93 protein-coding genes, 4 tRNA genes and 2 pseudogenes (2 of these 99 cut by a window edge) are annotated in these 115,343 nt (G+C 59.6%); 42 read left to right on the forward strand and 57 right to left on the reverse strand.

Going from position 1 to position 115,343, the window contains the following annotated elements; genetic code table 11:
- Together AB4O01_RS09155 and AB4O01_RS09160 are read right to left on the reverse strand one after the other, a co-directional pair.
- A protein-coding gene (locus tag AB4O01_RS09155; protein WP_460091437.1) for an efflux RND transporter periplasmic adaptor subunit crosses the window boundary here: on the reverse strand, nt 1–1,056 show its 5' portion. Its footprint begins 132 nt before the window's first position; 1,056 of the gene's 1,188 nt are visible here — the first part of the coding sequence; its start codon is at nt 1,054–1,056; the stop codon falls past the left edge of the window.
- Nucleotides 1,057–1,105: 49 nt separating this feature from the next.
- Nucleotides 1,106–2,353, reverse strand: a complete 1,248-nt coding sequence (locus tag AB4O01_RS09160) for a TolC family protein (RefSeq protein WP_460091438.1) — start codon at nt 2,351–2,353, stop codon at nt 1,106–1,108.
- Between the two features lie 534 nt (nt 2,354–2,887).
- Here AB4O01_RS09160 and AB4O01_RS09165 point away from each other — a divergent pair.
- From AB4O01_RS09165 to AB4O01_RS09175, 3 genes are all read left to right on the forward strand, one after another.
- Entirely contained in the window at nt 2,888–3,562 is a 675-nt protein-coding gene (locus AB4O01_RS09165; RefSeq protein ID WP_007920164.1) for a heavy metal response regulator transcription factor, read from the forward strand.
- Nucleotides 3,559–4,992, forward strand: coding sequence for a heavy metal sensor histidine kinase (locus tag AB4O01_RS09170; protein WP_460091439.1), 1,434 nt, complete (start codon nt 3,559–3,561; stop codon nt 4,990–4,992). Before AB4O01_RS09165 ends, AB4O01_RS09170 begins: the two co-directional genes overlap by 4 nt.
- A gap of 394 nt (nt 4,993–5,386) precedes the next feature.
- Nucleotides 5,387–5,590 (forward strand): hypothetical protein, encoded by a 204-nt coding sequence (locus tag AB4O01_RS09175; protein ID WP_256573906.1) that lies wholly within the window; start codon nt 5,387–5,389, stop codon nt 5,588–5,590.
- 300 nt (nt 5,591–5,890) lie between these two features.
- Here AB4O01_RS09175 and AB4O01_RS09180 read toward each other — a convergent pair whose 3' ends face one another.
- The 6 genes from AB4O01_RS09180 to AB4O01_RS09205 are packed head-to-tail and all read right to left on the reverse strand — an operon-like array spanning nt 5,891 to nt 11,840.
- Nucleotides 5,891–7,633 carry an ABC transporter substrate-binding protein gene (locus AB4O01_RS09180; RefSeq protein ID WP_016986564.1) on the reverse strand — a complete coding sequence of 581 codons (1,743 nt, stop codon included), beginning with the start codon at nt 7,631–7,633 and terminating at the stop codon, nt 5,891–5,893.
- Nucleotides 7,634–7,680: 47 nt separating this feature from the next.
- Nucleotides 7,681–7,953, reverse strand: coding sequence for a DUF2160 domain-containing protein (locus AB4O01_RS09185; protein ID WP_007912485.1), 273 nt, complete (start codon nt 7,951–7,953; stop codon nt 7,681–7,683).
- A gap of 10 nt (nt 7,954–7,963) precedes the next feature.
- The gene (locus AB4O01_RS09190; protein WP_090284391.1) at nt 7,964–8,764 is read right to left on the reverse strand and encodes a carbohydrate ABC transporter permease; all 801 of its coding nucleotides are present in this window, start codon (nt 8,762–8,764) and stop codon (nt 7,964–7,966) included.
- A gap of 9 nt (nt 8,765–8,773) precedes the next feature.
- Nucleotides 8,774–9,640 (reverse strand): carbohydrate ABC transporter permease, encoded by an 867-nt coding sequence (locus tag AB4O01_RS09195; RefSeq protein ID WP_007912484.1) that lies wholly within the window; start codon nt 9,638–9,640, stop codon nt 8,774–8,776.
- Nucleotides 9,637–10,746: an ABC transporter ATP-binding protein gene (locus AB4O01_RS09200; protein WP_099756656.1), complete on the reverse strand. Its 1,110-nt coding sequence runs from the start codon at nt 10,744–10,746 to the stop codon at nt 9,637–9,639. The genes AB4O01_RS09195 and AB4O01_RS09200 overlap by 4 nt, the downstream gene beginning before the upstream one ends.
- Nucleotides 10,746–11,840 (reverse strand): ABC transporter ATP-binding protein, encoded by a 1,095-nt coding sequence (locus AB4O01_RS09205; RefSeq protein WP_095048092.1) that lies wholly within the window; start codon nt 11,838–11,840, stop codon nt 10,746–10,748. The genes AB4O01_RS09200 and AB4O01_RS09205 overlap by 1 nt, the downstream gene beginning before the upstream one ends.
- Nucleotides 11,841–12,222: 382 nt before the next feature.
- On the opposite strand from AB4O01_RS09205, the gene AB4O01_RS09210 reads away from it, so the two are divergent.
- A complete protein-coding gene (locus tag AB4O01_RS09210) occupies nt 12,223–14,076 on the forward strand; it encodes a sigma-54-dependent Fis family transcriptional regulator (protein WP_460091440.1) in 1,854 nt (617 codons plus the stop codon).
- A 307-nt stretch (nt 14,077–14,383) separates the two neighbouring features.
- Here the strand turns inward: AB4O01_RS09210 and AB4O01_RS09215 are convergent, their stop codons facing one another.
- The 3 genes from AB4O01_RS09215 to AB4O01_RS09225 all read right to left on the reverse strand — a co-directional run bounded on the left by AB4O01_RS09215 (nt 14,384) and on the right by AB4O01_RS09225 (nt 19,087).
- A complete protein-coding gene (locus tag AB4O01_RS09215) occupies nt 14,384–15,601 on the reverse strand; it encodes an MFS transporter (protein WP_460091442.1) in 1,218 nt (405 codons plus the stop codon).
- A 384-nt stretch (nt 15,602–15,985) separates the two neighbouring features.
- The gene (gene cysS, locus AB4O01_RS09220) at nt 15,986–17,368 is read right to left on the reverse strand and encodes a cysteine--tRNA ligase (RefSeq protein WP_460091444.1); all 1,383 of its coding nucleotides are present in this window, start codon (nt 17,366–17,368) and stop codon (nt 15,986–15,988) included.
- A gap of 21 nt (nt 17,369–17,389) precedes the next feature.
- Nucleotides 17,390–19,087 (reverse strand): glutamine--tRNA ligase/YqeY domain fusion protein, encoded by a 1,698-nt coding sequence (locus AB4O01_RS09225; protein ID WP_093434212.1) that lies wholly within the window; start codon nt 19,085–19,087, stop codon nt 17,390–17,392.
- A 249-nt stretch (nt 19,088–19,336) separates the two neighbouring features.
- On the opposite strand from AB4O01_RS09225, the gene AB4O01_RS09230 reads away from it, so the two are divergent.
- Nucleotides 19,337–19,843: a peptidylprolyl isomerase gene (locus AB4O01_RS09230; RefSeq protein ID WP_093434208.1), complete on the forward strand. Its 507-nt coding sequence runs from the start codon at nt 19,337–19,339 to the stop codon at nt 19,841–19,843.
- On the forward strand, nt 19,840–20,586 hold the full coding sequence (gene lpxH / locus AB4O01_RS09235) for a UDP-2,3-diacylglucosamine diphosphatase (protein ID WP_186622571.1): 747 nt from the start codon (nt 19,840–19,842) through the stop codon (nt 20,584–20,586). Before AB4O01_RS09230 ends, lpxH begins: the two co-directional genes overlap by 4 nt.
- Nucleotides 20,587–20,847: 261 nt before the next feature.
- Here the strand turns inward: lpxH and AB4O01_RS09240 are convergent, their stop codons facing one another.
- From AB4O01_RS09240 to AB4O01_RS09260, 5 genes are all read right to left on the reverse strand, one after another.
- Nucleotides 20,848–22,377 carry a DHA2 family efflux MFS transporter permease subunit gene (locus AB4O01_RS09240; RefSeq protein ID WP_016986555.1) on the reverse strand — a complete coding sequence of 510 codons (1,530 nt, stop codon included), beginning with the start codon at nt 22,375–22,377 and terminating at the stop codon, nt 20,848–20,850.
- Nucleotides 22,378–22,518: 141 nt separating this feature from the next.
- Nucleotides 22,519–23,721 carry an HlyD family secretion protein gene (locus tag AB4O01_RS09245; protein ID WP_008082123.1) on the reverse strand — a complete coding sequence of 401 codons (1,203 nt, stop codon included), beginning with the start codon at nt 23,719–23,721 and terminating at the stop codon, nt 22,519–22,521.
- A gap of 15 nt (nt 23,722–23,736) precedes the next feature.
- On the reverse strand, nt 23,737–25,206 hold the full coding sequence (locus AB4O01_RS09250) for an efflux transporter outer membrane subunit (RefSeq protein WP_460091447.1): 1,470 nt from the start codon (nt 25,204–25,206) through the stop codon (nt 23,737–23,739).
- On the reverse strand, nt 25,196–25,678 hold the full coding sequence (locus tag AB4O01_RS09255) for a MarR family winged helix-turn-helix transcriptional regulator (RefSeq protein ID WP_150592326.1): 483 nt from the start codon (nt 25,676–25,678) through the stop codon (nt 25,196–25,198). Before AB4O01_RS09255 ends, AB4O01_RS09250 begins: the two co-directional genes overlap by 11 nt.
- Before the next feature lie 255 nt (nt 25,679–25,933).
- Nucleotides 25,934–27,250, reverse strand: a complete 1,317-nt coding sequence (locus tag AB4O01_RS09260) for a hypothetical protein (RefSeq protein ID WP_460091449.1) — start codon at nt 27,248–27,250, stop codon at nt 25,934–25,936.
- Nucleotides 27,251–27,429: 179 nt separating this feature from the next.
- Here AB4O01_RS09260 and AB4O01_RS09265 point away from each other — a divergent pair, with 179 nt between their 5' ends.
- The 8 genes from AB4O01_RS09265 to AB4O01_RS09300 all read left to right on the forward strand — a co-directional run bounded on the left by AB4O01_RS09265 (nt 27,430) and on the right by AB4O01_RS09300 (nt 40,457).
- Entirely contained in the window at nt 27,430–28,398 is a 969-nt protein-coding gene (locus AB4O01_RS09265) for a fimbrial protein (RefSeq protein WP_460091450.1), read from the forward strand.
- A 54-nt stretch (nt 28,399–28,452) separates the two neighbouring features.
- Nucleotides 28,453–31,254 (forward strand): ATP-binding protein, encoded by a 2,802-nt coding sequence (locus AB4O01_RS09270; RefSeq protein WP_460091451.1) that lies wholly within the window; start codon nt 28,453–28,455, stop codon nt 31,252–31,254.
- The gene (pvrR, locus tag AB4O01_RS09275) at nt 31,241–32,428 is read left to right on the forward strand and encodes a response regulator cyclic di-GMP phosphodiesterase PvrR (protein WP_460091452.1); all 1,188 of its coding nucleotides are present in this window, start codon (nt 31,241–31,243) and stop codon (nt 32,426–32,428) included. The genes AB4O01_RS09270 and pvrR overlap by 14 nt, the downstream gene beginning before the upstream one ends.
- 86 nt (nt 32,429–32,514) lie before the next feature.
- Nucleotides 32,515–35,679: a hybrid sensor histidine kinase/response regulator gene (locus AB4O01_RS09280; protein ID WP_460091454.1), complete on the forward strand. Its 3,165-nt coding sequence runs from the start codon at nt 32,515–32,517 to the stop codon at nt 35,677–35,679.
- 22 nt (nt 35,680–35,701) lie between these two features.
- Complete coding sequence (locus AB4O01_RS09285; RefSeq protein ID WP_460091456.1) at nt 35,702–36,349, forward strand: response regulator; 648 nt, start codon at nt 35,702–35,704, stop codon at nt 36,347–36,349.
- A 109-nt stretch (nt 36,350–36,458) separates the two neighbouring features.
- Nucleotides 36,459–37,052, forward strand: a complete 594-nt coding sequence (locus AB4O01_RS09290) for a fimbrial protein (protein ID WP_460091457.1) — start codon at nt 36,459–36,461, stop codon at nt 37,050–37,052.
- Between the two features lie 72 nt (nt 37,053–37,124).
- On the forward strand, nt 37,125–37,874 hold the full coding sequence (locus AB4O01_RS09295) for a fimbrial biogenesis chaperone (protein ID WP_460091459.1): 750 nt from the start codon (nt 37,125–37,127) through the stop codon (nt 37,872–37,874).
- Nucleotides 37,875–37,958: 84 nt separating this feature from the next.
- Complete coding sequence (locus tag AB4O01_RS09300; RefSeq protein WP_460091461.1) at nt 37,959–40,457, forward strand: fimbria/pilus outer membrane usher protein; 2,499 nt, start codon at nt 37,959–37,961, stop codon at nt 40,455–40,457.
- 190 nt (nt 40,458–40,647) lie between these two features.
- On the opposite strand, the gene AB4O01_RS09305 is transcribed toward AB4O01_RS09300, so the two are convergent.
- The 3 genes from AB4O01_RS09305 to AB4O01_RS09315 form a co-directional block, all read right to left on the reverse strand.
- Nucleotides 40,648–44,322 carry a translocation/assembly module TamB domain-containing protein gene (locus AB4O01_RS09305; protein ID WP_460091462.1) on the reverse strand — a complete coding sequence of 1,225 codons (3,675 nt, stop codon included), beginning with the start codon at nt 44,320–44,322 and terminating at the stop codon, nt 40,648–40,650.
- A complete protein-coding gene (locus tag AB4O01_RS09310) occupies nt 44,319–46,046 on the reverse strand; it encodes an autotransporter assembly complex protein TamA (RefSeq protein ID WP_194935626.1) in 1,728 nt (575 codons plus the stop codon). The genes AB4O01_RS09305 and AB4O01_RS09310 overlap by 4 nt, the downstream gene beginning before the upstream one ends.
- A 66-nt stretch (nt 46,047–46,112) precedes the next feature.
- Nucleotides 46,113–46,763, reverse strand: a complete 651-nt coding sequence (locus AB4O01_RS09315) for a GNAT family N-acetyltransferase (protein ID WP_460091463.1) — start codon at nt 46,761–46,763, stop codon at nt 46,113–46,115.
- Between the two features lie 302 nt (nt 46,764–47,065).
- On the opposite strand from AB4O01_RS09315, the gene xthA reads away from it, so the two are divergent.
- Together xthA and AB4O01_RS09325 are read left to right on the forward strand one after the other, a co-directional pair.
- Nucleotides 47,066–47,878 (forward strand): exodeoxyribonuclease III, encoded by an 813-nt coding sequence (gene xthA / locus AB4O01_RS09320; protein ID WP_064389273.1) that lies wholly within the window; start codon nt 47,066–47,068, stop codon nt 47,876–47,878.
- A 188-nt stretch (nt 47,879–48,066) separates the two neighbouring features.
- On the forward strand, nt 48,067–49,401 hold the full coding sequence (locus AB4O01_RS09325) for a substrate-binding domain-containing protein (RefSeq protein WP_460091464.1): 1,335 nt from the start codon (nt 48,067–48,069) through the stop codon (nt 49,399–49,401).
- Between the two features lie 119 nt (nt 49,402–49,520).
- Here AB4O01_RS09325 and AB4O01_RS09330 read toward each other — a convergent pair whose 3' ends face one another.
- Entirely contained in the window at nt 49,521–50,750 is a 1,230-nt protein-coding gene (locus AB4O01_RS09330) for an acyl-CoA dehydrogenase (RefSeq protein WP_134178261.1), read from the reverse strand.
- A gap of 171 nt (nt 50,751–50,921) precedes the next feature.
- On the opposite strand from AB4O01_RS09330, the gene AB4O01_RS09335 reads away from it, so the two are divergent.
- The 3 genes from AB4O01_RS09335 to AB4O01_RS09345 all read left to right on the forward strand — a co-directional run bounded on the left by AB4O01_RS09335 (nt 50,922) and on the right by AB4O01_RS09345 (nt 53,488).
- Nucleotides 50,922–51,851 carry a LysR family transcriptional regulator gene (locus AB4O01_RS09335; RefSeq protein WP_016986544.1) on the forward strand — a complete coding sequence of 310 codons (930 nt, stop codon included), beginning with the start codon at nt 50,922–50,924 and terminating at the stop codon, nt 51,849–51,851.
- 196 nt (nt 51,852–52,047) lie between these two features.
- Nucleotides 52,048–52,449, forward strand: a complete 402-nt coding sequence (locus tag AB4O01_RS09340; protein ID WP_093434160.1) for a MerR family transcriptional regulator — start codon at nt 52,048–52,050, stop codon at nt 52,447–52,449.
- Between the two features lie 139 nt (nt 52,450–52,588).
- A complete protein-coding gene (locus AB4O01_RS09345; RefSeq protein ID WP_099756672.1) occupies nt 52,589–53,488 on the forward strand; it encodes a hydroxymethylglutaryl-CoA lyase in 900 nt (299 codons plus the stop codon).
- Between the two features lie 669 nt (nt 53,489–54,157).
- Here AB4O01_RS09345 and AB4O01_RS09350 read toward each other — a convergent pair.
- Nucleotides 54,158–55,855: an AMP-binding protein gene (locus AB4O01_RS09350; protein ID WP_460091466.1), complete on the reverse strand. Its 1,698-nt coding sequence runs from the start codon at nt 55,853–55,855 to the stop codon at nt 54,158–54,160.
- Nucleotides 55,856–56,152: 297 nt separating this feature from the next.
- Between AB4O01_RS09350 and AB4O01_RS09355 the strand changes: the two genes are divergently transcribed.
- The 4 genes from AB4O01_RS09355 (at nt 56,153) to AB4O01_RS09370 (ending at nt 61,818) form a co-directional block, all read left to right on the forward strand.
- Nucleotides 56,153–57,316, forward strand: coding sequence for an isovaleryl-CoA dehydrogenase (locus tag AB4O01_RS09355; RefSeq protein WP_277758460.1), 1,164 nt, complete (start codon nt 56,153–56,155; stop codon nt 57,314–57,316).
- 12 nt (nt 57,317–57,328) lie between these two features.
- Nucleotides 57,329–58,936: a carboxyl transferase domain-containing protein gene (locus AB4O01_RS09360; RefSeq protein WP_460091468.1), complete on the forward strand. Its 1,608-nt coding sequence runs from the start codon at nt 57,329–57,331 to the stop codon at nt 58,934–58,936.
- A 117-nt stretch (nt 58,937–59,053) separates the two neighbouring features.
- Nucleotides 59,054–59,869, forward strand: coding sequence for a gamma-carboxygeranoyl-CoA hydratase (locus AB4O01_RS09365; protein WP_099756674.1), 816 nt, complete (start codon nt 59,054–59,056; stop codon nt 59,867–59,869).
- The gene (locus AB4O01_RS09370; protein WP_460091471.1) at nt 59,869–61,818 is read left to right on the forward strand and encodes an acetyl/propionyl/methylcrotonyl-CoA carboxylase subunit alpha; all 1,950 of its coding nucleotides are present in this window, start codon (nt 59,869–59,871) and stop codon (nt 61,816–61,818) included. The genes AB4O01_RS09365 and AB4O01_RS09370 overlap by 1 nt, the downstream gene beginning before the upstream one ends.
- A gap of 40 nt (nt 61,819–61,858) precedes the next feature.
- On the opposite strand, the gene AB4O01_RS09375 is transcribed toward AB4O01_RS09370, so the two are convergent.
- Nucleotides 61,859–62,518 carry a LexA family protein gene (locus AB4O01_RS09375; RefSeq protein WP_093434139.1) on the reverse strand — a complete coding sequence of 220 codons (660 nt, stop codon included), beginning with the start codon at nt 62,516–62,518 and terminating at the stop codon, nt 61,859–61,861.
- 130 nt (nt 62,519–62,648) lie between these two features.
- On the opposite strand from AB4O01_RS09375, the gene AB4O01_RS09380 reads away from it, so the two are divergent.
- Nucleotides 62,649–62,987, forward strand: a complete 339-nt coding sequence (locus AB4O01_RS09380; protein ID WP_093434137.1) for a DUF6124 family protein — start codon at nt 62,649–62,651, stop codon at nt 62,985–62,987.
- Nucleotides 62,988–63,206: 219 nt separating this feature from the next.
- Here the strand turns inward: AB4O01_RS09380 and AB4O01_RS09385 are convergent, their stop codons facing one another.
- On the reverse strand, nt 63,207–63,371 hold the full coding sequence (locus AB4O01_RS09385) for a hypothetical protein (RefSeq protein WP_156685516.1): 165 nt from the start codon (nt 63,369–63,371) through the stop codon (nt 63,207–63,209).
- Between the two features lie 96 nt (nt 63,372–63,467).
- Here AB4O01_RS09385 and AB4O01_RS09390 point away from each other — a divergent pair, with 96 nt between their 5' ends.
- Entirely contained in the window at nt 63,468–64,619 is a 1,152-nt protein-coding gene (locus tag AB4O01_RS09390; protein WP_093434131.1) for a M14 family metallopeptidase, read from the forward strand.
- Nucleotides 64,620–64,767: 148 nt separating this feature from the next.
- A complete protein-coding gene (locus tag AB4O01_RS09395; RefSeq protein ID WP_116256048.1) occupies nt 64,768–65,961 on the forward strand; it encodes an MFS transporter in 1,194 nt (397 codons plus the stop codon).
- Here AB4O01_RS09395 and AB4O01_RS09400 read toward each other — a convergent pair.
- Nucleotides 65,958–66,503 (reverse strand): cytochrome b, encoded by a 546-nt coding sequence (locus tag AB4O01_RS09400; protein WP_093434126.1) that lies wholly within the window; start codon nt 66,501–66,503, stop codon nt 65,958–65,960. The two genes, AB4O01_RS09395 and AB4O01_RS09400, sit on opposite strands and share 4 nt — an antisense overlap.
- The gene (locus AB4O01_RS09405; protein WP_093434124.1) at nt 66,500–67,606 is read right to left on the reverse strand and encodes a catalase family peroxidase; all 1,107 of its coding nucleotides are present in this window, start codon (nt 67,604–67,606) and stop codon (nt 66,500–66,502) included. The genes AB4O01_RS09400 and AB4O01_RS09405 overlap by 4 nt, the downstream gene beginning before the upstream one ends.
- 157 nt (nt 67,607–67,763) lie before the next feature.
- Here AB4O01_RS09405 and AB4O01_RS09410 point away from each other — a divergent pair, with 157 nt between their 5' ends.
- Entirely contained in the window at nt 67,764–68,270 is a 507-nt protein-coding gene (locus tag AB4O01_RS09410; RefSeq protein WP_007917263.1) for a sigma-70 family RNA polymerase sigma factor, read from the forward strand.
- Nucleotides 68,267–69,022 (forward strand): anti-sigma factor family protein, encoded by a 756-nt coding sequence (locus tag AB4O01_RS09415; RefSeq protein ID WP_460091473.1) that lies wholly within the window; start codon nt 68,267–68,269, stop codon nt 69,020–69,022. Before AB4O01_RS09410 ends, AB4O01_RS09415 begins: the two co-directional genes overlap by 4 nt.
- Nucleotides 69,023–69,080: 58 nt before the next feature.
- On the opposite strand, the gene AB4O01_RS09420 is transcribed toward AB4O01_RS09415, so the two are convergent.
- From AB4O01_RS09420 to AB4O01_RS09450, 7 genes are all read right to left on the reverse strand, one after another.
- A complete protein-coding gene (locus AB4O01_RS09420; RefSeq protein ID WP_460091475.1) occupies nt 69,081–70,052 on the reverse strand; it encodes a Csu type fimbrial protein in 972 nt (323 codons plus the stop codon).
- Nucleotides 70,049–72,406, reverse strand: a complete 2,358-nt coding sequence (locus tag AB4O01_RS09425; RefSeq protein WP_460091477.1) for a fimbria/pilus outer membrane usher protein — start codon at nt 72,404–72,406, stop codon at nt 70,049–70,051. Before AB4O01_RS09425 ends, AB4O01_RS09420 begins: the two co-directional genes overlap by 4 nt.
- A gap of 80 nt (nt 72,407–72,486) precedes the next feature.
- The gene (locus AB4O01_RS09430) at nt 72,487–73,275 is read right to left on the reverse strand and encodes a fimbrial biogenesis chaperone (RefSeq protein ID WP_093434113.1); all 789 of its coding nucleotides are present in this window, start codon (nt 73,273–73,275) and stop codon (nt 72,487–72,489) included.
- Nucleotides 73,276–73,308: 33 nt separating this feature from the next.
- On the reverse strand, nt 73,309–73,809 hold the full coding sequence (locus AB4O01_RS09435) for a Csu type fimbrial protein (protein WP_414926366.1): 501 nt from the start codon (nt 73,807–73,809) through the stop codon (nt 73,309–73,311).
- Nucleotides 73,810–73,813: 4 nt separating this feature from the next.
- Nucleotides 73,814–74,350, reverse strand: coding sequence for a Csu type fimbrial protein (locus AB4O01_RS09440; RefSeq protein ID WP_460091480.1), 537 nt, complete (start codon nt 74,348–74,350; stop codon nt 73,814–73,816).
- Nucleotides 74,351–74,370: 20 nt separating this feature from the next.
- Complete coding sequence (locus AB4O01_RS09445; protein WP_093434107.1) at nt 74,371–74,904, reverse strand: Csu type fimbrial protein; 534 nt, start codon at nt 74,902–74,904, stop codon at nt 74,371–74,373.
- Between the two features lie 99 nt (nt 74,905–75,003).
- Nucleotides 75,004–75,507: a Csu type fimbrial protein gene (locus AB4O01_RS09450; RefSeq protein WP_460092243.1), complete on the reverse strand. Its 504-nt coding sequence runs from the start codon at nt 75,505–75,507 to the stop codon at nt 75,004–75,006.
- 305 nt (nt 75,508–75,812) lie between these two features.
- Between AB4O01_RS09450 and zapE the strand changes: the two genes are divergently transcribed.
- Both zapE and AB4O01_RS09460 read left to right on the forward strand, forming a co-directional pair.
- Entirely contained in the window at nt 75,813–76,943 is a 1,131-nt protein-coding gene (zapE, locus tag AB4O01_RS09455) for a cell division protein ZapE (RefSeq protein WP_257355573.1), read from the forward strand.
- Nucleotides 76,944–77,160: 217 nt separating this feature from the next.
- On the forward strand, nt 77,161–78,474 hold the full coding sequence (locus AB4O01_RS09460; RefSeq protein WP_460091483.1) for a leucine-rich repeat-containing protein kinase family protein: 1,314 nt from the start codon (nt 77,161–77,163) through the stop codon (nt 78,472–78,474).
- A gap of 112 nt (nt 78,475–78,586) precedes the next feature.
- On the opposite strand, the gene AB4O01_RS09465 is transcribed toward AB4O01_RS09460, so the two are convergent.
- Nucleotides 78,587–79,291 carry a YebC/PmpR family DNA-binding transcriptional regulator gene (locus tag AB4O01_RS09465; RefSeq protein WP_099756686.1) on the reverse strand — a complete coding sequence of 235 codons (705 nt, stop codon included), beginning with the start codon at nt 79,289–79,291 and terminating at the stop codon, nt 78,587–78,589.
- A gap of 221 nt (nt 79,292–79,512) precedes the next feature.
- On the opposite strand from AB4O01_RS09465, the gene AB4O01_RS09470 reads away from it, so the two are divergent.
- Nucleotides 79,513–80,904: a type VI secretion system Vgr family protein gene (locus AB4O01_RS09470; protein ID WP_460091484.1), complete on the forward strand. Its 1,392-nt coding sequence runs from the start codon at nt 79,513–79,515 to the stop codon at nt 80,902–80,904.
- 105 nt (nt 80,905–81,009) lie between these two features.
- Here the strand turns inward: AB4O01_RS09470 and AB4O01_RS09475 are convergent, their stop codons facing one another.
- Nucleotides 81,010–82,401 (reverse strand): FAD-dependent oxidoreductase, encoded by a 1,392-nt coding sequence (locus AB4O01_RS09475; protein WP_460091486.1) that lies wholly within the window; start codon nt 82,399–82,401, stop codon nt 81,010–81,012.
- A gap of 72 nt (nt 82,402–82,473) precedes the next feature.
- Entirely contained in the window at nt 82,474–83,799 is a 1,326-nt protein-coding gene (locus AB4O01_RS09480) for an MFS transporter (protein ID WP_093434083.1), read from the reverse strand.
- A 281-nt stretch (nt 83,800–84,080) separates the two neighbouring features.
- Here AB4O01_RS09480 and AB4O01_RS09485 point away from each other — a divergent pair, with 281 nt between their 5' ends.
- The gene (locus AB4O01_RS09485; protein ID WP_093434080.1) at nt 84,081–84,953 is read left to right on the forward strand and encodes a LysR family transcriptional regulator; all 873 of its coding nucleotides are present in this window, start codon (nt 84,081–84,083) and stop codon (nt 84,951–84,953) included.
- 97 nt (nt 84,954–85,050) lie between these two features.
- Here AB4O01_RS09485 and AB4O01_RS09490 read toward each other — a convergent pair whose 3' ends face one another.
- Complete coding sequence (locus AB4O01_RS09490) at nt 85,051–85,911, reverse strand: LysR substrate-binding domain-containing protein (RefSeq protein ID WP_320337563.1); 861 nt, start codon at nt 85,909–85,911, stop codon at nt 85,051–85,053.
- Nucleotides 85,912–86,023: 112 nt separating this feature from the next.
- Here AB4O01_RS09490 and AB4O01_RS09495 point away from each other — a divergent pair, with 112 nt between their 5' ends.
- The 3 genes from AB4O01_RS09495 (at nt 86,024) to AB4O01_RS09505 (ending at nt 88,844) form a co-directional block, all read left to right on the forward strand.
- A complete protein-coding gene (locus AB4O01_RS09495; RefSeq protein WP_460091487.1) occupies nt 86,024–87,133 on the forward strand; it encodes a 2-aminoethylphosphonate--pyruvate transaminase in 1,110 nt (369 codons plus the stop codon).
- 143 nt (nt 87,134–87,276) lie between these two features.
- Nucleotides 87,277–88,104, forward strand: coding sequence for a phosphonoacetaldehyde hydrolase (phnX, locus tag AB4O01_RS09500; protein ID WP_095050807.1), 828 nt, complete (start codon nt 87,277–87,279; stop codon nt 88,102–88,104).
- Between the two features lie 191 nt (nt 88,105–88,295).
- Complete coding sequence (locus tag AB4O01_RS09505; protein ID WP_460091488.1) at nt 88,296–88,844, forward strand: cytochrome b; 549 nt, start codon at nt 88,296–88,298, stop codon at nt 88,842–88,844.
- A 3-nt stretch (nt 88,845–88,847) separates the two neighbouring features.
- On the opposite strand, the pseudogene AB4O01_RS09510 reads toward AB4O01_RS09505, so the two are convergent.
- A pseudogene (locus AB4O01_RS09510) lies at nt 88,848–89,773 on the reverse strand (1-aminocyclopropane-1-carboxylate deaminase/D-cysteine desulfhydrase).
- 200 nt (nt 89,774–89,973) lie between these two features.
- Nucleotides 89,974–92,013 carry a 2,4-dienoyl-CoA reductase FMN-binding domain-containing protein gene (locus tag AB4O01_RS09515; RefSeq protein WP_460091489.1) on the reverse strand — a complete coding sequence of 680 codons (2,040 nt, stop codon included), beginning with the start codon at nt 92,011–92,013 and terminating at the stop codon, nt 89,974–89,976.
- Nucleotides 92,014–92,221: 208 nt separating this feature from the next.
- Between AB4O01_RS09515 and AB4O01_RS09520 the strand changes: the two genes are divergently transcribed.
- Together AB4O01_RS09520 and AB4O01_RS09525 are read left to right on the forward strand one after the other, a co-directional pair.
- On the forward strand, nt 92,222–93,352 hold the full coding sequence (locus tag AB4O01_RS09520; RefSeq protein WP_460091491.1) for a carbon-nitrogen hydrolase family protein: 1,131 nt from the start codon (nt 92,222–92,224) through the stop codon (nt 93,350–93,352).
- 3 nt (nt 93,353–93,355) lie between these two features.
- Nucleotides 93,356–94,396, forward strand: coding sequence for an AraC family transcriptional regulator (locus AB4O01_RS09525; protein WP_093434058.1), 1,041 nt, complete (start codon nt 93,356–93,358; stop codon nt 94,394–94,396).
- Nucleotides 94,397–94,814: 418 nt separating this feature from the next.
- Here AB4O01_RS09525 and AB4O01_RS09530 read toward each other — a convergent pair whose 3' ends face one another.
- From AB4O01_RS09530 to AB4O01_RS09585, 12 genes and pseudogenes are all read right to left on the reverse strand, one after another.
- Nucleotides 94,815–95,669, reverse strand: a complete 855-nt coding sequence (locus tag AB4O01_RS09530; RefSeq protein ID WP_460091493.1) for a DUF2242 domain-containing protein — start codon at nt 95,667–95,669, stop codon at nt 94,815–94,817.
- 92 nt (nt 95,670–95,761) lie between these two features.
- Nucleotides 95,762–95,920 (reverse strand): annotated as a pseudogene (locus AB4O01_RS09535) (LysR family transcriptional regulator); the annotation flags it as partial.
- A gap of 626 nt (nt 95,921–96,546) precedes the next feature.
- The gene (locus AB4O01_RS09540; protein WP_460091495.1) at nt 96,547–98,418 is read right to left on the reverse strand and encodes a SurA N-terminal domain-containing protein; all 1,872 of its coding nucleotides are present in this window, start codon (nt 98,416–98,418) and stop codon (nt 96,547–96,549) included.
- A 228-nt stretch (nt 98,419–98,646) separates the two neighbouring features.
- A complete protein-coding gene (locus tag AB4O01_RS09545) occupies nt 98,647–98,919 on the reverse strand; it encodes an HU family DNA-binding protein (RefSeq protein ID WP_003183171.1) in 273 nt (90 codons plus the stop codon).
- A 148-nt stretch (nt 98,920–99,067) separates the two neighbouring features.
- On the reverse strand, nt 99,068–101,464 hold the full coding sequence (gene lon, locus AB4O01_RS09550; RefSeq protein WP_016986884.1) for an endopeptidase La: 2,397 nt from the start codon (nt 101,462–101,464) through the stop codon (nt 99,068–99,070).
- Between the two features lie 163 nt (nt 101,465–101,627).
- Nucleotides 101,628–102,911 carry an ATP-dependent Clp protease ATP-binding subunit ClpX gene (gene clpX / locus AB4O01_RS09555; protein ID WP_003223632.1) on the reverse strand — a complete coding sequence of 428 codons (1,284 nt, stop codon included), beginning with the start codon at nt 102,909–102,911 and terminating at the stop codon, nt 101,628–101,630.
- Between the two features lie 112 nt (nt 102,912–103,023).
- Entirely contained in the window at nt 103,024–103,659 is a 636-nt protein-coding gene (clpP, locus tag AB4O01_RS09560; protein ID WP_007951559.1) for an ATP-dependent Clp endopeptidase proteolytic subunit ClpP, read from the reverse strand.
- A gap of 93 nt (nt 103,660–103,752) precedes the next feature.
- Nucleotides 103,753–105,063 (reverse strand): trigger factor, encoded by a 1,311-nt coding sequence (gene tig / locus AB4O01_RS09565; RefSeq protein ID WP_460091497.1) that lies wholly within the window; start codon nt 105,061–105,063, stop codon nt 103,753–103,755.
- A gap of 402 nt (nt 105,064–105,465) precedes the next feature.
- Nucleotides 105,466–105,541, reverse strand: a tRNA-His gene (locus tag AB4O01_RS09570).
- Between the two features lie 77 nt (nt 105,542–105,618).
- Nucleotides 105,619–105,703: transfer RNA gene (locus AB4O01_RS09575), tRNA-Leu, on the reverse strand.
- 56 nt (nt 105,704–105,759) lie between these two features.
- Nucleotides 105,760–105,835 (reverse strand) — tRNA-His (locus tag AB4O01_RS09580).
- Nucleotides 105,836–105,867: 32 nt separating this feature from the next.
- Nucleotides 105,868–105,944, reverse strand: a tRNA-Arg gene (locus AB4O01_RS09585).
- A 275-nt stretch (nt 105,945–106,219) separates the two neighbouring features.
- Between AB4O01_RS09585 and folD the strand changes: the two genes are divergently transcribed.
- Both folD and pbpG read left to right on the forward strand, forming a co-directional pair.
- Entirely contained in the window at nt 106,220–107,074 is an 855-nt protein-coding gene (gene folD, locus AB4O01_RS09590; protein WP_038362797.1) for a bifunctional methylenetetrahydrofolate dehydrogenase/methenyltetrahydrofolate cyclohydrolase FolD, read from the forward strand.
- Nucleotides 107,075–107,304: 230 nt separating this feature from the next.
- Nucleotides 107,305–108,243, forward strand: coding sequence for a D-alanyl-D-alanine endopeptidase (gene pbpG, locus AB4O01_RS09595; RefSeq protein ID WP_093434043.1), 939 nt, complete (start codon nt 107,305–107,307; stop codon nt 108,241–108,243).
- A gap of 62 nt (nt 108,244–108,305) precedes the next feature.
- On the opposite strand, the gene AB4O01_RS09600 is transcribed toward pbpG, so the two are convergent.
- From AB4O01_RS09600 to AB4O01_RS09610, 3 genes are all read right to left on the reverse strand, one after another.
- Nucleotides 108,306–108,512 (reverse strand): hypothetical protein, encoded by a 207-nt coding sequence (locus AB4O01_RS09600; protein ID WP_093434040.1) that lies wholly within the window; start codon nt 108,510–108,512, stop codon nt 108,306–108,308.
- A 12-nt stretch (nt 108,513–108,524) separates the two neighbouring features.
- Nucleotides 108,525–108,731 (reverse strand): DUF6021 family protein, encoded by a 207-nt coding sequence (locus AB4O01_RS09605; RefSeq protein WP_093434037.1) that lies wholly within the window; start codon nt 108,729–108,731, stop codon nt 108,525–108,527.
- 89 nt (nt 108,732–108,820) lie between these two features.
- Nucleotides 108,821–109,492: a peptidase C39 family protein gene (locus AB4O01_RS09610; protein ID WP_093434034.1), complete on the reverse strand. Its 672-nt coding sequence runs from the start codon at nt 109,490–109,492 to the stop codon at nt 108,821–108,823.
- 234 nt (nt 109,493–109,726) lie between these two features.
- On the opposite strand from AB4O01_RS09610, the gene AB4O01_RS09615 reads away from it, so the two are divergent.
- The gene (locus tag AB4O01_RS09615; RefSeq protein WP_186625636.1) at nt 109,727–109,897 is read left to right on the forward strand and encodes a hypothetical protein; all 171 of its coding nucleotides are present in this window, start codon (nt 109,727–109,729) and stop codon (nt 109,895–109,897) included.
- Nucleotides 109,898–110,167: 270 nt separating this feature from the next.
- Here AB4O01_RS09615 and AB4O01_RS09620 read toward each other — a convergent pair whose 3' ends face one another.
- A complete protein-coding gene (locus AB4O01_RS09620; protein WP_016986876.1) occupies nt 110,168–110,917 on the reverse strand; it encodes a TerC family protein in 750 nt (249 codons plus the stop codon).
- Between the two features lie 29 nt (nt 110,918–110,946).
- A complete protein-coding gene (locus tag AB4O01_RS09625) occupies nt 110,947–111,189 on the reverse strand; it encodes a hypothetical protein (RefSeq protein ID WP_007965379.1) in 243 nt (80 codons plus the stop codon).
- Between the two features lie 133 nt (nt 111,190–111,322).
- On the opposite strand from AB4O01_RS09625, the gene nhaR reads away from it, so the two are divergent.
- Nucleotides 111,323–112,222 carry a transcriptional activator NhaR gene (gene nhaR / locus AB4O01_RS09630; RefSeq protein WP_186625638.1) on the forward strand — a complete coding sequence of 300 codons (900 nt, stop codon included), beginning with the start codon at nt 111,323–111,325 and terminating at the stop codon, nt 112,220–112,222.
- Here nhaR and AB4O01_RS09635 read toward each other — a convergent pair.
- Nucleotides 112,217–113,380, reverse strand: a complete 1,164-nt coding sequence (locus AB4O01_RS09635; protein WP_460091498.1) for an MFS transporter — start codon at nt 113,378–113,380, stop codon at nt 112,217–112,219. The genes nhaR and AB4O01_RS09635 overlap by 6 nt on opposite strands.
- 336 nt (nt 113,381–113,716) lie before the next feature.
- Between AB4O01_RS09635 and sstT the strand changes: the two genes are divergently transcribed.
- Nucleotides 113,717–114,949 carry a serine/threonine transporter SstT gene (gene sstT, locus AB4O01_RS09640; RefSeq protein WP_460091499.1) on the forward strand — a complete coding sequence of 411 codons (1,233 nt, stop codon included), beginning with the start codon at nt 113,717–113,719 and terminating at the stop codon, nt 114,947–114,949.
- Nucleotides 114,950–115,204: 255 nt separating this feature from the next.
- On the opposite strand, the gene AB4O01_RS09645 is transcribed toward sstT, so the two are convergent.
- Nucleotides 115,205–115,343, reverse strand: the end of a protein-coding gene (locus tag AB4O01_RS09645; protein ID WP_034154670.1) for a DUF1993 domain-containing protein. It continues 371 nt past the right edge of the window; the window shows 139 of its 510 coding nt (coding positions 372–510); the start codon falls outside the window, past its right edge — the gene reads right to left on this strand; it ends in the stop codon at nt 115,205–115,207.

The raw sequence follows: 115,343 nt of genomic DNA on the forward strand, positions 1-115,343 counted from the left end.
TACTGCGCGCGCTTCGAAACCGTCGTCGGTGCGAACGAATACCGTGGGCTTGTCCTCGACGGTCTGGATCGCGGTTTCCGGTACGGCGACTTGCGCTTCGCGGCTGTCGGTCGCCACCAGCGCAGTGACGAACAGACCGGGGCGCCACGAGCCTTGCGGGTTTTCCAGCGTCACGCGTACGGTTGCGGTGCGCGTCTGTTCGCCGAGCAAGCTGCCAACGTAAGCCACGCTGCCAACCACTTCAGCGTTCAGTTCGGGTGCACTGACGGTGACCGTTTTGCCTACTTGGACCTTGTTCAGATCCTTCGGTGAAACGCCGAACGTGACCCACACTCGCGACAAGTCCGAGAGGGTGAACGCCGCTGTGCTTTCATCGACCACCTCGCCCGGCGTCAGGTGTTTTTCTACCACCACGCCATCGAACGGCGCGCGCAGTTCGTAGCGATTGCCGCCAGTGGCGACCACGCTGCCGCTGAGCACGCTGATCTTTTGCCGCGCATTGCTCACGGCGATTTCGGCTTCTTGCAGTGCCTGGCGCGCCTGGAGGAAATCCTGCTCGGCAGAGATCTTGTCCTGCCAGAGTTTTTTCTCGCGTTCATAAGTGGTGCGCGCCAAGGTCAGGCGACGTTGCGCGGCCGCCTGTTCGCTGCGTTGATCGGAGATCTGCTGACTGGCGATCACTGCCAGCAACTGGCCCCTCTTCACGGTTTGCCCGAGGTTGACCGCCACCGACTCGACCACACCCGGGACGCGCGGCACGATGTGGGCGGTGCGGTCTTCGTCGAAGCGCACTTCGCCGGGGAACGGCAGGCCACGACTGATGTTCTGCGCCTTTGCTTCAGCCAATTGGATGCCGGCAGCACTGATCTGCTCCGCACTCAATTCGATGTGTCCCTCTTCGGCATGGTCAGCCGCTGCACCCTCTTCGGCGTGATCGGCATGTTCGGAAGCCTCGTCGGCATGCGCGTCGATGCTTGCGTTACCGGCCCACTGCGAGCCGATACCAATGCCCAGGGCCAACGTCGCCACCGCGACCACCATCAATTTTTTATCCATGGAAACTCCTCTGCGCCGAGCCATCGCGCAGTTGTCTGAAAAGTGAAATTCAACGGCTGACGCTGAGGTCGCCGAAGATCCGTTCGATGCGTACGCGGGCGTCGCTGGCTTCGCTGACGGCCTGGATGTACTGGCTACGAGCGCTGATCAAGGTGCGTTGCGCATCGAGCACATCGAGGAAGCCGAACTTGCCCATTTCGAAACCACGGGTGGCGCTGTCGACCGCACTTTGCGCGGCGGGCAGGATGGTCTGGTTGAACGCGGTGACTTCGCCGTTGGCGGTCTGCCATTGCTCAAGGCTGGTCTGGATTTCCGTGCGCAAACGCAGCTCGGTGGCGTTGCGCAGATCCCGCGCCTGATCGGTGCGGCGCGCGGCCGCGAGCACGTTGCCTTGATTGCGATTGAACAGCGGAATCGGCATCGACAGCCCGACCACATTGACCCGCTCGCGCTCGGTTTCGCTGTATTGGCTGCCGATACTGACGGTGAGATCGGGAATGCGCTGGGACTTTTCCAGGCCCAACGACGCTTCGCGCTGATCGATCTGCAACTTGGCCAGACGCAGTTCGGCGGTCTCGTTCAAACGCTCGAGCAATCTTGTCGGTGGTGGTACGGCCGGCATGTTTTGCGTGGGGGCCTGCACCTTGGTCGAGGTCGGCAACGGCGCGCCCATGACTTGCGCCAATTGTTGGTACGCGGTGGCCTGATCGCGTTCGGCGCGGCTCAGCTCCAGGCGCACTTGCGAGAGCTGCACTTGCGCCCGCGTGCCCTCAACCGGCGACGATTTACCCGCCTCGATGCGCCCCTGCGCCACGCGTAAACCGTGCTCGGCCAGTTGCAGCGACTGGCGCGACAACTGCAAACGTTGCTGCGCGGTTTGCGCGCTGTTGAACGCCTGAATCACATCGGCACGCAAGGCATTGCGCTTGCGCGCAAGCTCGATGCCGGCAGCGTCTTGCGCACGGCTGGCGACATCGATGCGTGCACCGCGTTTGCCGCCCAGTTCGATTGGTTGACTGAGCATCACCGTGGTTGTGCGCGAATTGCGCCGAGTGTCTTCGGCTTCCCACGACACTTCGGGGTTGGGGATCAAGCCGGCGTGTTGACGGTCACCTTCGGCGATACCGATTTCCCACTGTGCAGCGGCCAGTTCCGGGTTGCCGGCGAAGGCACTTTGCAGGGCTTGATCCAGCGTCAGGGTCGCTGCGTTTGCAAGGCTGGTACAGGCCAGCAACAGGATGACACTGGCGGTTTTTTTCAGGCGTGATTGCGCCGTCAGTTTTATTAAACCGGGCAATGGAAGACTTCCTTTATTCAAGAATCTCGGATGCCGCCACGGTAGGGTTTTGAACTTATCGACAAGGTGACTGGAACATTACAAATCCGTTATCCACGGTTTGGGGAAGTTGTTTTGTTCTAGGATGCGAAGTGCAAATAGCGTTATCGAAATACATCGAAACAAAAACACGGTAGTTATCTGCTGAACAGCACTTGCCGTAAGTAAACTCAAGAGAATTTGGTGGTTAGCACTGCGACCTACTGTCGCAGAACACTGATCTAAAGCACTTGGGCGTTGACCCTGTAGCCGCTACAACCTTTATTGTCCGCACTCCCCTCACCCCAGCCCTCTCCCGGGGGGAGAGGGAGCCGACCGAAGTGTCTGGCGTTTTTTATCGACCTGTTACATCAAGTTGATTATGGATTCAGTAACGTTCTTTCACGTCGGCGTAGTTCTGAAATATCCCACGCTCAGTCCCCTCTCCCTCTGGGAGAGGGTTAGGGTGAGGGGCTTTTAAATTAAATACCCATTAAATAAAAGTGGTGAAAGATCATGCGAATCCTTGTCGTCGAGGACGAGCTTAAAGCTGCCGAATACTTGCATCAGGGTTTGACCGAAAGTGGTTATGTCGTTGACCACGCCGCCACCGGTGCCGATGGCCTGCATCTGGCGCAACAACAAGCGTATGACCTGATTATTCTCGACGTGAACCTGCCGGAACTCGACGGTTGGGGCGTGCTGGAACAACTGCGTCGCACCCATTCGACGCGGGTGATGATGCTGACGGCGCGCGGGCGTCTGGCCGACAAGATTCGCGGCCTCGATCTGGGCGCCGACGATTATCTGGTCAAGCCGTTCGAGTTTCCCGAACTGCTGGCGCGGGTGCGCACCTTGATGCGTCGTAGCGAAAATATCCCGGTGCCGCAGGTGCTGAAAGTCGCTGATCTGGAGCTCGATCCGGGCCGCCATCGCGCGTTTCGTGGCGCGCAGCGGATCGACCTGACCACCAAGGAATTCGCCCTGCTGCATCTGCTGATGCGCCAGTCCGGCGAAGTGCTGACGCGCACGCAGATCATCTCGCTGGTGTGGGACATGAATTTCGACTGCGACACCAATGTGGTCGAGGTGTCGATCCGTCGCTTGCGGGCGAAGATCGACGACCCGTTCGACAGCAAACTGATCCACACCCTGCGCGGTGTCGGCTATGTGCTGGAGGCACGGGAATGAAGCCCTCCAGCCTGTCGATGCGCCTCGGTTTGACGGTGAGTATTCTCGGTGCGCTGCTGGTGGTGTTTCTGGCGATCCTCGCCTATTTCGCCCTGACCCATGAGCTGAATTCGCTTGCCAGAGACAGCCTGGAAAAGAAGATGGCGCAGGTCGAACACAGCCTGTCGTTGTACGTCGATGCCAATGAAATCACCGGCAAGCCGCATATTCTGCTCGATCAGGTGATGGGGCATGACAACCTCACGCTGACCATTTACGACCGCCTCAATCAGCGCTCGCCGCTGCTCAAGTCCGGCTCGGGATTGAGCGATCCGCGCGTCGAATTGAAAGCGGTGCGCGCCACCACCGATCAACTGACTTACAGCGACAGCACCGACGCGCAAGGCAAGAAATTCCTCACCGCCTCGAAACTGATTCGCCTCAAGGACAGCAGCAGCGTGCCGGTGCTGCTGTCAGTGGATAACGCCCACGATGAGGCCCTCCTCAGCGCCTATCTACGCTCGACGCTGATTGCCTTGCCGTTGTTGCTGGTGTTTATCGGCCTGACCGCGTGGGGCGCGGTGCAACGCGGGTTGGCGCCGCTGCGCGAGTTTCGCAAAGTCGCAGCGATGGTCTCGACCCAGGATCTGGAACACCGGCTGTCCGTGGTGAACATGCCGCAGGAACTGAGTGAACTGGCGCAGGGCATCAACTTCATGCTGCATCGGCTCGATGCCGGGGTGCAGCAGTTGTCGCAGTTCTCTGATGACTTGGCGCATGAGCTGCGTACGCCAATCAATAACCTGATGGGCAAGGCGCAGGTGACCTTGTCCCGCGAGCGCACGACCGAGGAATACAAGGACGTGCTGGTGTCGTGCACCGAGGAACTGGAGCGCGTGGCGCGGATTGTCTCGGACATGTTGTTTCTCGCGCAGGTGAGTCATCCGTCGGCGCTGGCGCCGTTTGAAGCGGTGGCGCTGGAGATTGAAGTCGCGAAAGTGGCCGAGATGTTTTCGTTGTCGGCGCAGGATAAGAGCATTCATTTGAATGTCATTGGCAGCGCACAGGTGATGGGCGATCGGTTAATGATTCAGCGGGCTATTTCCAATCTGCTGTCCAACGCGCTGCGTCATTGCCCGAACGGGAAAACCGTGACGCTGCTGATCGAACAGAGTGCGACGCAGGCATCCCTGCTGGTCAGCAACCCCGGCGCCGGGATTGAGGCGCGACACCTGCCACATCTGTTCGACCGCTTCTACCGCGTCGACAGCAGTCGCTCACGCTCGCAGGGCAGCACCGGATTGGGCCTGGCGATCGTGCGCTCGATCATGAGCCTGCATCAGGGTGTGGCGGAGGTTAAGAGCTTGCCGGGGGCGATGACCGTGTTCAGGCTTGGGTTTCCGGCGGTGCCGCCAATGGCCCCTTCGCTTGCAGGCAAGCTCCCACAGTGATTTGCGGGGTACTCAGGTTTTGTGGACACCGCTAAAACCTGTAGGCCTTCGCCTGTTCGCGATGGCGGTGGGTCCTTCAACATCTGCACTGCCTGATACTCAGCCTTCGCGAGCAAGCTCGCTCCCACAGAGACAGTAGTCATTCACAAAATAAGTGGACGCCGCCGAAACCTGTGGGAGCAAGCTTGCTCGCGAAAGCGTCGGATCAGGCGATATCCATGTTGAATGTCAGAATGGGAATCGCGAGTTTTGTACGATTTCTTACCGATACGCTCTCGTCTCTGCACAAACTCCGAAAGCTCCCGCCCTAACATCCGCTTCGTCCTACAGCCAGCCTTGAGTGGGTAGTTCTATGGTGAAGGTCTTTGCAGGTAGAAGAACGATGGGGGGCACTATGAGCAGAGACATGTTTTGTGAGTTGGTTGCAGAAATCGAGACTCTGGCAGTCCAAGGTCGGGCGCAGCGCCTTCTCGCTCACACAGGAAAAACCGGCACACCACGAATTGGCGCTATGAAAGGCAAGTTGGTGCTGCCTGATGATTTCGATTCGTCATTGCCTGATGCCATGCTTGATACCTTTGAAGAAACTCAAGCATGAAGCTGGCACTGATCGATGCCCTTTAGTAGATGCTGCAGTGGGCAGGGGTTTTTGAGTTTTGTGAACACCACTGCATTCTGAAGGAGCTTGCCTGCAAGCGATGGCGGCGGGTCAGTCACATCTTTGTTATCTGACACTCCGCAATCGCGAGCAGGCTCACTCCTACAGGTTTTTGTGTCGTTCACAGATGATGCGTACGCCTCAATCCCCTGTAGGAGTGAGCCTGCTCGCGATTGCGGTAGATCAGGCGCAAAAAAAAACGGCACCTTGCAGTGCCGTTCGCCTTTCACATTTCAGCTGTTACTTCCGCGCATCCGCCCACGATTTCAGCAGTTCGTTGTAGCTCACGGTCTCGCCCTTCGGCTTCTCGTTGGCCAGTTTCGGTTTCGGTGCGCCCGGCTGATCAAACCAGTACTGAGCATCGCGCTCCGGGTTCATCTTCGGTGCACAAACCGCCTGAGCCTTGGAGCGTTCCAGACGCGTCATGATCGCGTCCTGATCCTTGGCCAAACCATCCAGTGCCTGTTGCGGGGTCTTCTCGCCGCTGGCCGCTTCGGCGATGTGGCTCCACCACAATTGCGCCAGACGCGGATAGTCCGGCACGTTGGTGCCGGTCGGGGTCCATTGCACGCGGGCCGGGCTGCGGTAGAACTCGACCAGGCCACCGAGTTTCGGCGCCAGATCAGTCATCGCTTGCGAGTTGATGTCCGACTCGCGAATCGGCGTCAGGCCAACGATGGTTTTCTTCAGCGACACGGTTTTCGAGGTCACGAACTGCGCATACAGCCACGCCGCGAGCTTCTGTTTCTCAGGTGTGGACTTCATGAACGTCCACGAGCCCACGTCCTGATAACCGAGCTTCATGCCCTCCTCCCAATACGGCCCACGCGGCGATGGCGCCATGCGCCATTTCGGCGTGCCGTCGGCGTTGACCACCGGCAGGCCCGGCTTGGTCATGTCGGCGGTGAACGCGGTGTACCAGAAGATCTGCTGCGCAATGTTGCCCTGCGACGGCACCGGACCGGATTCGGAGAAGGTCATGCCCGCCGCTTCCGGTGGCGCGTACTTCTTCAGCCAGTCGACATACTTGGTGGTGGCGAACACCGCCGCCGGGCCGTTGGTGTCGCCGCCGCGAGTCACGCTGGAACCGACCGGATGGCAGTCCTCGACGCGGATCCCCCACTCGTCCACCGGCAAACCGTTGGGCAACCCTTTGTCGCCGCCACCGGCCATGGAGAACCAGGCATCGGTAAAGCGCCAGCCCAGCGACGGGTCTTTCTTGCCGTAGTCCATGTGCCCGTAAACGCGCTTGCCGTCGATTTCCTTGACGTCTTCGCTGAAGAATTTGGCGATGTCTTCATAGGCCGACCAGTTCACCGGCACGCCCAATTCGTAGCCGTACTTTTCCTTGAACTTGGCTTTCAGATCCGCACGTTCAAACCAGTCAGCACGGAACCAGTACAGGTTGGCGAATTGCTGGTCGGGCAGTTGATAGATCTTGCCGTCCGGCGCGGTGGTGAACGAGATGCCGATGAAGTCCTTGATGTCGAGGGTTGGCGAAGTGAAGTTCTTGCCCTCGTTGGCCATCAGGTCGGTGATCGATTCGGTCTTGCCGTAGCGAAAGTGCGTACCGATCAGGTCCGAGTCGTTGACCCAGCCGTCATAAATATTCTTGTCCGACTGCATCACCGTCTGCATTTTCTCGACCACATCGCCTTCTTGCAGCAGGTCGTGGGTGAGTTTGATCCCGGTGATTTCGCTGAACGCCTTGGCCAGCACTTTCGACTCGTATTCATGGGTGGTCAGGGTCTCGGAAACGACCTTGATGTCCATGCCGCGAAACGGCTCGGCCGCTTTGATGAACCACTTCAACTCTTCGAGTTGCTGCTCGGCCGTCAGGGTCGACGGTTTGAATTCACTGCCGATCCATTTTTTCGCCGCGTCTTCGTAGGCATCCGCCCACGCGGCGGCGCTCAAACCGCTGAGTGCCAGCATGGCTGCCAATGAAATGCTATGTCGCAGCTTATTGTTTTTGTCGAACATAGAGACCTCCTGTTTAAGTTGTGGAGCCGCGTTGCCGAACGACTCGACTAGCCCCAACGCATCACAGCCAACAGCCACACCAGGGACAACGCGGACGCTACCCAGATGCTCCAGTCGGTGGCGCCGATCACCAGCAAATGCAGGTAGGCGCTGCCGAGAAGACCGATAAACAAACGATCACCACGGGTGGTGGCAATCGGCAGAAAACCTCGCCGCAGGATGCTCGGCGAGCGCAATTCCCAAGTGGTCATGCCGACCAGAATCAGGCCGATGACAATGAAGAATGCTGCGGTAGGCGTGGTCCAGCTCATCCATTCCATCATCAGCTCCTCAGACCCGACCGAGGGCAAAGCCCTTGGCCACGTGGTTGCGAACAAACCAGATCACCAGCATGCCCGGCAGAATGGTCAACACCCCCGCCGCTGCCAGCACGCCCCAATCGATACCCGATGCTGAAACCGTACGCGTCATCACCGCCGCAATCGGCTTGGCGTTTACCGAGGTCAACGTGCGCGCGAGCAGCAGTTCGACCCAGGAAAACATGAAGCAGAAAAACGCCGTGACGCCGATGCCGGAGCCGATCAGCGGGATGAAAATCTTCACGAAGAACTTGGGAAAACTGTAGCCGTCGATGTAGGCAGTTTCGTCGATTTCCTTGGGCACACCGGACATGAAGCCTTCGAGAATCCACACCGCCAATGGCACGTTAAACAGGCAATGCGCCAAAGCCACGGCGATATGCGTGTCGAACAGGCCAATCGACGAATACAGCTGGAAGAACGGCAGCAAAAACACCGCCGGCGGCGCCATGCGGTTGGTCAGCAGCCAGAAAAACAGATGCTTGTCGCCGAGAAAACGATAGCGGGAAAACGCATACGCCGCCGGCAACGCCACGCTAAGCGAGATCACCGTGTTCAAACTCACGTAATACAGCGAGTTCAGATAACCGGTGTACCAGCTCGGATCGGTAAAGATCACCTTGTAGTTCGCCAGCGTAAAGGCCTGTGGGAAAAGCGTCAGGCCGCCGAGGATTTCGGTGTTGCTCTTGAACGACATGTTCAACAGCCAGTAGATCGGCACCAGCAGGAACAGGATGTACACCAGCAACGGAATAAGCTTTCTCTTGCTCATGGCCGGGCCTCAGCGATTGGCGTCGGAGTGGGTCATGGCGGTGTAGAACAGCCAGGACACCAACAGGATGATCAGGAAGTACACCAGCGAAAACGCCGCTGCCGGACCGAGGTCGAATTGCCCTACAGCCATCTGGGTCAGCGTCTGACTCAAGAAAGTCGTGGCGTTGCCCGGCCCGCCGCCGGTGAGCACGAACGGCTCGGTGTAGATCATGAAACTGTCCATGAAGCGCAGCATCACTGCGATCAGCAGCACGCTCTTCAGCTTGGGCAACTGAATATGCCGGAACACCGCCCAGGCCGAGGCACGGTCGATGCGCGCGGCCTGGTAATACACGTCGGGAATCGCGCGCAATCCGGAGAAACACAGCAGCGCCACCAGTGAAGTCCAGTGCCAGACGTCCATCACCAGCACCGTGACCCAAGCGTCCATGGTGTTGGCGGCGTAGTTGTAGCTGATGCCCATGGCATTGAGGCTCGAACCGAGCAGGCCGATATCCGCGCGGCCAAAGATCTGCCAGATGGTGCCAACCACGTTCCATGGGATCAGCAACGGAATCGCGAGAATGATCAGCACCACCGACGACCAGCGGCCCTTGGTTGGCATCGTCAGCGCAACGGCAATACCCAGCGGAATTTCAATCAGCAACACGCACGCCGAATAGATGAACTGGCGCAGCAATGAGTCGTGCAAACGCGGGTCGAGCAGCACTTGCTTGTACCAGTCGGCGCCGACGAAATAGCGGCTGGACTGGTCGAAGATGTCCTGCACCGAGTAGTTGACCACGGTCATCATCGGGATCACCGCACTGAACGCCACCAGCAGAAACACCGGCAACACCAGCCACCAGGCCTTGTTGTTCTGCACCTTGTTCATGGCTGCACCTCATCGTCGGCTTCGAGCAGGAACTCATCGGCATAAACCATCAACCACTGCGCCGGGAAACTGATGTACGCCGTGCCCTGCGGCACCGGTTTGTCTTCGGCCAGACGCACTTTCAACGGCGCGCCGTCGAGGTCGAGGGTCATGATTTTGTAGGTGCCGAGGTCTTCGACGTGTACGACCTTTGCCTGCATCGCGTCATCAAACGGCTCGTCCCACACGTGAATAAACTCGGGACGGATGCCGACCTTCAGATTTTTCCACTGGCCGTGTTCGATATGTCGCTGCATCGCGTCAGACAGCGGCAGATGCGTCGAGGCGAAACCGACGCCGCCGGGTTGCGGCTGCACGTCGATCAGGTTCATGCCGGGGCTGCCGATGAAATAGCCGACAAAGGTATGGCTCGGCCGCTCGAACAGTTCCCGAGGCGTGCCGAACTGGACGATCTGGCCACCGTACATCACCGCAATCTTGTCGGCGAAGGTCGATGCTTCCAGTTGATCGTGGGTGACGTAGACCATGGTGATGTTGAACTGCTCGTGGATCTGCTTGAGCTTGCGCCGCAGTTTCCACTTCAGGTGCGGGTCGATCACCGTCAGCGGTTCGTCGAAGAGGATCGCCGAAACGTCGTCGCGGACCAGACCACGGCCCATCGAGACTTTCTGCTTTTCGTCGGCGGTGAGGTTGCGCGCCTTTTTGCTCAGCAGGTTTTGCAGGTCGAGGACTTCGGCAATTTCCTGCACCTTGCTGTGCACTTTCGCCTCGGCCATGCCCTGATTGCGCAGGGGGAAGGCGAGGTTATCGAACACGGTCATGGTGTCGTAAACCACCGGAAACTGGAAAACCTGAGCGATGTTGCGCTTCTCCGGCGTCAGGTCGTTGACCGCTTTGCCATCGAACAACACGTGGCCCTGAGAGGGGCTGAGCAGCCCGGAAATGATGTTGAGCAAAGTCGACTTGCCGCAACCCGACGGCCCGAGCAAGGCGTAGGCGCCGCCCTGCTCCCAGACGTGATCCATCTCGCGGATTGCATAATCCTCCGCGCCGCTCGGGGTTTTGCTGTAACTGTGGGCGAGGTGTTGCAAACGTATTTCGGCCATCAGGCAACCCTCGCGACACGCCGGCCCGGTGCTTGCACCAGCCGGCCCTGCGCATCGAAAACGAACAGTTTGTGGGTCGGGATGTAAATGCGGATCGGCGCATCGACGTCGTATTCGTGAACGCCGGGCAGGTGCAGCACCAGCAGGAAATGCTCGTTGCGCACGTGCAGGAAGGTTTCCGAACCGCTGATCTCGGCGACTTCGACGGTGACCGCCAATTCCAGATCGTCATCGTTGCTCGGCACCAGCGAAATGTGGCTGGGGCGCACGCCAAAACGGAACTCGCCCTCGCCCACTGGGCGCAGATCAACGTTCAACGGGAAGTGTACGAAGTTGGCAAAACTCACTTCGTTACCGGCAATGCGCCCGGGCATCAGGTTGATCGGCGGCTCGGAGAACAACTCGGCGGCGAGCACGCTTTGTGGCTGGTGATACACCGAGGTCGACGGGCCGCTCTGAATCACCCGGCCTTCGTGAAGAATGGTCGTGGTGCCGCCGAGTGCCAGCGCTTCGTTGGGCTCGGTGGTGGCGTAGATCGCGATGGTGTGGCGCGCCTTGAACAGTTCGCGCATTTCCTGGCGCAGCTCTTCGCGCAGTTTGTAGTCGAGGTTGACCAGCGGCTCATCGAAGAGGATCAGCTCGGCGTCCTTGACTAATGCGCGGGCCATGGCGGTGCGTTGTTGTTGGCCGCCAGAGAGTTCCAGCGGGTAGCGCTGCAGAAACTTCTCGATGCGCAGCATCTTCGCGGTTTCCTGCACTTTGCTATGGATGATCTCTTTCGAAACACCGGCCTGACGCAACGGCGAGGCGATGTTTTCGAACACGGTCATGGTCGGGTAGTTGATGAACTGCTGATAGACCATCGACACGTTGCGCAGGCGCACCGGACGTTGGGTGACGTCGACGCCGTTCATCAGGATGCGGCCGCTGTCGGGTTTGTCCAGACCGGCCATTAAACGCATGAGGCTGGTTTTGCCGGACAGCGTGCGGCCGAGCAAAACGTTGAAAGAACCAGGTTCGAATTTCAGGCACGCATCGTCGATCCAGATCTGGCCCTCGACGGTACGGCTGACGTGCTCCAGGGTGAGTGACATGGCTCGGCCTTTTTATTATTGGAGTCAAGCGACCTGTGCACGGGAGCGAGTTTCGTGCCAGAAATGGCAAGTGGTTGATTTGGCGTGAAAATCGTTGAATGCGGGGGGATTGAGCGTTCATTGCTGAACACATTTGAACAAGTGGGCGATTGACAATGAACAATAGTGAACAACACTCTATAAGCGCTTTTTGCCCGATTCTGTGAACGTCGAAGATCCATTGTAGGAGTGAGCCTGCTCGCGATAGCGGTGTGTCAGTCGATGCAAATATGTCTGCCACACCGCTATCGCGAGCAGGCTCACTCCTACAGGGGATTTGTGTAGGTTTCGAAGATCGGGTTCATAACAACAATAAAAATCGCTGCATCAGAGGCTGACTGCCATGGCCGCACCTGCCCCGCCGCTGTCCCACGACGCGATCGTCCAGACGTCCTGGCAACGTTGCCGCGCGTTCGGTCTCGACCACCAAAGCACGCCGGCCTTCGATCAGTTGCCTGCCGCCGGCATCGCGCAGTTGCTCGACAGTCATCATTCGCTGGTGCAGACCACGCACCAAGAAGTCCTGCCCTATTACGAAAACATCCTCAGCAACTCCAACTGCCTGATCATGCTCGCCGACAATCAAGGTCAGGTGCTGACCTCGTGGGGCACGCAACGGTTTATCGAACCGAATCTGGCGCGGGGGTTTCAGGCTGGTGCAAGTTGGGTCGAGCGCACCAGCGGCACCAATGCGATCGGCACGGCGCTGGCGTGTGAGCAGGCCGTGCATATCGAACACGATGAACACTTTCTCAAGGCCAACCGCTTCATGACCGGTTCCGCTGCGCCGATTTTCGACGCCGAGCGCAAGGTGATCGCGGTGCTTGATGTGTCCAGCGACAGCTACCTGCCGCCCTCGCACACTTTGGGCATGGTCAAGATGATGAGCCAGACCGTGGAAAACCGGCTGATCCTCAACCTGTTCCATGGTCAGCATTTTCAACTGACCTTCAACACCGGGTTGAACAACCTCGACAGTCAGTGGGCCGGGTTGTTGATCTTTGATGAGAGCGGTCAAGTGCTGTCGGCCAATCGTCGCGCCGACAATCTGCTCGGTGTGCGCTTGTCGCGGGTGAGCGTTGAAAGTCTGTTCAAGGTGTCACTGCTGGAGTTGATCAATCAGCCCGACGGGTTGCCGTTTGCCTTGCAGACGTCCGGGCGTAACCGTTTTCAATGTTTGTTGAAGCGGCCGAAACAGGCGCCAATTCAGCCTCGGGTGTTTGCCGAACCGAAAAGCGTTGAAGTGCCATTAAAACCACCCGCGGGCGCTATCAGCCTCAGCACCCTGCACTTCGGCGACAGTCGCGTGGAGAAAGCTGTGCGCCAGGCTGAGCGTTTACTGGAGAAAGACATTCCGCTGCTGATCCATGGCGAAACCGGTGTCGGCAAAGAGGTCTTCGTCAAAGCGCTGCATCAGGCCAGCTCGCGCAGCAAACAGGCGTTTATCGCCGTCAACTGTGCGGCGATCCCCGCCGAACTGGTCGAGTCCGAGTTATTCGGTTACGAGAAAGGCGCGTTCACCGGCGCGAATCAGAAAGGCAGCATCGGCCTGATTCGCAAGGCTGACAGAGGCACGTTATTCCTCGATGAAATCGGCGACATGCCATTGCCGACTCAGGCGCGGTTGTTGCGGGTTTTGCAGGAGCGCTGTGTGCAGCCGGTGGGCAGTAGCGAGCTGTTCCAAGTGGATTTACGGATTATTTCGGCGACTAACCGATCCTTACGCGAACAAGTGCAGTTGGGGCGGTTTCGTGAGGATTTGTATTACCGCATTGGTGGACTGACGCTGGAGCTGCCGCCATTGCGGGAGCGCAGTGATAAAGAGGCGTTGTTTAAACGGTTGTGGGAGCAGCATCGTGAGCCAACGCAGTGGGCGGGGTTGAGCCAAGAGGTGCTGGAACTGTTCAGCCGTCATCCGTGGCCGGGGAATTTGCGTCAGGTCAGTAGCGTGATGCAGGTGGCGCTGGCCATGGCTGAGGAGCAGCCGGTGAGGCTGGAGCATTTGCCGGATGATTTTTTTGTTGATCTGGAGATGGAGCCGGTGGAGAGCGCGGCGCCGCTGGGGGTTGATTTGAATGATATTGAAGCGTTGAACCGGGAGTTGAAAGCGGCTGGGGGGAATATTTCGCATCTGGCGCGGCGATTGGGGGTGAGTCGGAATACGCTTTACAAGCGGTTGCGGCAGATTGAAGGTTGAGTGAACCGCCCTTTCCCTCACCCCAGCCCTCTCCCAAAGGAGAGGGAGCTGACCGCGGTGTCTGGCGTTGTACACCGACCTGAAAAAACCAGTCGATTATGGATTCAAAGCATCCAGTTCAGGTCGGCGTACCTCGTGAACATCCCCCAATCAGTCTCCTCTCCCGGAGGGATAGGGAGCTGACCGAGGTGTCTGGCGCTGGACATCGACCTGAAAGATCGTGGCGATTATGGATTCGGTGCAAATCGCTCAGGTCGGTGTATCTCGTGAACATCCCCCAATCAGTCCCCTCTCCTGGGGGAGAGGGCTAGGGTGAGGGCGAAAATTCCGGCTCAACATGCGCAACCGACGCCGCCGCCAATGTGCGCAATCCCACCATCACAACAACCACCATCATGATCCCAGCGCCAATGGCCACGCCAAACCCCGCCCGTGCACCCCAGCCATCAATGACCAGCCCCGCCAGCATGCCGCCCAGCGCAACGCCAATGCTGATACCGGTGGTCATCCACGTCAGCCCCTCAGTAATCCTCGATGGCGGGATGATGATCGTTCCCAGCTTCATGACCACCACCATCGTCGGCGCAAACGAGATGCCGGCAATAAACAGCGTCGCTGACAGGACATAAACGTCCGTGGCAAAAATGGGCAGCACGCCAGTGAACGCCGTGACCAATATCCCGATCAGGAACTGTTTTTCGATCGCCAGCGAAACCCTCATCGCACCAAACGTCAGGCCCGCCACCAGTGAGCCGAACGCATAGGCAGCGAGGATGAAGGTCGCTGCCCCCGGCCAGCCTTGCGCATTGGCGAAGGCGACGACGGCAACATCGATTGCTCCACCAATGACCCCCATCGCCAACAGCGCCAGAACAATGGTGCGCACGCCGGGAATCAGCAAGGTTGAGCCGCTATGGCTGGCGTGGCCGACGACAACCTTAGGCTCAGTCTGGCGTTGCAGCAGAAACGCCGTGACCCCGACGGCCAACAGCCCGACCGCAACCAGCGGCCCGGCTTCGGCGAAAAAGCTCACACTCAAACCAATCGCCAGTGGCGGGCCGATGATGTAAGCGAGTTCGGTCAGGACCGTGTCCAGCGAGAACGCCGTGTGCAACTGCGGCTTGCCCCGGAACAACTGCGACCATCGCGCGCGGATCATCGATGGCATGCTCGGCATCGTCCCCGCCAAGGCTGACAGTACAAAGAACACCGCGGCGGGCGCTCTCAGGTAAACGGCGGTGATCAGCGCCAGCAGCATGACAATGCTGAACGCGGTGACGATGGGCAGTACGCGACTCTGGCCATGTTGATCGACCAGTCTGGAGATGTGCGGGCCGAGCAGTGCATTGGCCAGGGTGAACGTCCCGGCGACTGCGCCGGCCAGCCAGTACACCCCGGTTTGCTGCACAAGCATGGTGATGATGCCGATGCCGATCATTGCCTGCGGCAAGCGCGCGATAGAGCTCGCGAGCACTAGCCCGGTGGCGCCGGGGGTCGTTAGCAGCTCGCGGTAGTGATTGGCCATGGTGTTTTCCTTACATGATCGTCACCGCTCAGCATCCGGCTGAACGCGTTGCCGATATCAAGACCTACGCGAACGTCAAAAGCAACCCTCACCCCAGCCCTCGCCCAGAGGGAGAGGGGGCTGACCGAGGTGTCTCGAGTCATCCATCGACCTGAAAAAAGGATTCGAATATGGATTCAGAGCAGGCCGGCCAGGTCCGAGTACATCGACCTGAAAGAACCAGTCGATTATGGATTCGGTGCAGCACGTTCAGGTCGGCGTATTTCTTGAGCATCCCCCATTCGGTCCCCTCTCCCTCTGGGAGAGGGTTAGGGTGAGGGGCTTTCTCGCCGCCAAACAAAAACCCGCACTAGGCGGGTTTTGTTTTGAAGCCAAACACAGCAATCAGTCAGCCAGACGCCAGGTAGTCCCACCCTTGCCGTCTTCCAACACAACGCCCATCGCAGTGAGCTGATCTCGAATCCGATCCGACTCAGCCCAATCCTTCCCGGCCCGTGCCGCCAGACGCGCCGCAATCAGTGCATCAACCTCAGCTGCATCAAGACGCCCTTCAGCGCCCGCCTGCAGGAAGTCATCCGCCTCCAACTGCAACACACCCAACACGCTCGCCAGCTCTTTCAGACGCGCCGCCAGACCTGCCGCCGCATCGAGATCGCTCTCACGCAGACGGTTGATCTCACGCACCATCTCAAACAGCACCGCGCAGGCTTCCGGCGTACCGAAGTCGTCGTTCATCACCGTAGTGAAACGCTCGACAAACGCTTCGCCGCCGGCCGGCGCCACAGTCGGCAAACCTTTCAACGCGTGGTAGAAACGCTCGAGGGCGCCTTTGGCGTCCTTGAGGTTGTCTTCCGAGTAGTTGATCGCGCTGCGGTAGTGGCTCGACACCAGCAGGTAACGCACGACTTCCGGGTGATACTTTTCCAGCACGTCGCGAATGGTGAAGAAGTTGTTCAAGGACTTGGACATCTTCTCGCCATTGATGCGAATCATGCCGCAATGCATCCACGCGTTGGCGTAGGTCTTGCCGGTGGCCGCTTCGCTCTGGGCGATTTCGTTTTCGTGGTGCGGGAACTCGAGGTCGCTGCCGCCGCCATGAATGTCGAAGGTCTCGCCGAGGCAGCAGGTGGACATCACCGAGCACTCGATGTGCCAGCCCGGACGCCCGGCGCCCCATGGCGATTCCCAGCTTGGCTCGCCCGGTTTGGCGGCTTTCCACAGCACGAAATCCAGCGGGTCCTGTTTCGACTCGTCGACTTCGATGCGGGCGCCGATGCGCAGGTCTTCGATCTTCTTGCGCGACAGTTTGCCGTAGCCCATGAACTTAGCAACGCGGTAGTACACGTCGCCATTGCCCGGCGCGTAGGCGTAACCCTTGTCGATCAAGGTCTGGATCATCGCGTGCATGCCCGGAATGTGATCCGTGGCGCGCGGTTCCATGTCCGGCTTCTTGATGTTCAGGCGCGCTTCGTCTTCGTGCATCGCGGCGATCATGCGCTCGGTCAACGCTTCGAACGATTCACCGTTCTCGTTGGCGCGGTTGATGATCTTGTCGTCGATGTCGGTGATGTTGCGCACGTAGGTCAGGTCGTAACCGCTGAACCGCAACCAGCGGGTCACCAGGTCGAAAGCGACCATGCTGCGGCCGTGGCCAAGGTGGCAGTAGTCGTACACGGTCATCCCGCAGACGTACATGCGCACCTTGTTGCCATCCAGCGGCTTGAAGACTTCTTTGCTCTTGGTGAGCGTGTTGTAGATCGTTAGCACGTTATTTCCCTTGACGCTGAATCACTGGCCCCACGAATCACGCAGGGTCACGGTACGGTTGAATACCGGCTGACCTGGTTTCGAGTCCTTCATATCAGCAACGAAGTAGCCTTCGCGCTCGAACTGGAAACGGTCTTCCGGCTGTGCGTTGCCAAGCGATGGCTCAGCACGACAACCGGTGAGTACCTGCAGCGAATCAGGGTTGATGTTGTCGAGGAAACTCGCGCTGTCTTCAGCCTTCTCAGGGTTGGCCGAACGGAACAGGCGATCGTACAGACGCACTTCGCACTCGACGCTGGCGGCAGCCGGCACCCAGTGGATCACGCCTTTGACCTTGCGGCCTTCCGGGTTCTTGCCGAGGGTTTCCGGGTCGTACGAGCAACGCAGTTCGACGATGTTGCCATCGGCGTCCTTGATCGCTTCGTCGGCACGGATCACGTAGCTGCCGCGCAGACGCACTTCACCGGCAGGCTCCAGGCGCTTGTAGCCCTTCGGCGGCTCTTCCATGAAGTCGTCACGGTCGATGTAGATTTCCCGGGCGAATGGCAGTGCGCGCACGCCCATGTCTTCTTTCGGGTGGCGCGGCAGTTCGAGGTTTTCGACCTGGCCTTCCGGGTAGTTGGTGATGACGACTTTCAGCGGACGCAGCACGCACATGGCGCGCGGCGCGGTCTGGTCGAGGTCGTCACGGATGCTGAATTCGAGCATGCCGAAGTCAACCACGCCGTCGGAACGGTTGGTGCCAACCATTTCGCAGAAGTTGCGGATCGATTTCGGCGTGTAGCCACGGCGGCGGAAGCCCGACAGCGTGGACATGCGCGGATCGTCCCAGCCGTTGACGTGCTTTTCATCGACCAGTTGCTTGAGCTTGCGCTTGCTGGTGATGGTGTAGTTGAGGTTCAGACGGCTGAACTCGTACTGACGCGGGTGCGCCGGCACTGGCAATGCGTCGAGGAACCACTCGTACAGCGGACGATGGCTTTCGAACTCCAGGGTGCAGATCGAGTGGGTGATGCCTTCGATGGCGTCCGACTGACCGTGGGTGAAGTCGTAGTTCGGGTAGATGCACCACTTGTCGCCGGTCTGGTGGTGATGGGCGTGGCGGATGCGATACATGATCGGGTCGCGCAGGTTCATGTTCGGCGAGGCCATGTCGATCTTCGCGCGCAGCACGCGGGCGCCGTCCGGGAACTCACCGGCACGCATGCGCGCGAACCAGTCGAGGTTCTCTTCCACCGAACGGTCGCGGAACGGGCTGTTCTTGCCCGGCTCGGTCAGGCTGCCACGGTATTCCTTGGCCTGCTCCGGGGTCAGGTCGTCGACGTAGGCCTTGCCAGCCTTGATCAACTCCACCGCCCAGTCGTGCAACTGGTCGAAATACTGCGAGGCGTAGCGCACTTCACCGGACCACTCGAAGCCCAGCCATTTGACGTCGGCTTCGATCGCGTCGATGTATTCCTGGTCTTCCTTGGCCGGGTTGGTGTCGTCGAAACGCAGGTGCGTGACGCCGCCGAACTCCTGGGCCAAGCCGAAGTTCACGCAGATCGACTTGGCGTGGCCGATGTGCAGGTAGCCGTTGGGCTCAGGCGGGAAACGGGTGACGATCTGGGTGTGCTTGCCCGAGTCCAGGTCTGCCTGGATGATCGGCCGCAGGAAATTGACCGGCACGGCAGGGCCGGACTTGGCATTCGAGGTAGGGTCGACAGTGGGCTTGCTCATAGGATCCTTGACTTACATGTGCGCGGCCGCAGAGGGGGCCAGACAAAACAAAGCCGCTATCATAGCCGATGCTGTCAAGGGGCTGACAGAGCACGGCCTATAAAGGAGCGCATTTAATCGCCGGGAATTGAAAAACAGCCTCGAAATTCGCGCCTGTCACGCTAAACTGCGCACCTTGGCCCACGGGCTGAACCGGTAACGGGCGCAAATGTCCCATTGCCCACGAATTCCTTATAAAGAGTAGCGATCATGACTCAAGTTAAATTGACCACCAATCATGGCGACATCGTCATCGAACTGAACGCTGAAAAGGCGCCGATCACCGTCGCCAACTTCATCGAATACGTTAACGCCGGTCACTACGAAAACACTGTTTTCCACCGCGTAATCGGTAACTTCATGATCCAGGGCGGCGGCTTCGAACCAGGCATGAAAGAAAAGAAAGACAAGCGTCCAAGCATCCAGAACGAAGCTGACAACGGTCTTTCCAACGACAAATACACCGTTGCCATGGCCCGTACCATGGAGCCGCATTCGGCTTCCGCGCAGTTCTTCATCAACGTTGCCGACAACACTTTCCTCAACCACAGCGGCAAGAACGTGCAGGGCTGGGGCTACGCGGTATTCGGTAAAGTGACCGCCGGCACCGACGTTGTCGACAAGATCAAAGGTGTTTCGACCACTTCCAAGGCCGGCCACCAGGACGTACCAGCAGACGACGTGATCATCGAGAAAGCCGAGATCATCGAAGCGTGATATTGCTGATTTCAGACTTGCATCTGGAAGAGGAGCGCCCGGACATTACCCGGGCGTTTCTGGATTTGCTCGCCGGACGCGCCCGCTCGGCGAGTGCGTTGTACATTCTTGGCGACTTCTTCGAAGCGTGGATTGGCGACGACGCCATAACGCCCTTCCAGCGTTCCATCTGCCAGGCCCTGCGCGAATTGAGCGACAGCGGCACGGCCATCTTTCTGATGCACGGCAATCGCGACTTCATGCTCGGCAAGGCCTTCTGCAAGCAGGCCGGCTGTACGTTGTTGAAGGACCCGAGTGTCGTGCAGTTTTACGGCGAGCCGGTGCTGTTGATGCACGGCGACAGCCTCTGCACCCGCGATGTCGGCTATATGAAGCTGCGGCGTTATCTGCGTAACCCGATCACGCTGTTTATCCTGCGCAATCTGCCCTTGAGCAGCCGCCACAAACTGGCGCGCAAACTGCGCAGTGAAAGCAAGGCACAGACGCGGATGAAGGCTAATGACATTGTCGATGTCACGCCGGAAGAGATTCCGCGGATCATGCAGGCGTTTGGCGTGAAAACCTTGATTCATGGCCACACCCACCGCCCGGCGATCCACAAGTTGCAACTCGGTGAGCAGGCGGCGAAGCGGATTGTGCTGGGGGATTGGGATCGTCAGGGGTGGGCATTGCAGGTGGATGAGAGCGGCTACGCCCTGGCGCCGTTCGACTTCGCCCCGCCGCTGGCTTTGCCGCACGGCTGAAGATCGCTACCCCCCTCACCCCAGCCCTCTCCCCCAGGGGGGCGAGGGGGAAAGGGAGCCGACCGCATGCAGTTCAAAACCTGAGTTCGACTGAAGTCCGACAGTCCCCTCTCCCCAACGGGTCGAAGGGCAAAGGGAGCCGATCTCTATGCTCTTCAAAACCGAGTTCGGCTCGGTATTGCAAGTCGGCGTACCTCGAACATCCACCACGGTCAGTCCCCTCTCCCCCTGGGAGAGGGTTAGGGTGAGGGGCTCTTGACCTTAGTGCCCGGAAGCCGCTGGCCCTGCCTTCGCGGCAAACGGCGGTTTCGCCAGCCACACAATCAGAATCAACCCCATAAACCCCCAGCCCAGCAGCGTGAAGTAATCCACGGTGGAGAGCATGTACGCCTGACTGGTGAGGATCTGATCCATCTGCGCATAAGCCGACTGACTCGCCCCGCCCAAATGATTCAAGGTCTCGCGAGTCGCCGGTTCAAAGGTGCTGATGCTCTCACTCATATACGCATGATGCTGATCGGCCCGACGAATCCAGATCCACGTGGTCAGCGACGCCGCAAAGCTACCACCCAACGTCCGCAGGAAAGTCGCCAGACCCGCACCATCGGCAATCTGGCTCGGCGGCAGGTCCGACATCAGAATACTCAAGGTCGGCATAAAGAACAGCGCCACCCCAATACCCATGAACAACTGCACCAGCGCGATGTGCTGGAAGTCGACTTCATTGGTGAATCCGGCCCGCATAAAGCAGCTCAAGCCAATCGCCAGAAACGCCAGCCCGGCCAGTAAACGCAGGTCGAACTTGTTCGCGTACTTGCCGACAAACGGCGACAGCAGCACCGGCAGAATGCCGATCGGCGCCACGGCCAGACCGGCCCAGGTCGCGGTGTAGCCCATTTGCGTTTGCAACCACTGCGGCAGGATCAGGTTGATGCCGAAGAAACCGGCGTAACCCAGCACCAACACCAGCGTGCCGATGCGGAAGTTGCGATACGCGAACAGCCGCAGATTCACCACCGGATGCTGGTCGGTCATTTCCCAGATAACGAACACCGCCAGCGCGATCACCGAAATCGCCGCGCCGATGATGATGAAGTTCGACTCGAACCAATCCAGGTCATTGCCCTTATCGAGGATCACCTGCAACGCACCGACGCCGATGATCAGCGTGATCAGTCCGACGTAATCCATCGGCTGACGGCTGGTTTCCACCGGACGTTTGGCCAGTTGCGAACGCACCACCATCACCGCAAAGATGCCGATCGGTACGTTGATAAAGAAGATCCACGGCCAGCTATAGCTGTCAGTAATCCAGCCGCCGAGAATCGGCCCGGCAATTGGCGCAACCACCGTGACCATCGCCAGTAACGCCAGGGCCATGCCTCGCCTCGCGGGCGGATAGACCGCGATCAACAGGGTTTGCGTCATCGGGTACAGCGGCCCGGCGACCAGACCTTGCAGGACGCGGAAGCCGATCAGTTCCGGCATCGATGTGGAGATACCGCAGAGGAACGAGGCCAGCACGAACAGAATGGTGGCCCAGAGAAACAGCTTCACCTCACCGAAGCGGCGGCTGAGCCAACCGGTCAGCGGCAGCGCAATCGCGTTACTCACGGCGAACGAAGTGATCACCCAGGTGCCCTGCTCCGAACTCACCCCGAGGTTGCCGGAAATCGTCGGCAGCGCCACGTTGGCAATGGTGGTGTCGAGCACTTGCATGAACGTCGCCAGCGACAGGCCGATAGTGCTGAGCAACAGGCTGGGCGGCGTGAAAGAGGCGTTATTGCTCATTGTGAATCCTATGAAACCAGGTTGACGCCTTGCCCCCTGTGGGAGCGAGCTTGCTCGCGAAGGCGGTCAGTCAGACACAGTAGTGCTGAATGACACACCGCTTTCGCGAGCAAGCTCGCTCCCACAGGGTCAGGTGTGATCTCAGCGTTGCGCGGTTTTGCTCACCGCGGCGCTGTTGTCGTGGATCAGCTGCGCAATCATCGCGTCGGCTTCGGCCAGTTGGCGGTCGTAAACATTGGTGCTGAACGAGGCCTTCTGCGGCGGCTGCTGGGCCAATACCGGACCGCTCTGGTCATGCAGATTCACTTCAACATTGGTCGACAGACCGACGCGCAGCGGATGCTTGGCCAATTCTTCGGCGTTGATGTGAATGCGCACCGGCACACGCTGCACGATCTTGATCCAGTTACCGGTAGCGTTCTGCGCTGGCAGCAGAGCAAACGCGCTACCGGTGCCGGCGCCGAGGCTGTCGACGGTGCCGCTGTATTTCACGTCGCTGCCGTAGATGTCGGATTCGATATCGACCGGCTGACCGATGCGCATGTCACGCAGTTGGGTTTCCTTGAAGTTGGCGTCGATCCACAGCTGATCCAGCGGAATCACCGCCATCAACGCCGTGCCCGGTTGCACACGCTGACCGAGTTGCACGGTGCGCTTGGCGACATAACCGGTGACCGGCGCGATCAAAGTGCTGCGGGCATTGGTCAGGTAAGCCTGACGCAGATCGGCAGCGGCCGACATCACGTCCGGATGCGACGACACCACGGTGTCATCGACCAGCGCGCTGGTGGTTTTCAGTTGCTGCTTGGCGTTGGCCAGGGCGTTTTGCGCCGAGGTCAGGTCGTCGCGAGCGTGGGACAGTTCTTCCTGGGAAATCGCGCCGCCCTGTGCCAGGTTCTTCCGGCGGTTGTAGTTGTCCTGGGCTTTCTGCACTTCGGCCTGCTGCGCGTTGACCTGGGCTTTCATGCCGTCAACGTTGCTGTACAGACCACGCACCTGACGCACGGTGCGCGCCAGTTTCGCCTGGGCACTTTGCAGGCCGACTTCGGCATCGTTCGGGTCGAAGTTGATCAGCACCTGACCTTCGTGAACCAGATCACCATCGTCAGCACCAATGCTGACCACGGTGCCAGTCACCAGCGGGGTGATTTCGACGACGTTGCCGTTGACGTAGGCATCGTCGGTGCTTTCGTTAAAGCGCCCGATGAATTCGTGATACGCCCAGACGCCGGCGCAGGCGAGTGCAACCACAACGGCGAGCACCAGCAGCATGACTTTGCGTTTGCGCGGGTTGCCGGTGTCCGGGGTGTTGCCTTGAGCTTGGGTATTTTCGGCAGTGGCCATGACAAGTACCTTGAATTAGTTGTGCGGCGTGGCTGGGGTGGCGTTGGCTGCGGTCAGGGTGTCACCCTGGAAGCCGCCGCCCAGCGCTTGCATCAGTTGAATCGACAGGTCGATCTGCTCAGCATTGAGGTTGGCCAGTTGACGCTGGGCCTGGAGCAATTGCTGCTCGATGCTGAGCACGTCCAGGTAGTTGCCGATGCCGGAACCGTAACGCTGGACGACGGTGTTGTAAGAATCCTGAGCAATGTCGGTGGCGTGCTGCTGCGCACCGATCTGCCGGCCGATGTCACGCAACTGGTTGATCGTGTCGCTGACATCGCCCAGTGCTTTCACCAGACTTTTGTTGTACTGCGCCACCGCCAGATCGTAATCGGCGTCGCGCGCATCGAGGTTGGCGCGCAGGCGTCCGCCGTCGAAGATCGGCACCGAGATGGTCGGGGCAATGTTGAAGAAGCGACTGGCCGAACCGAACATCGCGTCACCCAACAAAGATTCGGCACCGGCCGAGGCCGTGAGGTTCAAGTTGGGATAGAAGCGGGTTTTCGCCGAGTCGATGTCCTTGCTCGCGGCTTCTACCCGCCAGCGTGCAGCAACCAGATCCGGGCGACGACCGAGCAGTTCCGCCGGCAGCACCGACGGCACGGCGACAGCGCTGGCTTGTAGGACTTTCGGTCGGGCGATTTCGTTGCCGCGATCCGGGCCTTTGCCGAGCAGCACGGCCAAGGCGATCTTGGCGCTGTTCAGGCGTTTTTCCGCATCGATCAGGCTGGCTTCGGAACTGGCTTCCAGACTTTGTGTTTGCTGGAACTGGTACTGACTGTCGATCCCGGAACTCAGGCGACGCTGGCTCAAATCGAGCATCTGTTTGGTGCGCTTGAGGTCTTCGTTCGCCAGGTCATAAACGATGTGCGCCTGACCGAGATCGCTGTAGGCACGAGCGACATCGGCGGCAAGCGTCAACTGCGCAGCCTGAAGATCAACTTCAGCGGCGCGGGCCTGACCGAGTGCAGCTTCCCAGGCATCACGCTGGCCGCCCCAGAGGTCGAAGTTGTAATTGAAACCGGCGCTGACGTTACGCACGGTGGCGTAGGCATCGCCCTGCCCTCGCGGGTCCTGATCCTTGGCCAGACGCGAACGGCTGATGCCGGCGCTGGCGTCGAGGGTCGGATAGCGTTCGGCGTCGGCGGCATACGCGGCGGCACTGGCCTGATGGGCGCGTGCTTCGGCGATTTGCATGTCCGGGCTGTCGTGCAGCGCTTCGCGGATCAGACCGTCGAGTTGCGGATCGCCGAGGCTGGTCCACCAGTCGCTTTTCGGCCACGCGGCTGGCGACAGGGTCACGCCGTTGAGGGATTGGCTGGCATTGAGGCTTTTCGCATCAAGGCTTTTGCCTTGAGTGTCGAGGCCGCTGTAGTTGGCGCAGCCGGCGAGGATCATCGCCGACAGCACCAGCGTCAGGCTGCTGCGCAAGGTTTTACCGCTCATTGTGTTCACCTAACCGCTGGATGGTGATCGGGTCACCGGCTGCCAGCAGAATTTTCTTGAGGATGTATTCCAGGGTCTTCAACTCGTCCGGAGTGACGGCGCCGGCCAGTTCATTCATTGCGTCGGCGCCGATGTGCGGCAGGCGATCGGCCAGTTGCTGGCCCTGTTCGGTCAGTTTCAGTTGCACCTGACGGCGATCGCCTTCGCTGCGTTGGCGAACTAGGAAACCTTTCTGCTCCAGACGATCGAGCATGCGCGTCATCGAACCGCTGTCGAGCGACAGGTGCCGGCATAGTTCGGCCGGGGTATCGACGCCGAACTGGGCCATGATGATCAACACCTTGAACTGCGCGGCGGTGATGCCGTGGGGTTCCATATGGGTGTCGATGATCCGGTCCTTGAGCAGCGCGGCACGGCCAAGCAACAGGCCGAGATGGCAGTGTTTGAATTCGTCCGGGGTGAAATGCTTCATTTGCTCACCTAATAACTGCCTAGGCAGTGAATGTATGTCGAGATGTTACTGCCTAGGCAGCGAATGTCAACGTAATAGTTAGGTTGCTTTGCAATTAGTTGACCAATGGAGTTGGTTTTTGCGGCGCCCACGCGGACGCTTTCGCGAGCAAGCTCGCTCCCACAGGGTCTTGCGTCAGCCAAACAATATTGGCAACGGCACAAAACCTGTGGGAGCGAGCTTGCTCGCGAAGGGCGCGACTCGGTGTAAGTTCGGTCAGGATTCGTCAGATGGATGCACAGGCGGCTGCACAGGATGCACCTCTCTCCCGCGCAACGCAGTGGCCACATACCCAAGCGCACGCTTGCTCACCGCATAAATGCTGTGCCAGCCCGGCGGCGCCGGCTCGATCGCAGCATGCAACGCTCGCGCATAGTCGAGCACCAGTCCGGGCGTCCAGGCCATCGCCTCGGCGCGTTTGCGCACTTGCGCGGCAACCCAGAACTCGGGGCTGAAAATGATTCGAGCGAAATCGAGCATGCTCGAATGCCCCCGGTTCATCGCCCCTTCCAAGGCCGCTTCGAGACTATGGGCGACGGCACTGGAACAGTTGCGACTGGTCAGGTTGTACGTGCTGTTCTGCCGATACTCCGTCCAGAATGCATGCAGACGCCGGGGGTCGTAATGGGCAAAACTGACTTGCACCGAAGACGGACACCAGTCCGCCACCTCACCGGCATAGTCGGGCAGAAACCGGCCGGCAACATCGTTGTTCGGCGTCGCCCGCAGCAAGCGCACAAAATCTCCCGCCGAACGATCGATGTCGTCCTGCGGGTAATGGCTGATGTAAATGTCCGGGCCGCATTCCAGTGCCGCATGGCCGGCGGAGATAACGCCGTTGATGTCGACTGCTGCGATGTAGCGGTTAAGTAGCCGATTGCGCACCAGGGTGTCATCGACTGTGCCGCTGGGGGTCCAGACATGAATCACCAACGCGTCGCTGCTGGCCGGCGCACTCACTGCAGCAGGACTGGTCAACGGCAACTGGTTTTTGAAGCGCACGGATTGCCGCAACAACGCGCAGCCCGAAAGAAACAGGCTCATGCCAATGCAAAACGGCACCGTGCCCTTATACAGCGTCGGATACGGCTCAAGGATAAACACGCCAAAGCCGATTTCGAACAGCCCCGCCAGCAGCGACACTCGCCAACCGACAAAGCGCACCACCAGCGCAGCCGCTAGCCTGAAGCCCCCATCAATGATGAAAGCCCCGCCAAACAGCACTGCCAGAATCAGCCCGGCAGCATGTTGCCGGTCGACGATCAGCAGCCCCAACAAGAGAAAAGCCAGTCCGCGCGCTCTGCGCAGGGCCGCAGCGGTCCCGGCTTGCGGTGCCGGCACCAGCAGCAGGATCAGCGCTTCGAGCAACAACAGATAACCGAAAAGATGCAGCGGGAAATACAGAACACCGTCCAGCGCATCAATGAAGATGCCCACACCGGCCGCGCCCCAGACAATGCCCGTCAACGCCAGCGCGGACCAACGCTTGCGGACAAAGTCGTGACCGAGCAAGACCATACTCAAGCGGACCATATGACCTCTCTGGTAAACCGGGGGACGCACAATCTGCACGGTTTTCAGGCTCAGGTGAGTCTAATACATCGTTGCGTTTGCAGATTCGCGCGAGGGTGTTCTAAGAATCGCCTGATGTCCATCGGTATACACCGCGTTTAACGTACGCCGCTCTTTGGCCAATTACGTAAACCCTCTTCATGAAGCGTTTCAAAGTCCAGCGCCCGCTCCTGTTCTGTATCGCAGCCACCTTGTTTGCCTGCGCCTCGAACGTGATGGCCGGCAGCTGTGTTGCAGTCGACTCAAAGACTGAAACCCTCAATTTTGGCGCCAGTCTCGCCAGTTCCAGTCTGACCATTCCTGCCGACACACCCAATGGCACCGTGGTCTATCAGGACACCGTGCAGTCAACCGCCCATGTCTGGAGTTGCTCGAAGATTTCCCTGTTTGGCATTCAGATGAATCCGAAACTGGGCACTGCCACCGGTACGGACAGTATTTTTCCGCTGGGCAAGAGCGGACTGTCCTACCGCGTCTGGTTCCAAGCCCTGAGCCGTTACGAAACAGCTTTGCAAGCCATCGCCGCCAACTCCGCCTATGGCTTCGGCGCGAACTCTGTGCGTCTGGAAATCATCAAGACCGGCGAGCTGACGTCAAAAGTCAACATCGACGCGGGGTATCTGGGCAGCCTGCAGGACGATGATCTGATCCTGAAGAAACTTAACCTGATGAACCCCATCGTGCTGAACGCCGCCTCCTGCCAGACCCCTTCCGTCCCGGTCGCGATGGGCGATGACTATCAACTCCAGGACTTTAGCGACGCGGGCGCCAAACCCCGCACCGTGCGCTTCGACATTGCCCTGAATCAGTGCCAGACCGGCATCAAGAAAGTCACCTATTCACTCAAAGCCACCACGCCCGTCATCGACGCGACCAAGGGCATCGTCGCCCTCAACAGCACCTCCACCGCCAGCGGCATCGGCCTGCAATTGATGAACGATGTCGGGCAGCCGATTTCCTTCGATACCACCTACCCGTTCAACGCCTTCACCACCACCGGCACCGATTTCAAGATCCCGTTAACCGCCGCGTACTACCGTCTGCCCACGGGCGAACTCAAGGCCGGCAGCGCCAACACCGAAGTCACCTTCATCGTCAACTACCTATAGCATTCTAAGGATCGTCTGATTTTCCCCGCTCCCGGCCCTGCCTAGAGTGCCGGGATGAGATTGAAGAACTACCTCCATCAGATCAGCCCGCTCCTGTCCTCGCCCGATGCGGCGCGGCGTCTGCTGCGCATTTTTGCCCTGGTCCTGCTGGTGGGCATTCTCGGCGGCGTCTACAGCTTCCTGCTGTTTACCTTCAACAATGAGATTTCTCAGCGGCGCAGCTACATGAGCAGCGCCATCGCTGAGGCGCATACGTTTTTCACCACCCGCGAAGCGCTGCTGGAAAGCCTGAGCCTGTCGGCCACGCGCAAGGCCGAAATCAACGTGCCAGTGTCCGAAGAGGAAATCCGTCTGCTGCTGGGGCAAACGCCGGGCAAGCAATGGAGCATCTGGCTGACCCAGCGCATGCGCGATTACCTGAAAGCCAAGCAGCTCAATCTGCTGTATGTCAGCAACGGCGGTCATGTATTGCGGCTATACAACGCGACGCCGCTGGTCGTCGGGTTGCCACAGTCCACGCTGGATCAACTGGAGTCGCTCAAGCTCACGGCGACATTATCGGAACTGTGGCTGACCCATGCTGCAGACGGCCACTCGCGGCTGTACATCTTCATCCGCCTGGATGAACGCGACGTCCACTCCGGCTGGCTTGGTCTGGAAATGGACGACCGTGAAGTCTCCAGAGCCTTGAACGACCACAGTGCCGGCGAGTTCACCATGTTCAACTCACAAGGCAAACCGCTGTTCAGCAACAGCCACAAACCACCGCCAGAACAGCACCTGCCGTTGCTGCGACAACAGGATTTCTTCGGCTTCGTTGGCGATGGCTGGCTGCCCGAGCAATTGGTGTTGCGCAAGCAGCTGAAATCCTCGGACTGGCAGCTGACTTACTCCATCGACTTGCTGGCGGTACTGCGTGCCCTATGGCCACAAATGCTCGGCGCGCTGCTGTTTTGCGTGTTGAGTATCAGCCTGGTGTGCCTGTTGGTCCGACGTCTGGAGCATCGTTTCATTACCCCGGCGATCCAGCGCATTCAGGCGCTGGTGGAAAGCGAACTGTTCAGCCGCGACGTGATTCAGACCGCGCCGGTGGCGCTGTGCGTGTTGCGCCGCAGTGACGGTCAAGTGGTGCTGGATAACACCCTCGCCCGACAATGGCTGGGCCAGTGCAGCGAGCAACTGGGGGCTGGCTGGATCCGCGATGCGTTTGACCAACACTCTCCGTGCCTGACCGATTACTTCGAGACTGCCGACGGTCGGCACCTGTACCTGAGCTGTGCGCCGACCCGCTACAAAGGTGAAGACGTCTTGCTCTGTGCCTTCAGTGACATCAGCGCTCGGCGACAAATCGAAGCAGCACTGGAACAGGCACGCCAATCGGCCGATGCTGCCAACGAAGCCAAGACCTTGTTTCTGGCGACCATGAGCCACGAAATCCGCACCCCGCTCTACGGTGTGCTGGGCACGCTGGAACTGCTCGCGCGAACACAGTTGGACACTCAGCAGAAAAGTTACCTGCGGGCGATCGAGGGATCATCGGCGACGTTGCTGCAGTTGATTTGCGACGTGCTCGATGTGTCGAAGATCGAGGCCGGGCAACTGGCGCTGGAGCTGAGCGAGTTTTCCGTCCCGGAACTGGTGCACGAAGTGGTGCAAGGCTATGCCGCCGCCGCGCAAAGCAAAGGCCTGCAACTCTATGCCTGCCTGGACCCGCAACTGCCTGAGCGCTTGATCGGCGATGTCAGTCGGGTGCGGCAGATCCTCAACAATCTGCTCAGCAACGCGGTCAAGTTCACCGATTCCGGGCGCGTGGTATTGCGGGTCAGACTGCTCGCTCGCGAAGGCGAACGCGTGAACCTGCAATGGCAGGTTTCCGACACCGGCAAAGGCATCGCCCATGACGATCAGGCGTTCATTTTCGAGCCGTTCTACCAGACCGCCGGCAACACCAATGTGGTCGCCGGCACGGGCCTCGGTCTGCCCATTTGCCAACGTCTGACGCATTTGATGAACGGCACTCTGCGCATGGTCAGCGAGCCGGGCCTGGGCAGCAGTTTTTCCCTGAGCGTGCCGCTGGAGCAACGTTCCTGCGAGGCGCCAGCCGCCGCTTCGCCACCATTGGCAGCGGATATCGTTTATGTGGTCTCACCGATCCGCGAACTGGCCGACAGCATCAGTGGCTGGTTGCGTCGTTGGGGCGCCCGCGCGCATATCGGCGCACCGGACGACATCGAGCCTGATACAACGGCAGTGTTGCTGGAACTGTATCCCGCGGCCTTCGGACAGCGCCCGAACCTGACATGGCGCGGGCCGCGCGTACTGGCCAGCGGTGACGGCGCCCATGAGCCGCAGTTCAGCGGCGACGGCTGGCAGGTCAACCTGAATGATCTCCTGGCGATTCAACGGGCCGTTCGCCAGGCCCAGAGCGGCCAGATTATCCACCGTCCGCCAGACACTGAAGCCCATGCCCTGCGCCCGTTGCACCTGCACATTCTGGTGGCCGAAGACAACGTCATCAATCAACTGATCCTGCGCGATCAGCTCGAAGAACTGGGCTGCACCGTGGCGCTGGCCAGCGATGGCGAAGAGGCCTTGTCGCAATGGCGCGATGCTGCGTTCGACATCGTCCTGACCGACGTCAACATGCCCCGCCTCAACGGTTACGAACTGGCCAAAGCGCTGCGGCGCCTCGGTTGCTGCATTCCGATCATCGGCGCGACCGCCAACGCCCTGCGCGGTGAAGATGCGCTGTGCCTGGCTGCCGGGATGAATCACTGCCTGGTCAAACCTTTTACGCTACGAGCCTTGTTCGCTGTCCTGGCTCCCTACGAACGAGTCGCCCATGAAGCCCTGTAGCATTCTGATTGTCGAAGATCACCCCTTCCAGCACCTGTACTTGCAGAACCTGTTCAGCGAGTTGGGCGACTTCGATCTGGCGTGCGCCAAGGACGGCGAAGAAGCACTGGACTGCTTGAAACAACGCGACTTCGATCTGGTGCTCACCGACCTGCTGATGCCGGGCATGGATGGCGTGCAATTCATTCAGGGCCTTGCCGCGCAACGCTCACGTCCGGCATTGGCGATCATGAGCGCCGCCTCACGACGCATGCTGATGGGCGCGAGCCTGGTGGCGAGCAACCTGCAAGTGAAAGTCATCGGGCTGATTTCGAAACCGGTGAATGCCGCCGCCCTGCGCTGTCTGATCGATCAATTGCAGGCGCTGCGCCAGAGCGTCCCGGCGGCGAGCCATCCCGGCATCGATCGCCAGAGTATCTGCAACGCCCTCGACAACGGCGAACTGCAAGCCTGGTTTCAACCCAAAAAAGCCTTGAACAACGGCCGGATCGTCGCCGCCGAAGCACTGGTACGCTGGAATCACCTCGAACATGGCACGCTGCTGCCCGGGGTATTTTTGCCGGCGTTGATTGCGTTCGGTCTCGAAGAGCCGTTGCTCTGGTGCGTGCTGAAACAGGCGATCGCCGCCCAAGCCACGTGGCGCGAACAGGGCTATGACATTCCGGTTTCGGTCAACCTGCCCACGCACCTGCTCAACAGCCACGACCTGCCCGACCGCATCCTCGCTTTCGTGCTTGCCCATCAGGGCTTGCCCGCGCGGATCTGTTTCGAGTTGATGGAGTGCTCGGTGCCCGATGACATCAGCAATTTCTACGCCGGCGCCTGCCGTCTGCGGATCAAGGGTTTTGGTCTGTCGCAGGATGATTTCGGCAAGGGCTACAGCTCGTACATGAACTTGGTGTCGGCGCCGTTCACCGAACTGAAAATCGACCGCGCGCTGGTGCAAGGCTGCAACGCCAACGCCGAAATGGCGCAAGCGCTGACCAGTATTGTCAGCCTCGGTCGCCAATTGGGTTTGACCGTAGTGGCCGAAGGCGTGGAAACCGCACAAGAACTTGCTCTGTTGCGTAAAATCGACTGCACTCAGGTTCAGGGTTTCCTGATCTCCCACGCCGTTTCAGCCGATCAGTTCCAGCACTTGCTGACCCACGACGGGCCGGCGACTGCCTATTGAGCGGCACGTGGCTGTTATTGAACGTCGCTCGCTACCGAGGTCACTGTGTCCAAAGGCTGCCCCATCTCCGCTGGTCAGGCGCTGTAATGCCGCATACCAATGCATTTCTGGACAAACTGGCCAGCAGTTCGCTGCGTTTGAACAAAACTCTGCTGCTGCTCGGCGCCCTGGTGTTGCTGTTGTTGGGCATCAGCTATCTGGGCGTGCAACGCATGCTCGAAGAACAGCGCGACACCCTGCAATTTCACTTCGCCCGGTTGATGGAAAATATCCATGAGCAGGAAGTGTTCCTGCGCGATATCTCCCAGGCCAGTGCCAAGGGCCAATATTTTCCTTTGGTGGTGTTGCCCACTTATTCGCAAAAACCCCTGCCCGAGGAAGGCCCGAATGTCTATGAGGGCCGTGGCTTGCCGTTCTCACTGCCGTTCAGCGTAAAGATCGATCCGCAGAGAATCGCCGCCGACCAGTACCCCAAGGTTTTCGCGCTGGGCAGTTATCTGGCCGCCTACTACAGCGCGTTCTGGGCGGCCTCGCACTATCAGTCGCCGCAAGTGATCCTGCTCAATGGCCCCGACAACTTCGACGTGGCCGTGCCCTCCGCCGGGCGCTTGCGCGGTGCCGGCCCGATGCAGATCGGCGCGTTTGCCCAAGTGATGAGCCAGGTGAACCAGCATGCACGCGAGCAGTCATCAGTCGCTGATCGTCAAGTGCATTGGGTGCCCTACCCGTCTACTCAGGACAACGAGGCAACGCCGACGCTGCTGGCCTACGTCAGGATCAATCTGCTCCAGCCTATGCAGGCCATCGAGGGCGCCGATTCCTGGGTGGTGCTCGGCACGTTGCTGAAACTGTCCCAGGTCAACAACATCGAGCGCTTGATGGAGTGGTCGATCTACGATGACTTCACCTTGATCACCCCGGTCGGCGTGGTCTTGACCGGCGCACAGAGATCCGACCAGGAACTGGATGAGGGGATAAATTTCGACCGTGACGGCCTGGTGTTCAAACTGAGCAGCCCCGGCGCACAGCACTGGACCGCGATCTACGTCATCAGCCTGCGCAGTTTTCTCAGCTATGCGCTGTGGCCATTGCTGTGCCTCGTGGCGGTGGTGCTGGCGTTGCTTGGTTGTGGTCGGGTCATCAATCGTTGGTACACCGCGCGCGTGATACTGCCTGCGCAAAGTGCGCACGCGAGCATCGCCGAAAGCGAGGCCTTCAGCCGTGCGGTGATCGACACCGCACCGACCGGCCTGTGCGTGATTCGCCGCAGCGATCACCACGTGCTCCTGGAAAACCAGCGCGCCCAGCAATGGCACGACAGCAGCCGTTTGATGAGCCTGCTCAAGTCACACAGCGAGTCCGGCCATGCCGATCTCGAGATCGACGGGCGTCATCTGCATCTGGCCTTCGTCTCGACCCGTTACCAGGGCCAGGATGCCTGGTTGTGTGCGTTGCACGATGTCACCCGGCACATCGAAGACGCGGCCGCCCTGGAAGAAGCCCGTCAGGCCGCCGACTCGGCCAATCAGGCCAAGAGCCGCTTCCTCGCCACCATGAGCCATGAAATTCGCACGCCACTTTACGGCGTGCTGGGCACCCTTGAATTGCTCGGGCTGACTCCGCTCGCGCCGCGTCAGCAGGTTTATCTGGACACCATCCAGCGTTCCTCCGCCAGCCTGTTCAAGCTGATCAGCGATGTGCTAGATGTGTCGAAGATTGAGGCCGGGCAAATGACCCTTGAGCTTCAGGACTTCTGCCCGCTGGAGCTGACTGAAGATGTCGTGCGTACTTACAGCGCATTTGCCCGCGCCAAAGGCCTGCAACTGTATGCCTGCATCGATTCGACGTTGCCGGACCGACTGCGCGGTGACCCGTTGCGCATCCGCCAGATCCTCAACAACCTGCTGAGCAACGCGATCAAGTTCACCGACAACGGCCGCGTGGTATTGCGCGTGCGGGTGGTGCAAAACGCCGCTGGCAACGCCCAAGTGCAATGGCAGGTCAGTGATTCCGGCGTGGGGATTTCCCAGGCGCAACAAGCGCAGTTGTTCGATCCTTTCTATCAGGTCAACGATGCCGACAGTCAGGTCGGCGCGGGTCTGGGCCTGGCCATTTGCAAATGGCTGTGCGAGTTGATGCACGGTCAGTTGAGCGTGGTCAGTGAACCCGGACTGGGCAGCAGTTTTACCCTGCAACTGGAGTTGGAGAACGTGCCGGGCGCATTGGCCGACTGCCCCGCGTTCGTGGCCGGAAGCCCCGCCGTTTATGTTCGTGCACCCGTTAACGAACTGGCGCTGCACCTCATCGCCTGGCTCAATCGTTTTGGCCTGGATTGCCGCTTGGTGACAACCGAGATGCCGCCATCGGCGGCGCTGCTGGTGGACCTCATGCCCCTCGACAATGCCCCGCGCTGGAACGGGCCACGGATCGTCGCCGTAGCGGGCGGGCCAAACCCGTCGCAACTGAATGGTGCAGACTGGGCGGTCGACGCCGACGATGTGCGCGCAATTGCCTGGGCGATTGATCTGGCACAACACGGCACCAATGCGCAGCGCCCAGCCTCGTTGCAGGCAAAGACCCGCCCACTGAATCTGCAAGTGCTGGTGGCCGAAGACAACGTGATCAACGCGGCAATCATCAAGGAACAACTAGAAGCACTGGGCTGCGCGGTGGTCGTCGTCGCGAATGGCGAACAGGCCTTGGCACAGTGGGCGCCCGGTCGTTTCGATCTGCTGCTGACCGACGTCAATATGCCCGTCATGAATGGCTACCGGCTGGCCGAGGCCGTACGCCAACAGGACGCGACGCTGCCGATCATCGGCGTCACCGCCAACGCCCTGCGCGAAGAAGGCGAACGTTGCGCCGCCGTCGGCATGAACGCGTGGATGGTCAAGCCGCTGAACCTCGCGACGTTGCGCGCGCAACTGGAACAGCATTGCAAAATCGCGCTGGCGTCGGCTATCGACGCCCCGCCGGCGCTATCAGCAAAAATGCGCGAGTTGTTTGTCACCACCCTGCGCCAGGATATTCAGACCACCCTGGCAGCACTGGATGCGGCCGACGCCAATAGCGTGGCGCAGCAACTGCACAGCATGGCGGGAGCGCTGGGTGCGGTGCAGATCAATGCCTTGGCCAGCGCGTTTGTCGAGCTGGAATACCGCTTGACCGGCATGGCAGTGACGCCCGCTCTGGCCGTGGCGGTGCGACAAAATCTGACGCGGCTGCAAGATCTGCTCGACTCCCTCGAATAACTTCACTCTGGATAAATCACTCATGGAAACCTTCAACGTTGTCATTGCCGATGATCATCCCATCGTGCTGCTGGGGGTACGGGAACTGGTCGAGCGCGACCAACGCTTTCGCGTGGTGGGCGAAGCCGTTGGCTCCGATGAGCTGATCCAGCTGCTGGAGACCAAGCCCGTAGATTTGTTGATCACCGACTTCAACATGCCTGCCGATTCGACCTATGGTGACGGCCTGAAACTGGTGGAATACCTGATAAGGCACTTTCCCAAGGTTCGAGTGCTGGTACTGACCATGATTTCCAATCCATTGATCCTGACGCGCCTGCAGGAACTGGGTGTGCTGGCAGTCATTCAGAAAAACCAGTTGCACGACGAAATCGAGACCGCCCTCAAAGCCATTGCCAAGGGCAGCCCTGTGCGCTGGCAGGCACCCGCGCCGACATCGGTAGTGAACGACGGCGCTGATCTGGATGAACGGTTTTCCCGGTTGTCGCCCAAGGAACATGAAATCCTGCGTTTGTTCGTTCAGGGCCAAGGCGTCAACGACATTGCCCGTTACTTGAACAGAAGTGCTAAAACCATCAGTACGCAAAAAATATCGGCAATGCGCAAACTTGAGGTCAGCAGTGATCAGGAACTATTGACTTATTGCATAGAACGCAACTTGTTCAGTTGATAAAGCAGGACACTTTTCGCCAACTTCCGTACATATAGGAATCGTCTGATGTTCCATCGGTAAAACGAGTTTTATTGTGTTGCTTTAACCCCACCAATGGAAAAGCAACATGAAAAAGTTATCCCGAACGCTTCTCGCCCTTTCGATCTTCGCTGCCGCCGGCAATGTCCTGGCAGCCGACCCGCCGGTGACCCCGACCAAGGCTGGTAGCGGCACCATCAACTTCACCGGCACCATCAACAACGATGCCTGCTCGGTTGAAGGCGCCGGAAGCAACAAAACCATTTCGGTCAACATGGGCGAAGTGTCGATCAAGGACATGGGCACCGCCACTGCACCTAAAGGCAACGGCACCCTGAGCGCCGAAAACTTCGACATGAAGATCAACTGCAACGCCGGCACAAAAGTGGCGATGATCTTCGAACCGACCAAGGGCGCAGGCTCGGGCATCGTTGCCGGGACCAAAGTGCTGAAGCTGATCGACGGCCTGGGCGCTGCGAAGAACATCGGTATCGCCTTGCTCGACTCCAATGGCGCGTTGATCGACCTGAGCTCGCCAGCCACCGCGAAGATCGAAAACACCCTGCAGGACAGCAATACCACGCTGAAATTTTCGGCCGCCTACGTCACCACGGTTGACCCGAAACTGGCTGTTGCCGGTCGCGGCGACGCCACTCTGCCGTTCACCCTGCAATACGAATAACCCGCGCGAATACTCGAGCCCAGTGCGGGGCCGCCCGGCCCCGCGCTTTCAATCACTTGCGCGGTAACCATCATGTTTTATCGTCACTTACTGTCCTTTTGTGCAGGCCTGCTGGGCCTGTTCGTGGTCAACCAGGCCACGGCCGGCATTTCCCTGAGCAGCACCCGCCTGGTCTTCGACGGCCAGCACAAGGAAGCCGGCATCACCGTGCGTAACAGCGGTGCAGATGTCCTGGTCCAGTCGTGGATCGACACCGACGCCAGCGAATCCGCTTCCGTGCCATTTGCGGTCACACCGCCGTTAGTGCGCGTCAGCGGCGACGAACAGCAAATACTGCGGGTCATCTACGAAGGCACCGGCATGCCGACCGACCGCGAATCGGTGGTCTGGTTGAACGTGCAGGAAATCCCCCAGACCGCGAAGACCCAGAACACCTTGCAGCTCGCCGTACGTCAGCGCATCAAGGTGTTCTTCCGCCCGGCCGGTCTGAAAAAAAACGCCTATCTGGCACCGAGCGAATTGACCTGGCGCCTGGCCGAGCGCGCCGGCAAAAGCGTGCTGGTGGTGAACAATCCCGGCCTGTATCACGTGTCGATTGCCGATATCACCTTGCAATCCGGCGCACTCAGCGAGCACCCGTTTGATTCGATGATGATTGCCCCCGGCGAACGCAAAGAGTTCGACCTCAAACAACTTCATTCAACTAATGCGGCAAATTTGTTGTTCAGCAGCATTAACGACTATGGCGCGCAAGATCGTTTTACCGCGCAACTTTCCAACAGCGCCGACACCAGCGCCAGTCCAAAGAAAGAAACGCCATAACTCGCGAATCGCTCTGATCGCACACTTTCACTGTATTTCTCTTCGCTCCGTTAGTTCGTATCGGAGGTGATATAGGGTTCCTGCATGTTTTTACTCAAACGCGACGGCCTGGCATCGTTGATGATCGCCTCGGCGATCAGCTCCGCGTGCCAGGCTGACGGCGATGAACAGTTCAACACGTCGTTTCTGCAAGGTGCCGCGTCGACTGTCGATGTGCAATCGCTGCTCGCCAGCAACAGCGTACTGCCCGGCAACTACCGGGTTGACCTCTACAGCAACGACACGCTGGTCGGACGGCGCAACATCGACTTCCGTCGCCACCCCGGCAACGGCAAGATCCAGGCCTGCCTGACCCTGGAAATGGTCCAGCAATTGGGCGTCGACATCGCGAAGTTGCAAGCCGGCGGCAAACTCAACGCTGACGACCCGAACGCCTGCCTCGACCTGCCGGCATTGATCGAACATGCCAGCGTGCGTTACGACGTGCCGCGCCTGCGCCTGCTGGTCAGCGTGCCGCAAAGCGCCATGGAACGTGGCCGGCGTGGTTACGTTGACCCGGCCCTGTGGGACGAAGGCGTGCCTGCAGCGTTTATCAACTATCAACTGAGCAGCAACCGTAACAGCACGCAGACCGCCAACACGCTTTCCAATAACGTCGGCTTGCGCAACGGCATCAACCTGGGTGGCTGGCGCTTGCGCAACGAGTCCAACTTCAACAGCAGCACGGGCCAGCCGAGCACCTTCAAAAGCAACCGCAGCTATCTGCAACATGACCTGACCGCGTTGAAAGGCCAGTTCAGTGCCGGGGATATTTTCTCCGACGCCGACCTGTTCGACAGCGTGCGCTATCGCGGCTTGAAACTGGCCTCCGATGACGGCATGCGCGCCGACAGCGAGCGCGGCTATGCGCCAGTGATTCGCGGGATTGCCCAGTCCAGCGCCACGGTGGAAATTCGTCAGAACAACTACATGCTCTACAGCGCCAACGTGCCACCGGGCCCGTTCGAGATCAGCGATATTTATCCGAGCGGTTCCAACGGCGATTTGGAGGTGACGATTATCGAAGCCGACGGTCAGCGTCGGGTGACGGTGCAGGCGTTTTCCAGCCTGCCGATCATGGTGCGCCAGGGGCAGTTGAAGTACAGCGTCTCGGCCGGCCGCTACAACAGCAACAGCGATGATCAGCAATCGCCGCAGTTCGTCAGCAGCACACTGGCCTATGGCATCAGCAGCAACTTGTCCGGCATCGTCGGCGTGCAAGCGACCGAGGATTTCCAGGCGTTGTCCGTGGGCGCGGGGCGTAATACGCCGATTGGTGCCGTATCGCTCGACGTGACGCATTCCGCCAGCCGCACCTTTGGCCAAATGGTCAAAGGCAACAGTTTGCGCGCGCTGTACGCCAAGACATTTACCGGCACCGACACCAGCTTCACCCTCGCCGCCTATCGCTATTCGACCGAGGGTTATCGCACCCTCACCGACCACGTCGAGGAACTGAGCCACGAGGGCGAAAAACGCACGGGCAACTCGAAAACCCGCACCGACCTGACCATCAACCAGAGCCTGGGGACTAACCAGCAATATGGCAGCGTTTACCTCAACGCCAGTGACCAGCGTTATTGGGGACGCGGCGGATCGCAAAGCCTGTCGGCGGGTTACAGCAATTACTGGGGCGATGTCAGCTACAACCTCGGCGCCACCTATACCAAGGACGTCGGCAACTATGGGCCAGCGAACAATGACACTTTGGTCAATCTGTCGCTGTCGTTCCCGCTGGGTTCAAAACCGCGCGCGCCGCGAGCGTTCGTTTCCGCCAGTACACAGAAAGCCACCGACAGCACCCAGGTCGGAATCAACGGTTACCTGACCGAAGACAGCGACACTTATTACTCGGTGCAAGGCGGCAACAGCAGCACTGGTGGCAGCAGCGGTTCGGCCAATATCAGCACGCGAACATCGGTGATGGATATCAGCGCCGGTTACAGCCAGGGCCGCGGCTACAACTCGCAGAATCTCAATCTGGCCGGCTCGATCGTCGGCCACGGCGGCGGGATCAACCTCGGGCAAACCGTGGGTGAGACGTTTGCGCTGGCGCAGGTCGAAGGGGTTTCCGGGGTGAAAATCGGCAGTTTCTCCGGAGCGAAAACCGGGCGTAACGGCTATGCCGTGGTGCCCAATGCGCAGCCCTATCGCGTGAACTGGATCAACCTCGACACCCGCGATCTGGGCGCCGATATCGAGATCGATAACGCGACCCGGCAAGTGGTGCCGCGCCGCGGTGCAGTGGTGCTCGCGCGCTATGCGAGCAAGACCGGACGCCGCGTGCAATTTGCTTTGTTCGATGCGCAGCACCGGCCGATTCCCTTCGGCGCGTCGCTTGAAGATGGCGCGGGTAAGCAACTGGCGATCTCCGACCCGAGCGGCAAGGCACTGGCGTTGGTCGAGGATGACGCCGGCACGCTGACCATCAACTGGCAGGGCCAGCGTTGTGAAGCACCGTATGCGTTACCTGAACGTGACAAGGCGTTGAACTATGAACGGGCCTCGCTGGTGTGCCGCCCGTCCCCAGTTAATTTGCCGTAAGAAAAAATCCTTGCCCACCACAGATCAGTGTAGGAGTGAGCCTGCTCGCGATAAGGCCATCAGCCGCACCATTGATATCGACTGAAAAAACGCCATCGCGAGCAGGCTCACTCCTACAGGGGAACGCATTCCAAATGTAGGGGTGAGCCTGCTCGCGATTGAAGCGGCTCGGTTCAGGAGAAAGCGCGATCTAGAAATCGCGCTTGTAGAAGATATCCAGCGAACTCGCGACGCCACTGGCCGCCTCGACATACACCTTCTTGCTCAGCTTATAGCGCAGCGCAATGGTGCTGGCCGGTTCAAACACGCCCACGCCATAACGCAGACTGAGCTTCTCGGTAATATTGCCGCTGGCCACAACACTGGTGGCATCGCCGCTGCCCGCCGTGTCGAGCTGAAAGTCCTGAATGCCCAGATCCTTGGCCAGGCTGCTGGTGACCCCGGAGCTGCCCATCAAGCCCAGACCCAACGCCGCTTGCGCGAGCATGTTGTTGTCTTCGCCGTTGGTGCTCAGCGGGCGACCCAAGACCAGATAGGACAACGCCTGCTCCTGGCTCATCGCCGGCTCGGAGAAGATCTGCGTAGTCGGCTGCTCGGCACTGCCGCTCAGGCGAATACCGGCGATCACGTCGTCGGTCTGGCGGATCGCTTCGATGTCCAGATACGGCTGATCGAGGGGGCCGGCGAACAACAGACGCGCACGGCGCACTTGCAGGCGCTGACCGTAGGCACTGTAGCGACCGTCGTTGAGCCACAGTTCGCCACGGGTGTCCATGTTGTCGCCGATGTGCACATGGCCTTTCACGTTGGCGGTCAGGCCGAAACCGGCGAAAGCCAGTTTGTCTTCGCCGACCACCACGTCGATGTCCATTTTCATCGCCATCGGCGGTTTGTCCTCTTCGGTCTGCGCACCGACGATGATCGTGTCATCGGAGACTTTCACCGTTGATGGCGGCAATTCGCGCACGGTGATTTCGCCTCGCGGAACCTGCACCTTACCGGCAATCGCCAACTCATCGCCGGCCATGGAAATCTTCAGATCCGGGGCCACTTCCAGCTTGGCATACGGCTCGACCGTGACTGGCAATTGCGTGCCTTTGAGCGCCAGATCGACCACCAACGCCTGACCCCAGGCGACGTTACCGTTCAGACTGCCCTGCCCGCTCTTGCCGCTTCCCCAGCCGCCGTCGAGGCGTACCGATTCGCCGGCAATCACAGCGGTGAATTGCAGATTCTGCAGCTCCATCGGCAACTCGGCGCCGGACACTTCGCCATCGCTGAGTTGAACGGTGCCGTTGACCAGCGGCGCGAGCAATCCGCCGGAAATCGTGCCGCTGCCATTCAGGCGGCCGGTGAGTTTTTCAACCATCGGCACAAACGGCCGCGCCACCGACAGATCCAGCCCGCTGAGGCGGAACGAGCCGCTCAGTGGTTTGTTTTTCGGCAGTGGATTGAGCTGCGCCTGCACCATCAACTCGCCGAGTTTGCCGCCGACGAAATTGAGTTCGGTATCGACGCGCTTGGGCGTGAGTTTGCTGGTGAGTTTCAGGGTCTGGTACGGGAAGTCCAGCCACTGATCCTTTTCCTTCATGCGCAAGGTGCCGCCGCTGGCGTCAATGCTGACAACACCGTTCGGGCCGCTGGCTGGCAGATCCAGTTGCAGATCGGCGTTGAGCTTACCCTTCCAGGCAAAGTCTTTCGGCAACCATTGCGCGAGGCTTTCGATCGGGAATTGCTTGAGGTGGTAGCGCAGTTTCGGCTCCGGCATCAGCCGTTGATCTTCACCGCACAGGCTGGCGTCGCCGGACATCCAGCAATGCGCGCCAAAGTTGATTTTGCCGTCTGCCAGACGTTCGAGCTTGGCCGGGCTTTGCAGTTTCCAGTCCTGGCCACCGGCCTGAATATCGCCACTGGCCAGACGACCACGCCAGTTGCCCTTGTCCAGATTGCCATCCAGACCGAGGGCTAGTTTCAGCTTCGGCCCGATCAGATCGAGGTCGAGTTTCTGCTTTTTGATGTCGCCTTGAGCGCTGGCGGTCAAAACGCCCAAGTTAGTGTCGCCGGCCTGAATGCCGCTGCCTTTCAGATCGATCTTTGCCCGCTGTGCGCTGTCGAGAGTCGCATCGAGGTTGAGGCTTTGCAGGCGATTGTCCTGGAAGGCCAATTGCGAACCTTGCAGATCGAGTTTGCCCTGCGGCGCTTGCAGCGTGCCGGCGACATTGACCTGACCGTTGACCTGCCCGCGCAATTGCGGCCAGAGCTGGGCCAGTCGCGACAGCTTGATATCGATCTGCCCGGTGAGCTTCTGTTGCAGGCTACCCTTGCCGCTGATGCTGTTGTCGCCGAGGCGGATTTGCAGGGCATTGAGGTTCCACTGTTCGCCAGCGCCATCGGCCTTGGCCTGGAGGATCGCCGGTTGCCCGCGCAGTTTGCCTTTCAAGTCGAGGTCGGCGGTCAGGCTCAGGCGTTCATTCTTCATTTCGCCTTGGCTTTTCAGCGGCCCGGCCAAGGTGCCCGGCAACTCGGCGACCCAGTAAGCCGGGTTGAGCGCCGACAGTTCCAGCGCGGTGTCCCAGGCGATGCCATCGGCGAACTGCACATTAACGTGCCCTTCAGCCTTGCCCTGCCCGGCTTGCATTTTCAATTGCGGCAAAGCGATCTGTTTAAGGCTGCCGCTGAACGGACTGCTCAGGGTAAACGCGCCCGCCGGGCCATCCAGTGCAGCGGCGAAGTTGCCGAGGTACTGACCATCGGTGTAGGAGACTTCGCCCGTGAAGGTGCGCAAAGCGACCTCAGGTTCGTCTATTTCGTTGTAGAGCCGATGCCACGGAAAGTCCTGCCAGTTGATGTTGGCTTGGGCGCTGAGGCCTTTGCTCCAGTCAACACTGCCGGTGAGTTTCAGGCTTTGTTTGTCGTTGGCCGTCAGGTCGAGGCCGGCAATCTGCGCGCCACTGGCATCGACTTTGCCTTGCAGCAACAGCGCGACCGGACCTCTGTCGGCAGGCAGCGTGGCGTTGCCGTTGAGCTGGTAACCGCTTTTCAGGTCACCCTCACCGGTCAGCACCAGTTGGTTGAGTTGCAGGGTGTCCGGCAGGTCGGCGCTCGGTTTGAACGCATCGGCGGTGATGCGCACTTTGGCCGGCAGGTTTTCCGCCAGCGGTTGCAATTCACCACTCAACTGGCCGTCAAGGTAACCCCGGCTGTCGGCGTGCAGGTTGAGGGTTTTCAACAGGTCACCGTCGATCTTCAACGCCAGCGTCCACGGCTCCGTACCCGGCGACGGCAACGTCAGGTCGCCGCTGATGTTCAGCGGCCAGTTGCCGGTCGGCGCGAGTGTGCCGGACAGGTTCAGGCTGAGGTCGTCGCGCTGCAATTTGATGCTTTCAATCTGCATGCCCTGGGCAGTCCAGTGCGCTGCCAGTTGCAAACCCTTGAGCTGTTCGCTGCCGTTGAACAACAGGCTGCCGACCTGCACGTCGCCCAGCTCGATGGCCACCGGCAATTGCAGGTCCGGCAGTTTGATCGGGCCGCTTTCGGTGGTTTCTTCGCTCGGCGGGAATTGCAGAATGACCTGATCAGCCTTGAGCTGTTCGATGCACAGGGTCATGCGCGTCAGGCACAGCGGCGACCAGGCGAAGATTGCCTTGTTCAGCTCGACGCGGCTGCTGTCCTGCTGCCACAGCAGATGATCGGCACTCCATTGCCCGCCGAGGCGACCCTGGAAATTCTCCACCTTCAGCCCCGGCACGAGCCCCAGCACCCAGCGGCTGCCGGCCGCCGTGCCGAGTACGGCGGTGACACTCAATACAATCAACAACACCAGCGCCAACACCGCCAGCGCCGTAATTTTCAAACCACGCTTCACAGCTCAGGCCCCATGGAAAAGTGCAGCCGGATGCCGCCATCGTCGTCGAGTGCGTGGGCCAGGTCGAGGCGGATCGGCCCCACCGGCGAGACCCAGCGCACACCAATGCCGACCCCGGTCTTGAGGTTCGGCAGTTCGAGTTTATTGAAGGAGTTGCCTTGGTCGACGAAGGTCGCCACGCGCCATTTTTCGGCGATCGAGTATTGATACTCGACGCTGCCGGCGACCATATAGCGGCCACCGATGCGATCGCCTTTGGAGTTTTCCGGGGACAGGCTCTGGTAGTCGTAACCGCGCACACTTTGATCGCCACCGGCAAAGAAGCGCAGCGACGGCGGCACCGAGTTGTAGCCGTTGGTGGCGCTGCCACCGACCTGCACGCGACCAAGGAAGCGATGTTTGTCGAACACCGTGGTCAGGCCTTTGACCAGCGCCGTGCCATACAGCAGGTTGTTGTCCGAACCGAGGCCTTCCTTCGCCACTTTGCTTTCGAAGCTCAGGCGATAGCCGTTGTGCGGGTCGATGCGGTTGTCGCTTTTCAGATACGAGTAGCTGATGCCGGGCATCAGCAAGGTACTCAGGCCGGAGTCATCGCCGAGTTCATATTCTTCACGCTGCCATTTCAGCGAGATCACCCGCTGCCAGCCGCTCGGTAATTTGCTGTGCCATTCCGGGCCGAAGGTCAGCAGTTTGCTCAGGGTGTCGGAGCCGTCGATGTCTTCGAATTGATAGCCGCCGGCCCAACGTAGTTTGTCGGTCAGTGGCGGGTCGAGCGGGATGTCGTAGAACAGCCCGACGTTTTGCCGAGGTGCCGAGAGTTCGGCTTCCCAGCCATAGCTGTCGCCCTGCGGGTTGACCCAGTGGCGCGTCCAGTTGGCTTTGATGCGCGGGCCGACGTCGGTCGAATAACCAAGGCCCAGGCCCATGGTCCGTGGCTTGCGCGTGTCGAGTTTGACGTCGACCGGGATCACATCGTTCTTCGCGGCGGTCGGTGCGGCATCGACGCGTATGCCTTCAAAATAACCGCTCGATTGCAGGTCGCGATTGAGCTCTGCGATCAGCTCGGAATCGTACGGCTCGCCTTCCTTGAACGGCACCATGCGTTGCAGCAGGTCTTCGTCGAACGGCGTGTCACCTTCGAATTTGACTTTGCCCAGCGCATAACGCGGGCCGCTGTCGTAGATCAGTTCGATGTCAGCCACCCCGGCGCGCGGGTCGACCATGAGTTTTTGACGGGTGAAATGGCCACTGAAGAAACCGAAGCGCGAGGCCTGATTCTGAATAAGTCTTTTGGCGTCTTCGTAACGCCCATGGTTGAGCACCGCGCCGGACTTGAGCGCGTCGCTTTTCGGTACACGAAAGGATTTGAGGGAGGCAGCCGGGCCGTCGACACGAATGGTGACGTTGCGCAGATGAATCGGCTCGCCGGGATCGATGTTCAACACCAGGCGCGGCTTGTCGCCGCCCTTGACGTCACTTTCGATCTGCGGCTGGTAATAGCCCAACGCCTGAGCCGCTTTGCGCGCCTGCTCTTCGGCACCGCGACTGAAGCGCTGCAGGGCTTCTTCGTCACGGTCGCCGAGACTGCCGATATAGCCTTCTATATTGGCCTTGAGTTCATCGTTGGACGGTTTGATCCGCACATCCAATTCACTTTGCGCCAGTGCCGCACAGCTGGATAACAGCAAGAGCACGCCACTGGTAAATCTTCCTGGAAACTTCATAGGCGCGGATGCTATCACGGGCTTGGGAGCGTGATAGAACAGGAAATTTCCCAAGAAGTTCGATTGTCATGCTGTTGCAGTTTGTAACACCTGCGGATTGGCGTGGAAAAATACGTGTTCGCGCACCGGCCCGACGGCAACTTCGCCGATCTCTTCGTAACCCTGTCTTTTATAGAATTCCAGGTAACGCGGGTTGCCGGTGTCGAGCACCACGCCTTGCGAGGTTTCGTCAACGGCGCACCAGTTGTGTACGGCGGTCAGCAATTGTTCACCGAAGTGTTTGCCCTGGAACTGCGGATGAATTCCCAGCAATGGCAGCATGTGCACCGAATCGCTGGGTACACAGGCAGCAACGGCATCGTGGTACTCCAGATAGCGCCGAGTGCAGCGGAAACCGGTGCTGAGCACCATGCGCAGGCGCCACGTCCAGCTTTCGGTGATGCCCAGGCGTCGTTGCGGTGGCGCGATCAAGGCGATGCCGATCAGACGGTCGTTGACCAGCAGGCCGATGGCCGGCAGATCCTGCAGAAAGTGTTGCTTGACCAGTTCCCGCACCGTCGCCCGCACCCGTTGCTCATAGCCGGGACGCTCGGCTTCGAACAGGTAGCCGAAGGTCGGCTCGTGGCGATAAGCCTGATAGAGCAGCGAGCGGGCTTCGCGGGAATAGCCGCGGTCGAGCATATGAATGTCGGCGATGGCGGTCTGGGTTTCAGGCATGACAGTGACTCTCCCCGGGGCGCGTTCAAATGGCGGCGCTCTTGTTGGTACGAACCCTGTAGTGGTGGCGTGGTTCCCCACAGGTATAGACCAACCTTGGATCTTCATCGACTGGGCGGACGCTATCGCGAGCAGGCTCACTCCTACATTTGGAATGCGTTCCCCCTGTAGGAGTGAGCCTGCTCGCGATGGCGCCATTGCTGACAACACAAATCCCACAGACAAAAGTGATTTCTCCTACCCCACACTGGCCCATCTCCCCCATGTCAGCTAGCATCGCCCTTTTGCCAGGACTGCCGACCATGAAGATCGTTTCCTTCAACATCAACGGACTGCGCGCCCGTCCGCATCAGCTGGCAGCGCTGATCGAAAAACACCAGCCGGACGTGATCGGTCTGCAGGAAACCAAGGTCCACGACGATCAGTTCCCGCTCGAAGAAGTCCGCGCCCTCGGCTACCACGTGTATTTCCACGGCCAGAAAGGCCATTACGGCGTGGCCATGCTCTCGCGCAAGGAGCCGATCGCCATCCATAAAGGTTTCGCCACCGACGAAGAAGACGCTCAGCGTCGCTTTATCTGGGGCACGTTCGCCGACGCCAATGGCGTACCGGTGACCATCATGAACGGCTATTTCCCTCAGGGTGAAAGCCGCGACCACCCAACCAAATTCCCCGCCAAGCAGCGTTTCTACAGCGATCTGCAAGCGCTGCTGGAAAGCCAGTTCCACAACGAACAGCCGCTGGTGGTGATGGGCGATGTGAATATTTCCCCGGAGGACTGCGACATCGGCATCGGCCCGGACAACATGAAGCGTTGGCTGAAAACCGGCAAATGCAGCTTCCTGCCGGAAGAGCGCGAGTGGATGGCGCGCCTGAAAAACTGGGGTTTGACCGACAGCTATCGCCACTTGAACCCGGATGTGACCGACATGTTCAGCTGGTTCGATTACCGCAGCCGTGGTTTCGAGGATGAACCGAAGCGCGGGCTGCGCATCGATGTGATTCTGGCGTCGCATGGTTTGTTGCCACGGGTGAAGGCAGCGGGTGTCGACTATGAATTGCGCGGGATGGAAAAGCCTTCCGATCATGCGCCGATCTGGCTGGAACTCAGCTGATCCCTAGCCTTACGCAATACCTGTAGGAGTGAGCCTGCTCGCGATAGCGGTGAATCAGACGACATAAATGTTGACCGGTACACCGCTATCGCGAGCAGGCTCACTCCTACATTGAATCGGTGTCATCTTTCGGTCATGCGCCTGACTTAATCTCCCCGGCAATCCCCTTGGCTTGATTCGGTGCCGGCATGACCCTGCGTGTTTTGTGCGTTTTTCTCTTGAGTGCATGGCTGACGGTTTCTGCCGCCGCCCTGCCCCTCCCTGAAAACGGCCCGGCGCTGCGCATCCAGGGTTCCAACACCATCGGCGCCGAACTCGGCCCAGCACTCGTTGAGGGCCTGCTGCAAGAGCAAGGCCTGCTGAAAATCCACCGCGAAACCCCGGACACCGCCAACGAACTGCGCATCGTCGGCCAGACCAGCGAAGGTAAACGCGTGGTCGTTGAAGTCGCCGCCCACGGTTCCAGCACCGGTTTCACCGCGTTGAAAAATGCCAGCGCCGACCTCGCCGCGTCTTCCCGCGAGATCAAGGACAGTGAGTTACAGACCCTGCAATCACTGGGCGACCTGAAAAGTCCTGCCGCTGAACAAGTCATCGCCATTGATGGCCTGGCGATCATCCTTCATCCCGACAATCCGCTGCAGCAACTGGACACCGAGCAACTGGCGCGGATCTTCGCTGGCGATGTGAAAACCTGGGAAGACCTCGGCGGGCGAGGCGGTGCTATTCATTTATATGCGCGCGATGATCAGTCCGGCACTTACGACACGTTTAAGGAACTCGTCTTGAGCCGGCGTGGGAAAAGTCTGAACAGCGCCGCGAAACGTTTTGAATCCAGCGAGCAATTATCCGACGCCGTGAGTTCGGATCCGCAAGGCATCGGTTTCATCGGTTTGCCCTACGTGCGTCAGGCCAAAGCCGTGGCCATTGCTGATGGCGCATCGCAGTCGATGCTGCCGCTCAACAGCCTGATCGCCACCGAAGACTATCCACTGTCGCGGCGGTTGTTCTTCTATCTACCGCCCGAAAGCAACAATCCTTGGGCGAAAGCCTTGGTGACGTTTGCGCAGAGCCGTCAGGGCCAGGCGATTGTCGCGGCAAACGGTTTTATCAGCCAGACCGTGCATGCGATGAGCGTCGCGCCGAATGCACTGATGCCCGAGGGCTATCAATCCCTCAGCCGTCACGCCCAGCGTCTGACGGTGAATTTCCGCTTTGAAGAAGGCAGTGCGAAGCTGGATAACAAGGCGCGTCAGGATCTGGCGCGAGTGTTCGACTATATAAAGCGTCATGACAAGACTGAACGCGCGGTGACCTTGGTCGGGTTTGGTGATGCCAAGGACGACCCGGCACGCGCGGATCTGCTGTCAAAGCTGCGGGCGATGGCGGTACGACGGGAGTTGGTGAAGAACGGCGTGGTGTTGCGCGAGGTTCGCGGGTTTGGCGCGTTGATGCCGGTGGCGGCGAACAATGTCGATGAGGGGCGGATCAAGAATCGGCGGGTTGAGGTTTGGGTGTATTAGCCCTACCCGATCGTTCCCACGCTCTGCGTGGTAACGCCGCCATGGACGCTCCGCGTCCACTGTGACGCAGAGCGTCACAGGATGCATTCCCACGCAGAGCGTGGGAACGATCAGGTGGATCAGCGCTCGCTACGCAACATTTCCTTCGGCACATATTTGCCGATCTCGAATTTGCCGATCGCCGCGCGGTGCACTTCGTCCGGGCCGTCGGCCAGGCGCAGGGTGCGTTGCATGGCGTACATGTAGGCCAGCGGGAAATCGTTCGACACCCCGGCCCCACCATGCATCTGAATCGCTCGGTCGATCACCCGCAGTGCGACATTCGGCGCAACCACTTTGATCTGCGCGATCTCGCTTTTCGCCACTTTGTTACCGACGGTGTCCATCATGTACGCCGCTTTCAGCGTCAGCAGACGTGCCATGTCGATTTCCATCCGCGAGTCGGCGATCTTGTCGACGTTACCGCCCAGGCGCGCCAGCGGTTTGCCGAATGCAGTGCGGCTCACCGCCCGTTTGCACATCAATTCCAGGGCCCGTTCAGCCATGCCGATCGAGCGCATGCAGTGGTGAATCCGGCCTGGGCCAAGGCGACCTTGAGCGATTTCGAAGCCACGGCCTTCACCGAGCAAAACGTTTTCGTACGGCACACGCACGTTGTCGAACAGCACTTCGGCGTGGCCGTGCGGAGCGTCGTCGTAGCCAAACACCGGTAGCGGACGGACGATTTTCACCCCGGGGGTGTCGACCGGCACGAGGATCATCGAGTGCTGCGCATGGCGCGGCGCATCAGGATTGCTCAGGCCCATGAAGATCAGGATCTTGCAGCGCGGGTCGCAGGCGCCGGAGGTCCACCATTTTTTACCGTTGATCACCCACTCGTCACCATCACGCACGGCGCGGGCGGCCATGTTGGTCGCGTCCGAAGAGGCAACGTCCGGTTCGGTCATGGCGAATGCCGAGCGGATTTCACCGCGCAACAGTGGTTCGAGCCAGCGCTGTTTCTGTTCTTCGTTGGCGTAGCGCACCAGCACTTCCATGTTGCCGGTGTCCGGCGCCGAGCAGTTGAACGGTTCCGGCCCGAGCAGCGAACGGCCCATGATTTCCGCCAATGGTGCGTATTCGAGGTTGGTCAGACCGGCACCGAGTTCCGACTCAGGCAGAAACAAATTCCACAGACCCTCGGCCTTGGCCTTGGCTTTGAGCTCTTCCATGATCGCCGTCGGCTGCCAGCGATCGCCTTCGGCAACCTGGCGTTCGAACACCGCCTCGGCCGGGTAAACGTAAGTGTCCATGAACGCGGTCACGCGCTCACGCAGTTCTTGCACCTTGGGCGAATAAGCGAAATCCATGATCAATTACCTTCTTGGGCAGAGGTTGTTTAAGTCATGCAATCGATGCTAGAACAGCGTTGATAATTTACCTAGCCTATTCTCGGCGTGTATAAACATTCATCACCGATATATGATCGGCTGATTGCCAGCCCCTAAAACACTGCCCTAAATAACAAGAGAAGCCGCGTTATGAATCTGAGTAAGGTCGACCTCAACCTTTTCATCGTCTTCGACGCGATCTATACCGAAGCCAACCTGACCCGCGCCGGGCAGATTGTCGGTATCACCCAGCCGGCGGTGTCCAACGCATTGGCGCGGTTGCGCGAAACCTTCAACGATCCGCTGTTCGTGCGCACGGCTCAGGGCATGGTGCCGACGCCGATGGCGCAGAACATCATCGGCCCGGTGCGCAACGCTTTGTCGCTGCTGCGTGTGTCGGTTCAGGAAAGCCGCATTTTCAACCCGGCGCAGGCGGTCAAGACCTACCGCATCAGCATGACCGACCTCACCGAAGCGGTGATTCTGCCGCCGCTGTTCCAGCGCCTGCGCCGCTTGGCGCCGACGGTGATCATCGAAAGTTTTCTGTCCAAGCGCCGCGAGACCACCAAAGAGCTGGCCGCCGGACGTCTGGATTTCGCCGTGGATGCGCCGCTCAACACCGACCCGCAGGTGCGCCACGTCAAGCTGATGGAAGACCGTTATGTGTGTGCGATGCGCAAGGGGCATCCGATGGCAGGCAAGGAAAAGCTCTCGCTGGATGATTACTTGTCGCTGACCCATATCCATATTTCCAGCCGTCGCAGTGGCCTGGGTTATGTCGATCTGGCGCTGGGGAAAATGGGCATTCAGCGCAAGATTGCCCTGCGCTCGCAGCATTATCTGATGGCGTCGCAAGTGATGCAGCAAACCGACATGGTCATGACGGTGCCGGAGCGCTTCGCCCGTCGGCATGAGCTGCAGGCGTTTAACCTGCCGGTGAATGATGTGCCGCCGGTGGAGACGCACTTGTACTGGCATGAAAGCACGGACCAGGATCCGGCGAATCGCTGGATGCGCGAGCAGATGATCGAGTTGTGCCAGCAGGTGACGGCGCAGGAGAAGAAGCTGGATAAGGTGTAAGACTTCTTACCGCGGCGCTGCCATAGCGAGCAGGCTCACTCCTGCAATTGGTTGCATTTCTTCAGATGAAACACGGTCAACTGTAGGAGTGAGCCTGCTCGCGATGAGGCCAGCATGAACACCACAGATCATCCTGCTTGACGTAAACGTCAACCTGCCATTAGCTTAGCGCCAAGACCTTTTTTCGAGCGCTTCCATGAGCAGCCAGACTTACAGCATCTCCGACCTCGCCCGCGAGCTGGACATCACCACCCGGGCGATCCGCTTTTATGAAGAGCAAGGCCTGCTCAGCCCTGAGCGCCGTGGCCAGGAACGTATCTATTCGCCACGCGACAAGGTCAGTCTGAAGCTGATCCTGCGCGGCAAGCGCATCGGTTTCTCGCTGGCCGAATGCCGTGAACTGATCGAGCTTTACGACCCTTCCAGCGGTAACACCAAACAGCTCAACAGCATGCTGGCGAAAATCACTGAGCGCCGCGAGCAGTTGGAACAGCAGTTGCTGGATATCGAACAGATGAAACTGGAACTCGATACCGCCGAAGAGCGTTGCGTGCAGGCACTGGAGCAGACGCTCAAGAGCCAGCAGGCCATTCAGTAACAACCCCATTCCCTGTGGGAGCGAGCTTGCTCGCGAATACGGTCTGACATTCAAATGTTTGTCGACTGATGCGCCGCTTTCGCGAGCAAGCTCGCTCCCACAGGGTTCTCCACGAATTCAAAAGAGCAGGTCAACCGCCATGTCCCTCCCCTCCCAAGTACGCCTGATCGAAGTCGGCCCGCGCGATGGCCTGCAGAATGAAGCCCAACCGATCAGCGTCGCCGACAAGGTGCAACTGGTCGATGCACTCAGCGCTGCCGGTCTTGGCTATATAGAAGTCGGCAGTTTCGTTTCACCGAAATGGGTCCCGCAGATGGCGGGTTCGGCCGAAGTGTTTGCACAGATCCAGCGCAAACCCGGCGTGACCTACGGCGCACTGGCGCCGAACCTGCGTGGCTTCGAAGATGCCATCGCCGCTGGGGTCAAGGAAGTCGCCGTGTTCGCTGCTGCCTCCGAAGCCTTCTCGCAGCGCAACATCAACTGCTCGATCAGCGAAAGCCTGGCGCGCTTCGCACCGATCATGGAGGCGGCGCAACAGCACGGCGTTACCGTGCGCGGTTACGTGTCCTGCGTGCTCGGTTGCCCATATGAAGGCACGGTCGCGCCGGAACAAGTGGCGATGGTCGCGCGCGAGTTGTATGCGATGGGCTGCTACGAGGTTTCGCTGGGCGACACCATTGGCACTGGCACTGCGGGCGCGACTCGCCGCTTGTTCGAAGTGGTGTCGGCGCAGGTACCACGGGACAAACTGGCCGGGCACTTCCACGACACCTATGGGCAGGCCATGGCCAATATCTACGCCAGCCTGCTCGAGGGCATCTCGGTGTTCGACAGCTCTATCGCGGGCCTCGGCGGCTGCCCGTACGCCAAAGGCGCGAGCGGTAACGTTGCTACTGAAGATGTGGTGTACCTGCTCAACGGCCTGGGTATCGAGACCGGTATCAACCTGGACGCCTTGATTGCTGCGGGTCAGCAGATCAGTGTGGTGCTGGGTCGCCCGAGCGGTTCGCGCGTGGCCAAGGCTCGTAGCGCACAGTGAGGGGGGAAGGTGTTACCGCTGTGTCCGGAATGTGGGTTCAAGCGAGTAACACGGAAACAAATTGTCTGGTTTCGCTAGAGTGAAAATTTGCTGAAATTCTCAAGACATTGATTTATAAGGCTTTTTAAAAGTTGGCACGGCTTCTGCTATCTCTATGGCATAACAAGAATAAAAAGCAGCAAACCAATAAAAATAAGACGTACCGACTCTGACATAACAAAAACAACACGGCAGAGACGCAGCTAACAGATTTTTTTGGAGAAGGTGTGCTTTTCAGGGTGCTCTCAGGAGTGACCCGCAACCGGGCAGAGAACAATAAAACTACCTTCAGGTAGCTCCCGAATCGGTTGGATCGCTTAGCGAGAAAGTAGATCAGCGCTCAAAAAAATACGTTTGCTCTTGACCCCGGATGGGGGTCGCCAAAAACAGCGGTAAAGGGCCACGGTTGCCAAAAACAACAACAGACCGACCCTCAATAATAAAAAAGAGCACGCGACGACAAAATTAAAGGGGAGCTTCGGCTCCCCTTTGTGCTTTCTGTGATTTGTGTTTTCCTCAACACCTATCTCCTGTGGGAACGAGCTTGCTCGCGAATGCGGTGTGTCATCAACAAAGATATTGGCTGACCTGACGCCTTCGCGAGCAAGCTCGCTCCCACAGAGGTTGCGGTTACCGCTCGATTGTTTTCAGTTCTTCGATACTGATCTCTCGCATTTTGAACTTCTGGATCTTGCCCGTCACCGTCATCGGAAACTCTTCAACGAACTTGAAGTGCCGAGGCGTCTTGAAGTGCGCGATACGTTCCTTGCACCAGGTTTGCAGCTCCAGCTCCGAGGCGCTGTGGCCGGGGTGGAACTTGATCCAGGCAACAATCTCCTCACCGTAACGCGAGCACGGAATGCCGATCACCTGCACGTCCGCCACGGCCGGATGGGTGAAGAAAAACTCCTCCAGCTCACGCGGGTAAATATTCTCGCCGCCACGAATGATCATGTCCTTGTTGCGCCCGGCGATGTTGACGTAACCCTCCTCGTTCATGCTCGCCAGGTCGCCGGTGTGCATCCAGCCCGCGTCATCGATGGCTTCGGCGGTGGCCTGCGGGTTGTTCCAGTAACCGAGCATCACGCTGTAGCCACGAGTGCACAGTTCGCCGATGGTGCCGCGCGTCACGAGGTTGCCGGCTTCGTCGATGATCTTGCTTTCCAGCTGTGGCTGGGTGCGGCCGACGGTGGTCACGCGCAATTCCAGCTCATCGGTCGGCCCGGTTTGCAGCGACACCGGGCTGGTTTCGGTCATGCCGTAAGCGATCTGCACTTCGCTCATGTGCATCTCGCTGATGACCCGGCGCATCACTTCGATCGGGCACGTCGCACCGGCCATGATCCCGGTACGCAGGCTCGACAGGTCGAACTCTGCGCGTTGTGGCTGATCGAGCATGGCGATGAACATGGTCGGTACGCCGTAGAGGCCGGTGGCTTTTTCTTCGGCGACGGTTTGCAAGGTCAACAACGGGTCGAACGCGTCGTTGGGGTAAATCATCGTGCTGCCGTGGGTGATGCAGCCGAGGTTGCCCATGACCATGCCGAAGCAGTGGTAGAGCGGCACCGGGATCACCAGACGATCGCGCGGGGTCAGGCCGATGCTTTCACCGACCATGTAGCCGTTATTGAGGATGTTGTAGTGGCTGAGGGTCGCACCCTTGGGGAAACCGGTGGTGCCGGAGGTGTACTGGATGTTCACCGGTTGATCGAAGTGCAGGCTGTCGCTGCGTTCGCGCAGTTGATCGGGAGAGATGCTGGTGGCCAGATCGGCCAGTTGCGACCACGGCAGAAAACCTGACGGTGGTTGCGCGTCAAGGCTGATTACCCCGCGCAGTCCGGGGAGGCTTTCGCTGCGCAGTTGGCCGATGGATTGCTCGGCCAGTTCCGGCACCAACCCTTGCAACATGGCGTGGTAGTTGGAGGACTTGAACGCCCCTGCGCAGACAAGCCATTGGCAGCCGGATTGCTTGAGCACGTATTCGAGTTCGGAGCTGCGATAGGCCGGGTTGATGTTGACCAGGATCACGCCGATTTTTGCCGTTGCAACTTGGGTGATGCACCACTGCGCGCAATTCGGCGCCCAGATACCGAGGCGATCGCCGGCCTGCAAACCCAGGGCGAGCAGCGCTCTGGCGTGCAGGTCCACCGCATCGGCCAGTTGTCGCCAGGAGTAACGCAGTTGCTGATGGCGCACGACGAGCGCTTCACCGTCAGGGTATTGCGCGGCGGTGTGATCGAACTTCTGCCCGATGGTCAGTGCCAGCAAGGCTTTGTCCTGTGAGCCACGGGTGTAGCTGCGCTGCGGGTTTGCACTGGGTTGATCCATGACGACCCCTATTGTCTTTATTAGTGGGTTTTGCCGGATTTAACCCCTGTGGGAGCGAGCTTGCTCGCGAAGAGGCCAGCAGATTCAACATCCGTGTTGACTGATCTGACGCTTTCGCGAGCAAGCTCGCTCCCACAAGGTCCGCTCCGTTTCAATCTTGAACTGCCCCTACTCTCGCCTAAGTTGACGTTAACGTAAAGGGTGATTGACAGCCATCCATCGCAGGCTTACGTTAACGTAAAGGTGAGAGCTGAGTAACAGCCCTCCCCACCCTACAAAAAAGCCAAAAGGTGACCCATGAGCTATCCCTCCCTGAACTTCGCCCTCGGTGAAACCATCGACATGTTGCGCGATCAGGTTCAGTCCTTTGTCGCCAAGGAGATCGCTCCGCGCGCCGCGCAGATCGACAGCGACAACCTGTTCCCCGCCGACATGTGGCGCAAATTCGGTGACATGGGCCTGCTCGGCATCACTGTGCCGGAAGAGTACGGCGGCGCTGGCCTGGGTTACCTGGCGCATGTGGTGGCGATGGAAGAAATCAGCCGTGGTTCGGCCTCTGTAGCGCTGTCCTATGGCGCGCATTCCAACCTTTGCGTCAACCAGATCAACCGCAACGGCAACCACGAACAGAAAAGCAAATACCTGCCGAAGCTGATCAGCGGCGAACACGTCGGCGCCCTCGCCATGAGCGAGCCGAACGCCGGTTCCGACGTGGTCTCGATGAAACTGCGCGCCGACAAACGCGGTGACCATTTCGTCCTCAACGGCAGCAAAACCTGGATCACCAACGGCCCTGACGCCAACACCTACGTGATCTACGCCAAGACCGATCTGGAAAAAGGCCCGCACGGCATCACCGCGTTCATCGTCGAACGCGACTGGAAAGGCTTCAGCCGCAGCAACAAATTCGACAAGCTCGGCATGCGCGGCTCCAACACCTGCGAGCTGTTTTTCGATGACGTCGAAGTGCCGGAAGAAAACATCCTCGGCGTGCTCAACGGCGGCGTCAAAGTGTTGATGAGCGGCCTCGATTACGAACGCGTCGTGCTCTCCGGCGGCCCGACCGGGATCATGCAGTCGTGCATGGACCTGATCGTTCCATACATCCACGACCGCAAACAGTTCGGCCAGAGCATCGGCGAGTTCCAGCTGATCCAGGGCAAAGTGGCCGACATGTACACCCAGCTCAACGCCAGTCGCGCCTACCTCTACGCCGTGGCCCAGGCCTGCGAGCGCGGCGAAACCACCCGCAAGGATGCCGCCGGGGTAATCCTCTACACCGCCGAGCGCGCCACGCAAATGGCCCTCGACGCGATCCAGATTCTCGGTGGTAACGGTTACATCAACGAATTCCCGGCGGGCCGCTTGCTGCGTGACGCCAAGCTGTACGAAATCGGCGCCGGTACCAGTGAGATCCGTCGCATGCTGATCGGTCGCGAACTGTTCAACGAAACCCGCTAAACGGAGCTGGCCATGGCTACCCTGCACACTCAGCTCAACCCTCGTTCAGCGGAGTTCGCCGCCAACAGCGCGGCGATGCTCAAACAGGTCGACGCCCTGCACACCCTGCTCGCCCAAGTGGCGCAGGGCGGCGGCGCGAAAGCCCAGGAACGCCACACCTCACGCGGCAAACTGTTGCCTCGTGAACGCATCAACCGCTTGCTTGATCCAGGTTCGCCATTTCTGGAAATCAGCCAACTGGCCGCCCACGCCGTGTATGGCGAAGACGTTCCGGCCGCTGGTGTGATTGCCGGGATCGGCCGGATTGAAGGCGTCGAATGCATGATCGTCGCCAACGACGCGACGGTTAAGGGCGGTTCGTACTACCCGCTGACCGTGAAAAAACATCTACGTGCACAAACCATCGCGCAACAGAATCGTCTGCCGTGTATCTATCTGGTCGATTCGGGCGGCGCCAACCTGCCGCGTCAGGACGAAGTGTTTCCGGATCGTGAGCACTTCGGGCGGATCTTCTTCAACCAGGCCAACATGAGCGCGATGGGCATTCCGCAGATCGCCGTGGTCATGGGCTCGTGCACTGCCGGCGGCGCGTATGTACCGGCAATGGCGGACGAAGCGATCATGGTGCGCAATCAGGCGACGATTTTCCTCGCCGGCCCGCCGTTGGTGAAAGCCGCGACCGGTGAAGTGGTCAGCGCCGAAGACTTGGGCGGTGCCGATGTGCACTGCAAGATTTCCGGGGTCGCCGACCATTACGCCGAGAGCGACGAACACGCCCTCGCCCTCGCCCGCCGCAGCGTTGCCAACCTCAACTGGCGCAAGCTCGGTGACGTGCAGCAACGCGCGCCGATTGCGCCGCTGTACGCCAGCGACGAGTTGTACGGCGTAGTTTCGGCCGACGCCAAGCAGCCGTTCGACGTGCGCGAAGTGATTGCGCGACTGGTCGACGGTTCGGTGTTCGATGAATTCAAGGCTTTGTTCGGCACCACGCTGGTGTGTGGCTTTGCGCATCTGCACGGCTACCCGATCGCGATTCTGGCGAACAACGGCATCCTCTTCGCCGAAGCCGCGCAGAAAGGTGCGCACTTTATCGAACTGGCCTGCCAGCGCGGTATTCCGTTGCTGTTTTTGCAGAACATCACCGGCTTCATGGTCGGTCAGAAATACGAGGCCGGCGGCATCGCCAAACACGGCGCGAAACTGGTAACAGCGGTGGCTTGCGCCAAGGTGCCGAAATTCACCGTGATCATCGGCGGCAGCTTCGGCGCCGGTAACTACGGCATGTGCGGCCGCGCTTATGACCCGCGTTTCCTGTGGATGTGGCCAAACGCGCGGATCGGCGTGATGGGCGCCGAGCAGGCGGCGGGCGTGTTGGTGCAGGTCAAACGCGAACAGGCTGAACGCAGTGGCCAGGCCTTCAGTGCCGAGCAGGAAGCCGAGATCAAGCAACCAATCCTCGACCAGTATGAAGAGCAAGGTCACCCCTACTATTCCAGCGCACGGCTATGGGACGACGGCGTCATCGACCCGGCGCAGACCCGCGATGTGCTGGCCCTGGCCTTGTCCGCGTCGCTGAACGCGCCTATCGAACCGAGCCGCTTCGGCGTGTTCCGGATGTGATTTTTTGTGGGAGCGAGCCTGCTCGCGAATACGGTTTGTCAGCTAGCGGATAGGTCGACTGATACAACGCTTTCGCGAGCAGGCTCGCTCCCACAAGAACCGTGGAGACGGATGAATATGAGTGATTTCAACACCCTCGAACTGCAGAGCGACCCACGCGGTTTTGCAACGCTGTGGCTCAACCGCGCAGAAAAGAACAACGCCTTCAACGCCGAGATGATCCGCGAGCTGATCCTCGCGCTGGACAAAGTCGCCAGCGACGCCAGCCTGCGTTTCCTGCTGGTGCGTGGTCGTGGCAAGCACTTCAGTGCCGGCGCTGATCTGGCGTGGATGCAGCAATCGGCCGAGCTCGATTACCACACCAACCTCGACGACGCCCGTGAACTGGCAGAGCTGATGTACAACCTCGCCAAGCTGAAGATCCCCACAGTGGCCGTGGTGCAAGGCGCGGCGTTCGGTGGCGCGCTGGGGTTGATCAGTTGCTGTGACATGGCGATTGGCGCCGATGACGCACAGTTCTGCCTGTCGGAAGTGCGCATCGGTCTGGCGCCGGCGGTGATCAGTCCGTTCGTGGTGCAGGCCATCGGCGAACGCGCTGCGCGTCGATATGCCCTGACCGCCGAGCGTTTCGGCGGACAACGTGCGCGCGAAATCGGTTTGTTGTCCGAGAGCTATCCGGCGGCAGAACTTGATCAGCAAGTCGAACAGTGGATCAACAATTTACTGCTCAACAGCCCCGCCGCCATGCGTGCCAGCAAGGACTTGCTGCGTGAAGTCGGTAACGGCGCGCTGACCCCGGCGCTGCGCCGCTACACCGAAAATGCCATCGCCCGTATCCGCGTCAGCCCTGAAGGTCAGGAAGGCTTGCGCGCCTTTCTGCAAAAACGTCCGCCGAGCTGGCAAGCCGCAACCACCACCAAGGAGCCGCGTTGATGAGCGCACCTGTTCTCACCACCCTGCTGGTGGCCAACCGTGGCGAAATTGCCTGCCGCGTGATGCGCACCGCCAAAGCCTTGGGCCTGACCACGGTTGCCGTGCACAGCGCCACCGACCGTGAGGCGCGGCACAGCCGGGAAGCGGATATTCGCGTGGACCTGGGCGGCAGCAAAGCCGCCGACAGTTATCTGCAAATCGACAAGCTGATCGCAGCGGCCAAGGCCAGTGGCGCGCAGGCGATTCATCCGGGTTACGGGTTTCTCTCGGAAAACGCCGGGTTCGCTCGTGCCATCGAAGCGGCCGGGCTGATTTTCCTCGGCCCGCCCGCCTCGGCCATCGATGCCATGGGCAGCAAATCCGCCGCCAAAGCACTGATGGAAACCGCCGGTGTGCCACTGGTGCCGGGTTATCACGGCGAAGCGCAGGATCTCGACACCTTCCGCGATGCCTGCGAACGCATCGGTTATCCAGTGCTGCTCAAAGCCACGGCCGGCGGTGGTGGCAAAGGCATGAAAGTGGTCGAGGACGTCAGCCAGTTGGCCGAAGCCCTCGCCTCGGCTCAGCGTGAAGCGCAGTCGTCGTTCGGCGATTCGCGCATGCTGGTGGAGAAATACCTGCTCAAGCCACGTCACGTGGAAATCCAGGTGTTCGCCGATCAGCATGGCAACTGCCTGTACCTCAATGAACGGGATTGCTCGATTCAACGGCGCCATCAGAAAGTCGTCGAAGAAGCGCCGGCACCCGGCCTGTCCACGCAACTGCGGCGGGCGATGGGTGAAGCAGCGGTGCGTTCGGCACAGGCGATCGGTTACGTCGGCGCCGGTACGGTGGAGTTCCTGCTGGATGCGCGCGGTGAATTCTTCTTTATGGAGATGAACACGCGGTTGCAGGTCGAGCACCCGGTGACAGAAGCCATCACTGGCCTGGATCTGGTCGCCTGGCAGATCCGCGTCGCTCGTGGTGAAGCACTGCCGATCACTCAGGAACAAGTGCCGTTGAATGGCCATGCGATTGAAGTGCGCTTGTACGCCGAGGATCCTGCGAATGACTTCCTGCCGGCGACCGGACGTCTGGCGTTGTATCGCGAATCGGCCGAAGGGCCAGGGCGTCGGGTGGATAGCGGGGTTGAAGAAGGCGATGAAATTTCGCCGTTCTACGACCCGATGCTCGGCAAGCTGATTGCCTGGGGCGAGGATCGTGAACAGGCTCGATTGCGCTTGTTGAGCATGCTCGACGAGTTTGCGATTGGCGGTTTGAAAACCAACATCAACTTCTTGCGGCGGATCATTGCGCACCCGGCGTTCGCGGCGGCGGAACTGGATACCGGGTTTATTCCGCGTTACCAGGAGCAATTGCTGCCTGCACCGGGCACGCTGAGCGATGCGTTCTGGGCGGCGGCAGCTCATGCGGTGGCGCAGAGCCTGCCACAACTCGCACGCCAGGATGACCCTGCTTCGCCTTGGTCACTCAATAGCGGTTTGCGTGCTGGGCTGCCGCCGGAAATCACCCTGCATTTGAGTTGCGAGGGGCAGGATCGCGCCTTGACGCTGAATGCTGCCGACCACGCCAGACTGTCCGGCGAAGCACTTATCGTCGAGCACGAAGGCGTTCGTCGTACGTTGCGTGCGATTCGCCAGGGCGATGCGCTGTACCTGCAATGGGAAGGTGAGTTGCGCCGTATCGAAACATACGATCCGATCAGCGCCATCGAAGCCAGCCACAGCCATCAGGGTGGCCTGACCGCGCCGATGAACGGCAGCATCGTCCGCGTGTTGGTGGAGGCCGGGCAATCGGTTGAGGCCGGTGCGCAACTGGTGGTGCTGGAAGCGATGAAGATGGAACACAGCGTCCGCGCGCCGCATGCCGGGGTGATCAAAGCGCTGTATTGCCAGGAAGGTGAAATGGTTGGCGAAGGCAGCGCTTTGGTTGAGCTGGAAGAAGTATGAACGGGAGGATCGATCCTGCGCCTGGCGAGGATCGATCTGACTAGTAACGCGCCGTTGCCTGCACCACAACACCGATGATTCGACACTCATCGGTCAGCAGGGCTTTCGGCCACGTCGGATTGAGCGGCACCAGGTAACGCTGGCCGCCCTCTTCGTCGAGTTTGCGAAAAATCGCCTCCGTACTGTCGGGCCACTGGGCGATCACCAGTTTACCGGGCAGCGCTTCGGCGGCCGGGTCGACCAGAATCAGCATGCCTTCGGCAATGCTCTGGCCACTGGGTGCGGTCATTGAATCTCCCGTCACCGTCAACCAGAACGCCGGGCCTCGCGCGTGGTAATCCGTCAACTCGAAGCGCTGCTTGCCTGCTGCCTTGTCGTAGGACGCCGGATCGCTTTCACGCACTTCGCACGTCGTCTGCCAATCGCTGACCGGGTAACGGAAGTACGGGTTGTACTTCTGCGCCAGCGGCATCTCGTCCTCGGACGTGGGTTGCGGTTCACGGATCACCAGCACCACTTCGAGGAAATCCATGCCCAGCGCTTGCAGCACCCGGTTCATTTCAGTGATACCGGGTTCGCGACGCTTGTTCAGCCAATGGCCGATCCCGCCCTGGGACATGCCGACGCGCTCTCCGAGCTCTGTTTGAGTGATTTTGAGCTCACTCATCTTGGCCTTGACCAACTCAATCCATTTATCCATGTGCAGCACCTTACGTGGACGCCTTCGGCCAGCAAAACACATATTGTAGTATTTAAATTCTCGTCACAACTACACAGAGTACTATTCTGAAGGCACGGATTTTCAATCGACCAAGGAGTGCCCCCTCATCATGAATATCAGCAGCAAAGACTTGCCCGATCTGCAAATGGACACCACCTTCACCTCGCCCCAAGGCAATGCGGCGGCGCAACGAGCGCTGGACTATTACTTGAAACCAGCTGTGTCAGAACCTGAGGTCGACGAGCGCTTTTTCGATGTCAGGCGCCATCTCAGTGGCGAGGAAGCCCTGGTGCACGCCTCGGACCTGTTGCGCTGCGCGGCAGCCACGGCGTTCAAGGCAGCCGAAAACCTGCAAGGCGCGAGTCGCGATCTGGCATTTTCAGTGGTGCATATGGTGGATATGGCGCGGGCGATGGTCGACCATTCACTCGATGGCGATGAAGCCTGAGAAACGGAAGTGCGGGCGGACGGGAAAGAATTTTCCAATCGAGCAGGTAAAAACATTTGACTTGCAAATGATAATGATTATTATTGCAAGCAGCTGGTCGCGAGATCAGTCGATGGACCAGAGACCTTAGGTCGGTCTTCTGGACTATCTCCTCATCAGGCTAATCACGGTTTTTGACCCGGCTTTTTGCCGGGTCTTTTTTTTGCCCGTTTTTCAGGCTTATGGCTTCAGGCTAATGAAGTCTTTAGGTGCTGCAAATTCGATGGCGCGGATAATATCAAAAGAATATTGGTTGGCAAGCGAAGCCCGGCCGCATTGGGGCAAACTAATGCCAATTAGCACTTGAGAATCAATCGCACAGTCTCTAAGCTGCTTGCGCGTCATGGAGGACGCCCCCCGCCACACACCGCAATTCCCCTCGGTTTCAGCCCTGCCTGCGTGTACAGTAACGGCCATAAAAATCATATTCAGGAATCGATTATGACCGTGGCCAAATCTTCGTTCGACATCAGCGCCAACTTCGACAGCGGCAACATCCAAGTCATCGACATCAGCAATCCACTCAATCCGGTTCTGGCCATTCGTCCAGATACTCGCAGCGCGCATTTCCAGTGGTTTCACTTCAAGGCCAGCGGCCTGCATGTCGGCCAGGAACACTGGTTCCGCCTGAACAATGCCAGCCAATCCACGTACAGCAAGGGCTGGCCCGGTTATCAGGCCGTAGCGTCCTACGATCACGTCAACTGGTTCCGCGTGCCGACTATTTACGAGGGCGACTGCCTGCGCTTTTGCCTCGAGGCCACGCAGACCCATGCCTGGTTCGCCTACTTCGAACCCTATAGCCGTGGCCGTCACGACTGGCTGATCGAGCAGGCGCTGAGCAAGGCCGGCACCGAATTACTGGCGACTGGTAAAAGTGTCGAAGGTCGCGACATTCAATTGCTGCGCAAAGGCACTGGCGCTGAAGGCCAGCGCAAGATCTGGATCATCGCTCAGCAACATCCCGGCGAGCACATGGCCGAATGGTTCATGGAAGGCGTGATCGAGCGCCTGGAAAGGCACGATGATCCGGTGCTGAACAAGCTGCTCGCCAGTGCCGATCTGTACCTGGTGCCGAATATGAATCCGGACGGCGCGTTCCATGGTCATCTGCGCACCAACGCCATGGGCCAGGATTTGAACCGGGCCTGGCAGAACGCCAACCAGGAGATCAGTCCCGAGGTGCTCTTCGTCCAGCAGCAAATGGAAAAGTACGGCGTCGATCTGTTCCTGGACGCCCATGGCGATGAAACCATTCCTCACGTATTCACCGCCGGCTGCGAAGGCAATCCGGGCTACACGCCGCGTATCGAGAAGCTCGAAGAGCATTTCCGCAATCACCTGAAACATACCACCAAAGATTTCCAGACCAAGTACGGCTACACCCGCGACGAACCGGGTCAGGCCAACATGACCCTGGCGTGCAACAGCGTCGGCCAGAAATACGACTGCCTGTCGCTGACCCTGGAAATGCCGTTCAAGGATCACGACGACCATCCCGACAACGTCACCGGCTGGTCGGGCAAACGCTCTAAACAGCTGGGCAAAGACGTGCTGACCACCATCGCTGACATGGTTGATACCCTGCGCTGATCCCCTCCTCCGTTCTGTAAAAGATCGCAGCTTGTCTGCGATCTTTTGCTTTCCGCCATTCACCATCTCGCGCAAACAGGTTGCAAAATAAAACCCGAATCAATACCGTACTCAAGGTTTTATTTTGAAACCTAAAAGGATGCGGGAAATGAAACCTCTCAAGAGCAGTGCCGTTTTGCTTTTCTCCGTGGCCTGCGGTCTGGCCGTGGGCAATGTGTATTACGCCCAGCCATTGCTGGACGCGATGGCCGAGGCGTTTGCGATGTCGCCGGCGACCATCGGCATTGTCATCACCCTGACGCAAATCGGCTACGGCATCGGACTGGTGCTACTGGTCCCTCTCGGTGATCTGCTCAATCGACGCCGATTAATCGTTACTCAAACCCTGCTGTCGGCAGCGGCGCTGTTGATGATCGCGCTGGCGCCCAACAGTGCGTGGCTGCTGCTTGGCATGACCTTGACAGGGCTGCTCGCGGTAGTGACGCAGGTCTTGGTAGCTTATGCCGCGACGCTGGCAATCCCGGCCCAACGCGGGCGCGTGGTCGGGGTGGTCACCAGCGGCATCGTTGTCGGCATCTTGCTGGCACGCACGGTTGCCGGCGGTATGGCCGATTTGGCTGGGTGGCGAGCGATTTACGTTCTGTCAGCCGGGCTGACACTGTTGATGGCGTTGCTGCTGTTGCGTGTTCTGCCGAAGGATGAGGTCCCGCAACCGATTACGACTTACGCCGCCCTGATCGCCTCAGTATTCAGCCTGTTCAAAGAAGAACCGGTACTGCGCCAACGCGCGATCCTCGCATTGCTGACTTTTGCCAGTGCGATGGTGCTGTGGACGCCGATGGTGCTGCCACTGGCCGCGCCGCCACTGTCCCTGTCGCACAGTGAAATCGGTCTGTTCGGACTGGCCGGTGCTGCCGGTGCACTGGCAGCCGCACGGGCCGGGCATCTGGCTGATCGTGGTCTGGGGCAATGGGTCAGCGGTCTGTCGCTGTTGCTGATGCTCGCCTCATGGTTGCCGATCGCCCTGACTCAATCCTCGCTGTGGGCATTGCTGCTTGGCGTAATCACCCTGGATCTGGGTCTGCAAGCCGTGCACGTCACCAGCCAGAGCATGATCTACAGCGTGCGCCCCGAAGCGCAAAGCCGTCTCACCGCCGGTTACATGCTGTTCTATTCGATCGGCAGTGCGCTCGGTTCCATCGGCTCGACCGCGATGTACGCGTGGGCCGGCTGGATCGGCGTGTGCCTGCTCGGCGCCAGCATCAACGCCGTGGCGCTGGCGTACTGGTGGCTGACCCTGAAACGCGGCGCATCGCTACGATGCGCCACGCAAACGGGTTAGCTGCGATCGCGACCACGCAACATGCTGTCGAGCACCTCGTCGCGGCGGACCCAGCCATGAAACAACGCCGCCGCCAGGTGCAGCAGCACCGTCAGGAACAGCAGATAGGCCAGATACCCGTGAGCCTTGCGCAGAAACGCGAACAACTGCGCATCGGCCGGAACGATCGCTGGCAACTGCAACGTTGTGCTGAGCATCACCGGTTCACCAGAAGCGCTGATCATCGCCCAACCGAGCAACGGCAACACCAGCATCAACGCGTAAAGCAGCAGATGGGACGCCTTGGCCGCCAGTACTTGCCAGCCCGGCAGATCGGCGGGCAACGGTGGCTGGCGCGTGGTGAGCCGCACCAGCAAACGCACGATCACCAGCGCCAGAATCGCAATGCCCAGCGGTTTGTGCAGATGGATCAGCCATTCATGCCGCTCGGACACCGAGGTGACCATGCCGGCGCCGATAAACAGCATGGCGATGATCATCAGCGCCATCAGCCAGTGCAGCAGCCGCGCCAACAGGGCGAAATGCGTCGGTTGAGTGCTCATGGACGAGCCTCCTGTTTGGCGGCGGGCAACTGACTGACTTCGCTGGTGCGACGCAAGTAGGAATTGGCGTAACCGGCGGAACGCGCCGCGAGCAACGGGTCGTCGGAACCTTGAATCCCGGCCGGCAGCACCAGCGGGTCATAGTTGATGTCCCGGCATTCGCCGCTCAATTGCGGCTGGGTCTTTTCCAGCACCAGCGTACCGGCGTTCAACACTTTGCGCCCCTCGGGCCAGGTCTTGCTGGCGTCGTTCACCGGATCCTCGGGATTGGCCAGAGTGATATTCAACTGAAAACGCAGCGGTGCAGACGACAACCGCTGCACCAGATCTTTCTCGAGAAAATCACCGCCCTCAGGCGCACTGGCGCCCGCAGCATCGCGCGCCAACGGTGTCATGCTCCAGCGCACGGCCTGTTTTTTACCGCTGGCGTCGACCAGATAAAACGCGTTGACGCTGTTATAGGTTTCGGTGGCATAACTGGCCGACGGTTTGGCCGTCTTCACCCAGGTCAAAAACGGCACGGTTTCCGGGTGCGCGGCAAAGAACGCCGGAACCTTCGCCGGATCAGGTTTACCGGTGGCCGGATCTGGCGATTGCGCCTGCTGCAATTGATAAAACGCCTCAGGCGTACCGACCGGGAACACCGGCATGCTGTTCATCCCGGTGCGCCATTGCTGCCCGTTAGCCTGGGTGAACCGCAACGCCAGACTGCGAATCGGCACGCTGCTGTCCGGTGCATAGGGATTGCCCGCCGGCAGCGCAAAGCGCCCGACGACTGGAGTCTGCGGCTCGTTGAACACCTGCGCAGTGGAGAATGCCCGTGCCTCACCACTGCTTTCGAAATGCCCGATCACGCACACACCTTTGGCGTGATTACGACGAAACCCGGGATGCACGCCATTGTTCTTCTCCAGCACATCGACCAGCGCCTTTGGCGTCAGGCGTTGTGGGTCGAAGTTACCGTGAACGTAGGCAAACGCCCCGGCCACCGCAGCGACTACCACGGCAATGCCGCCCAGACGCAATATCAGGCTCGCGACACTCAGTGGCGGGCGCTGCGGCCCGCCAGGCGGTGAAGCGTTGGGTGAGGTGCGATCAACCATGAAGGACTCCAGGGCCAATGGCCACAAGTAGGAAGAATCAGCAAGACGCGCCTCATCCGGGTTTATTCCACACAACGGTATTTATTTTTCCGAACGTGGAATAACCTCCAACGGCGGGCGTCTCCCTAGTCCACAGCGTAGTGACTAGCAGAATTTCATGAGCGAATTCGACGAACAGTTGAGAGAAATCATTCCCAGATTGCGCCGCTTTGCCGTGTCGTTGACGCGCAACAGCAGCAGTGCTGACGATCTGGTGCAGGCCTGTCTGGAGCGTGCCCTGTCGAGTTGGGGCGACAAACGCGCCGACGGCGACTTGCGTGCCTGGCTGTTCGCGATCCTCTATCGGCAGTTTCTCGACGCCCACCGGCGCTCGCGGCGTTATGCGCGAATGCTCGAATTCTTCACCGGTCGCGACGATGCCGAACCCTCGGTGGAGCGCACCGTTATCGCTCAGTCAACCCTGCAAGCCTTCGACCGACTGCCCAGCGAACAGCGCGCGCTGTTGCTCATGGTTTCAGTGGAAGGCCTTTCCTATAAAGAGGTCGCCGAGATTCTCGGCGCCCCGATCGGCACCGTGATGTCGCGCCTGTCCCGCGCCCGCCAGGCCTTGCGCCAACTCAGCGACGGCGAAATCAGCAGCCCTTCTTTGCGGATACTCAAATGATCAGCCTGCCTCCCACCGAGCGTGATCTGCACGCCTATGTCGACCACCAGCTCAGCGACGCCGACCGGCGTGTGCTGGACACCTGGCTGGCCAGTCACCCGAACGAAGCGGCGCAGGTTCGCGCCTGGCAACAGGATGCCCAGCAATTGCGCGCGGCACTCAGCGGCGCGTTGCAGCAACCGGCCAACTCAGCGCTTGACCCAGCGATGATTCGCCAGCGCCGTCAGCGCCAGTCGCGTCGTCATCTGGCCAGTGCTGCGGTGTTGCTGATCGCGGTCAGCCTCGGCGGTTTCAGTGGCTGGCAGGCCCGGGAAATGACCCTTGTGCGCCCGGCCATGTTGCCAATGACCGACGCCCTGCAAGCCTATCGCCTGATTGCCCAGCAAGGCATGTTGCCAGCCGATTACAAGGTCGACAGTGATGGCGACATGCAGCGCTGGCTCGATCGTTATTTCACTCGGGCCACTCGTTTACCAGATCTGAAGGCGGCCGGGTTTGAACCGGTCAGTGGACGCCTGCTCAGCACCGACGAAGGCCCGGCAGCGATGGTGATGTATGAGGATGGCAGTGGCCACAAGGTGAGTTTCTACGTGCGCCCGCCGGGGCCGAAGAACACCTTTTTGCCGCGTGGCACGCGCAGTGACGGAGATTTGCAGGCCCAGTACTGGTCAGGTGGTGGCTATAACTACGCGATGGTCAGCCCGGTCGATACACCGGCGGCGCAACAGCTCAAGCAATCACTGCCATTCTGAGAACACCACCTTTCCCCTGTGGGAGCGAGCTTGCTCCCACGAGGGATCAGCGTCAGGCTCAGAAACCTACGTCGAGCACCACATTGTCCAGATAAGTACCCGCAGGCGGCGTGGTCTGGTCGGTGTAGATCTTTGCGTTGTAGTTGAAAATCTGGCTGCCCGTGCCCAAGCCGTTTCCCGGATTGACCTCGGCATCGCTACTCGCCCGCCGCGCCGCGCCGACGCTGCCCCAGCGCGTGGTGCCGGCACTTTTGAAAATGTCGTAGGCCAGATAATTGCTCCCGGAAATCATCCGTCGCCGGCCGCCGACACTCACCGCGTTCTGCCCGTCGCTCAGCCCCACGGTATAGGCACTGCCCTTGGTGCAGGCCAGATTGATGGTTTGCCCGGTCACCGGGGTGAACGCGCTGATCACCGGAGCGCTGCCGAACGCAATGTTCGGCGCAGTAATCGTGCAGTCGTTGGACACCGTCATATTCACCGTCAACGAGGTCGTGCCACTGGCGATGTCGCGCCCAAGACAGATAGAACCAATACCAATCCCCGAGCAGTAATTCCAGTTCCAGAAAATACTCAGGGTCTCGGTGTACACCCCGGCGGCGACGTTGCTGCCAATGGTTGTGCCGAGATACAGCGGCACGGTTTTCGGCGTTGTACCGTTGAGCAGGCCCAAGGCATCGATGATGCCGTTGCGCGCAAAGTCGTAGGCCGTGCCACGAGTCAGCGGGTAGCTGGTGCTGTTGTTGGCGTAGACCGTGTAGTTGATGACATCGCCGGTCGGCCCGACCAGACCACTTTGAGTCGAAGAAACGGTGCCCCAGAAGTGGTCGTTGCTGGTCAGCAGGGACAGCAGCGAACCGGTACAGCTCAAACCTGCATTCAGTGTTGAACTGGGTTGTGAAGTGGTGCGCACGGCGATCGAACTGAGCGTACCGAACGCTGCCGGCGTGGTGCTGACCACCGAGCACGCGGCCTGCGCCGCGCCCGGCAGCATCAGCGCCAGCAACAAAAGCAATCGTGCGTAGATCATTGGCACACCAACGGGCCAATCAGCGGCACCTGGTCCTGATTCATATCGACGCTGAACTGCGCCTGACAGGTCTTGCCGTCGGCCAGCGTGACCTGCAGCGAGTTCTGCGCCTGCAGGTTTTCCAGATAGACCAGCCCGTCCCAACCGACCACCGTCCGTGTGCCGCTCTGCTCATGCAACACACCCGCGCCCAGCGGCAGTTCGCGCTGTTGCGCGTCGACCAGCACGATGCTCGCGGCAATCACTCGGGCCAGCGGAAACTCCAGCAGATAACCGCTGCCGCGCCTTACAGCGATGCGTTGTTCGACATTGGGACTGCGCACATTGGCCGGCAGATTCAGTGGGTCGATTTCGTACTTGCCCCGGTAATAGGCGCTGCTCCACGGCACCAGCAGATGACCGTTCTTGTCGGTCTGACCAACCTGCTGGTTTTCGTAGCGCACCGGAATGTCGGCGAAACCATCGGTGCTGACCACTACAAACGCGTCGTCGATGCGGTTGGCGGCGAACACCTGACGGTCCATCCACACCAACGAACCACTGGCATCGGCCCAACGGGTTTCAGCCTCGGAAGTGCCGTAGACACCAGCCTGCAACTGCACCGATTGCAGCCGCCAGGTGACGTCGGCCTGGCGATAATCGGCGCCATCACCCTTGGCGTAGCCGAGGTTGAAACCCACGCCGCCCTCAGTCGGCACCGCACGACTGTAGTTGACCCGTTGCTGGCTCTGCCCGGTTTTACTGCGATCGCTGCTGATCGCCAGGGTGCCACGCAGATCGAACGGAATCACCAGTTGCGCCTGCACCGCCCAGTTGCTGTCGCCGATTTCGCGGTTGGCCGACAGGTAAAAACTGCTGTTGCGCCACAGCGGTTTGCTCCAGCTCAGGTTGAGCAGCCGCGTGCGCGAGTCGTCCGCCGCACGAACATCGAAATAACCGGCCCCGAGGCTGCCCCAACGATCAAGGTTAAGGCTTAAGGTCGCCTGTTCGCTGCGTCGACTCAGGCTGATGTAGGAGCTGTCGACCACGGTCAGGTCGGCATATTGATCGTGACGTTGCAGGCGCTGGTAGGAAAAGCTGAAGCGCTGATTGCTGTACTGGTAGCCCAGGCTCAATTGCTGACCGCCCTCGCCGTCGAAGCGGCTTTGACTCAGTGCACTATTGAGTACACCGAAATTACCCAGCCGCAGGTTGCCGCCGAGGCCGCCCAGTGTCAGCGAATCGGCCGCTTCGGCATGGCTTTCCAGGGTAAAACTGTCGCTGACGCCGTAACGCAGGCTGCCAGAGGTGACACCCGGGCCATAACTGAAGTCCTTCAAGCCGTAGTCGCTGCGCAACGTACCGGCCGCCACGGAAAAATCGCTCAAGCCTTTTTGCAACAACGTGCTGGTGACATAGAACGGCACCGTGGTCGACACCTGCCGACCCAGTGCATCGGTGGTCACCACCACCGCTTCGCCCGCACCGTTGATGAACGGAATATTGGTCAGTGTGTACGGCCCCGGCTGCAAGTCTGCGCTGCTGGATTTGTAGCCATTGATGAACAGGTCCACCGAGGACGGCACTGCTGCTTCACCGGCAAATTGCGGCAGCGGATAGGTCACCAGATCCGGGCGTACGGCAAAGTCCCGCGAGAACTGCACGCCGCCCAGACGCACCGAACTGCTCCACGGCAAAGCGCCGCTGATCACGTCACCGGCCTCGTAGGTGAGCATTCGCTCGTCGTCGGAGTAACGCCAGGTGGTGTCGTAACGCAGGTAGCCATTGTCCAGTGTGTTGAGCGAATCACCAGACAACGTACGCCGGTATTGCCCGGTGCTGGACAATGTGCCCCAGCTGTCGAACAGCCGCACTTCGTTCCACGCCGCCAGGTAAGTGCCGGCATCGTCGGTATCGTTGAGGTACAGATCGTAGTTGAACAGTGCGCCGAAACTGCTCAGCGCCGGGGTGCGCGGGTAAGCCTGGCGATTGCCGATAAACTGTTCCGGCAGCCAGTCCGGCGGCACGTCCAGCAGCAGGCGCTGACCGACACTGTCGTAATCACTGTGCAGCCCCGCCAGACTGTCGAGATCGACCTCGGCGCCGAGGCTGTCGGGCAGTTTCATGCCGGTCTCGCGCAACGCGGTCACTGGCACGAACAAGCGCCCGTCGCGCTGCTGCACCGCCACCACGCGTCCGGTATTCATCTGGTTGACCACCAGTTCCAGAAACAACTGTGCATCACTCACGGCCTCCATGCCGCTCGGTGGCGGCGGCAGATCGCCGGCCCCGGATGGTTGAACGAACATCAGGCAACACGCGCCGGTGATGAGCCACAACGGACGCTGAATACGACGAACCCGTCCTGGGCTCATACCCGTTTTACGTCCGTCAATGGACTGAATCCTCCCTGATACCGCTTTAGCCGACGACAGATAACTGCGCTACGACTCACTCACTTGGCAGGTGTAATGCTCTGCACCTGCGGCGCGCCGTTCACCCGCACCTGCAACGCCGAATCACCGGCCAACGGCCCCGGTGCCGGCCAGCGCATTACCGCCCCCGGCAGGACGTAACCCAAGAGTCCTTCGGCCAGCGGTCTGCTCTGCCCTGCCTGTTTGATTGCCACGTCAGTCAGTCGCGCATGCACCGCGCCTTGATTACGCACTTCGACATAGGGCTTGCCGTCCACGGCCACCGTGCGCCAGCTCAATTGCGGCAGGCCGACACCCTTGGGATCACGCGCGCGGCTGCTATCTTCCTTGCTCCACAGCCCGGCACCATAGGCAAACAACGGCACCGAGTAGCGCATCTGGAAGCGGATCGCTGCCGCGGTTTTGCCTCCGTCAGCGGTCGCGGGTTGTGCGGAAGGAATTTCGTCAATGATGATCCGATAGGCCAGTTCCTGCCCCGGTGGCACTTCCTTGGTTCGGGTCAGACGCACCAATTGTTTCTGTCCCGGCTCGATTTTCGCCACCGGCGGGCTGCCGATCACGTCGCGCTGGTTCTGGTATTGCTCGGCGAAACCACTCTGGCTCCAGCCGAACACGCGGATCTGCAGATTGGCGGTTTCACTGCCGCGATTCTCCAGCCACAGCGCACTGGCCTGCTGATCAGCCTCCAGCACCGGATCGATCGGCCAGATCAGCACCGAACTCGCCGCGTGTGCCTGACTTGCCCCAAGCATGACCAGCGTCCACATCGCACAGCGCACGAACGAATGCAGTGACGTAACTGACCCCATAAACCTGCTCCTTGTCGGCCATTCAACTTCGCCTTACCACGACAGTTGCACCTGCAACACGTCGCTGTACGTCCCCCCAGGCTGATTGCCCGGCAATTGCACCTGACCGTAAATCGGCAGGCTGATGTTGTTCGCATCGCTGTAGGCCACCGCCACACTCTGGCCGATGCCCAGGCTCTGGCTGTATGCCGCATCACTAAACAGCGCATACGCCACCCGCGCATTACCGCTGTTGACCTGCATGTGCCGGCCGCTGTTGTTGTACTGGCCGCCATCAACGCTCATGTTCAGCGTCACGCCCGGCGTGCATTGCAATTGCACCCCGCCCGTCAGCGCGACCTGCACGGTGCCAGTGGCCAGTGCCGAACGCGAACCGAAATTCAGCCCGCCATAGTTCGACACCCCGCCCACCACCAGACACCCGGCAGTGACCGTGGCACTGACCTGAAAGCTCTGGCTCGTTGCTGCGGTCAGCGGCAGCGGCGCACTGCCTGCGCAGAGCAGGAGTAGCGCGGCACAGCCATGGCGGCGCATGGCATCAGAACGTCAGTTCAACAGCGACAGTGTCGGTGTACGTCCCCGCCGGCAAACCGGCCTTGCCGACCGCTTGACCGTAGATGTTCACTGTCTGCGCCACACCAGTACTGGCGGCGAGGTTGATCGTCCCGTCAATCGCCAGCAGTTGCGAATGTCCGGCATCGGTGTACAAGTCGTACGGCACGTAATTGGCAACGCCGTCGTACAGCGCCCGCGTGCCACCCGGTGACATTCCGTCGTGGGAGCCCGCGCGTACCTTGACCGTCGGCGTGGTGCCGCTGGAGCAGAGAATCGACAACGCCCCGCCGCCGCCGCCCAACACCTGCCCGGTGGCGGTGGTGAACAGGCTGTTGGCAGTGCCGAAGTTCAACGCACCGAAGTTCAGCCCGGTGGAACCGCCAGCACCGTTGACCTGACAGCTGCTGATCAGAATCAGGCTGGAGGTGATCTGGCCGGTGATCGTGGTGGCGGCGTTGGCACTGGAAACCAGCGCCAGGCCAAGCAACGACAAACCTATCCTTGATGCAAACATACGCATGGTGTCCGTCCTCTACGGGGTTACCAGTCGAGCGTCACCGTCAGGGTGTCGGTATAGACTCCTGCCGGTACCGCACGGGTATTCGCCACCACCGTGCCAAATACCGGAATGGGTATCTGCGCACCGCTGGTGACAGCGAAATTGTGTTGCTGGCCGATGCTGTAACTCCGGACGCCGGAGGGATCGACAAACAGCTGATAAGGGAGGGTCTGGCGACCGTTGCTCAGGCGCCGGGTATTGCCGTCACCGTGGGTGCCGCCGTCGATGGTGACGGTGAAACCGGTGACCGAGGGATTGCAGGCGACGTTGAGTTTGCCGCTGCTGTCGCCGTCCAGACTGGCCTTGATCGGCGCGTTCCAGGTGGGCCCCTGAAGGCCGAAGTCGAGGGTGCCGAGGGCGCTGAGCGGACTGTCGGGTGTGCTGGTATTGGTGACTTCGCAGCCGGCAATCAGGATCAGCCGCGCATTGATTTGCCCGCTGACCGCCGCTTGCGCCTCGTCTGCGAGCAATGCCAGCGTCCCCGCTGCCACCACCATCCAGTGTTTACCTGTCATTGCGCCCGTCCCTGCTCCTTTACGCTGATTCGATCACCGCGCTCATCATCGAACGCCTTCCTTGCGCACCCGCGTCCAGCGGCTGCCTTGAAACCACACTCACCAGGTGACCGTCACCTTGACCAGATCCGAATAACGGCTGACCTGCGGCACCTCAGCCAGGCGCTCGATCCGCGCGTAAAGTGGCAACTCCACCGTGCCGCTGTCCGGCACCCGCCCACTGACCGGAACATCCACCACCAGCGGCACCCGGCGCGCCGCGTCCTGATACAAGCGGTACGGAATCGGTTTACTGCCGACCGAACCGGCCATGTAACGGACTTCGCCGACACCACCATGCAAGCCGCCGTCGACACGCATCTGGTACGGCGTGTCCGGATTGCACTCCAGCCGTGGCAGGCGTTGATTGGTCAGCGCCGCTGCCAACGGCCCGGCCGGGTCATCGAGGCGCGCGGTGCTGCCGAAATCGAGCACACCCAATTGCTCGATACCCGCCTGCCGCTGCTGGCCGATCAACTGGCAGCCGCGTTGCACATCGACGCGCACTTCGACCTGAAGATCCGCCGAATAGGCAGGCGCAGCGAGCACACACAACAGCCCCATGACCCCATATACATTCACTGCGCCATTCCTTGTCAGTGATCGCTTGCGACGTCGTTTCTGTGATTGAGGTTAGCAACGGTCGACGATTCCGCCAGTCGATTGGATCCATGGATCGGCCGGGATATGTTTCGAAAGATTGACAACGGGGCGAGTAATGTCGCTAAAAATGGCTGTACGTGCCGCACAAATTTGTTCAATAACCGCCCACTGTCGACACGTCGCGGTGGCTGGTCATCTCGGCGTCTGGTTACACTACATCGCCGCGCTCCCGGGAGCCGGTTTTGACGAACACGGAGACGCCGACAGTGCCTGCCCACCCGCCGAAACGATCGCGACTGATCCAGCGCTGGCCGGCGTTGCGCCGCTGGTTCGGCAAGGGTTTGCCGGCCGGCGCCGGGCATGACGCCAGCGCCCAGTCGATCCGCGATTACTTCCGACACAAGGCCAGCGGTCAGGGCTACACCCTCAGCCACAGCCAGCAGCGCGTCATCGAGTGCATGGCGCAGCAGGCCAGTCTGCTGTTGGCCGCCAACAGCCGAACCGCGCCAAGCCTGTATCTGTTCGGCGCCGTCGGGCGTGGCAAGAGCTGGCTGCTCGACGGCTTCTTCCAGGCGCTGCCGATCACTCAGAAACGACGCTTGCATTTCCATCAGTTTTTCGCGCAATTGCATCAGGGCATGTTCAGCCATCGCCTGCAGGACGATGCCCTTGAAGTGACTCTCGACGAACTGCTGCAAGATTGTCGGGTGCTGTGTTTCGACGAGTTTCATGTGCATGACATCGGCGATGCCATGCTGATCACCCGGCTGTTCAAGGCGTTGTTCAAACGACGGATTCTGCTGCTGGTGACCTCCAACTATGCGCCTGAAGGTTTGCTGCCCAATCCGCTTTATCACGCCCGCTTCAAACCGGTGATCGAACTGATCAATACGCACATGCAGGTGATGGAAGTCGGCGGCCCGCACGATTACCGCAGCCAGACGCGTCACTCTGCACACCAGATATTCACCCAGGGACATTACGTGTGGCCGGCCACGCCAGCACAACGCACGGCCCTGGATCTGCCACCTGCAGAGGCACCGGCCGTTGCGCTAACGGTCGGCACCCGGCAGTTTCAGGCGCGTTTTTTTGAGAAGCGGCGGGTCGGTTTTACCTTCAACGATCTGTGCGAACAGCCAACGGCGGTGATGGATTATCTGGAACTGTGTCGCCGTTTCGACCGCTGGATCATCGATGATCTGCCGGAACTGGCGGAGTGCTCGATCGCCGCGCAACAACGCTTCATCAACCTGATCGACGTGCTGTACGACCAGGACAAGCACCTGACGCTACTCGGTCGTTTGCCCTTGCGTGAAAGCCTGGACGGCCAGGCCATTGACCTGGCGCGCACGCGCAGTCGGTTGGGGCAGTTGCAAGAAGTGCACGGGACGATCTGAGCACGCCATTCCCCTGTGGGAGCGAGCCTGCTCGCGAAAGCGCCCTATCAGTCAAAACATCAGCTTCTGACACTCCGCCTTCGCGAGCAGGCTCGCTCCCACCAAGGGCAACTGAAGTTTCGCCGCCTATCCAATTCAAACCCGGGCTTTGCCGTTATCATGTCGACCATTTCCAGCGCCCCAGCGTCGCTCCACTGAACAATAGCGAACACCAAACATGCACACCCTTGCTCAATTGCGTGCCGGCGAGTTGTCGGGCATCACTCGACTGGATCTGTCTTGTGGCCTGACCGAATTCCCGCGCGAGATTTTCGATCTGGCCGAGACCCTGGAAATCCTCAATCTCAGCGGCAACGCCCTGAGCCGCCTGCCGGATGACTTGCACCGTCTGACGCGCCTGCGGGTGCTGTTCTGCTCCGACAACCCGTTTACCGAACTGCCGACCTGCCTCGGCCAGTGCGCGGCGCTGACGATGATCGGCTTCAGGGCCAATCGCATCGTCAACGTACCCGCTGCAGCCCTGCCACCACAGCTGCGCTGGCTGATCCTGACCGACAACTGCCTAGAAAGCCTGCCGAGCGAACTCGGTGAGCGCCCTGCCCTGCAAAAGCTCATGCTGTCCGGCAACCGTCTGCAAGCGCTGCCACCCTCGCTGAGCAACTGCCATCGTCTGGAGCTCTTACGCATCTCCGCCAACCGCCTGACCGAGCTGCCGCAGTGGCTGCTCGCGCTGCCGAGCCTGACCTGGCTGGCCTACGCCGGTAACCCTCTGGAAACCGAGGCGGACGCTGCCGCGCTCGACGCGACGGCACAGATCCCCTGGTCTGCGCTAAGTCTGGAGCAACGCTTGGGTGAAGGCGCCTCGGGGGTGATTTCCCGGGCGAACTGGCAACGCGACAATGGTTCGGTGATACCGGTTGCGGTGAAGTTGTACAAAGGTGAAATGACCAGCGACGGCTCGCCGCTGCACGAAATGAATGCGTGTATCACCGCCGGCCTGCATCCCAATCTGATCCGCGTCGAGGGACGCATCAGTGGCCATCCCGACGGCCAGCAAGGATTGGTGATGCAGTTGATCGATCCGTCGTTCCGCAACCTCGCCGACCTGCCCAGCCTGGCGTCCTGCTCGCGGGATGTGTACGCCGATGATTGCCGGTTCAGTGCCGAGGTCGCGCTGAACATTGCCAAAGGCATCGCTTCGGCAGCCGAACACTTGCATCAGCAAGGCATCACCCACGGCGATCTCTACGGGCACAACATTCTGTTGAACGAGCGCGGCGATTGCCTGCTCGGGGATTTTGGCGGGGCGTCGTTCCATGCTGTCGACGACACGCTGGAAACGCGCGCGTTGCAACGTATCGAAGTACGTGCGTTCGGGATTCTGCTGGGTGAGTTGCTGGCGCGCGTCGACTCGGGGTTGAGTGATGAGCGGCGTCGGGTTCTTGAGGAACTGGAGCGACGTTGCTGTCAGGCGGATGTGCTGGCGCGACCGGGGTTTGCTGAGGTCATGCGGCAGCTTGAGAATCTGTGACCGCTGCGCGGTCAATCGCTAGCAGGCTAGCTCCCACACTGGATCTGTGGCGTTCACAAATCCCCTGTGGGAGCTAGCCTGCTAGCGATGAGGCCATCACCGGAGAAACAGATCAGCCCGCCAGGCCAACAAACATGTCCTGCACGTCATCATGGTTGTCGAGGCCTTCGAGGAACGCTTCAACTTCAGCCATCTGCTCGTCACTCAAGCCGCTGACCGGGTTCTTCGGCTGGTAGCCGAGCTTGGCCGACAGCACGGTGAAACCCTGCTCTGGCAACGCTTTCTGCACCGAATCCAGGTCGGTAGGGTCGGTCAGGAACAGCGTTGCGCCGTCTTCGCCCGGCTCGAAATCCTGAGCACCGGCTTCGATCGCGGCCATTTCCGGATCGGCGTCCGGGGTGTCCGGCGAGGCTTCGATCATGCCGACGTGGTTGAAGTCCCAGGCCACGGAGCCGGAAGCCCCCAGTTGGCCTTTACGGAACGCCACGCGGATTTCGGCGACGGTACGGTTGATGTTGTCGGTCACGCACTCGACGATCAGCGGCACCTGGTGCGGGGCGAACCCTTCGTAGGTCACGCGATGGTATTGCACGGTTTCACCCAGCAGACCGGCGCCTTTCTTGATCGCGCGATCGAGGGTTTCTTTTGGCATCGAGGCTTTCTTGGCCTGTTCGACCACCAGACGCAGGTGTGCGTTGGTGGTGGTATCGGCACCGTTGCGGGCAGCGATGGTGATTTCCTTCACCAATTTGCCGAAGATCTTGCCTTTGGCGTTGGCTGCCGCTTCTTTGTGTTTAACCTTCCACTGTGCGCCCATTACTCACTCTCTTGATCTGTGGCGCCGAGACATCTATTGGCCGACGCGTGGCGCCAAGTTTATACGGCCTAAAGTCGGCAATCGACCAAAAAAACGCAATGTGGAATCGACATCTTCACCAGAGCTTGTAGGGGAATTCTGAAAAACGCCTTTGACATGACCATTCAACGCTGCGGTTTCGTACCCTCTCAGGCCCGTATTGCCTGACAGAGCCTGTTCGAATGCTCAATGACAAGGAAAGTCCTTTTACCCTGACCCTGACCGACAGCGGTCTGTGCCTGCCGGTGGTGCGTTTTCACGGCGAGGAAGCGCTCAACCAGCCCTACCGTTTCGACATCGAACTGATCGGTTTGGCCCCCGCCGTGACGCCGGGCACATTCCTGCACCAACGGGCCTTTCTGCGTCTGGACGACCATCATGGAATCCACGGCGTGATCGACAGTGCCAGTTGCGAACATCGCGGTACGCACCGGATCGGCTATCGCGTGACGGTCGTGCCGCGCTTGCACAGGCTGGCTCAGCCGAGCAAACGGCGAGTGTTCGTGCAACAGAGTGTGCCGCAGATTCTCCAGCAGTTGCTCACGGAAAATGCCCTGCCCGCCGACGGCTACCGGATTGAAATGACCGTCGGCCGCTACCCGATCCGGCCTTTTTGCATCCAGTACGAAGAAAGTGATCTGGCGCTGCTGCACAGACTTTGCGAAGAGGAAGGCATTCACTACCACTTCGAACACCGGATGGACGGACACGTTGTCGTGTTTGCCGATGACAGCCTCAGTCTGCCGCAAACGCCGGTACTGGTTCCGTTCAAGGCCTGTGAGCAAACGCCTTCTCCCTGCATCACTTCGCTGTACCAGCATCATCACGCCGCGCCCGTCGTCACGCTGCATGCCGTGCGTAACCGAGGGCAGCGGGCGATCAGCGACGAGGCCGCCAACCACATCACGGCAAATCCCTTGCCGCAGGCATCTTCCCTCGAACAACGACACCACGAACAACGCAGCCGTCGACATCTGGAACGGCAACGCTGCCAGCATCGGACGATCAACGGCCGCAGCGACCGGATCGGCTTGCTCAGTGGACAACTGCTGCAAGTGTCGGCACATCCGGTCAGCCACTTCAACGAACAATGGCGGCTCACCTCGATACGTCATCACGGGCAACATCCGTCGATTCTTGATCCGACCCCACCCTTGCACCGCTACGAAAACGATTTTACCGCCCAGCCCTGGTCAAGCGATTTTCGCCCGGCGCTCAACCAACCGCGTCCCGGCATTGCCGGTTATCACCTGGCGCTGGTGCTGGGACCTGCCGGGCAACCGGCGCAGCTCGATGAACAGGGTCGGGTCGCCGTCAGGCTGTGGCCCTCGGAACATCTGCAAACCCTTGATGACGAGGCGATCTGGCTGCCCATCGCGATGACTCGCGCCAATGGCCGAGTGGCACGGGAGGAACTGCCCTGCGCCGGCAGCGAAGTGTGGGTGAGTTTCCTTGACAGCGACCCCGACCGGCCGATTCTGTGTCTGGGCAACTCACGCAAGCCCACACCTCGCGAACCACCCGCACGTGACAGTCTATTACTCGACTGGCTACTCGACAGCGGCGCACGCTGATCCATTTGTAGGAGCTGCCGCAGGCTGCGATCTTTTGATTTTGATCTTAAAAACCAGATCGAAAGATCGCAGCCTGCGGCAGCTCCTGCATCAACACGCCGTGCTTCAGGCTTTGTCAGCCTTGCCCGCCGCCGCAGCGAATTTCGCCAGACGCACATCCAGATGCCGAGGACGCCGCCCGTGATCTTCGGCGCGCTCCTTGCGGCGGATGGCGTTGCGCACCATCAACGAACCGAGGTAGCGGATTGGCTCCGGCGGGAAATAACCCAGCGGCCCGTTGACCAGCGGCGAGCGGGTCCACGGGTTGTCCAGGCCCTGCACCAACGAAGCAAGAATCTGCCCGCCCATGTGGCACGGGCCGACGCCGCTGCCGGAATAGCCAAAGCCGTAAAACACATTGCCGGCGCTGCTCATCTGGCCGAAGAACGGCAAACCGGTGACCGAGCGATCCGACGGGCCGTTCCAGGTGGCATCGACTTTGACATCGGCAAACGCCGGGAAGAAGTCGGCGAGGCTATTTTTCAGCAGGCCGGCATAAGGCGATGGCTGATCGAACACCGGCAGCATGCGCCCGCCAAACGCGAAGGTGTTGCCACCCTTGCCGAGCATGATCCGGCCGTCCGGAGTGTTGTGGTAGTAGTGCACGAAAATCCGCGAATCGAGCACAGTGACCCCGCTGGTCAGGCCGATCTGCTGCAACAGATCCGGTCGCGGCTCGGTGATCAGCATGTCGCTGGAAACAATCGCCACGCTGCGTTCGAACTGTGGAAAGGCACGGGCCATCCACGCATTCATCGCCAGCACCACGCGATCGGCAACGACGCTGCCGTTCGGTGTTTGCAGGCGTGCCGGGCGTCCTTCTTCCAGCCCGGTCATTGCCGTGTTTTCGTAAATTTTCACACCCAACTGCAGCGCCACGCGACGCAAGCCACGCACCAGTTTGCCCGGTTGCACACTGGCCGCCGCCGGCGAGAACCAGCCTTCCAGATGCTTGCTCGAACCGGCCATGCGCTGCACATCGGCCAGCGGACGCTGGGTAAACGAGTTGATACCGTTGCGCTCCAGTGCAGCGATTACCGCATCGGTCGAGCCGACTTGCGCGCGGTTGGTCGCGGTGTACAGCGTGCCGTCGAGCCGATAATCGGCATCGACGCCGTACTGCTCACAGAACTCGCCAATCGCGTGGATACTGCGCTCCGATTCCTTGACCAGGCGCACCGCTTCCTCGACGCCAAACAAGCGTTCAAGGGTGAAATACTTCGCCGACCACGACAGTGCACACCCGCCATTGCGCCCACTGGCGCCGGCGCCGCAGATGTCCGCTTCGATCAGCAAGACTTCGAGTTCGGGGTTTTGTTGCTTGAGCATGATCGCCGTCCACAACCCGGTGTACCCGCCGCCGACGATGCACACATCGGCGCGGACTTCGCCTTGCAACGGCGGGCAGGTTTGCGAGGTGTCGGCCTGCAAGGCCTGCTCCAGCCAAAACGGTCTCATGGGGTTTCTCCAAGTCAGATGGCCACGACCCAGCCTGCCGCGAGCGTCGCAGCAGGCCACGAGGCAAGGGTTTCAGGAACGCAGGGGTTTGATTGTCAGCGGGCAATTGGGGATCGAGGCGCGCGGCTCCATCACGCCAACCGGTCGGCTGTTCCAGTGCGGAATCAGCACCAGCGCCGAGAACAGCGCGCAACCGGCGAAGACGATGAACACCGTCACCGAGTCGAAGTAACCCGGCAGCAAACCGCCAAGTACCGCACCAACCGAGCCGCAGCCGTTGACGAAACCGGCCGCCGTGGCGCCGGCCTTGGCTTTGCCGAAGTCGATCGCGGCGGCACCGCTGATCATCGAGTCCGGGCCATACAAAGTCAGCCCCATGACGAACAGCAGCGCGACCACCAGCAACACACTGCCGGTATGCAACGCGGCCATAAACAGCGCCAGCGTCACGGTCAGCGCCAGCAAGCTCAACACGCAGGCCGGCATCCGACGGGCGCCGAACAGTTTGTCCGAGGCCAGGCCAATCAGGATCGGCCCGAGCAACCCGGCCAGTTCAAACGAAGTGGGAATGATCGCCGCGCCGACCTTGCCGACACTCGGCATCTGTTCAAAGACAATCACCGGGCCCCACAACAGAATCGCGTAACGCGCCGGTTTCAACATGAAATACGCCAGGCCCAATACCAGCACCGTGCGGTTACGCAGGATTTCCTTCAAGGGCTCCCAGACGCTGAGCTTGCTGTTGGCTTCGGTTTCTTCCGCCGTCAATTCAGGTTCCGGCTCGACCGCCGGCAAGCCGACGTCTTCCGGCTTGTTGCGCTGGAAGATAAAGAACAACACCGCCACCACGGCGACCACCACCGCACTGGAAATGAACGCCGCGTGCCAGGTGCCCACCAACGTATAGGCCCACCAGCCGGCGAACGGCGACGCTACCAGACCACCAAACGCGTAACAGGAACTCCATAACCCGAGCACTCGCCCGCGTTGTTGGGAGGGGAAAAAACTGCCGAGGTTTTTGCACAATCCCGACCATCCGGTGGACTGCGCCAAGCCCTGAATCAACATGCAGGTGGCGAAGATTGGCAACGTCGCGTAACTGCCCATCACCAGCGCCGCTGCGGCGGAAATCAGCAAACCGCCGAGCACCACGACCCGTGGGCCAAAGCGGTCAGCGAGCATGCCCCAAGTGAACTGGCCGAGGGCATAAGCCGCCAGATAGATCGCATCGAGGTTGGCCATGGCCATCTTGTCGAGCATGAAGGTCGGGTCTTCGGCGATGCCGAGTTTGGCCACCGAAAACGCTTTGCGGGTGAAATAGAAAGCGGCGTACGCAAGCCAGGTAATCGCGAAAATCTGCACGCGCCAACGCGCAATGGTGCCGATGTGCTTGTTCATGGTGGTTCTGACCTCAGGGTGTGAGTGTGCCGGCAGAATCGTTAAGAAAAACGCCTGTGTTTTTATTGTTGAGCACTGCGATATCACCCCGTCCCTGTGGCGATATCGGTCAGATGAGTCCTGTTGTTGCACGCACAGGCTCATGGCTACCGTGCGGCCCGAGCGGGCAGTCAGCGATGGCGTGAGCCGATCAAAGCAATTACTGTTTAATAAATAAAATCGATTTATCGTATTTCACACATAAGCTCAGCTTGTTACTGACTAAACGATCAGGTGACTGCATGTCGGTGTCCCACGCCCAACTCAAAGCCTTCCACGCCGTGGCTGTGCATGGAAGCTTCACCAAAGCCGCCGAGCGCCTTTTTCTCACCCAACCGGCGATATCCGACCAAGTGCGCAAACTCGAAGAGCGTTTTGGCGTTTTGCTGTTTCACCGCAATAAACGTTCCGTACGCCTGACCGACCTGGGCGAGCGCTTGCTGGCGATCACCCAGCGCCTGTTTGTGATTGAAGCCGAAGCACAGGAACTGTTGCAGGAATCCCAGGCCTTGCAGACCGGCAGCCTGATTCTGGCAGTGGATGCGCCGGTCCACGTGCTGCCGCAGATCGCGCGGTTCTGCGAGCGCTATCCGGGGATCAGCGTGAAGATCGAAACCGGCAATACCGATGAATCGCTGTTTCGCCTGTTCAACTATCAGGCCGACCTAGCGTTGCTGGGGCGTGACGTCAGCGATGAGCGCTTGCTGTGCGTGCCGCTGCGTAATGATCCGATGGTCGCGTTCGTGTCGCGCCATCATCCGTGGGCCGAGCGTGAATCGATCTGCCTGGCAGACCTGGATGACACGCCGCTGGTGTTGCGTGAGCACGGTTCGGTAACCCGGCAGACGCTGGAAGAGGAAATGGCCCGGGCCGGATTTCGCATTCGTCCGGCGATTCAGGTTGAGGGCCGGGAAGCGGCGCGTGAGGCGGTGGTGGTCGGGATTGGCGTTGGCGTGGTATCGGCGGCGGAATTTGGTGCGGATTCGCGGGTGTGCGCGTTGCCGATTGTCGACTGCACACGACGGCTGACGGAGACGCTGGTGTGCTTGCGCGAGCAAAGCAATCGACGGGTGGTGGCGACCTTTCTCGATATGGTGCGCCAGAGTCTTGTGTGAACCGTGATGGCCCCTTCGCGAGCAAGCTCGCTCCCACAGGGGTTACGCATTCCAAATGTGGGAGCGAGCTTGCTCGCGAAGGGAGCGACTCGGTGTATCAGGCCGGCGCCAGACCAAAGAACGCCTGAATCAGGCGCAACTCCCGCCGCCGCTCCATGCAGCCGATCATGTGCCGATTGACCAGCCCTGCCCCGACAATCGGAATCGCCACCACGCGCGGGTCATGGCTGACCTCCACCGATGACACCACGCCAACGCCCAACTCGGCCGCCACCGCTTCGGTCACCGCCTCACGGCTGTCCAGTTCCAGCAACACGCGCGGATGGATCGACGCGTGCGCACAGGCGTCATCAAATGTACGACGGGTGATCGAACTCGGCTCACGGAGCACCATGATCACCTGATCCAATTCCTTGAGTTTCACTTCCCCGGCGCGCATCGCCCACGGGTGCCCTGCCGGCACCAACGCGCAAATCCGTGATTCGCTCAATGCCTGCAGGTGCAGGCCTTTGCGCGGCTCGACCTCGGTCAACACCGCCACATCCGCGTGTTCCGACAACAATGCAGCGAGGGTTTCCTGAGCATTGCCCAAGCGCAGGTTCACCGTAATTCCCGGATACCGCGCGCGCAGGCTCGCCAACATTGGCATGACCATATGCGGCCCGTCCGCCGCCACTTCCAGCCGCCCGGTCAGCAACTGTCGATTGGCCTCAAGCATCGTCTGCGCCTCTTCCGCCAGGCCAAACATCGCGCGGGTAATCGCCGCGAGTTTGGTGCCCTCCTCGGTCAGTTCCACCCGTCGCGCGGTGCGCCGCAACAGGGTGATCTGGTAGTGCTCCTCCAGCGCCTTGATGTGCCCGGTAACCGCCGGCTGACTGATGAACAAGCGCGCGGCGGCACGGGTGAAGCTGCCTTCACGGGCCACGGCGTCGAAGGCGCGGAGCTGGAACAGGTTCATGAATAACTCTCACTGATGGCTGGCATAACAACAAACAATTTGATTGATGCAACGGCGAATTGCAACGTATGCCCCGTAGCTTCATCCCACAGCGCTATCCGAGGACACACGAATGAGTATTGCCGAACCCATCCTGCTCACTCCCGGCCCGTTGACCACTTCGGCCCGCACCCGCCAGGCGATGATGGTCGACTGGGGGTCATGGGATGACCGCTTCAATCAACTGACCGCCAGCCTTTGCGAACAACTGCTGGCGATCCTCAACGGCGCCGCGACTCACCACTGCGTACCCTTACAGGGCAGCGGCACCTTCGCTGTTGAAGCGGCCATCGGCACATTGGTGCCGCGTGACGGCAAAGTCCTGGTGCTGATCAACGGCGCCTACGGCAAGCGTCTGGCGAAGATTTGCGAAGTGCTCGGTCGCTCATTCAGCACCTTCGAAACCGCTGAAGATGAACCGACCACCGCCGCCGACGTCGACCGCTTGCTGCGCGCCGACAGCAATATCACCCACGTCGCCCTGATCCACTGCGAAACCAGCACCGGGATTCTCAATCCGCTGCCGGAGATTGCCCAAGTCGTCGCGCAACACGGCAAACGCTTGATCATCGACGCCATGAGTTCCTTTGGCGCACTGCCGGTGGACGCGCAGAAAGTGCCGTTCGACGCACTGATCGCCGCTTCCGGCAAATGCCTGGAAGGCGTGCCGGGGATGGGTTTTGTCTTCGCTCGCAAAGAGTCTTTGGCCGCAGCCGCTGGCAATTCGCACTCGCTGGCGATGGACCTGTATGACCAGCACGCTTACATGATGAAAACCGGTCAATGGCGCTTCACCCCGCCGACCCACGTGGTCGCGGCGCTGCATGAAGCGCTGCTGCAATACAACGAAGAAGGTGGCCTGCCGACACGCCATGCGCGTTATGCCGCCAACTGCCAGGCGCTGATGGACGAGATGGGCAAACTCGGTTTGCGCTGCTTCCTGCCAGCGGCGATTCAGGCGCCGATCATTGCTACGTTCCATGCGCCGCAAGATCCGCGCTACCAGTTCAAGGATTTCTACGAACGCGTCAAGGCTAAGGGTTACATCCTTTATCCGGGCAAATTGACTCAGGTCGAGACGTTCCGTGTCGGCTGCATCGGCCACGTCAGCCCGGACGAAATGCGCCAAGCCGTGGCGGCGGTCGGCGAGGTCTTGCGCGAGATGGAAGTGTTAGAGATCTAAAACCCACCCTTAATCTCCTGTGGGAGCGAGCTTGCTCGCGAATGCGGTCGCACATTCAACATAGATATCGACTGATCCGACGCCTTCGCGAGCAAGCTCACTCCCACATTTGAATTGCATTTCAACTCAGGAATTTGATTGCCATGAACTACGTCAACCCAAACAAGCTGCAAGCCGCGATCCTCGACTGGGCCGGCACCGTGGTCGATTTCGGCTCGTTCGCACCCACGCAGATTTTCGTCGAGGCCTTCGCCGAATTCGACGTGCAGGTCTCCATCGAAGAAGCGCGTGGCCCGATGGGCATGGGCAAGTGGGACCACATCCGCACCCTCTGCGATCAGCCGCAAGTGGCCGAGCGTTATCGCAAGGCGTTCGGCCGCACGCCGACCGACGATGACGTCACCGCCATCTACAACCGCTTCATGCCGCTGCAGATCGAGAAGATCGCCGAACACTCGGCGCTGATTCCCGGCGCACTGGAAACCATCGCCAACCTGCGTCAGCAAGGCATCAAGATCGGCTCCTGTTCCGGCTACCCGAAGCAGGTGATGGACAAGGTCGTCGAACTGGCCGCCACCAACGGCTACGTCGCTGATCATGTGGTTGCCACCGACGAAGTGCCAAATGGCCGTCCGTGGCCGGCTCAGGCGCTGGCCAACGTGATCGCGCTGGGCATCGACGATGTCGCAGCGTGCGTGAAGATCGATGACACCGTGCCGGGCATTCTCGAAGGCCGCCGCGCCGGGATGTGGACCGTGGCGCTGATCTGCTCGGGCAACGCGTTGGGTCTGGACTACGAAGGGTTCCGTGCCTTGGGCAGCGATGAACTGGCCAGCGAGCGCAAACGCATTCACGCGCTGTTCGAAGGCTCGCGCCCGCACTACATGATCGACACCATCACCGATTTGCCGGAAGTGATTGCCGACATCAACAAGCGTCTGGCCAACGGCGAAATGCCGCAATCGAGCTGATTCCTGCCGCTTGCTGCAAAGAAAAACGCCAGTGTCTTGCCGACACTGGCGTTTTCTTATTGGCAAAGCCTCGATTCAGAGCATTGAAAGTCCGATCAGCCTCAGGCAAATCCGCCAAAGCGGATTACAGTTAAAGCATGCCGTCGCCCAAGAACGGCAAGTTTGAACCCTGATCTGTGAGGAAACACCGTATGCCGTGGACAAGTTCCGAATCCCGCTACAGCTCCGTCTCGGTCCTGTTGCACTGGCTGATGCTGGTCCTGTTGGTGCTGGTGTACGCCAGCATGGAGTTGCGCGGCCTGTTTCCCAAAGGCAGTGGCGGGCGCACGCTGATCCGCGAAGTGCACTACATGCTCGGCCTGACCGTGTTTGTGCTGGTGTGGTTTCGCCTGCTCGCGCGCAGCATTGGTCCGGCGCCAAAAATCTTCCCCGCCTCACCGCAATGGCAAACCGTGCTGGCGCGGCTGATGCACTGGGCGTTGTACCTGTTCATGATCAGCATGCCGATCCTGGGCTGGCTGATCACCAGCGCCGAAGGACATCAGGTGATGTTCTACGGTTTTGACCTGCCGCTGCTGGTGGCGGAAAACAAAGCCTTCGCCAAGCAGGTCGAACACTGGCATGTGCTGATCGCCACGATCGGTTACTGGTTGATCGGCCTGCATGCACTGGCGGGGATTTATCACCACTATGTGGTGGGCGATAACACGCTGCTGCGGATGATGCCCAAGCGCGGTTGAATATCAGCGGCTGGCGCTAAACCCACGCCGGCCCTGCAAGCCTCCGGTATGAATGAAGATCAGCCGCGTGCCGGGCGCGAACCTGCCTGCCTCCACCTGCTGCTTGAGCGCCAGCAACGCCTTGCCGGTGTACAGCGGCTCCAGTGGGACGCCGCTGGCCTGCTCGGTCTGCTCAATGAACGCGAGCAGCAGCGGATCGACCTTGGCAAAACCGCCACGGCTGGCATCGATCAACTCATAGTCGGCAGTGGCCAGTCCGGCTGACCGCATAATCGACTCGACCTGCGGCGCCACGCCGTGATCCTCAGGGACTGCCAACGCGCCATAGACCCGGTGCGCACCCGCCTCGGCGAGGACCAGCCCGGCGAGTGTTGTCCCGGTGCCGCAGGCCAGCCACCAACCGTGATAGTCGCTCCAGCCCAGCGTAGGCAATTGCGCTTGCGCCTGTTCCTTGATGGCTGCACAGCCGAGCGCCCCTGCAAGTCCACCTCCCCCTCAGGAACCGCTTGCAGATTGGGGTATTGCTCGTGCCAGGGTTGCCAGAATCCCGGCTCGTTGCGCGCGCGATAACCGCCATAACCCAACCAATGCAATTGCATGCCGCACGCCTGCAGATCCAGCACCGTGGGAGTTTCCTGCGCATGCCCGCGCAGCAGCCCCACGGTTTGGAAGCCCAGCCGTTTCCCCGTCGCCGCCAACGCGTGCAGATGATTGGAGTGCGCACCACCGAGACTGATGACGCCCTCGGCACCCATACGGTCGGCGGCTTTGAGGTGTTCGACGAGTTTGAACCATTTGTTGCCGCTGATCAGCGGGTCGATATTGTCGAGGCGCAGGATGGCCACTTCAATGCCGGCGGTTGCGAGCCAGTCGAGGTGAAGGTGTTCGAGAGGGGCTTGGGGTAGCCAATCGGTGGGAGGCAAAAGCATGAGCGGCGATTCGATCTGGACAGAGCCAGCATTCTAGTCGCTCACAAGTCACCATCGCGAGCAGGCTCACAAGGTTTACGATGTGCACAAATCCTGTGGGAGCGAGCTTGCTCGCGAAAGCGGAGTGTCAGTCAATATATATGTCGACTGACACGATGCCTTCGCGAGCAGGCTCGCTCCCACAGGTTCAGCGGTGGAGCTTAAAGTTCAGCAGCGAGGCGCGAGCCTTGGTTGATCGCGCGTTTGGCATCCAGCTCGGCCGCGACATCGGCACCACCGATCAGGTGCACGTTCTGCCCCGCTTCCACCAGACCGTCATGCAACTCACGCAACGGATCCTGCCCCGCGCAGATCACAATGTTGTCCACCGCCAGCACTTGCGGCTCGCCGGTTTCGCCGATGCGGATATGCAGGCCTTGGTCATCGATGCTCAGGTATTCGACGCTGTTGAGCATCTGCACCTGCTTGTTCTTCAGACCGGTACGGTGAATCCAGCCAGTGGTTTTACCCAGACCATCACCGACCTTGGTTTTCTTGCGCTGCAACAGAAACACTTCGCGGGCCGGCGCGTGCGGTGCGGCTTTGATCCCGGCCACACCCCCACGGGCTTCGAGTTGCGTATCGATGCCCCACTCTTTCCAGAACGCGGCGCGATCCTGGCTGGTGGCCACGCCTTGGTGAACGAGGAATTCCGAGACGTCAAAACCGATACCGCCGGCGCCGATCACCGCCACGCGTTTACCCACCGGCTTGCGCTCAAGGATCACGTCCAGGTAGCTCAGCACCTTGGCATTCTCGACTCCCGGAATTGCCGGCACGCGCGGTGCAATGCCAGTGGCGAGGATGATCTCGTCGTAACCGCCTTCCACCAGTTTCGCGACATCGACGCGGGTGTTCAGGCACACCTCGACATTCGTGGTCTGAAACTTGCGTTTGAAGTAACGCAGGGTTTCGAAGAACTCTTCCTTGCCCGGCACGCGTTTGGCGATGTTGAACTGGCCGCCAATTTCGCTGGCCGAATCGAACAGGGTCACTTGATGGCCACGCTCGGCAGCCACGGTCGCGGCGGACAAACCGGCAGGGCCGGCGCCAACCACAGCGATTTTCTTGATCTGCTGCACCGGCAGATAATTGAGTTCGGTTTCGTGGCAGGCACGCGGGTTGACCAGGCAACTGGTCAGCTTGCCGCCGAAGGTGTGATCGAGGCACGCCTGGTTGCAACCGATACAGGTGTTGATTTCGTCAGCGCGGCCTTCAGCGGCCTTGTTGACGAAGTCCGGGTCGGCGAGGAACGGCCGCGCCATCGAGACCATATCGGCATCGCCTTCAGCCAGAATCTGCTCGGCGATTTCCGGGGTGTTGATACGGTTGGTGGTGATCAGCGGAATCTTCACCGAACCGCGCAGCTTGGCGGTGACCTTGCTGAATGCCGCACGCGGCACTTTGGTGGCGATGGTCGGGATCCGCGCTTCGTGCCAGCCGATGCCGGTGTTGATGATGGTTGCGCCGGCCTGCTCGATGGCTTTGGCCAGGATAACGATCTCGTCCCAGGTGCTGCCGCCCTCGACCAGGTCGAGCATCGACAGACGGAAAATAATGATGAAGTTCGGCCCTACCGCCTCGCGCACACGACGAACGATTTCCACCGGCAGGCGCATGCGGTTTTCGTAGCTGCCGCCCCAGCGGTCGGTGCGGTGGTTGGTGTGTGCGGCGAGGAACTGGTTAATGAAATAACCTTCCGAGCCCATGATCTCGACACCGTCATACTCGGCGGTTTGCGCCAGTACCGAACAGGTGACGAAATCGCTGATCTGTTTCTCGATGCCTTCCTCGTCCAGTTCTTTGGGCTTGAACGGGTTGATCGGGGCCTGAATCGCGCTCGGCGCGACTTGTTTCGGGCTGTAGGCATAACGCCCGGCGTGGAGGATCTGCATGCAAATCTTGCCGCCCGCGTCGTGCACCGCGCGGGTGACGATGCGGTGCTTGAGCGCTTCTTCCTCGGTGGTCAGCTTGGCCGCCCCGGAGTACACGCCGCCCTCGTCGTTCGGGCCGATACCACCGGTGACCATCAGGCCAACGCCGCCACGGGCACGTTCGGCGAAGTACGCCGCCATGCGCTCGAAACCGCCCGGTTTTTCTTCCAAACCGGTGTGCATCGAACCCATCAGGGTGCGGTTGCGCAGCGTGGTGAATCCCAGGTCCAGCGGGGCCAACAGGTGCGGGTAGTGAGCGGCGGTCATCGGTAACTCCACAACGAGCAATCACGGAAAAGTTGCGGGCGCTCTGCGGCTCCCGTCAGTCATGTTCGACAGACTAAGAGTCGCATCGCTGTCACTCAATGACCGTAACTGACAACTTATTGATCCAAATGCGCAGCGCCCCTTGGCAATCAGCTCCATGGGCCCTACCCTAGTCGCCATACCCTGTACCCGGTAGCTGTTGGTTTTCATGCGCAAACTTTTGTACCTGTTTTTCTCCATGGCCCTCGTCGCCGCCCTGACCACCTACGCCATGTGGGCGGCGGACCGGCCGGCGGGCCATTACCTGTCGGACTTACGCATTAAAGTGGCGGTCGATCAGGGCATCCCCGCCGATCGTGGCAATCTGCTGGGCATCCAGCCCGAGCTGTTTCCCACCGATTATCAAAGCACCGAGCGCTTGCACCGCAAACTCGCAGCCTATCTGCAGCAAGCCCAGGATCAAGGCCTGCTGAACGATAAAACCGTCGTGGTGCTGCCGGAGAACGTCGGCACCTGGCTGCTGCTCAGCGGCGAAAAAGACGAGCTGTATCAGGCCCCGACCCTCGCCGAGGCGATGAACTGGCTGGCGGCGAGCAATCCCTTGCTGTTCGCCCGCGCCTGGCTCAGCGCCAACGGCAGCGACCGCCTCAACGACGCGTATCTGCGGATGAAAGCCAAGGCGATGGCCAAGGATTACCAGGCGCTGTTCGGTGGTCTGGCCAAAGAATTTCACGTGACCCTGGTGGCCGGCTCGATCGTGTTACCGGAACCCAGCGTTCGCGATGGCCAGCTCAAACCCGGTAGCGGTGCCCTGTTCAACAGCAGCGTGGTGTTCGGCCGCGATGGCGTGCCGCTGGGCCAGCCGCAACGGCAGATGCACCCGGTATTCGATCAGCGCGAAGTGCTCGAAAGCGCAGACAAACACGCGCTCAACGTGGTCGACACCCCGGCCGGACGCCTTGGCGTATTGATTGGTAGCGACAGTTGGTACCCCGACAATTACCGCAAACTCGACGAGCAAAACGCACAATTGGTCGCGGTACCGGCGCAGGTATTCGGTCAAGATGCGTGGAATCAGCCATGGCGCGGTTACAAAGGTTCAAGCACACCGGGGTCGGTCAGCCTAAAACCCGGTGAAGTCACCGAAGGACAAGCCTGGCATCGACTGACACTGACCGCGCAACCACCGAGCAGTCGAGCGATTGCCGGCATCAGTGTGTTCCTGCGCGGGCAGTTCTGGGACAAGGCCAGTGCCGGTCAGAGTTTCCTCAGCAGCAACGGTCAGCAGTTCGCCGATGGCGATGCCCGGGGCGCGCGTTTGTTGAACATCTGGTTGTAAGCCATGAAGCCCCTGCCGATGCGCCTCGGGGACCTGTCGGTAGGCTTTGTTCACAGCCTCGCCGACGCCGTGCGCAGTCATGGGGCGGATCCGCAGTCGTTGCTGGAGCAATATGGTCTGGACGCCGCGCGACTGGCCGAGGCCGGGGCGCGTTTGTCGATTCCGCGCTATATGCGCCTGGGCCACGCGGCGATTCAGTTGACCGGCGATTCGGCGCTGGGCCTGCGCATGGGCCAGCTCAGTCGCCTGAGTCAGGCGGGGCTGGCCGGCGTTACCGCCGCACAGGCGCCAACCGTGCGCGAAGCCGCGCGCTGTCTGATCCGTTTCGAGGCGTTGTACGGTTCCAATTATCGCGGTCAGTCCAGTTTCCATGAAGATGCCCATGGCGCGTGGCTGCGTTTCTATTCGATCAGCCCGTACAACGCCTATAACCGTTTTGTCGTGGACTCGATCATTGCCGGATGGCTGCATCAGCTCTCCAGTGTCAGCCGCGAACCGCTGCGCGCCGAACGCATTGAAATCGAATTCGATGAGCCGGATTACCGCGAGGCGTACGACTTGCTGGGGGATTGCCCGATCCAGTTCGGTGCCGAGGGCAATCAACTGCGCCTGAGCCTGAACAGCCTCGCACAGCGCAATCCCGAGCATTGCCCGAGTACCTGGCGGCATCTGCTGCAACTGTGTGAACGCGAGCTGGAGCAATTGACTCGCACCCGCAGCCTGCGTGAACGCATCACTCAACTGTTGGGGCCATTGCTCAATGGTGGCCGGGAACCCGACCTGGAAGAAGTGGCGGCACGCCTGAAGCTGCCGACCTGGACGTTGCGGCGCAAACTGGCCGAGGAAGGCACGCAGTTTCGCGCAATCCTCAATGACACTCGCCGGGACCTGGCGATGACTTACATCCGCGATACCGAACTGGCATTCGGTGAAATCGCCTACCTGCTGGGTTTTGCCTCAGCCGAAGCCTTCCAGCGCGCCTTCAAACGCTGGAGCGGTCAGACGCCCGGCGAATTCCGCCGCAGTCACCGCAAAACGGCCTGAAAGCAGCTGCGAGCTATAAGCTGCAATCTGCAAGTTAAAGCTCGGTGGCGTCTTCGGCTGGCTCGGGTTGGTCCAGTTCAAAGGCCTGGTATTCGAGCAGCTCTTCTTGATATTCATCCATCGTGTAATCCCCCTGCTGCTCTCTTGAATGGGCCTGCGCAAATGCCCAGTGCCTCGAGCTTAACGTGCTCGTATGAAGGAAAAGTGAAACCCGGCCTTCATGAATAAAACGTAGCAGGTGGTCAGGAATTTATCGCAGGATTTTTGTCAGGGGAATGTAACGAGATTTTAAGCCACCCCAAAAACTACTGTGGGAGCGAGCTTGCTCGCGAAGGCGGCCAGTCAGTCACATGCGTGCTGAATGTTCCGACGCTTTCGCGAGCAAGCTCGCTCCCACAGGGGTTGCTGTGAGGCTGGATTATTGGCCGGACGCTGGCATCGCCGGAATCGGCTCGGATGGCGGGGGGATATCCGGGTTGGCCGGTGGCGTGATGGTTTCGGTCGCCGGTGCAGGTTCTGCACTCGGCGCCGGAGTGATCGGCGCGGCCTCTGCCGGTGACGCAACCGGTTCAGACGTCACGGGTGCGGTCTCGGCAGGCGCGGGAGCGGGCTCCGCTGCAGGCGCCGGGGTTGCGGCGGGCGCAGACGTTGGAGTCGGCGCCGGCACCAGCGCTGCCGGAGCAGGCTTCGCCTCAGGCATGCCGAGGTCAGTCTTCGGTTTCTCTTCAATGTGCGCAGCTTTCTTCGCATCCGTCGGCAGGAACTGCTCGACCAGGGTAAAGAAACGCTCGTAGAACTTCTGTGCCGTCACCGTCTCGCTGGCGACTTTGACCATCGAATCGTCGGACGAGCCGATCGGCATCGACACCGAGCCCAACACACCCACGCCGAGGCTGGCCGAGTTGTTGGTCTTCTTCAGCGCATAACGATCCTGCAAAGCGTTGGCGAACATCGTCGCATGGTGCCCGACACTGCCGTCATCGGCGCAGACCACGTTGAAGCTGATCTCCATATGGGTGTCGCCGGTTTGCTGGAAGCTCTTGTGGCCACTGACCAGTTTCGGGTCACTGCTGGTGATGATGTAGCCCTGGCTAAGCAATGCACGGCGCGCCGCTTCGCAACTGACCGCGTCGGTCACCGGGTAATTGCGCGAAAACGTACCGGAGTCATCGAAGTTCTCATGCTCATACATCGGCTTGTCTTTCGAACAGCCGGCAACAGCGGTCAACAACAGCGCCAACCCGACAACACGCATGGGAGTGGAAATCAACATTGAACATCCTGAGAGAAAACAGTCCGGGGCGTATTGTGCAACAGATCACGCCCCGGCGGCGCATGGATTAGTGTCTTAAAGCAGTTACAACTCTATCGACCTTCAGTTGCGGGAAAAAGTCGCAATGCCAGATGATCGATGAACACGCGCAACTTTGCCGTGGCGTGGCGACTGGATGGCCATAGGACCCAGAACTATCCGGTGTGTTCCAGATGCGTATCAAGCACGCGACGCAAACGGCCTTGAGCCTCGTCAACTCTGCACATGGATGCTGGCTCATGAACGACGGAAAATGGGTCGATTGGCAGACCGCTATCGCGAGCAGGCTCACTCCTACAATTGGAATGAGTACATCCGCAAAAAACAGCTCGGCTGTCAGGCCGCCTTCGCGAGCAGGCTCGCACAAAGAAGAGCAACAGCAGAACGCATGCTGCTTCTGCTCCTCACCACTCAACAGGATGAGCGTTAGCTCGGCTGCAGCTCTTGATCTTGATCTTGATCTGAAGGCCCGTCGGCAGGCTGAGTGGAGGGAATGATCCGGGCGTGGGAGCGCAGCGACCGTTTGGCGAAGCCAAACACAGCGGGAGTAGGTGCAGCGAAGCAAACCGGAGACGCTGCGCCCGGAGCAATCCCGCAGCGAAGGAACCCCGAGCTTTAGCGAGTGGGCCGAACGTCAGGGCAAAGACCTTTGGTTCCTTTGGGGCGTTTGCCAAAGGGACTCGCCGTAAGGGCGAAACCGCCAGCCGCAACGCCCGCAGCAACGGATATTTACCCAAAACCCCAAGAACATGGTCGGCCCAAAGGCCGCCACTACCCAAAGCCCAAAAAAAAGCCCCGACCTATCAGGCCGGGGCTCTCATCACATCTCAGTCAACCATCAAAACCGCTTGATGTCCGCCTGAGCTTCCAACTGCTTGCGATAAGCAGCAAAGTCCTGCTGCCCCTCACGCGAAGCAAGGAAACGACGGTACTGAACCTTCTCTTCATCCGTCGGCGCCGCCGCTTCGTTAACACCATTCAGACGCACGATCATCAGACTGCCATCCGGCAACGTCACGCTGGTGAACGTCGGCTTGTCCTTCGCAGCCGGCTTCGGCATACGGAACAACGCTTGCAGCACCGCCGGATCAACACCTTCCTGACCACGGGTGGCCGCTTCGGTGGCTTTCCAGTTCTGCCCCTCAACCGCCTTGTCCAACGGCGCCTTGCCATCGCGCAGATCCGCGATCAGCTTCTCGGCCTTGGTCTTGGCAGCCGCGCTGGCGTGCTCTTTGGTCAACTGGGTGCGGATCGCCGCACTCACGTTTTCCAGCGGCAGTTGCGCAGGCTTGAGGTGTTCCTTGGAACGCAGCACGATCACGGTTTCCGGATCCAGCTCGATGGCAGTGCTGTTGGCACCCTCGTCGATCACTTCAGTGCTGAACGCTGCGGTGACCACGGCACGGTTCGCCGCAACACCTTCGCCACCTTCACGGCCGAATGGCTTGGAGGTATGCACGGTCAGCTTCAGATCCGCCGCTGGCTGAGCCAGGTCAGACGCTTCGAATGCGGAGTCTTCCAGTTGCTTGGTCGCCTCGACAAAACGCTGCTCGACCTGAGCGGCTTTCAGCTCGCGGGTGAGCTTGTCTTTCAGGCTGGCCAGGGTCGGCACTTCAGGCGCTTCCACACCCAACAGCTTGATCAAGTGATAACCGAAGTCGGTACGAATCGGCTCGGACACCTGGTCTTTCGACAAGGAGTACAAGGCTTTTTCGAACGCCGGATCGTAAACGCCAGGGCCTGCATAACCGAGGTCGCCGCCATTGTTGGCCGAACCCGGATCCTGCGAGAACTCTTTGGCCAGCGCTTCGAACTTCTCGCCCTTGGCCAGACGCGCCTGAACGTCTTCGATCTTCGCTTTGGCCTGAGCCTCGGTGGTCTTGTCGTTCACTTCGATCAGGATGTGCGCGGCACGACGCTGTTCCGACAGGTTGGCGATCTCTTTCTGATACGCCGCCTGCAGGTCTTCGTCCTTGACGGCAACCTGATCGAAGAACGAAGACTTCTTCAGTTCTACGTAATCGATGATCACTTGATCCGGAGTCATGAACTCCTTGGCGTGCTCGTCGTAGTAAGCCTTGACCTCGTCGTCGGTCAGTTTGACCGCCGCCGGGTCAGCCTTGACGTTCAGGGTCGCGAAATCGCGGGTCTGCTTTTCCAGACGGGCGAATGCCAGCACTTCGGCGTCAGTGACGAAACCGCTGCCTGCCACACCGGCACGCAGTTGGCCGATCAGCATTTCCTGAGCCAGCATCTGGCGGAATTGCATACGGCTGTAACCCAGTTGACGGATCACCTGGTCGAAACGCTCGGAGCTGAACTTGCCGTCCACCTGGAATTCAGGTGTCTGCAGGATCACTTGGTCCAGTGCGCCTTCGGAGAAAGCGAATTTCGCTTGTTCTGCACCTTGCAGCAGCAGCTTGCGATCGATCAGACCCTTGAGGGCCGATTCGCGCAGCATTTTCTCGTCGAGCAAGGAAGCATCAAAGTCCTTGCCCAGCTGTTGCATCAGCTGACGGCGTTGCATATCAACGGCCTGGCTCAGCTCGTTCTGGCTGATTTCATCACCGTTGACCTTGGCCGCCTCATTCTTGTGAGTCGTGGCCTTGAAAATGGCGTCGAAACCGGTCAGAGCCATCAGTGCAACGATGACCCCGATAATGGTCTTGGCAATCCAGCCTTGTGAATTGTCCCTGATATTCTGCAGCATGCGTCCCCCAGAAACGGTTGAACTTCAAAATTAGGCAACCGTGGAGCGTGGGTAGAATCCGGATAGAAGAAAGGCGCATCCGAGGATGCGCCTTCTCGTAACTGGCGGAGCGGACAGGGCTCGAACCCTCGATCCCGGCGTTACAGGCCACTGTGTCAGCGACCTGCTCTACCGCTCCGCTGCCAAGTCAGGCATGACCCCGACCCGGATTGGTAAAAACCTGAAAACTTAGTTAACAGCTTCTTTCAGTGCTTTACCGGCTTTGAAACCTGGCTTCTTGGCAGCCGGGATTTCCAGAGTCTTGCCGGTTTGAGGGTTACGACCGGTACGAGCCGGACGGTCCGTCACGGAGAAAGTACCGAAACCAACCAGAACAACGGAGTCGCCAGCCTTCAGAGCGCCAGTGACGGATTCGATTACAGCGTCCAGCGCACGGCCAGCAGCAGCTTTCGGGATATCAGCGGATGCAGCGATAGCATCAATCAGTTCCGACTTGTTCACTCTAAGTCCCCTTATATCTATTTTGAGATGATTCTAAGTTTTTTGGTGAAAGCAAAAACGAGTGCTGAATGGCCTACAGACACTTAAGAGCCGCTTTATAACAAGGGCTCTAAAAAACTGTCAAGGAAGCCCCCCAGGCAAAAGCGTATTAATGCGTGCTAATTCTTTCCTTAGAGTCAGACTCACGTTTTTCGTCCTTGGCAACTATCTCCGGAGCCACATCCGGCAAGGGCTCCGGCGCGTATTGCAGCGCAATTTGCAGGACCTCGTCAATCCATTTAACCGGTTTAATCTGCAGATCCTGCTTGATATTGTCAGGAATCTCCTTCAGATCACGTACGTTCTCTTCCGGAATAATCACGATCTTGATTCCGCCGCGGTGAGCCGCCAGCAGTTTTTCCTTCAGACCGCCAATCGCCAGCACTTGACCACGCAGCGTGATTTCACCGGTCATGGCGACATCGGCGCGCACCGGAATGCCGGTCAAGGCCGACACCAGCGCCGTACACATGCCTACGCCAGCGCTAGGGCCGTCTTTCGGCGTCGCCCCTTCCGGCATGTGGATGTGCGTGTCACGCTTCTCGTGGAAGTCCAGAGGAATGCCCAGACTCTTGGCCCGGCTGCGTACTACAGTGAGCGCGGCAGTGATCGATTCGACCATCACGTCGCCCAGCGAACCGGTCTTGATCAGTTGACCTTTACCGGGCACAACCGCGGCTTCGATGGTCAGCAATTCACCACCCACCTGAGTCCAGGCAAGCCCCGTGACCTGACCGATCTGATCCTGTTGCTCAGCCAGACCGTAGCGGAATTTGCGCACCCCGAGGAAGTGTTCCAGCAGGTCAGCTGTCACTTTCACCGAGAAGCGTTTTTCCATTGCGTGCTCTTTAACGGCCTTGCGGCAGACCTTGGCGATCTGACGTTCGAGGCCACGCACACCGGCTTCACGGGTGTAGTAACGGATGATGTCGCGGATCGCTTCAGCGTCGAATTCCAGCTCGCCCTTTTTCAGACCGTTAGCGGCGATCTGCTTTGGCGAGAGGTATTTGACGGCGATGTTGATCTTTTCGTCTTCGGTGTAGCCCGGCAGACGGATCACTTCCATCCGGTCGAGCAGCGCCGGCGGGATGTTCATCGAGTTCGAGGTGCACAGGAACATCACATCCGAGAGGTCGTAATCGACTTCCAGATAATGGTCGTTGAAGTTGTGGTTCTGCTCCGGATCGAGCACTTCCAGCAACGCCGACGCCGGGTCGCCACGCATGTCGCTGCCCATTTTGTCGATTTCATCGAGCAGGAACAGCGGGTTGCGCACACCCACTTTTGTCATCTTTTGAATCAATCTTCCTGGCATCGAACCGATGTAAGTCCGACGGTGACCGCGAATTTCCGCTTCATCACGCACGCCACCGAGGGCCATGCGCACGAATTTGCGGTTGGTGGCATGGGCAATCGACTCCGCCAGCGAGGTTTTACCCACGCCCGGAGGACCGACCAGGCACAACACCGGACCACGGATTTTCTTCACGCGCTTTTGCACGGCGAGGTATTCAAGGATACGTTCCTTGACCTCTTCGAGACCGTAGTGATCGGCATCGAGAATGTCTTCTGCGCGCGCTAGGTCCAGACGTACCTTGCTCTGCGCTTTCCACGGCACTTGCACCAGCCAGTCGATGTACGAGCGCACCACGGTGGCCTCAGCGGACATCGGCGACATCTGCTTGAGCTTGTTCAGCTCGGCAGTGGCTTTGGCCAACGCGTCTTTTGGCAGACCGGCAGCGTCGATACGCTTCTTCAGGTCTTCGATTTCGTTGTGGCCTTCGTCGCTGTCACCGAGCTCTTTCTGAATGGCCTTCATCTGCTCATTCAGGTAGTACTCGCGCTGACTGCGCTCCATTTGCTTTTTGACGCGGCCACGAATGCGTTTTTCGACTTGCAGCAGATCGATCTCGGCATCCAGCAACGCCAGAACGTGCTCGACCCGAGCCGACAAATCGATGATTTCGAGGATTTCCTGCTTCTGCTCGATTTTCAGCGCCATATGCGCCGCCATGGTGTCGACCAGGCGACCCGGCTCATCGATGCTGTTGAGCGACGACAGGACTTCAGCCGGGACCTTCTTGCCCAACTGTACATATTGTTCGAACTGCGACAGCAGTGTGCGCACGAACACTTCGGATTCGCGCTCGGCGGCGTCGACTTCTTCGATCAACGAGACTTCGGCACGGCAGTGACCGTCAACTTCGCTGAAGCGCTCGACGGTGCCACGCTGCTCACCCTCGACCAGAACCTTGACGGTGCCGTCAGGCAGCTTGAGCAGCTGTAGAACAGTGGCGATGGTACCTACGCGATAGAGAGCGTCTTCACCGGGATCATCGTCAGCCGGGTTTCTCTGGGCCAGCAGCAGGATCTGCTTGTCGCCCGTCATCGCGGCCTCGAGGGCTTCGATGGATTTCTCGCGCCCCACGAACAGCGGGATAACCATGTGCGGATAAACCACGACATCACGCAATGGCAGGAGAGGCAATTCGATGGTTGTCTTCATGATTTCGCCTCTACGGCGGCCATATGGCCGTAATCAGATGGAATTGAGCTTGAAACCAAGATGGGGGCTGCCTTGAAAAAAAACAAGCACAAAGCGGATGTAAAAAATGACATAAAAAAAAAGAGGCCCGAAGGCCCCTTCTTTATTCCAGCAGACTGAACGCTTAAGCGTCCGGCGCTGCCTTGGCCGTCGGCTCACTGTTTTCGTAGATATACAGTGGCTTGGACTTGCCTTCGATCACGCTTTCATCGATCACGACTTTGCTCACCTCGGACTGCGAGGGGATTTCATACATCGTGTCGAGCAGTACACCTTCGAGAATCGAGCGCAGACCACGAGCACCGGTTTTACGTTCCAGGGCACGCTTGGCGACCGATTTCAGTGCGTCGGTCCGGAACTCCAGATCCACGCCTTCCATCTCGAACAGCTTGGCATACTGTTTGGTCAGAGCATTTTTCGGCTCGGTGAGGATCTGCATCAGCGCAGCCTCGTCAAGCTCGTCCAGCGTCGCGAGGACCGGCAGACGACCGACGAATTCCGGGATCAGACCGAACTTGACCAGATCGTCAGGCTCGACTTCACGCAGGGATTCACCGACTTTCTTGCCTTCTTCCTTGCTGCGCACTTCTGCGTTGAAGCCGATGCCGCCCTTGGTGGAACGGTTTTGAATAACCTTTTCCAGACCGGAGAACGCACCACCGCAGATGAACAGGATGTTACGGGTGTCGACCTGCAGGAATTCCTGCTGCGGGTGCTTGCGACCACCTTGCGGCGGTACGGAAGCGACCGTGCCTTCGATCAACTTCAGCAAGGCCTGTTGCACGCCTTCACCGGAAACATCCCGGGTGATCGACGGGTTGTCGGACTTGCGGGAAATCTTGTCGATTTCGTCGATGTAGACAATACCCATCTGGGCCTTCTCTACGTCGTAATCGCACTTCTGCAGCAGCTTCTGAATGATGTTCTCGACATCTTCACCCACGTAACCCGCCTCGGTGAGGGTGGTTGCGTCGGCAATGGTGAACGGAACGTTCAGCAAGCGGGCCAGTGTTTCGGCCAGCAGGGTTTTACCGGAGCCTGTCGGGCCGATCAGCAGGATGTTGCTCTTGCCGAGTTCGACGTCGTCAGCCTTTTTGTCACGCTGGTTCAGGCGCTTGTAGTGGTTGTACACCGCTACGGCCAAAACCTTTTTCGCACGCTCCTGACCAATGACGTACTGGTCAAGGATGCCGCTGATTTCTTTAGGCGAAGGCAATTTATGCGCGCTGCTCTCGGCCTGGGCTTCCTGCACCTCCTCGCGGATGATGTCATTGCACAGGTCGACGCACTCGTCGCAGATAAAGACCGAGGGGCCGGCAATCAATTTGCGCACTTCATGCTGGCTTTTGCCACAGAAGGAGCAATAGAGCAGCTTGCCGTTGTCCTCGCCGTTGCGGGTGTCAGTCATTCGTTCGATCCAAATCCGATAGGCTTGCAACACAAGATGAAGGCTATTGCGGGCTTTTTCAAGCCCGCCGCTGATCAGACAAGCCGACCAAGCCTATTTTGAGCTGCTTATTTTAAGCTGGGCGCTGGTTGATCACTTCGTCGATCAGGCCATATTCCTTCGCAGCTTCTGCACTCATGAAGTTGTCGCGATTGGTATCGCGCTCGATTTCTTCCAGAGTACGCCCGCTGTGTTTGGCCATCAGCGTGTTCAGACGCTCGCGAATGAAGAGGATTTCCTTGGCGTGGATTTCGATGTCCGACGCCTGGCCCTGGAAACCGCCCAGTGGCTGGTGAATCATCACGCGCGAGTTCGGCAGGCAGAAACGCTTGCCCGGGGCACCTGCGGTCAGCAGGAATGCGCCCATGCTGCAGGCCTGGCCGATGCAGGTGGTCGACACGTTCGGCTTGATGAACTGCATGGTGTCGTAGATCGACATGCCTGCAGTCACCGAACCGCCCGGGGAGTTGATGTAGAGATGGATGTCCTTGTCCGGGTTTTCCGCTTCAAGGAACAGCAGTTGCGCACAGATCAGGTTGGCCATGTAGTCCTCTACCGGACCAACCAGAAAGATCACTCGCTCCTTGAGCAGGCGCGAATAGATGTCATAGGCGCGTTCGCCACGAGCAGATTGCTCGACAACCATCGGGACCAGGCCGCCGGCGGCCTGGATATCAGAGTTCTGCTGAATATAAGAATTACGGAACATGCTCTGCAGTCGCTCCCAAATAGTTATGTCTTGAATACGCATAAGCCAGCTCGAGAGCTGGCTTATGGTGTGTACTTCTTAACGCGGAATCAATCAGTCGGCTTTTGGAGCTTCTACCGGCTTGACTGCTTCTTCGTAAGAGACCGCTTTGTCGGTCACACTAGCTTTCTGCAGAACAGTATCCACAACTTGCTCTTCCAGCACAACCGAACGCACTTCGTTCAGCTGCTGCTCGTTTTTGTAGTACCACGACACAACCTGCTCAGGCTCCTGGTAAGCGGAAGCCATTTCCTGAATCATTTCGCGAACGCGAGCTTCGTCAGGCTTCAGATCGAATTGCTTGACCACTTCAGCAACGATCAGGCCCAGCACGACGCGGCGCTTGGCTTGCTCTTCGAACAGCTCGGCCGGCAGTTGATCAGGCTTGATGTTGCCACCGAACTGCTGAACAGCCTGCACACGCAGACGGTCAACTTCGTTGGACAGCAGCGCCTTAGGCACTTCGATCGGGTTGGTGGCCAGCAGACCGTCCATTACCTGATTCTTGACCTTGGATTTGATCGCCTGACGCAGTTCACGCTCCATGTTCTTGCGAACTTCGGTGCGGAAACCGTCGATGCCGCTTTCCTTGATGCCGAATTGAGCGAAGAACTCTTCGTTCAGCTCTGGCAGCTTAGGCTCGGAAACAGTGTTGACGGTCACGGTGAACTCGGCGATTTTGCCAGCCAGGTCCAGGTTCTGATAGTCCTCTGGGAAGGTCAGGTTCAGAACGCGCTCTTCGCCCGCTTTAGCGCCAACCAGGCCTTCTTCGAAGCCCGGGATCATGCGACCGGAACCCAGTACCAGTTGAGTACCCTTGGCGGAACCGCCAGCGAATACTTCGCCGTCAACCTTGCCAACGAAATCGATGTTCAGTTGGTCTTCGTTCTGGGCAGCGCGATCGGCCACTTCAAAACGAGTGTTCTGCTTGCGCAGGATGTCGAGCATTTTGTCCAGGTCAGCGTCAGCCACGTCAGCGCTCAGGCGCTCAACGGTGATGCCGTCGAAACCGGCAACGGTGAACTCAGGGAACACTTCGAATACAGCAACGTATTCCAGGTCCTTGCCAGCTTCGAGCGACTTAGGCTCGATCGACGGCGAACCAGCAGGGTTCAGCTTCTGCTCAACCACAGCTTCGTAGAAGGAGGACTGGATCACGTCGCCTACAGCTTCCTGACGAGCATCAGCACCGAAACGGCGCTTGATTTCGCTCATTGGCACTTTGCCTGGACGGAAGCCAGCAATCTTGGCCTTTTGGGCAGTCTGCTGCAGACGCTTGTTGACCTGAGTCTCGATGCGCTCAGCCGGCACGGTGACGCTCATGCGGCGCTCGAGAGCAGTAGTATTTTCAACAGAAACTTGCATGGATATTCCTCGTTGCACAGACGTTAGCCGGCCGTTTCCGACCCCAGAATCAAGGGCATGCATTCTAGTGGGTCAAACTCAAGAAGTCACCCTACTGAAAACGGGTAAAAAAACAGCAGGCAATTTATAGGGATCGATGCACGGATGCAGCGCGCCCCACAGGCGAATACAACCAATCACGCCAGGGCTCTGCGCCAACCGCTTCTATATATAGAAGAGGTTGCCAATCAGTCCCTGACGGCCGAACCTGAAAGCAAGCCCGGCGAGCAGCACAGCATCATCGAGCAACATAAATACGACGAAGCGCCCTGCCCCTGCGCCCCGAAACCGGCAATTGCCGCTTTTCAGAACCGCTAAAACAAAAAAGGCGCCAGACTGTTAAATCTGGCGCCTTTCGAAATATGGGGTGGACGATGGGGATCGAACCCACGACAACGGGAGTCACAATCCCGTGCTCTACCAACTGAGCTACGCCCACCATATTGCGTAACAAAAAAGCCAAACAACTTCTTTGTTGGAACCTCACCAGCCCGAAGACATGAATGAAGCTTTAATTGGTGCGGATGAAGAGACTCGAACTCTTACGCCTCGCGGCGCTGGAACCTAAATCCAGTGTGTCTACCAATTCCACCACATCCGCGATGAAGCTTTTAAAGCAAAGGCGCCAGACTGTTACATCTGGCGCCTTTCGAAATATGGGGTGGACGATGGGGATCGAACCCACGACAACGGGAGTCACAATCCCGTGCTCTACCAACTGAGCTACGCCCACCATATCGCGTTACTTGTGCCAAAGCTGCCTAATGGCGCACCCGGCAGGACTCGAACCTGCGACCATCCGCTTAGAAGGCGGATGCTCTATCCAGCTGAGCTACGGGCGCCTTATTAATCTGTACTCTTAAAGGACTACAAACTAAGTGCTTTCCAGTGTCGCAGAACCTTGATTCCGCTTCACCTTCTTAACCAGTGCTAGGCTGTGCCCGACAAGTGCGACGAATAGTATAGAGCGCTCCGAAGGTCGTCAAATCCTTTTTGAAAAAAATTCATTTAATTAAAGGAGTTAGAGGAATTTGCTGACCAAGCGCCTTTGCCCTCACCGCTCGACATGCGAGAATGCGTTCTCATTTTTTCCCCTCTCGATGGTTAATCACGCGCAATGACTGCACAACTAATCGACGGCAAATCGATCGCCGCCAGCCTGCGCCAGCAGATCGCCCAACGAGTTGCCGAGCGTCGCCAGCAAGGCCTGCGCACTCCCGGCCTCGCGGTGATCCTGGTCGGCAGCGATCCTGCCTCTCAGGTTTATGTCTCGCACAAGCGTAAAGACTGTGAAGAGGTTGGCTTCCTCTCTCAAGCCTACGACCTGCCCTCCGACACCACGCAAGACGCGTTGACCGATCTGATCGATCGCCTCAACGACGACCCTGCAATCGACGGCATCCTGCTTCAGCTGCCGCTGCCCGAGCACCTGGATGCCTCCAAATTGCTGGAGCGCATTCGCCCGGACAAAGACGTCGACGGCTTCCATCCTTATAACGTCGGCCGCCTGGCCCAGCGCATTCCGCTGCTGCGTCCCTGCACACCTAAAGGCATCATGACGCTGCTGGAAAGCACTGGCGCCGACCTTTATGGCATGGACGCAGTGGTCGTCGGCGCCTCCAACATCGTCGGTCGCCCGATGGCGATGGAGTTGTTGTTGGCCGGCTGCACCGTGACCGTGACCCACCGCTTCACCAAGGATCTGGCCGGCCACGTTGGTCGTGCTGATCTGGTGGTGGTGGCCGCCGGCAAGCCGGGCCTGGTCAAAGGCGAGTGGATCAAGGAAGGCGCGATCGTGATCGACGTCGGCATCAACCGTCAGGACGACGGCAAACTGGTCGGCGACGTCGTCTACGAAACCGCCCTGCCCCGCGCTGGCTGGATCACTCCAGTGCCGGGTGGCGTAGGTCCGATGACCCGCGCCTGCCTGCTGGAAAACACCCTTTATGCGGCAGAAACACTGCACGCCTGATCGGTACTTTCAGCAATAAGAAAAACCCGCCTTGTGCGGGTTTTTTCATGCCTGAGAAAAAACTGTAACCGTTCGCCGGAAACCCCTCTTTTTACAGGCCTTTTCACGAGTTTTTCAGGTCATTCAAACAACCATCGACAGATCTTCAGCCATACTCCTAGAATGCGACGCTTTGAAGAAATAACCCGTTACAAACTAACGGAATATCCAACCTTTATGAGTTCGCCCGCGTGAAAATTCGTCTTTCGATTCTGAGCCTGTTTTTTGCTTTTACAGGCACATTCATCACGCCAACGATCAACGCTGCGGAAACCACCGCTGCCCCACGTGACGCTTCGAGCCTGAAGATCGCCTCCGGCAGCGCACTGCTCATGGATATGCAGACCAACAAAGTCATCTACTCCAGCAACCCTGACGTGATCGTGCCGATCGCCTCTGTCAGCAAGCTCATGACTGGATTGGTAGTGGTTGAAGCCCGGCAGAACATGGACGAATGGATCAATGTCGATATCAGCAACACACCGGAAATGAGGGGTGTGTTCTCCCGAGTCAAACTCAAGAGTGAGCTGCCGCGTCGCGAGATGCTGCTGATCGCCTTGATGTCTTCGGAGAACCGCGCGGCCGCCAGCCTCGCTCACCACTATCCGGGAGGTTATGCGGCCTTTATCGCGGCCATGAACGCGAAAGCCAAGGCACTGGGCATGACCAGTACGCACTTTGTCGAACCGACAGGCCTGTCGGAACGTAACGTTTCCACCGCCCGCGACCTGAGCAAGCTGCTGGTGGCCGCGCATAAGTACCCGCTCCTCAGCGAACTCACCACCACCAAGGAAAAGACCGTGTCTTTCCGCAAACCCAACTACACCCTGGGTTTCCGCAATACCGATCACCTGGTGAACAAGGCCGACTGGGACATCAAGATCACCAAGACCGGCTTCACCAACCCTGCCGGTCATTGCCTGGTTCTGGTAACGAAAATGGCTAACCGCCCGGTCGCGCTGGTGATTCTCGATGCCTTCGGCAAATACACCCACTTTGCCGATGCCAGCCGTATTCGCAGCTGGGTGGAAACCGGCAAGAGCGCCAACGTTCCTGCGGTGGCGCAACAATACAAGGCCGAGAAAAACCTTAAGTCACGCCAGAGCGGTGTGGTTGAAGCGTCCAAGTAACCCGCGCCCGCAAGAAAAAGCCCCGAATCCTCGGGGCTTTTTTTCGCCTGCATTCCTGCATTTCAGTCATTGGGCAGCGGCATCTTGTCGTCATCAGGAATGCCATCGCCTGCACTTGGATCCCGCGAAGGTTCCGGCGTCATGACATTAGGCCGGGCCATCGGATCGCGCAGCGGGCTGTCCGGATTCAGCACCGGATCAATCTCCGGCTCCGGCGTCGTGGGCACGCTGTCCGGTTTTTGCTCATCGAAGCTTGAGTCAGTACTCATACGCACCTCACATCAAGGTTTCAGATTGGCTAACGGGTCATAAGGTTTGGCCGGCGTCTTGTCGTCTTCACCGGGTTTCACGTCTTTCGGCGCCTTGGCCGGGCCAACCGGATCGACTTGCGGATCATCAAGGTCCGGCGAATCGGGGTCGAAACCCAGATCATGACCCGACGAATGCTCGGTCGAATGCGGCCCTTTCGGGGATGGGGAATCTGCCATGTTCGCCTCCTGAGTCACCCGCAGAAAACGGGTTCTATTCGTAGGAGGCTTGCCGGGCGCAGTCGTGCCCGGCAAATGACGAACGGAACTCAGTGGGCTGCCAGCGCCTTGCGCGCCTGCGCCGCTTCGTTTTCCTGACCGGCCTGGGCCAGTTCATCGGCCGCTTTGAGCCAGCGCTGACGGTCAACGGCTGCCGGGATCTGCGACGGTTTCTGGATCAGCACGGCCCAGCCACCGGATTTCTCCAGTGCCGACTCAAAGGAGCTGAAACTCATCAGTTCGCGACGGTTCATGCCGGCACGCAGCAAGACCTTCTGTTTGTTGCGGTCGTAGCCGGACAGGATCGCGTAACGCGGCTCGGCCCAGAATGCCGCCCCCTCGCTGAAGCGCACCATCACCGGATAGCCTGCCGCCACCTGGGTCAACAGTGCGGGCAGGTTGCTGTCCAGCGGGTAAACCACCATGCCGTACTCGCGGGCGAGGTTTTGCAGGTTCTGCTGCAATTTGTCTTCGGCACCCGGCAAGTGCAGAGGTTTCTCGAGCAAGCCCGGGGTGATCACGATGCCCTGCTGCGACAACAGGCTGGCCAACACTTGCGGCCCACTCTGATTGGCTTCGCCGCGATAGAACGTGCCACTGAGTTCGACCCGCTCCGGCAGACGCTTGACCTCAGGCGCCACAGTACCTGCACATCCGGCCAACACGGCCGCACAACCTGCCACCAGTAGCGCCGCACGAATTCGAGAAAATACCTGCACCATCATCACTCTCTGTTCAGACGCCGGTCATCGTGTTCCGGCAACGCTTGCGATCATAGGGCCGCGCCCGGCTGCGGTATAGCCTTAAGCGGCAGACCCATCGATTGCATAGAGCAAAGTGATTGGTCGCAATCGACCTTTGGTCAATAGTCTGCAACACCCCATTGTCTAGACTGTCACTGAAACAGAGCGAATTGAAAAAGTGTGGGCCCGATGCAGGGCGAAGAGGAGGCACTGATGAGCCTGACCATGACCATTGTGATGTTGATTGCCGGCTGGCTGGCCGTGGCCGCTGCCATGTTGTGGGGGGTGCTGCGGGTTTCGCGGCGCCATCATCACCATCCGGTTCAGCCTGCTGCGGTTGAGAAAGCCGAGGAACACCGAGTGCGTCACGCGACTGCGCACTGAGGGTTGAACGGCAAAGGCAAAAGCCCCTCATCGGAACGCCGCCCGCCTAGCCCTCTCCCAGAGGGAGAGGGGACTGACCGAGTCGCTATTCAGAAGTACATCGACCTGAGATATCGAGCCGAACTCAGGTTTAAAAACCACGCAGATCGGCTCCCTCTCCCTCGGGAGAGGGCTGGGGTGAGGGGCTGGCTCTATCCCACACTGAAAATCTCGAATCGAAAAAAAGCCGCCTGACCTCAAAGAGTTCAGGCGGCTTTTCACTTTCAGCGGTTACACCTGCTCAGCCAGCTTCTTCTGCTTCGCCCGGCGCGACATCATGTTCAGCACTTCAATCGAAGCCGAGAACGCCATGGCCGCATACACATAACCTTTCGGTACATGGGCGCCGAAGCCTTCGGCGATCAGCGTCATGCCGATCATGATCAGGAAGCCCAGAGCCAGCATCACCACCGTCGGGTTGTCGTTGATGAACTTGGCCAGCGGTTCAGCAGCAAACAGCATCACCAGCACCGACACCACCACCGCGATGATCATGATCGGCAAGTGTTCGGTCATGCCGACCGCAGTGATGATGCTGTCGATCGAGAACACCATGTCGAGCATCAGGATCTGGCCGATAGCCGCGGCGAAACCCAAAGTGACTGTCGAGGTCGCCGACTTCGGATCTTCCGGCGCCGGGTCCATGCTGTGATGGATCTCGGTCGTAGCCTTCCAGACCAGGAACAGACCACCGGCGATCAGGATCATGTCCTTCCAGGAGAACGCCTGGCCCAGGATCTCGATCACAGGTGCGGTCAACTGCACGATGAAGGCGATGGTGCTCAACAGTGCCAGACGCAGGATCAACGCCATGCCGATACCGATACGGCGTGCTTTCTGCTGGTACTGCTTGGGCAATTTGTTGGTCAGGATCGAGATAAAGATCAGGTTATCGATGCCGAGCACGATTTCCATCACCACCAGTGTGGCCAAAGCAACCCAAGCGGTGGGGCTGGCGGCGAGCTGTAACAGATATTCCATGGGTCAGTCCTGACTCTGTGTAAGACGAATTAGATGGTCTTGGAGGAAGATTCGGATTTTTCCGCATCTTTTTCCGGAGTTTCTTTCTTCTCGATCAACCCGCCGGTGGCATCACTGAGTGCCTGCTCAGCGGCTTTATGGGTGTCGTCAATCGCTTGCTTGGCGCTTTCGGCCGCTTTGCCCATCAGTTGCTGGGCGCTTTTCTCGGCCTGATCGCAACCGGCCATAAGCAGTAAAGACGTAAACATCAATGCCGGGATTGTGTATTTCATAAGGTTTCCTTCGAATGAACAGACAGGCTCACAGACCGGCCGTCGATGGCTGGGCATTCTAGGGAGACAAACACTTCAGGAAAATTCGTATTTTTATTGGCTATACTTCGGTTTTCACGAACTGTAGAACGTCATGCTCAATTACCGACAACTGCATTACTTCTGGGTCGTAGCCAAGACCGGCAGCATCGTGCGCGCCTGCGAGCAACTGAACCTGACGCCACAGACCATCAGCGGGCAGATATCACTGCTCGAACAGACGTATGGCATCGAGTTATTCAGACGCGTCGGCCGGCAACTCGAATTGACCGAAGCCGGGCGACAAGCCCTGCCCTACGCCGAGCAGATGTTCCAGCTCGGCGGCGAGCTGGAACTGATGCTGCGCGCCCAGCCCCACGAGCAACAGATCCTGTTCCGCGTCGGCGTGGCTGACGTGGTGCCTAAATCCATTGTCTATCGCCTGATCGCGCCAACCATGGAGCTGAACGAGCCTCTGCGCATTACCTGTCGCGAAGACAAACTCGAACGTTTGCTCGCCGATCTGGCGATCCAGCGCCTCGACCTGGTGATTTCCGACAGCCCGATGCCCTCGCACCTCGACATCAAGGGCTACAGTCAGAAGCTCGGCGAGTGCGGAATCAGTTTCTTCGCCACCCCGGAACTGGCAGCCAGATACGGTCAGGATTTCCCGCGTAGCCTGCACGGTGCGCCACTGTTGATTCCCGGACCGGAAACCGTGGTGCGCAGCCGCTTGCAGCGCTGGTTTGCCGAGCAGCAGATCCAGCCGCAAATCGTCGGCGAGTTTGATGACAGTGCGTTGATGCAGGCTTTCGGCCAATCCGGCAGCGGGATTTTTATCGGTCCGAGCGTGATTGCCGATGAAGTGAAGCGCCAGTGCGGCGTCGAGCTGATTGGCCAGACCGACGCAGTTACCGAGTCGTTCTATGCCATTTCGGTAGAGCGCAAGGTCAAGCACCCCGGCATCGTTGCGATTACCGAAGGTGCCCGACGCGAGCTGTTTACCGCGTTATGAGGCCTCGGCGCACATCTCGCGCGGCTTGAGCGTCATCAGCACCATGGCGAGGAACACCGACAGCAAAATGAACCCGGCGGCGGCAAACCCGAGGAAGCCCAGACCCGCGCTGTCGATCACCCGGCCACCGACGATGGCACCCAGGCCGATCCCCAGATTGGCCCCGGCGATATTCAACGAAGCAGCAAACGCTGGCGCTTCCGGCGCGGCTTTCATCAGGCGCACATGGCTGACCAGGAACAACGCAGCCTGAGTCACGCCCCAGATCCCCATCGCCACCGCCAGCCCCAGCGGCGAATGAATGTTCGGTACCAGCGAGACCATGCCGGCAATCATGAACGCACAGAACAACACCGACGCGCCCAGCGGATGGCGATCCACCGCACGACCGCCCAGGGAGTTGCCGATCAGCCCGACCGCACCAAAAGCCATCAGGCACCAACCGACCACGGTGCCGTTGAACCCGGCGAGGCGCTCAAGAATGTCGGCCAGATACGTGTAAGCGGTAAACATGCCGCTGAACACCAGGATCGACAGGAAGATGTGGCCGATCATCAACGGGCTGCGCAGAATCTTGAACTGCGAGCGGAAGCTGACCTGATGTTGGTGCAGGCTGGTTTTCGGCAGATAAACAAACAGCAACAAGGCTTTGGCAAAAGCGATCACCGCCAGAATGCCAAAGGCGCTGCGCCAGCCGAACGCATCGGAAATCAGCGTGCCAACCGGGATGCCGAACACCGTGGCGCAGACAATGCCGAAACCGATCTTGGCGATCGCGCGACCGGCGAAATCCGGGCCAACGATGTCCACTGCGGTCTCACTGGCCAAGGCCCAGAACACCGGCAGACCGAGCGCCGGGATCAACCGAGCAATCGCCATCACCCAGATATTCGGCGCCAGCGCCGCCACGGTATTGGCCAGACCAAACATGATCAGGATGCTGATAAACAGCTTGCGCCGCTCAAAGCGGGCGAAATACGCGGTCAGGAAAGGCCCGAACATCGCCACGGTAAAAGCGAATAAAGTCACCAGCAACCCGGCCTGCGGGATGGTGACTTCGAGGTCTCGGGCAATCGCCGGCAACAGGCCGACGATGACGAATTCCGTGGTCAGCACCGTGAACCCGGCGGCGGACAACAGAAGAATGGGCAACAGCATGCGCAACTCCAGCAAAACGACGACACCAGCGTTGACCCGAAGGCCCGCTGGCGAAATTTGAAAATAAGGATGCGCAATCTTAACAGAGTGTGTCCGGGCTGACTTGCACAAACCTGCCGACTTTGTTGCCTGATCCGGTGGCAGATCGTCACATGCCTGAAGGATAAGGCCTACGCTGTGATAAAGTCCGCGCCCTGAAAAACGTACAACCTGCTCAACGACCGGTTTATTGGCGTTGATGTCGCGTCAACACTTTCGGTTCGTGGCGGTGGTCTGCCCCTGCTTTGCCATCGCTTTACGCAACCTTGCACCCTATAAAAAATCAGAGATGCCGCTATGACCGCTTCATCCCCTTCTCTACTGCAACGCCTGAAAAACCTCAGCCTGGTCACGCAGATCGTCATCGGCCTGATCGCCGGTATCGCCCTGGCGATGTTCGCCCCGGAAGCGGCGAAAGGCACGGCGTTCATCGGCAAAGTGTTTGTATCGGCGTTAAAGGCCGTCGCACCGATTCTGGTGTTCGTGCTGGTGATGGCCTCGATTGCCAACCACAAGCACGGCCAGGAAACTCATATCCGCCCAATTCTGTTCCTCTATCTGCTGGGCACTTTTGCGGCGGCGGTCGTGGCCGTGGTCGCGAGCATGGCGTTCCCGTCGCACCTTGTGCTGTCGACCGACAACGTTTCGGTGACGGCGCCGGGCGGTATCGGCGAAGTGCTGCAAAGCCTGCTGTTGAGCGTGGTCGACAACCCGGTCAGCGCACTGATGAACGCCAACTTCATCGGTATTCTGGCGTGGGCGATCGGCATGGGCATCGCAATTCGCCATGCCGGCGACACCACCCGTGAAGTGCTGGGTGATCTGTCCAATGGCGTGACGGTGATCGTGCGCGTGGTGATTCGCTTCGCCCCGCTGGGCATTTTCGGTCTGGTGGCTTCGACGCTGGCCACCTCCGGTTTCGGCGCATTGATCGGTTATGCGCACCTGCTGGCCGTGCTGCTCGGCTGCATGCTGTTCGTGGCGCTGGTGATGAACCCGCTGATCGTGTTCTGGAAACTGCGTCGCAACCCGTATCCGCTGACTCTCAAATGCCTGCGTGAAAGTGGCATCACCGCATTCTTCACCCGCAGCTCGGCGGCAAACATTCCGGTCAATCTGGAATTGAGCAAGCGTCTGGGTCTGCATGAAGACACCTATTCGGTGTCGATTCCGCTGGGCGCGACCATTAACATGGCCGGTGCAGCGATCACCATTACGGTGCTGAGCCTGGCGGCCGTGCACACATTGGGTATTGCCGTGGATATTCCAACGGCGATTCTGCTCAGCGTTGTCGCCGCCATTTGCGCGTGTGGCGCGTCGGGTGTGGCGGGTGGATCGCTGTTGCTGATTCCGTTGGCGTGCAGCCTGTTCGGGATTCCGAGCGAGATTGCCATGCAGGTGGTGGCGGTCGGTTTCATTATTGGCGTGTTGCAGGATTCGGCAGAGACGGCGCTGAACTCGTCGACTGATGTGCTGTTTACCGCTGCGGCGTGCCTGGGTGAGGAAGCAAAAGCCCAACGTACGGCGTAACAGACGCTGTAATGAAAAGCCCGCCACGGTGTGAACCTTGGCGGGCTTTTTTGTGGCTGAGATCTTTTCCCCCTCACCCCAACCCTCTCCCCCAAGGGGGCGAGGGGGAAAGGGAGCTGATTTGTGTGCTGTTCAAAACCTGAGTTCGACTTGATAGTTCAGGTCGGTGTAATTCGAACAAACAACTCAGTCAGTCCCCTCTCCCTCCGGGAGAGGGCTAGGCGGGCGGCGTTCCGATGAGGGGCTTCTGGCGGTTTAGAACGCGCCCATGTAATCGCGCTTGCCCACTTCAACCCCGTTATGACGCAGCAGCGCATAAGTGGTAGTGACGTGGAAGAAGAACTGCGGCAGACCGTAAGTCAGCAGGTAAGCCTGACCGCTGAAGCGCTTCTCT

The sequence above is a fragment of the Pseudomonas sp. S2_E02 genome (assembly GCF_054668355.1).

Excerpts from the sequence above, each read along its gene's own strand:
- AB4O01_RS09405 (WP_093434124.1), bottom strand. The coding sequence starts at position 67,606 with ATGGTTGATCGCACCTCACCCAACGCTTCACCGCCTGGCGGGCCGCAG.
- AB4O01_RS09390 (WP_093434131.1), top strand. The coding sequence starts at position 63,468 with ATGACCGTGGCCAAATCTTCGTTCGACATCAGCGCCAACTTCGACAGC.
- folD (WP_038362797.1), top strand. The coding sequence starts at position 106,220 with ATGACTGCACAACTAATCGACGGCAAATCGATCGCCGCCAGCCTGCGC.
- AB4O01_RS09470 (WP_460091484.1), top strand. The coding sequence starts at position 79,513 with ATGCTCAATGACAAGGAAAGTCCTTTTACCCTGACCCTGACCGACAGC.
- AB4O01_RS09260 (WP_460091449.1), bottom strand. The coding sequence starts at position 27,250 with ATGGTCCGCTTGAGTATGGTCTTGCTCGGTCACGACTTTGTCCGCAAG.
- AB4O01_RS09420 (WP_460091475.1), bottom strand. The coding sequence starts at position 70,052 with ATGATCTACGCACGATTGCTTTTGTTGCTGGCGCTGATGCTGCCGGGC.
- clpP (WP_007951559.1), bottom strand. The coding sequence starts at position 103,659 with ATGTTCCGTAATTCTTATATTCAGCAGAACTCTGATATCCAGGCCGCC.
- AB4O01_RS09210 (WP_460091440.1), top strand. The coding sequence starts at position 12,223 with ATGGCCGCACCTGCCCCGCCGCTGTCCCACGACGCGATCGTCCAGACG.
- AB4O01_RS09410 (WP_007917263.1), top strand. The coding sequence starts at position 67,764 with ATGAGCGAATTCGACGAACAGTTGAGAGAAATCATTCCCAGATTGCGC.
- AB4O01_RS09190 (WP_090284391.1), bottom strand. The coding sequence starts at position 8,764 with ATGAGCAAGAGAAAGCTTATTCCGTTGCTGGTGTACATCCTGTTCCTG.
- AB4O01_RS09460 (WP_460091483.1), top strand. The coding sequence starts at position 77,161 with ATGCACACCCTTGCTCAATTGCGTGCCGGCGAGTTGTCGGGCATCACT.
- AB4O01_RS09615 (WP_186625636.1), top strand. The coding sequence starts at position 109,727 with ATGAGCCTGACCATGACCATTGTGATGTTGATTGCCGGCTGGCTGGCC.
- AB4O01_RS09400 (WP_093434126.1), bottom strand. The coding sequence starts at position 66,503 with ATGAGCACTCAACCGACGCATTTCGCCCTGTTGGCGCGGCTGCTGCAC.
- AB4O01_RS09315 (WP_460091463.1), bottom strand. The coding sequence starts at position 46,763 with ATGCCTGAAACCCAGACCGCCATCGCCGACATTCATATGCTCGACCGC.
- AB4O01_RS09605 (WP_093434037.1), bottom strand. The coding sequence starts at position 108,731 with ATGGCAGATTCCCCATCCCCGAAAGGGCCGCATTCGACCGAGCATTCG.
- AB4O01_RS09285 (WP_460091456.1), top strand. The coding sequence starts at position 35,702 with ATGGAAACCTTCAACGTTGTCATTGCCGATGATCATCCCATCGTGCTG.
- AB4O01_RS09245 (WP_008082123.1), bottom strand. The coding sequence starts at position 23,721 with ATGGCCACTGCCGAAAATACCCAAGCTCAAGGCAACACCCCGGACACC.
- AB4O01_RS09350 (WP_460091466.1), bottom strand. The coding sequence starts at position 55,855 with ATGGATCAACCCAGTGCAAACCCGCAGCGCAGCTACACCCGTGGCTCA.
- tig (WP_460091497.1), bottom strand. The coding sequence starts at position 105,063 with ATGCAAGTTTCTGTTGAAAATACTACTGCTCTCGAGCGCCGCATGAGC.
- AB4O01_RS09195 (WP_007912484.1), bottom strand. The coding sequence starts at position 9,640 with ATGAACAAGGTGCAGAACAACAAGGCCTGGTGGCTGGTGTTGCCGGTG.
- AB4O01_RS09370 (WP_460091471.1), top strand. The coding sequence starts at position 59,869 with ATGAGCGCACCTGTTCTCACCACCCTGCTGGTGGCCAACCGTGGCGAA.
- AB4O01_RS09465 (WP_099756686.1), bottom strand. The coding sequence starts at position 79,291 with ATGGGCGCACAGTGGAAGGTTAAACACAAAGAAGCGGCAGCCAACGCC.
- AB4O01_RS09530 (WP_460091493.1), bottom strand. The coding sequence starts at position 95,669 with ATGTTGATTTCCACTCCCATGCGTGTTGTCGGGTTGGCGCTGTTGTTG.
- AB4O01_RS09430 (WP_093434113.1), bottom strand. The coding sequence starts at position 73,275 with ATGGGGTCAGTTACGTCACTGCATTCGTTCGTGCGCTGTGCGATGTGG.
- AB4O01_RS09165 (WP_007920164.1), top strand. The coding sequence starts at position 2,888 with ATGCGAATCCTTGTCGTCGAGGACGAGCTTAAAGCTGCCGAATACTTG.
- AB4O01_RS09255 (WP_150592326.1), bottom strand. The coding sequence starts at position 25,678 with ATGAAGCATTTCACCCCGGACGAATTCAAACACTGCCATCTCGGCCTG.
- AB4O01_RS09415 (WP_460091473.1), top strand. The coding sequence starts at position 68,267 with ATGATCAGCCTGCCTCCCACCGAGCGTGATCTGCACGCCTATGTCGAC.
- AB4O01_RS09380 (WP_093434137.1), top strand. The coding sequence starts at position 62,649 with ATGAATATCAGCAGCAAAGACTTGCCCGATCTGCAAATGGACACCACC.
- AB4O01_RS09450 (WP_460092243.1), bottom strand. The coding sequence starts at position 75,507 with ATGGGGCTGTTGTGTGTGCTCGCTGCGCCTGCCTATTCGGCGGATCTT.
- AB4O01_RS09395 (WP_116256048.1), top strand. The coding sequence starts at position 64,768 with ATGAAACCTCTCAAGAGCAGTGCCGTTTTGCTTTTCTCCGTGGCCTGC.
- AB4O01_RS09280 (WP_460091454.1), top strand. The coding sequence starts at position 32,515 with ATGCCGCATACCAATGCATTTCTGGACAAACTGGCCAGCAGTTCGCTG.
- AB4O01_RS09215 (WP_460091442.1), bottom strand. The coding sequence starts at position 15,601 with ATGGCCAATCACTACCGCGAGCTGCTAACGACCCCCGGCGCCACCGGG.
- AB4O01_RS09175 (WP_256573906.1), top strand. The coding sequence starts at position 5,387 with ATGAGCAGAGACATGTTTTGTGAGTTGGTTGCAGAAATCGAGACTCTG.
- AB4O01_RS09300 (WP_460091461.1), top strand. The coding sequence starts at position 37,959 with ATGTTTTTACTCAAACGCGACGGCCTGGCATCGTTGATGATCGCCTCG.
- AB4O01_RS09445 (WP_093434107.1), bottom strand. The coding sequence starts at position 74,904 with ATGACAGGTAAACACTGGATGGTGGTGGCAGCGGGGACGCTGGCATTG.
- AB4O01_RS09515 (WP_460091489.1), bottom strand. The coding sequence starts at position 92,013 with ATGACCGCCGCTCACTACCCGCACCTGTTGGCCCCGCTGGACCTGGGA.
- phnX (WP_095050807.1), top strand. The coding sequence starts at position 87,277 with ATGAACTACGTCAACCCAAACAAGCTGCAAGCCGCGATCCTCGACTGG.
- AB4O01_RS09600 (WP_093434040.1), bottom strand. The coding sequence starts at position 108,512 with ATGAGTACTGACTCAAGCTTCGATGAGCAAAAACCGGACAGCGTGCCC.
- AB4O01_RS09495 (WP_460091487.1), top strand. The coding sequence starts at position 86,024 with ATGAGTATTGCCGAACCCATCCTGCTCACTCCCGGCCCGTTGACCACT.
- AB4O01_RS09385 (WP_156685516.1), bottom strand. The coding sequence starts at position 63,371 with ATGACGCGCAAGCAGCTTAGAGACTGTGCGATTGATTCTCAAGTGCTA.
- nhaR (WP_186625638.1), top strand. The coding sequence starts at position 111,323 with ATGCTCAATTACCGACAACTGCATTACTTCTGGGTCGTAGCCAAGACC.
- AB4O01_RS09340 (WP_093434160.1), top strand. The coding sequence starts at position 52,048 with ATGAGCAGCCAGACTTACAGCATCTCCGACCTCGCCCGCGAGCTGGAC.
- AB4O01_RS09375 (WP_093434139.1), bottom strand. The coding sequence starts at position 62,518 with ATGGATAAATGGATTGAGTTGGTCAAGGCCAAGATGAGTGAGCTCAAA.
- AB4O01_RS09185 (WP_007912485.1), bottom strand. The coding sequence starts at position 7,953 with ATGGAATGGATGAGCTGGACCACGCCTACCGCAGCATTCTTCATTGTC.
- pvrR (WP_460091452.1), top strand. The coding sequence starts at position 31,241 with ATGAAGCCCTGTAGCATTCTGATTGTCGAAGATCACCCCTTCCAGCAC.
- AB4O01_RS09475 (WP_460091486.1), bottom strand. The coding sequence starts at position 82,401 with ATGAGACCGTTTTGGCTGGAGCAGGCCTTGCAGGCCGACACCTCGCAA.
- AB4O01_RS09540 (WP_460091495.1), bottom strand. The coding sequence starts at position 98,418 with ATGCTGCAGAATATCAGGGACAATTCACAAGGCTGGATTGCCAAGACC.
- AB4O01_RS09435 (WP_414926366.1), bottom strand. The coding sequence starts at position 73,809 with ATGCGCCGCCATGGCTGTGCCGCGCTACTCCTGCTCTGCGCAGGCAGT.
- AB4O01_RS09335 (WP_016986544.1), top strand. The coding sequence starts at position 50,922 with ATGAATCTGAGTAAGGTCGACCTCAACCTTTTCATCGTCTTCGACGCG.
- AB4O01_RS09270 (WP_460091451.1), top strand. The coding sequence starts at position 28,453 with ATGAGATTGAAGAACTACCTCCATCAGATCAGCCCGCTCCTGTCCTCG.
- AB4O01_RS09180 (WP_016986564.1), bottom strand. The coding sequence starts at position 7,633 with ATGTTCGACAAAAACAATAAGCTGCGACATAGCATTTCATTGGCAGCC.
- AB4O01_RS09635 (WP_460091498.1), bottom strand. The coding sequence starts at position 113,380 with ATGCTGTTGCCCATTCTTCTGTTGTCCGCCGCCGGGTTCACGGTGCTG.
- AB4O01_RS09325 (WP_460091464.1), top strand. The coding sequence starts at position 48,067 with ATGACCCTGCGTGTTTTGTGCGTTTTTCTCTTGAGTGCATGGCTGACG.
- AB4O01_RS09485 (WP_093434080.1), top strand. The coding sequence starts at position 84,081 with ATGTCGGTGTCCCACGCCCAACTCAAAGCCTTCCACGCCGTGGCTGTG.
- AB4O01_RS09625 (WP_007965379.1), bottom strand. The coding sequence starts at position 111,189 with ATGAAATACACAATCCCGGCATTGATGTTTACGTCTTTACTGCTTATG.
- clpX (WP_003223632.1), bottom strand. The coding sequence starts at position 102,911 with ATGACTGACACCCGCAACGGCGAGGACAACGGCAAGCTGCTCTATTGC.
- AB4O01_RS09525 (WP_093434058.1), top strand. The coding sequence starts at position 93,356 with ATGAAGCCCCTGCCGATGCGCCTCGGGGACCTGTCGGTAGGCTTTGTT.
- sstT (WP_460091499.1), top strand. The coding sequence starts at position 113,717 with ATGACCGCTTCATCCCCTTCTCTACTGCAACGCCTGAAAAACCTCAGC.
- AB4O01_RS09240 (WP_016986555.1), bottom strand. The coding sequence starts at position 22,377 with ATGAGCAATAACGCCTCTTTCACGCCGCCCAGCCTGTTGCTCAGCACT.
- AB4O01_RS09425 (WP_460091477.1), bottom strand. The coding sequence starts at position 72,406 with ATGAGCCCAGGACGGGTTCGTCGTATTCAGCGTCCGTTGTGGCTCATC.
- AB4O01_RS09355 (WP_277758460.1), top strand. The coding sequence starts at position 56,153 with ATGAGCTATCCCTCCCTGAACTTCGCCCTCGGTGAAACCATCGACATG.
- AB4O01_RS09225 (WP_093434212.1), bottom strand. The coding sequence starts at position 19,087 with ATGAGCAAGCCCACTGTCGACCCTACCTCGAATGCCAAGTCCGGCCCT.
- xthA (WP_064389273.1), top strand. The coding sequence starts at position 47,066 with ATGAAGATCGTTTCCTTCAACATCAACGGACTGCGCGCCCGTCCGCAT.
- AB4O01_RS09205 (WP_095048092.1), bottom strand. The coding sequence starts at position 11,840 with ATGTCACTCACCCTGGAGCACGTCAGCCGTACCGTCGAGGGCCAGATC.
- AB4O01_RS09170 (WP_460091439.1), top strand. The coding sequence starts at position 3,559 with ATGAAGCCCTCCAGCCTGTCGATGCGCCTCGGTTTGACGGTGAGTATT.
- AB4O01_RS09250 (WP_460091447.1), bottom strand. The coding sequence starts at position 25,206 with ATGAGCGGTAAAACCTTGCGCAGCAGCCTGACGCTGGTGCTGTCGGCG.
- AB4O01_RS09330 (WP_134178261.1), bottom strand. The coding sequence starts at position 50,750 with ATGGATTTCGCTTATTCGCCCAAGGTGCAAGAACTGCGTGAGCGCGTG.
- AB4O01_RS09290 (WP_460091457.1), top strand. The coding sequence starts at position 36,459 with ATGAAAAAGTTATCCCGAACGCTTCTCGCCCTTTCGATCTTCGCTGCC.
- AB4O01_RS09310 (WP_194935626.1), bottom strand. The coding sequence starts at position 46,046 with ATGAAGTTTCCAGGAAGATTTACCAGTGGCGTGCTCTTGCTGTTATCC.
- AB4O01_RS09520 (WP_460091491.1), top strand. The coding sequence starts at position 92,222 with ATGCGCAAACTTTTGTACCTGTTTTTCTCCATGGCCCTCGTCGCCGCC.
- lon (WP_016986884.1), bottom strand. The coding sequence starts at position 101,464 with ATGAAGACAACCATCGAATTGCCTCTCCTGCCATTGCGTGATGTCGTG.
- AB4O01_RS09365 (WP_099756674.1), top strand. The coding sequence starts at position 59,054 with ATGAGTGATTTCAACACCCTCGAACTGCAGAGCGACCCACGCGGTTTT.
- AB4O01_RS09440 (WP_460091480.1), bottom strand. The coding sequence starts at position 74,350 with ATGCGTATGTTTGCATCAAGGATAGGTTTGTCGTTGCTTGGCCTGGCG.
- AB4O01_RS09360 (WP_460091468.1), top strand. The coding sequence starts at position 57,329 with ATGGCTACCCTGCACACTCAGCTCAACCCTCGTTCAGCGGAGTTCGCC.
- AB4O01_RS09505 (WP_460091488.1), top strand. The coding sequence starts at position 88,296 with ATGCCGTGGACAAGTTCCGAATCCCGCTACAGCTCCGTCTCGGTCCTG.
- AB4O01_RS09230 (WP_093434208.1), top strand. The coding sequence starts at position 19,337 with ATGACTCAAGTTAAATTGACCACCAATCATGGCGACATCGTCATCGAA.
- AB4O01_RS09620 (WP_016986876.1), bottom strand. The coding sequence starts at position 110,917 with ATGGAATATCTGTTACAGCTCGCCGCCAGCCCCACCGCTTGGGTTGCT.
- AB4O01_RS09200 (WP_099756656.1), bottom strand. The coding sequence starts at position 10,746 with ATGGCCGAAATACGTTTGCAACACCTCGCCCACAGTTACAGCAAAACC.
- AB4O01_RS09265 (WP_460091450.1), top strand. The coding sequence starts at position 27,430 with ATGAAGCGTTTCAAAGTCCAGCGCCCGCTCCTGTTCTGTATCGCAGCC.
- AB4O01_RS09610 (WP_093434034.1), bottom strand. The coding sequence starts at position 109,492 with ATGGTGCAGGTATTTTCTCGAATTCGTGCGGCGCTACTGGTGGCAGGT.
- AB4O01_RS09480 (WP_093434083.1), bottom strand. The coding sequence starts at position 83,799 with ATGAACAAGCACATCGGCACCATTGCGCGTTGGCGCGTGCAGATTTTC.
- AB4O01_RS09295 (WP_460091459.1), top strand. The coding sequence starts at position 37,125 with ATGTTTTATCGTCACTTACTGTCCTTTTGTGCAGGCCTGCTGGGCCTG.
- AB4O01_RS09345 (WP_099756672.1), top strand. The coding sequence starts at position 52,589 with ATGTCCCTCCCCTCCCAAGTACGCCTGATCGAAGTCGGCCCGCGCGAT.
- AB4O01_RS09490 (WP_320337563.1), bottom strand. The coding sequence starts at position 85,911 with ATGAACCTGTTCCAGCTCCGCGCCTTCGACGCCGTGGCCCGTGAAGGC.